Genomic DNA, 115,343 nt, shown 5'->3' with positions numbered 1-115,343 from the left:
GCGCTGGCCAGCCGCAGCGCCACCGTGCGCGAGACGGGGCGAGAGGAGGGGGCGGGTGCGCTTCCGCCGGGATCCGTCGCCACCGTACGCTGTCTCCTTAACAAGCAGATGAAGCACTACGCTAACGGACGCCCGGCGGCGGCACCGCCCCCGCCCGTTCCGTACCTGCCCACATCCGCCCATACCCGCCAGGACCGCCCAGCACCCACGCGCGGTTACGCAGCGCATCGACAGGAGAGTCCCTCGTGCCGAAGTCACGGATCCGCAAGAAGGCCGACTTCACCCCGCCCCCGGTGAAAGCAGCAACCGCCATAAAGCTGGGCAACCGCGGCTGGGTCGCCCCGCTGATGCTGGCGTTCTTCGTCGTCGGGCTGGCCTGGATCGTGCTCTTCTACGTCACCCAGGGCGACCTGCCGGTGGACTCGTTCGGCAACTGGAACATCGTCGTGGGCTTCGGCTTCATCGCCGGGGGCTTCGTCGTCTCCACTCAGTGGAAGTAGCGGGCACTCCCGGCGGCAGCGCCGGAACGGTTGTCCACAGAGTTATCCACAGCCATTTCCACAGTGGGGAAAAGGTCGGAAGATCTGTGGATAACCTCTACGAGGTTGACGCCGGTACGACCGGTGGCCGCAGCTGACGGCCACCGGTCGTTTGCTGTCCCGACATCGAACCGCAGTGATCTTGCCGGAAAAACCGGGGCAATCCGAACGCCCGGCCGGTTGCACACCGCCCTTTCCGCAGGGCGCGCACACCATGCACAGGCTTCCCTACCCGCTGTGGATAACGTGTGATCAACGGCGGCGGTTACGGGCGTCAGGACGTGACTTGGGCCACAGCGATCACGCTCAGCACCAGTGAGAGCACCAGCACCCCGACGGTGGTCCCCCACTGCACCGCGTTCCGCCGCTCGCGCGGGGCGTAGAACATCGCTATGGCGACCGCGGTGCCGCCCACCAGCCCGCCCAGATGCGCCTGCCAGCTCACGTGCGGCCAGGTGAAGGTGAAGAAGATGTTGATCGCGAGCAGGATCAGGATCGGGCGCATGTCGTAGTTGAGCCGCTTCACGAAGACCGCGGTCGCGCCGAAGAGCCCGTAGAGCGCCCCGGAGGCGCCGAAGGTGAGCGCGCCCGGATCCAGCAGCAGCACCGCGGCGCTGCCCGCCAGGGCCGAGACCAGGTAGAGCGCGAGATAGCGGCTGCGGCCGAGGGTGCGCTCCAGCGGTCCGCCGATCCACCACAGCGTCAGCATGTTGAAGAGGATGTGCGTGAAGTTGGGCGGGAGGTCGTGCACGAAGGCGGAGGTGATGATCCGGTACCACTCGCCGTCGGCGACGCCCGCGCACTGCCGACCGGGGAGGCCCTTGGGCTGGCAGACGGCGCCGAGCCCGAGGTCGTCGGCGATCCGGCGGCCGACCGCGAGCTCCAGCGCGTAGACCGCGACATTGAGCGCGATGAGGAGCTTGGTGACGAGGAAGGGGTCCTGGGCGACCACGCCGCCCGCGATCGTGCGCTGCCGGGTGTGGGCGGACGCGCCCCGCCGTACGCAGTCCGGGCACTGGAAGCCGACGGAGGCGCTGATCATGCACTCCGGGCAGATCGGCCGCTCGCACCGGGTGCAGCGTATGCCGGTCTCCCGGTCCGGGTGCCGGTAGCAGCAGACCGGCCCGTCCTCCACCATGAGTCCACTCCCCTGTCGCGGCGCTCCTGGCGCCGAACGCCCCGCCCGCTCTTCCGACGTGCGGGCGGGGCGCCGTGTTCCCGTCGTGATTCCGGCGCCGTCCGCCGGACGGCGCCGGGCGCCGTCCGGAGACCTCGCAGCCTACGTCAGCCGCGCTTCTCGACGACGACCGACTCGATCACCACGTCCTCCAGCGGACGGTCGGTGCGCGGGTTGGTGGGGCTGCCCACGATCGCGTCCACGACCTTGCGGCTCGCGTCGTCGGCGACCTCGCCGAAGATGGTGTGCTTGCCGGTCAGCCACGCGGTCGCGGACACGGTGATGAAGAACTGCGAGCCGTTGGTCCCCGGGCCCGCGTTGGCCATCGCCAGCAGGTAAGGCTTGGTGAAGGCCAGGTCCGGGTGGAATTCGTCGGCGAACTTGTAGCCGGGACCCCCGGTGCCGTTCCCCAGCGGGTCGCCGCCCTGGATCATGAAACCGGAGATCACCCGGTGGAAGACCGTGCCGTCGTAGAGGCGGTCGTGCGACGCCTGGCCGGTGTTCGGGTCGGTCCACTCACGGGTGCCCTCGGCGAGCCCGACGAAATTGGCCACGGTCTTGGGGGCATGGTTCGGCAGCAGCCGGATCACGATGTCGCCCTGGTTGGTCTTCAAGGTGGCGTAGAGCTCCTCGGCCACGGTCTACCTTCCATAGTCGTCGCTGACAGGGGTTGATCCTCGCACGGCGCGAACCGCCGCGCGGCCTTCCCCCGCACTCCGCGCCCGCCGGCTCCGCAGCAACCGGGCCGACTGACCCGTATGCCCGTCCGCACATGCCGTACGCGATGTAGGAGGGCATGATTTCAAACCGGATGGAAAGGCGAAAACCGTACGCCACCGAGGAGGAGGTTCCTGTGACCCGCATCGACAGCGTGCGCAACGCGGCCGACATGACGAAGGACAGCGTGCGGCACGCCGCGGAGGTGGCTGCGCCGTACGCGAACACCGCGAAGGACGAGGCCGCGCGGTACGCACAGCAGGCCGGTGTCTACGCCCAGCAGGCGGGGGCGTGCGCCCGCCGGGCCTACGACGCCAAGCTCGCCGCCCAGGTGAAGCAGGCGCGCGAGCAGGCCTGGGCGGCGGTGCCGCCGAAGGCCGCGGAAGCGGTCGAGACCGCCGCCAAGCGCACCGCGCAGGGCGCGCGGACGGCCACCGACTACGCCGTGCCGCGGGTCAGCTCCGCGGTCGCGGCGACGCGGGCGGTGGCCGTACCGGTCACCGCCGAGGCCATGGTGCGCGGCACCGCGGCCTTGCACGCGCTGCGCGGCCAGGTGACCGCGGCCGAGATCGACCGGCTGGTCCGCAAGCGGATCCGGCGTCAGCAGACCGCGCGGGCCTTCCGCACGCTGCTGCTGGCCGGGGCCGCGGGCGGCGCGGTCTTCGCCGCCTGGCGCTGGTGGAGCGCGCAGGCCGACCCGGAGTGGCTGGTGGAGCCGGGCGAGGCCACCGAGGCGCCGACGCCCGAGGAGACGATCAGCGGCACCAGCACCCTGACCGTCGTCGACCCGCTGGACGGGCCGCCGTCGTCGGTCAACGGCCAGAGCGGCGCGCATATCGACCTCGTCGACGGCTCCGCGGGTACGGACGCCGACGCCGAGTCCTCGCCGTCCGAGGACGACAAGCCCGAGGGCGCGTAGGGCGCCGCGCCGGGGCGGGGTTCGCCCCGCCCCGGCGCGCACGTCGCGGAGCCCTGGCCCGCCCCTGTCGAGGGGCGGGCCAGGGCTCCGCGGGGTCGTACGGGCGGTCAGGCGGTCGCGGGCTCCGGGTCCAGCAGCACCGCGGGCACCTTGCGCAGGGTGATGAGCGCGGCGACCGCACCGGCGAGCATCAGGCCGCCGCCGATCAGGGTCGTGACGTGCAGGCTGTCGGTGAAGGCGTCCCTGGCCGCCTGGACGACCTGGTGTCCGAGCCCGCCGGTCAGCTGCGTGCCGGTCGCCACACCGCCGCTCACCGACTCGCGGGCCGCGCCGGTCTGGTCGGCCGTCAGCCCGGACGGCAGCGTCAGGCCGCTGCGGTAGTAGGCGTTGAGCACCGAGCCGAGGATCGCGATGCCGAGCGCGCCGCCCAGCTCCATCGCGGTCTCCGAGGTTGCCGCGGCGGCGCCGGTGCGGGTCGCCGGTGCGCTGGCGAGGATGGTGTCGGCGGTCACCGCGAAGGTGAGCATCAGGCCCGCGCCGTTGACGATCACCACGGGCAGCAGCTCCCAGTACGCGCTGTGCTGGGTGGCCAGGCCCAGGCCCGCCGTGCTGAGTCCCATCAGCACCAGCCCGGCGGCCACCGTACGGGCCCGGCCGATGAGCGGGATCAGCGCGCCGGCGGCGGGTGCGACCAGCGCGGCGGCCAGCGGGCCGGGCAGCACGGCGAGGCCCGCGGTCAGCGGCGACCAGCCGCGCACCTCCTGGAAGTACAGCGAGAAGCCGAGGGAGAGCACCGTCGAGGCGAACATCGTCACGACGTTGGCGCCGATCGCGCCGGAGAAGGCCGCGTTGCGGAAGAGGCGCAGGTCCAGCAGCGGTTCGGCGAGCCTGCCCTGGCGGCGGAGGAAGGCGAGGAGCAGCGCGGCCCCCAGGCCGGCGGCGATCCACACCGAGGGCTCGGCGACCCCGTCGCGGGCCGCGGTCTTGATCGCGTAGATCACGCCGAACATGCCCAGCACCGACAGCGGCACGCTGATCCAGTCCAGCCGCCCCGGCTTCGGATTGCGGCTCTCCGGCAGCACGACCACGCCCAGGGCCAGCACCAGCGCCATCACCGGCACGTTGACCAGGAAGACCGAGCCCCACCAGAAGTGGTCCAGCAGCAGGCCGCCGACGACCGGGCCGAGCGCGAAGCTGGCCGCGGCCACCCCGCCGCTGATGCCCACCGCGGTGGTGCGCTCCTTCGGGTCGGTGAAGACCGACCGCACCAGGGAGAGCGTGGAGGGCATGATCGTGGCGCCGAAGAGGCCCAGCAGCGCACGGGCGGCGATGAGCATCTCCGGGCTTCCGGCGTAGGCGGTGAGCGCGGAGGCGGCGCCGAAACCGGTCACCCCGATCAGCAGCAGCTTCTTGCGGCCTATCCGGTCGCCGATGTTGCCCATCACGATGAGCAGGCCGCCGAGCACGAAGCCGTAGACGTCCACGATCCACAGCAGTTGGGTCGCGGACGGCGCGAGCTGCGCGCTGAGCGAGGGCACGGCGTAGTTGAGCACGCTGGTGTCGATGCCGAGCAGCGCGGAGGCGACGCTGCAGATGGCCAGGACGGCCCAGCGCCGCCCGTCGCGGTCGGCGGCGCCCGTCGCGCCGGCGGTGTCGTGCGTCGATGTCTTCGTCATGCACGGCAGCCTGCGGGGCGCCGCTGACCGGCGGCTGACCGTCCGCGCACCGCTCACGCACCGCGCGCGCACCGGGTCCCTGTGCGCGCGGCGCGCACAGGTCAGCCGCGGCCGACGTACGAGGTCAGGAGCTCGACGGCGGCGTTCCGGTCGACAGGCGCCTCCTGCGGGCGGTCCGTGTCGCCCAGCGCGGCGCGGACGTCCTCCAGGACGCCGGTGCTGTCCGGCCCGGTGCCGGGGCCGCCGCGCAGCGCCTCGGCGGCCCCGAGCAGCGCGGCGGCCTGCCGTGGGTCGCCGTCGAGCAGCGCGAGGGCGGCGGCGGCCTCGGCGGCGGTCGCGGCGGTCTCCGCGGCCATCCGCAGCACGTCGGGGTCGAAGGTGACCGCGTCCCGCAGCGGGGCCCGCGCGCCGTCCGCGTCGCCCGCGGCCACTGCGACACGGACACGGGCCACCTGTATCCCGGTACGGATCGCGTTGCTGGAGAACCAGCCGGTGGGGCATTCGGCGAGCGCCTGCTCGGCCAGCACCCGGGCGCCCGGCAGATCGCCGCGCAGCCGCGCGACATCGGCCAGGCCCCGGTGCGCCGAGGCCAGTCCCTCCGGGGCGCCGGAGCGCCGGGAGAGCGCGAGAGCCCGCTCGCAGTCGGCCTCGGCGCCCGCGAGGTCCCCCGCCCGCAGCCGGTAGGCGGCGCGGTTGGTGAGCAGCTCCGAGACGTCGAGGGCCGAGTCCAGCTCCTCCGCGAGTACCAGCGCCTCCTCGTGCAGCGCCACGGCCCTGTGCAGGTCCCCCGCGTGGTCGGCGAGGTCGGCGAGCAGATGCAGGCAAGTGATCATGCCCCAGCGGTCGCCCTGCCGGCGGAAGCCCGCAAGGGCGTTCTCGCAGGCTTCGCGGGCGGTGTCCTGGTCGCGATGGGTCAGCCACGCCTGGAAGCCGTTCCCGAGCCGTCCCAGCGCGTCGTACCAGGGGTCGTTGCGGGAGGCGAGCCGCTCCTCCGCCTTGGCCAGGTCACCCGAATCGGCGGAGGGCGCCCCGGCGAAGGGCGCCCACAGCAGCGTGAGGACGGGGAAGCGGATGGCCACCCGGAAGAAGCCCTCGACGATCCTGGTGGCCTCGGCCACGTGCGCGGTGTAGCCGGAAGGGTCGCTCAGCGCGCTCACGACGGCGAGCACGCACAGGGCGTACTCCTCCTCCATGCCCTCGGGAGCGTGCGGCCCGAGGGCGGCCAGCACCTGCCGGGCGGGGCCGACGCCTTCGTACCGCACGCCGCGCAGCAGCCAGTAGGAGGAGAGCGCGGCGATCAGCCGCATGGCGCCGGGGATGTCGCCGGCGTCGAGGGTGCGGTGCAGGGCGGCCTGGAGGTTGTCACGCTCGTCGGAGAGCAGCCGCAGCCACTCCAGCTGGCCGGCGCCGCGCAGATGGGGGTCGGCGGCGAGCGCGAAGCCGAGGAAGTACGCGGCATGCGCGCGGTGGGTCCGCTCCGTCTCGCCCGCCTCGGCGAGCCGCTCGGCGCCGTAGGCGCGGATGGATTCCAGCATCCGGTAGCGGACGCCGCCGGGCCCGTCCGTGTGCTGGGCCACCACCAGCGACTTCTCGACCAGCGCGGCCATCAGGTCGAGCATGTCCTCGGGCTCGATGCCTGCGGCGCTGTCGCCGTCGGCGCACACCGCCTCGGCGGCCGCCGGCGTCCAGCCGCCCGCGAAGACCGAGGCGCGGCGCAGCACGGCCCGCTCGTCCTCCGGCAGCAGCTCCCAGCTCCATTCGACGACCCCGCGCAGCGTGCGCTGCCGCGGCTGGGCGGTCCGGCTGCCGCGCGACAACAGCCGGAAGAGCACGTCGGGCCGCGGCCCGAGGCTGTAGGAGGCGGTGTCCGAGGGCAGCGCACCGAGCCGGGCCGCGATCTCGGTGACGGGCAGCGTGCGCAGCCGGGCGGCGGCCAGTTCGATGGCCAGCGGCAGCCCGTCGAGGGCGGTGCACAGCCGCAGCACGGTGTCGGCGGTGGCCGGGTCGGCGCCCAGGTCGAAGCCGGGGCTGACGGCTGCCGCGCGCTCGGCGAAGAGGCGCACCGCGGGGGAGGCGAGCACCTGGTCGCGGTCGCTGCCGGGCCGCGGCAGGGCGAGCGTGGGGACCGGGCACAGCGTCTCGGCCGTGATGCCGAGGGCCTCCCGGCTGGTGGCCAGGATCCGCAGGTGCGGAGAGGCGCCGAGTAGCCGCTCGGCGAGCGCTGCGGCCTCGGCCACCACGTGCTCGCAGTTGTCCAGCACCAGCAGCAGCGGCCGGTCGGCGAGGGCCGCGGCGATCCGGGCCGCGAGGTCGGCGGCGCCCGTCCCGGTGGCGGCACCCGTGGGGCCGGTGTGGCCCGCAGGCGGGAGCAGGCCCGCGTCGCGCAGGCCGAGGGCGCCGAGGACGGCCTGCGGGACCTCGGCCCCGTCGGTCACGCCGGTCAGGTCCACGAAGCAGGCGTCGTGCGGATGGCGGCCGGCCGCCTGCACCGCGAGGCGGGTCTTGCCCGCGCCGCCCGGACCGATGAGGGTCACAAGCCGCCTCCGTGCCAACGCCTCGCCGAGCGCCGACAGTTCCTCGCCGCGGCCGACGAAGCTGGTGAGCTGGGCCGGCAGATCGTGCTGGGCGGCAGGCAGTGGGTACGCGTCCGGCGCGGATACGGGCGCGGGTGCGGCTGCGGGTGCGGTGGAGGGCGGAGCTGCGGGAGGGGCCTGCGCCGCGGACCGGACTGGTCCCGAGGAACCGGTGACTGACGGCGTTTCACGTGGAACATCCTGGCTGGAGGTGTTTTCCGCTGTTTCACGTGGAACAACGTCCGCCGGGGTGTCGAGGGGCTCACCGCGGAGGATCGCCAGGTGCACGGCGGCCAGTTCGGGCCCGGGGTCCGCGCCGAGGGACTCGGCCAGCTCGCGCCGGGCGTCCTCGTACGCCTCCAGCGCCTCGCTCTGCCGCCCACTGCCGTACAGCGCCCGCATCAGCTGGCCGCGCAGCCGCTCCCGCAGCGGGTGGGCCGCGACCGCCGCTCCCAGCTCGGCGACCAGCGAGCGGTGCCGGCCGAGCGCGAGATCGGCCTCGGCGCAATCCTCCACCGCACCGGTGCGCAACTCCTCCAGCCGGGCGACCTGCGCAGCGGCGAAGGGCGCGTCACCGACGTCGGCGAGCGCAGGGCCGCGCCACAGCGCGAGGGCCTCCCGCAACACCTCGGCGGCCAGGGCGGGTCGGCCGGCGAGCAGCGCCTCCCGGCCCTGCGCGCTGAGCTGCTGGAAGCAGTGCGCGTCCACCTGGTCGGGCGCGGCGGCGAGCCGGTAGCCCGCGGGGTGGCCCTCGACCGGGACGGGCAGCACCTGCCGCAGCCGGGAGACCTGCGATTGCAGTGCGTTGGCCGCGCCGACCGGCGGCTCCTCCCCGTACAGCGCGTCGATCAGGCGCTCGGTGCCGACGAGCCGCCCGGCGTCGAGCAGCAGCACCGCGAGCAGCGCGCGCCGCCGCGGGCCGCCCAGCGCCAGTTCGGCGCCGTCCGCGCCCAGGGCTCGCGTCGTACCGAGGATGCCGAACATCACGCCCCGATTGTGTCGCACCTGCGGCCCAGCGCACCGGGTGCGTATCAGCAGCCGGCCGCCGGGGCGCAGCCGCCGTCGTCCTCCGCGGGGTCGCAGCCGTCGCCCGCCGGCCCGTGCGCCGCGGCGTCACAGGCGGGCAGCGATCCGGAGGCGGCGAGCAGCAGCAGCTCGTAGAGGGTGTTCCGCTGGTCGGCGTCCAGCGCGCACAGCACCTCGTCCTCGACCCCGGCGAGCGACAGCTCCGCCTTGACCAGCACGCGCGTCCCCCGCGCGGTCAGCCGCACGATGTGCCGCCTGCGGTCCTCGGGGGAGCGCTGCCGCTCGATCAGCCCGTCGCTCTCCAGCTCGTTGAGCAGGCCGACCACCGTGGCGCGATCCATCATCAGCGTCGTCGCGAGGGCCTGCTGGGTGCTGCCGCCCTGGTCGCGCAGCACCGTGAGCGCCACCAGATGCCGCGGCCGCAACCCGAGAGGCGCGAGCACCCCCTCCGCGTGCAGCCGCATGCGCCGCGCGACGTGGTCGAGCAGCGCGCCCGACCGCCGCGGCGGCTGGTTCAGCACGGGCAGGGAGGTCATTCACGAAGTCTATCTCGACATGCGGGAATCGTGTCGTGCTATAAATCGTTGGCGTAAGACAAATCAATGAGAGAGGGCCAACGAGATGCCTCACCTGCTGCACATCGACTCCAGCGTCCAGGGCGAGAACTCCACCAGTCGGCGGCTGACCGCCCGCGCCGCGGCCGCGTGGCGTGCCGCTCACCCCGAGGGCACGGTCACCTACCGTGACCTGGGCAACCACCCGCTGCCGCACCTGACCCCCGCGACCGTGCACGCCGGGACGGTCCCGGAGGCCGACCGGACGCCCGAGCAGGCGGCGGCCTGGGCGCTGAGCCAGGAGGTCGTCGGCGAGGTCCTCGCGGCCGACACCGTGGTGTTCGGCCTGCCCGTCTACAACTGGGGGGCGCCCAGCAGCGTCAAGTCCTGGGTCGACCACCTGATCGCCGTCGGCCTGTCCGTCCACCCCGAGACGCAGGAAGGCCTGCTCGGCGACCGCGACTTCGTCGTCGTGGAGTCCCGCGGCGGCGGTTACGCCCCCGGCACCCCGCGCGAGGGCTGGGACCACGCCCAGCAGTGGCTCCCGCACGGCGTCTCCCTGACCGGCCTCGTCCCACGCTTCATCACCGCCGAGCTGACGCTCGCCCGGGTCAACCCGGCGATGGCCGAGCTGATCCCGCTCGCCGACAAGAGCCTCTCCGAGGCAGAGCAGGCCATCGACGCCCTCTGGCCGGCCCCCGTCGCCGCCTGAGCCCGCTCCATGCCCCGCGGCGTCCTCCCGCAGCCGCGGGGCCCACGCCCCCGACCGCCCTCACCCGGCCCTCGTCCGGGCCGGCACCGCCAGGCCCAGCGCCTGGGTGAGGGCGAGCAGCCCGCGCCCGAGGGCCACGGCTGCCCGCCGCCACCCTCGCGGTGACCACCGGACCCTCCGCCGGACCCTCCCGCCCACGACCCCGGCCCTCGGCCAGCTCGCCCCCCGGACCGCGCCGCCGACCCGAGCGGACCCCGCGTCCGGCCCGCATGGACCCCGGGCATGCGAAAGCCCCTTCCGCGGTCCGCGAAAGGGGCGTTGAGCTGCGGTGGAGCCTAGGGGAGTCGAACCCCTGACATCTGCCATGCAAAGACAGCGCTCTACCAACTGAGCTAAGGCCCCGCAACGGAGACAGCGTACCCGGTGGAGCGCGGTCGGCCGAACGGCATTTCCGGGACCTAGGATGGTTTGCGGATTCGCACGCGCAAACAGGGGGTGGCCATGGACGGTTCGGGCCGGACCGGAGGGGGCCAGGACGCCGGGGCGCGGGCGCTGGAGGCGCGGGAATTGCAGCGTGGGTGGTACGGGGAGCCGCTGGGGGAGCTCTTCCAGCGGCTCATCACGGACCTGGGGCTCAATCAGGCGCGGCTCGCGGCGGTACTGGGGCTGTCGGCGCCCATGCTGTCGCAGCTCAAGAGCGGGCAGCGGGCGAAGATCGGCAACCCGGCGGTGGTGCAGCGGCTGCAGGCACTCCAGGAGCTGGCCGGGCAGGTCGCGGAGGGGCGGACGGGAGCGCTGGAGGCGGCGGCCCGAATGGACGAGATCCGCGACGCTGCGGCCACCTCCGTGCTCAGCACGACGACGCACTCCGCGGTCCCGGCCGACGCCCCGGCGGTCGCGCCCCGCGAGGTGGTACGCGGCATCCAGGAGGTGCTGCGCTCACTGGCCTCGGCCGCGGAGGTGGAGGAGGCGGCCCGCTCCCTCGCGCCGCTCCATCCGCACCTGGCAGAGTTCCTCCGTGTGTACGGCGCCGGGCGGACCAGCGAGGCCGTGGCCCACTACGAGGCGCACCGGGACTGACGGACGGCCGCAGGGGGAAGCAGGACGCCATGGGTGAGGTCTTCGCCGGTCGCTACGAACTGGTGGACCCGATCGGACGCGGCGGCACCGGCGCGGTCTGGCGGGCCTGGGACCAGCGGCGGCGCCGCTACGTGGCGGCGAAGGTGCTGCAGCAGCGGGACGCCCACGCCCTGCTGCGCTTCGTCCGCGAGCAGGCCATGCGCATCGACCACCCGCACGTCCTGGCGCCGGCGAGCTGGGCCGCCGACGACGACAAGGTGCTCTTCACCATGGACCTGGTGCGCGGCGGCTCGCTGTCGCATCTGGTCGGCGACTACGGGCCGCTGCCGCCGCACTATGTGTGCGTCCTGCTCGACCAGTTGCTCGCCGGGCTGCACGCGGTCCACACCGAGGGCATCATCCACCGCGACATCAAACCGGCGAACATCCTGCTGGAGGCGACCGGCACCGGCGCCCCGCACGTACGGCTGTCGGACTTCGGCATCGCCATGCGACAGGGCGAACCACGGCTCACCGACGCCCACTTCGTGGTCGGCACCCCCGGGTATTTCGCGCCCGAGCAGCTCCAGGGCGCTGAACCGGCCGTCGCCGCCGACCTCTACGCCGTCGGTCTGGTCGCCCTCTACCTGCTGAGCGGGCTGCGCCCGGACGCCGAGGCCGTCAACGCCCGCTTCCTCGCCGACGGCGCACCGCCGGCGCCCAGGGAGGTGCCGCGGCCGCTGTGGCAGGTGCTGGTGCCGCTGCTGCAGCCCGATCCGCAGGCCCGCTTCCGTACCGCGCTCGGGGCGCGGAAGGCGCTCGCGGGCGCCGTCGAGCTGCTGCCCGAGCCTCCGGCGGGGGAGGAGCCGGTCGAGATCTTCGACCATGTGGGGCCACTGCCCGAGGGTTTCGGTCCGGAGGGCCCGGCGCGGGCGGCGACCGGCGGCAGCACGTACGTGTTCGGGCCGCCCGTCACGGAATCGGGCCCGGTGCCGGGACCGGAGGCCACAGGGGTACGTCCGCGGGGCGCGGCGCAGTCGGTCGGCCACCCGCTCACGGCCGCCGCGGAGCCCTCCGCCGCGCATCCGCCCACCCGGGCCGACGTCCCCGCGCCCGCCGCCCAGCCCGCCGTACCGCCACCGCCGGGCCCGGCTCCCGCACCCGTACCCGTGCCGGCTCCCGCTGCCGGGGCCGACCCCGGCACCCCGCAGCCGCGCGCCCAGCCGCAGCCCCTGCCGCCGCCCGCGACCGCCGGGGCCCGCCGGGGCGCGCACCGGACAGCCCCGCAGCGCAGACCGGGACCACCACGTTCGGTGGTGATCCCGGTCCTGGTCGTCGCCGTGCTCTGCTTCGCCGTCGGCATCGTGGCGCTGGCCACGGGCTGAGGCAGCGTCGGGGCGGTTCAGCTCCCCGTCACCACTGCTGCGGCGGCCCGTAGCCGGACTGCGGCGGCAGTTGCTGCGTGACGGTGGCGTCGGCGACAGGCCTCCGCCGCGCCACGAGCGTCCACACGCCCAGCGCCAGCACCAGCACCGTCCCGGCACCGAGGGCGGCGAAGCCCACGAAGCGCCGCGCGGAGGTGCCGCCGCCCCCGGCGGCCGAGGACCGCGCGGTGCCGTCCGCCGAGGACACGTCGTGCGCGCCGACCCCGATCCCGGCGTCCTGCGGGTCGCCGTTGTAGGCGGGCGCGGCCTGCGCACTGCCCGAGACCTCGATCCGCAGCGTCACCGGCACGGCGCCCCGCACGAAGGTGGCGACCTCCGGGTGCACGGTGACGGCGAAGTAGTACCAGCCCGCGAAGCGCACGGCCGAGACCTCCGAGTCGTCGGCGGCGCGGTTGGCGTACGAGACGGGCGCGAGCTGCTCGTGCAGCGAGGTCGGGGTGCCGTCGTAGGAGCGGTCGGCGTCGTCGACCAGCCCCCGCACCGGGTTGAAGGCGGCCAGCCGCACACCGCCGCTGGTGTAGCCGGAGTCGTCGGTGACCTGGGCGTTGGAGAAGTCGGCGAAGACCGTGGCCTGCTGGCCCCAGTCGACGGGGACCTTGTAGAAGCGGGTTTCGCCCGGCAGCACCTTGTCCTTCCAGATGCCGGTCCTGACGGCCGCGGCGGTCTCCGGGGAGGTGCCGCCCGCCGCCTGCCGCGGGGTGCCGCTGGTCAGCGGGGTGGGGGTGGCGCTGTCGGGGTCGAAGTCGGGCGCGTGCCCGGGAGAGGTGCCGGCCTTGAGCGGCGGCTCCAGGACGTAGCGCAGCTCCAGCGGCCAGGGCGCCGGGTCGGAGGAGCCGTCGCTGGTGCGGTGCACGGACAGGGTGTACTGGTTGGCCTCCTGGCAGGAGTCGTCACCCGCGACCGTGCGGGAGACCGCGGTGCCCACCGGGCGCACCCCGTCGTCGGTGCCGAAGTGGGCGCTCTCGTCGTCGCAGTGGTCGCCGTCCGCGCTGAGCAGGGTCAGTTCGATGCCGTCGTCGAAGGCCGCCCGCCCGCCGGGCGTGGGAAGCGCGAAGGCCGAGGCATAGGCGGAGGAGGTGGCGTCGAGCGCGATGCCGTAGAAGCGGGTCTCGCCGGGCCTGATCGTGTCGCGGTAGGTGGCGCCGGGCTTCATCGCGGGGGCGTCCGCGGTCGTGGCCGCACCCGCCAGCTCAGCACCCTGCGGCTGCCAGGTGGCCGGCGCGCCGGGAGTGGCCGCGGGAGTGCCGCCGGTTCCGCCGTCGGCGTACGCGGGCCCGGCGCCCAGCGCCCCCAGCGCCCCCAGCGCCAGCAGTGCCCCTGCCGCGACGGCACCGGCTCCGCGCCGGACACCTTTTCCGGAGGCATTCCTGCCGCCCTCGGTATATATGCCGCGTTCTCCGTTTTCCGCGGCATATATACCGAGCCGTTCGGCCGTCCCGCCACGTACGCCGCGCCGACCGCCCTCCGCCCTGACCACGGACCGCCCCGCACCGTGCCGTCGCGTCGCCCCGGCCCGCACACCGTGCCGTGCGGCCGCTGCCGCCCGTATGCCGCTGCGCGGCACCCTGCGCCCTGCCATGGCCCCACCCCTTGTCGTACGGCTCCGCAGGCGGCGCACCAGGCCCGCCACTCCGAGTCCGGCGAGCGCCACGGCGCCGCCCGTGCCCGCCGCCACCAGGTCCGTGCGTTTCAGCCCGCCCCCACCGGAAGAGGCCGGGCTGCGGGAGCGGTGAACAGGCCCACCGCCGCACACAGCAGGGCGGTGGCCGTCGGCAGGAGCCTGCCGGGCGCTGGTCGTCGCCTCATGGCGCCGCATCCCCCTCGTCAACCGCGGTCATATCCGCTATTTGCTCCAGCAAATTATTTCCTTTGCTGTCGCAAACGCATCAGCGGGCAGTCACGGTCCCGCAAAAACGAAGGTCCCGGCCGCAGTCGCTGCGGCCGGGACCTGGGGCGGTGGTGCCTGCCTCCCGGCGGCCCACCGCGGCGTCACACGTTGGCGCCGGAACCCGCCGGGACCGAGTCAGTGGCTTCCGTCCACAGGTCCTGCTCGGCGCGGTCCGCCTGGATCTGTCGGTAGACGAACAGCCCGGCGACGGCGGCCAGTGCAACCAGGAGAAACTTCTTCATCGGCCCGACCTCCTCCTTCATGCATGGTGGAAAAAGCTCCTGACGCGCCCGACTATACACAGCAGCCGATACCGAACGGTGACCTGCGCCCCGAAGCGCCGCGCCCAGCCGCGGACCGGCACACAAACGCCGATAGGCACCTACTCGATCGAGTAGGTGCCCATCGGCGCGTTGGTGGGGCTACCAGGACTTGAACCTGGGGCCTCTTCCTTATCAGGGAAGCGCTCTAACCGTCTGAGCTATAGCCCCGCGCTGCAACGAAAGATTAGCGCACGCCTGGCCATGTCCCAAAATCGGTATCGCCCGGCGCTACTCGTCCTCGGCGAGCGTCAGCTCCACACCGCCCACGAAGCCCGCGGACAGGTTGTAGATGAAGGAGCCCAGCGTGGCCAGCGCGGTGGCCAGCACCACGTCGATGACCGCGATCACCGTGGTGAAGAGCATCACGCGGGACAGCGAGAGGAAGGACACCAGGTCGAAGCCGCCCTTGCCGCCCTGCTCGGACGTGGTGGCGTCCGAGATGGTCGAGCCGACCGTGCTGAAGACGCCGATCGCGTCGAGCACCATCCACAGCACCGCCACGGCGACGATCGTGCAGATGCCCAGCGCGATGGACAGCAGGAAGCTGACCTTCATCACCGACCACGGGTCGGCCTTGGCGATCCGCAGCCGCGCCTTGCGGGTGCGCGGCACCGTACGCGCCGCCGGGCGCGGGCGGCGCACCCCGGCGGAGGCCGCGGAGCCGCGCCCCCCGGAGCGGCCCTGCGCACCCCGCCCGCCGGGTGCGGCCGGCGCGCCGGGCGCACCCGGCGGGGCCGGCGGCGCACCCGGCGGCGGAGGCGCATAGGCCTGCGGCGGCTGATGCGGCTGGGCCGGCTGCTGACGCGTGCCCGTCACTGAGTATCCCCCCTGGTCAGCGCCGCCAGCCGAGCCACGGGCACCTCCGGTCGTCCCGGCCCCGCCTCCGGCGCCCGTGGCTCCACTCACGGCTTACTCCTCCGGCTCACCGGCCGCGGGCACATCGCCCTCGGCCGTAACGTCCTGTCCGGCGTCCTGCCCGGTGCCGGACACGACATGTTCGATTCCGTGTCCGGACCCATCCTCGCCCATAACGGCGGGACCGGCCGCATCCGGATCATCCTCCGCTTCGGCGTTACGCGCGATACCGACCACGGCGTCGCGCTTTCCGAGGTTGATGAGTTGGACGCCCATGGTGTCACGGCCGGTTTCCCGGACCTCTCCGACCCGAGTCCGGATGACCCCGCCGCTGAGCGTGATGGCCAGGATCTGGTCGCCGGCCTCGACCACCAGCGCGCCGACCAGCGAACCCCGGTCCTCCACGATCTTGGCAGCCTTGATGCCCAGGCCGCCGCGGCCCTGCACCCGGTACTCGTCGACCGAGGTGCGCTTGGCGTACCCGCCGTCGGTGGCGGTGAAGACGTACGTCCCGGCCCGCACCACGTTCATGGACAGCAGCTCGTCGCCCTCGCGGAAGCTCATGCCCTTGACCCCGGACGTCGCCCGGCCCATCGGCCGCAGCGCATCGTCCGACGCGGTGAACCGGATGCACTGCGCCTTCCGGCTGACCAGCAGCAGGTCGTCCTCCGCCGAGACCAGCTCGGCACCGATCAGCTCGTCGGGGGTGCCGCCCTCGGCGCCCTCCGCCCCGTCGGCGGCCTCGCGCAGGTTGATGGCGATGACACCGCCCGCGCGAGGCGAGTCGTAGTCCTTGAGCGCGGTCTTCTTCACCAGGCCGGACTTGGTGGCGAGCACCAGGTACGGCGCCGCCTCGTAGTCCTTGATCGCCAGGATCTGCGCGATGCGCTCGTCGGGCTGGAAGGCCAGCAGGTTGGCGACGTGCTGGCCGCGCGCGTCCCGTCCGGCGTCCGGCAGCTCGTAGGCCTTGGCGCGGTAGACCCGGCCCTTGTTGGTGAAGAACAGCAGCCACTGGTGGGTGGTGGTGACGAAGAAGTGGTCGACGATGTCGTCCTGCTTGAGCTTCGTGCCGCGCACGCCCTTGCCGCCGCGCTTCTGCGAGCGGTAATCCTCGGTCTTGGTGCGCTTGACGTAACCGCCGCGGGTGATCGTGACGACGATGTCCTCCTCGGCGATCAGGTCCTCGATAGACATGTCACCGTCGAAGGGCACGAGCTTGCTGCGCCGGTCGTCGCCGTACTTGTCGACGATGGCCTGCAGCTCCTCGCTGATGATCTGCCGCTGCTTCTGCGGCGAGGCGAGGATCGCGTTGTACTCGTTGATCTTCGCCTGGAGCTCGTCGTGCTCGGCGATGATCTTCTGCCGCTCCAGCGCGGCCAGCCGACGCAGCTGCATCTCCAGGATCGCGTTGGCCTGGATCTCGTCGATGTCGAGCAGGCCCATCAGGCCCTCGCGCGCGACCTCGACCGTGTCGCTGCGCCGGATGAGCGCGATGACCTCGTCGATCGCGTCCAGCGCCTTGAGCAGGCCGCGCAGGATGTGGGCGCGCTCCTCGGCCTTGCGCAGCCGGAAGCGGGTGCGCCGGACGATGACCTCGACCTGGTGGGTGACCCAGTGCCGGATGAAGGCGTCCAGCGACAGCGTGCGCGGCACCCCGTCGACCAGGGCCAGCATGTTGGCGCCGAAGTTGGTCTGCAGGTCGGTGTGCTTGTAGAGGTTGTTCAGCACGACCTTGGCGACCGCGTCCCGCTTCAGGACGATGACCAGCCGCTGGCCGGTGCGCGACGACGTCTCGTCACGGACGTCGGCGATACCGCCGATCCGGCCGTCCTTGACGAGGTCGGCGATCTTCTGCGCCAGGTTGTCCGGGTTGACCTGGTACGGCAGCTCGGTGACGACCAGGCACTGCCGGTTCTGGATCTCCTCGACCTCGACGACCGCCCGCATGGTGATCGAGCCGCGGCCGGTGCGGTAGGCGTCCTCGATGCCCTTGCGGCCGACGACGAGCGCGCCGGTCGGGAAGTCGGGGCCCTTGATGCGCTCCATGAGCGCGTCCAGCAGCTCCTCCGGGCTCGCGTCCGGGTTGGCCAGGCACCACTGGGCGCCGTCGGCGACCTCGCGCAGGTTGTGCGGCGGGATGTTGGTGGCCATGCCGACCGCGATGCCCGCCGAGCCGTTGATCAGCAGGTTCGGGAAGCGGGACGGCAGGACCGTCGGCTCCTGGTTGCGGCCGTCGTAGTTGTCCTGGAGGTCGACGGTCTCCTCGTCGATGTCCCGGACCATCTCCATGGACAGCGGCATCATGCGGCACTCGGTGTACCGCATGGCGGCGGCCGGGTCGTTGCCGGGCGAGCCGAAGTTGCCGTTGGAGTCGACCAACGGCATCCGCATCGACCACGGCTGCGCGAGGCGGACCAGCGCGTCGTAGATCGAGGAGTCGCCGTGCGGGTGGTAGGTGCCCATGACGTCGCCGACGACGCGGGCGCACTTGTAGAAGCCCTTCTCCGGCCGGTAGCCGCCGTCGTACATCGCGTACAGCACCCGGCGGTGCACCGGCTTGAGGCCGTCCCGCACGTCCGGCAGCGCACGCGAGACGATGACGGACATCGCGTAGTCGAGATAGCTGCGCTGCATCTCGGTCTCGAGCCCGACGGGCTCGACGCGCAGGCCGCCGGCCTCGTTGCGCAGTTCCCGCTCGGAGTCGGGGACGTCGGGCACGGGGGGGATGTTCGGGGGGGTCTGGTCGTCGGCCATCGCTGTCAGATAGTCCTTTCACACGGCCAATGAGGGGGCCGACTCAGATGTCCAGGAACCGGACGTCCTTGGCGTTGCGCTGGATGAAGGAGCGGCGGGCCTCCACGTCCTCGCCCATCAGGACCGAGAACAGGTCGTCGGCCTGCGCCGCGTCGTCCAGCGTGACCTGGCCGAGCACACGGTGGTCGATGTCCATCGTGGTGACGCGCAGCTCCTCCGCGTTCATCTCGCCCAGACCCTTGAAGCGCTGGATGGAGTCCTCGCGGACGCGCTTGCCGTTCTGCTTGCCCAGCACCACCAGCGCGTCGCGCTCGCGGTCGGAGTAGGCGTACTCGAAGTCGTCCCGGCCCCACTTGATCTTGTACAGCGGCGGGCGGGACAGGTAGACGTGTCCGGCCTCCACCAGCGGGCGCATGAAGCGGAAGAGGAAGGTCAGCAGCAGGGTGTTGATGTGCTGGCCGTCGACGTCGGCGTCCGCCATCAGGATGATCTTGTGATAGCGCAGCTTGGCGATGTCGAAGTCCTCGTGCACGCCGGTGCCGAAGGCGGAGATCAGCGCCTGGATCTCCTGGTTCTGCAGGATCTTGTCGATCCTGGCCTTCTCGACGTTGAGGATCTTGCCGCGGATCGGCAGGATCGCCTGGTACTGCGGGTTGCGGCCGGACTTCGCGGAGCCGCCGGCCGAGTCGCCCTCGACGATGAAGATCTCGCACTTCGTCGGGTCGTTGGACTGGCAGTCGCTCAGCTTGCCGGGCAGCGACGCGGACTCCAGCAGGCCCTTGCGGCGGGTCAGGTCGCGCGCCTTGCGGGCCGCCACCCGGGCCGTCGCCGCCTGGATGGCCTTGCGGACGATGTCCGCGGCCTCCACCGGGTTGCGGTCCAGCCAGTCGCTGAGGTGCTCGTGGACGACCTTCTGCACGAAGGTCTTCGCCTCGGTGTTGCCCAGTTTGGTCTTCGTCTGGCCCTCGAACTGCGGCTCGCCGAGCTTGACCGAGATGATCGCGGTCAGGCCCTCGCGGATGTCCTCGCCGTTGAGGTTGTCGTCCTTCTCGCGCAGCAGCTTCTTCTCCCGCGCGTACTTGTTGACCAGGCTGGTCAGCGCCGCGCGGAAGCCCTCCTCGTGGGTGCCGCCCTCATGCGTGTGGATGGTGTTGGCGAAGCTGTAGACGCCCTCGCTGTACTGGCTGTTCCACTGCATCGCCACCTCGACGGACAGCAGCCGCTCCTTGTCCTCCGCCTCGATGTCGATGACGGTGGGGTGGATCAGCTCGCCCTTGCGCGAGTTGAGGTACGTCACGTAGTCGACGAGGCCGCCCTCGTAGTAGTACGCGACGGCAAGCGGCTTGCCCTCCTCGTCGACGTGGTCGGCCCGCTCGTCGGTCAGCGAGATGCGCAGGCCCTTGTTGAGGAAGGCCATCTCCTGGAAGCGGCGCGACAGCGTCTCGAAGGAGTAGTCGGTGGTCTCGAAGATGTCCGGGTCGGCCCAGAAGGTCACCGACGTGCCGGTCTCCTCGACGGCTTCGTTGCGTGCCAGCGGCGCCGTCGGCACCCCGAGCTTGTAGTCCTGCGTCCAGCGGTAGCCGTCCGTGCGCACCTCGACCGCGACGCGCGTCGACAGCGCGTTGACCACGGACACGCCGACGCCGTGCAGACCGCCGGAGACCGCGTAGCCGCCGCCGCCGAACTTGCCGCCCGCGTGCAGCACGGTGAGCACGACCTCGACGGCCGGCTTGCCCTCCGAGGGGACCATGCCGACCGGGATACCGCGCCCGTTGTCCACCACGCGCACCCCGCCGTCGGCGAGGATCGTCACGTCGATGGTGTCCGCGTGCCCGGCCATCGCCTCGTCGACCGAGTTGTCCACCACCTCCTGCACGAGGTGGTGGAGGCCACGCTCACCGGTCGACCCGATGTACATGCCCGGACGCTTGCGCACCGCGTCCAGGCCTTCGAGCACGGTGATCGCGCTGGCGTCGTAGGACTTGCTGGAATTCTCGTTGGGGTTGCCGGAATCGGCCACGAAGCGCCCTTTCTGGCACAGCACGAGCCGGGTCCCGCCGCGCGGGATCGGCTGCGTCTTCGACATGTTCCGCTGGGGTACCCCTGCCGCGTGGCCAGGGGAGGGCGGTGTTGGAGCCAGTCTACCGGTAGCGCCGACCCTCATGGGGCTTTGCCGGTACCTCGCTTCCCATGTGCCGCCCAAAACCGCTGCCGTGAGACTCCCTCCACGCGGCCCAGGCCCCAAAACCGCTCACGCGGGCGTCCAGGGCTTCCGGCTGTCAGGGCCCGGCTACGCACAGCAGGGTCGCCCCCCGGCTTCCCCCCGGACCTGGAACCAGGCTCGCACACAGGTCCGACACGGCCCGCTGACCTGCGCTTTCATCGCGGTACGTGCCGGGTCCGCGGCACCGTCCGGGTCGTACGGCCGTACGGCGGTGGTACGGGGGTGCAGTAGCGGGCGCTCTTCCCGCGGCACCCCGCGGGCGGCGGCTCAGCCGTACGTGTCGCCGGGGCCGCGGCTGCCCGGCGCGCGGAGCCGCCCGCCGTAACCGCGCGGCGGACCGGCGGGTCCCTGGACCTTCAGCAGCTTGACCGTGCCGTGCCCGAGGTCGGTGTTGAGCCGGGCCACCAGCATCGGGGCCAGCAGCCGCAGCTGCGTCGCCCAGGCCGTGGAGTCGCACACCACGGTGAGGACGCGCGCCTCCTCGTCGTAGCGGTCGGGCGCACAGTGCTGGGCCACGTCCGGGCCGACGAGCTGCGGCCAGCGGCCCATGACCCCGCCGACCGCGGCCGGCGCCTCCCAGCCGCGCTCGGTGATGAGCCGGTTGATGGCCGCACCCAGCGGCAGCGGGTCGCGCCCGTCTGCGTGCGCGCCGCTGCGCAGCCCGCCGCGCCTGGCCTGCTTCTTCTGCACGGCTGCCGCGCCCCTGGCCCTGGCCTGCTCCTTCGCCGCCCGCAGCGCGACCCGCGCCAGGTCCACGCCGGAGGGCTGCCCGCCCGGCACGCCGGGCGTGCCGGGTGCCGCGGACGCGCCGGGATCCCCGGGGACCCCCGGGGATCCCGGCGTACCCGGCGTGCTCGGGATGTCGCTCACTGCCGCACCACCGTCCCGTTCTCCACCGCGAACCGTGCCCCGCGCAGCGCGCCGGGCACGTCGTCGTCCACCGCCGCGGTGACCAGCACCTGCTCGCCACCCGCGACCAGCTCCGCGAGCCGCTCCCGGCGGCGGGCGTCCAGCTCGGCGAAGACGTCGTCGAGGACCAGCACCGGCTCGTCGCCGTCCGCGCACAGCAGCTCGTAGGAGGCCAGCCGCAGCGCCAGCGCGTACGACCAGGACTCGCCGTGGCTCGCGTAGCCCTTCGCGGGCATCGGCCCGAGCTTGAGCAGCAGGTCGTCGCGGTGCGGGCCGACCAGCGTCACGCCGCGCTCGATCTCCTGCCGCCGGGCCCGCGTCAGCGCCTCCAGCAGCCGCTCGCGCAGCTGCTCGCGGCCGCTCGCGCCCGCCATCGCCTCGTCGCCGATCGATCCGCGGTAGTCCAGGCCCACGGGCCCGCCGCCCGGCGCGAGCTGCTCGTACGCCTTGTCCACCAGCGGCTGCATGGCGGCGACCAGGTCCAGCCGGTGCGCCAGCAGCTCCGCGCCCACGGCGGCGAGGTGCTGGTCCCACACGTCGAGCGTCGACAGATCCGCGCCCTTGCCGCCGTGCCGGCGGGCCAGCGCGGCGGTCTTCAGCAGCGTGTTGCGCTGCTTGAGCACCCGGTCGAAGTCGCTGCGCACCCCCGCCAGACGCGGCGCGCGGGCGGTGATCAGCTCGTCGAGGAAGCGCCGCCGCTCCCCCGGGTCGCCCTTGACCAGCGCCAGGTCCTCGGGCGCGAAGAGCACGCTGCGCACGATGCCCAGCAGATCGCGCGGGCGGACCTGCGAGGAGCGGTTGATCCGGGCGCGGTTGGCGCGGCCGGGGTTGATCTCCAGTTCGAGCAGCTGGCGGCGCTCGCCCTCGGCGCCGCCGTGCGGGCCGGGCCCGCCGCCGTGCACGACCTGGGCGCGTACCACCGCGCGCTCGGCGCCCATGCGGACCAGTGGGGCGTCAGCGGCGACCCGGTGGCTGCCCAGCGTCGCCAGGTAGCCGACCGCCTCGACCAGGTTGGTCTTGCCCTGCCCGTTGGGGCCCACGAAAGCCGTGACGCCCGGGTCGAGAGGGACCTCGGCCCGGGCGTAGGAGCGGAAGTCGGCGAGCGACAGGTGCGCTACGTGCATCGCGTGCTTGGCGCGCGGCCGCGCCGACCTCCCTGCTGTGCTGTGCGGTGCGGGCCGCCGGGCGGCCCGCACACGCGGCTTACTCCGCGGCGGTGACCGCGTGCCCGCCGAACTCGTTGCGGAGTGCGGCGATCATCTTCATCTGCGGCGAGTCGTCCTGGCGGGAGGCGAAACGCGCGAAGAGCGAGGCGGTGATCGCCGGCAGCGGCACCGCGTTGTCGATCGCGGCCTCCACCGTCCAGCGTCCCTCACCGGAGTCGTCGGCGTGGCCGCGCAGCCTGTCCAGGTGCTCGTCCTTGTCGAGGGCATCCACGGCCAGGTCCAGCAGCCACGAGCGGATGACCGTACCGGACTTCCAGGAGCGGAAGACCTCGCGGACGTCGGTGACCGAGTCCACAGCCTCCAGCAGTTCCCAGCCCTCGGCGTAGGCCTGCATCATCGCGTACTCGATGCCGTTGTGGACCATCTTCGCGAAATGCCCCGCACCGACCCGGCCGGCGTGCACCGCACCGCTGTCGCCCTCGGGCTTGAGCGCGTCGAAGATCGGCTGCGCCTTGGCGATGTCCTCGGCCTTGCCGCCGTACATCAGCGCGTAGCCGTTCGCCAGGCCCCACACGCCGCCGGAGACGCCGCAGTCGACGAAGCCGATGCCCTTGGCGGCCAGCTGCTCGGCGTGCTTCTCGTCGTCCGTCCAGCGCGAGTTGCCGCCGTCGACGACCAGGTCGCCGGGGGAGAGCAGCTCGCCCAGCTCGTCGATGGTCGCCTGGGTCGCGGCGCCGGCCGGCACCATGACCCACACCACGCGCGGCCCCTGCAGGCTGTCCACAAGCTCCTTGAGGCTGTGGACATCGGCGAGATCGGGGTTGCGGTCGTAGCCGATGACGGTGTGGCCTGCGCGGCGGATGCGCTCGCGCATGTTGCCGCCCATCTTGCCGAGACCGATGAGACCGAGCTCCATCACACTTCCTTCGTTTCGAAGCCTCGCGGACACCCGGAACGCGTACCGGCGCCGTCCGCAGCCGTCTGACCCTGAACCTGACCTGAGGACGAGCCTACGTCGGCCCGCACGACCCTCGCGGGCGGGCTCAGCCGGACAGCCGCACCGGCATGATCAGGTACTTGTACGCCTCGTCCGCCTCGGCATCGACGGCCGGGCGGCCGCTGAGCAGCGCCGGCTTGGTGGAGGTGGTGAAGGACAGCTGGGCGGCCGGGGAGTCGATCGCGCTCAGGCCGTCGAGCAGGAAGGTCGGGTTGAAGGCGATCGAGATGTCGTCGCCCTCCAGCTTGGCGTCGACCCTTTCCACAGCCTGTGCATCCTCGCTGGAGCCGGCCTCCAGGGTCAGCACGCCCTGCTCGAAGCTCAGCCGCACCGGGGTGTTGCGCTCGGCGACGAGGGCCACGCGCTTGACGGCCTCGACGAAGGGCGCGGTCTCGATGACCGCGACGGAGGCGAACTCGGTGGGGAAGAGCGTGCGGTACTTGGGCAGGTCGCCCTCCAGCAGCCGGGTCGTCGTGCGCCGCCCGGCGCCCTCGAAGCCGATCAGGCCCTCACCGGCGCCGGAGCCGGCGAGCGCGATCGACACGGTGTCGCCGCTGGTGAGCGACTTGGCGATGTCCTGCAGCGTCTTGGCGGGCACCAGGGCGACGGCGGAGATGTCGGCCTGCTCCGGCTTCCACAGGAACTCGCGGACGGCGAAGCGGTAGCGGTCGGTGGCGGCCAGCGTCACCGTGTCGCCCTCGATCTCGATCCGCACGCCGGTCAGCACCGGCAGCGTGTCGTCGCGCCCTGCGGCGATGGCGACCTGGCTGGCGGCGGCGGCGAAGACCTCGCCGGGCACCGTGCCGGACGCCGTCGGCATCGCGGGCAGCGCCGGGTACTCCTCCACAGGCAGGGTGTGCAGCGTGAAGCGCGAGCTGCCGCACACCACGGTGACGCGGACGCCGTCGGTCGAGATCTCCACCGGGCGGTTGGGCAGCGCCCGGGAGATGTCGGCGAGCAGCCGGCCGGACACCAGGACGGTGCCCTCCTCGTCCACCTCGGCCTCGACGGCGACCCGGGCGGAGACCTCGTAGTCGAAGCCGGACAGGCTCAGCTGGCCGTCCTCGGCCTTGAGCAGCAGGCCTGCGAGCACCGGCACCGGAGGACGGGCCGGGAGGCTGCGGGCTGCCCAAGCCACTGCCTCGGCGAGTACGTCGCGCTCCACCCGGATCTTCACCGGAACCGCCTCCTGCTTGTTGCCGACTGTCGGGGAACAGTCTGCCGCAGGGGACTGTCACTCGTTGCTGCTTGCCGTCAAGCGGCGACACGGGCGGGCGGACGACGACGGGCGAGTTGTGCACAGGACCGACTTCGAAACGCCTTCCCCACTCTCTACGTGTAGTCGTAGTAGTAGGGGGTGTGGATACCGTGGATAACCGGTTCCTGTGCAGGTCAGCCCGCGTTTTTTATCCCCAGAGCCTGTGGGTGACGGCTGTGGGCAACCGGGGCCCGCTGTGGATGGCGGAAAGTTGTGCACACCTCGTGCACAGGCCGTGGGGGGTTGTCCCCAGCTGCATCCCCAGGAATACCCAGGTTCTCCCCAGGCGAACCCACCACGTTGGTGTGACGGCTTTCACTCTCCCGGGGGACAGAGCGGATTTCGTTGCCGAACAGTGGACAGAGATGTGGAGAAGTGGCCCCTCGCTGTGCACAACCGGCCGCATCCTGTGGGCGAGCGGTGGACAACCGGTCGGTGGGCGCTGTGGACGGCCGCGCCGTCCACAGTCTGTGGACGGCGGTTACCCACATTTCCCCAACCGGCTGAGCTGCCCGGACATCGGTGCGGCGGCCGGACCTGTGGAGGGTATCGGGACAACTCCGGTGTCCCCAGGGTGTGGACGACAAAAAAGCCGCGATCCTGTGGACAACAGGACCGCGGCGTCGGGGATTCGAACAGGGCGCGGGGAGTGCGCCGGCCCGCTCAGCTCTTGATGCGGTTGGTGAGCTCGGTCACCTGGTTGTAGATGGACCGCCGCTCGGCCATCAGCGAGCGGATCTTGCGGTCGGCGTGCATCACCGTGGTGTGGTCGCGGCCGCCGAAGAGCGCGCCGATCTTCGGCAGCGACAGGTCCGTCAGCTCCCGGCACAGGTACATGGCGATCTGCCGCGCGGTGACCAGCACCCGGCTGCGCGAGGAGCCGGACAGGTCGTCCACCGCGAGCCCGAAGTAGGCCGCCGTCTCCGCCATGATCGCGTTGCCGCTGATCTCCGGCACCGAGTCCTCGCCGCCCGGGATCAGGTCCTTGAGCACGATCTCGGTGAGCTGGAGGTCCACCGGCTGCCGGTTGAGGCTCGCGAACGCGGTGACGCGGATCAGCGCGCCCTCCAGCTCGCGGATGTTGCGGGAGATCCGCGAGGCGATGAACTCCAGCACCTCCGGCGGCGCGTTCAGCTGCTCCTGCACCGCCTTCTTGCGCAGGATCGCGATCCGCGTCTCCAGCTCGGGCGGCTGGACGTCGGTGATCAGGCCCCACTCGAAGCGGTTGCGCAGCCGGTCCTCCAGGGTGACCAGCTGCTTGGGCGGCCGGTCCGAGGACAGCACGATCTGCTTGTTGGCGTTGTGCAGGGTGTTGAAGGTGTGGAAGAACTCCTCCTGCGTCGACTCCTTCTGCGCCAGGAACTGGATGTCGTCGACGAGCAGGATGTCCATGTCCCGGTATCTCTTGCGGAACGCGTCCGCCTTGCCGTCCCGGATGGAGTTGATGAACTCGTTGGTGAACTCCTCCGAGCTGACGTACCTGACCCGGGTGCCGGGGTAGAGGCTCCGCGCGTAGTGCCCGATCGCGTGCAGCAGGTGCGTCTTGCCCAGGCCCGACTCGCCGTAGATGAAGAGCGGGTTGTACGCCTTGGCCGGCGCCTCGGCCACCGCGACGGCGGCGGCGTGCGCGAAGCGGTTGGAGGCGCCGATCACGAAGGTGTCGAAGAGGTACTTCGGGTTCAGCCGCGCGGTCGGCTCCACCGCCCCGCCGCTCGCACCGCCCGATCCGGGTCCGCCGCCGTGGCCGTGGCCGCCCGTATGGCCGGACCCGGGGCGGTCGCGGCGGGACTCGGGGGGCTGGGGCTGCTGCGGGGGGTAGCCGCCGCCGGACGCGGGAGGGTAGGGGCCCCTGTCCGGGGGCATCGCCTGGTGGGGTACGGAGGGGTAGCCGTCGGAGCGCTCGGGGCGGTAGGGCCCGGAGGGGTCGGGGCGCGGGTCGAGATGCCCGGAGTAGTCGTCGGACCTGCGGTCCTGGAAGCCGCCGGAGGACGTGCCCCAGCTGCCGAGACCGGGCTGCTGCCAGCTCTCGCCGGCCGGGGCGCGCGGTGTCCAGTCGTCGCTGCCGCCGCCGGGCGGGTCCTGGTAGGAGTGCCGCGGGCGCGGCACCTCGTCGTACGGGTCCTCGGCCGGGCGCTGCCGCTCCGGGGAGGGGGCGGACGGGGGGGCCGGCTGCTCCTGGTCGCCGCCGGAAGCGACGGCGATGGCGATCCCCACGGTGTGACCGAACTCATGGCTGAGCACATCGGTGATGAGCTGCTTGAGCTGCTGTCCTTCAAGGATCTTCTTGGCGTATTCGTTGGGTGCGGACAGCACCGCCGTCCCGGCCACCAGCGCCAGCGGCTGGATCCGGCGCAGCCACTCGGCGTGCACCGGCTTCAGGTCCTCCCCGCTCACCAGCAGTTTCTGCAGGACCCGGGGCCACACTGCGGCAAGATCGGCGCTTACGTCAGCCACAGGGCACGCTCTCTCGGGTTGCTGTACTAACTGGGTGCGTGGACTCCCGCGGACGTGTGGGTCGCGACAGGGGCGGGAAGAGTACGGAGTTCAGCCACGGTAATCAGGGCGGCGTGCACGGTTCAAGTCGTTGTCCACAGGGTGTGTACAAATGGCGGGCGCGCACCGCCGGGTTTGACCGGATGGCCTAGCCGCACGTACCGTATCGAGGTCGAGTTGTCGATGGCTGCTGCCGCCTGCCTACCGATGGGCGAGGATCCTCCGGAGTTCGTACTGCCGGACGGTCGTCAAGCGGTGACCCGTTTGGTCCGCGAGCTTTTCGTGGGCGCACGGTGACAGCCAGGCGACGCCCCGCCGGATCCGAAACTCTCCTGGAGCCCCTGAGTGAGCAAGCGCACTTTCCAGCCGAACAACCGCCGTCGTGCCAAGACCCACGGCTTCCGTCTGCGGATGCGTACGCGCGCCGGTCGCGCGATCCTCGCGACCCGTCGCGCCAAGGGCCGCGCCCGCCTGTCCGCCTGATTGCCTCAGGCCTGATGTCGTGCTGCCCACCGAGAATCGGCTGAGGCGGCGCCAGGATTTCGCTGCGGCCGTACGCCGTGGACGCCGGGCGGGCCGCCCGCTGCTGGTCGTCCATCTGCGTCGCGACGCCACCCACCCGCATGTGCCGGGGGAGAGCACTCCCCCGGCACGTGCGGGTTTCGTCGTAAGCAAGGCGGTCGGCGGCGCCGTACAGCGGAATCGGGTCAAGCGCAAGCTCAGGCATCTCGTACGGGAACGCCTGTCTCTGCTTCCCCCCGGTAGCCTGGTAGTGGTACGCGCGCTTCCCGACGCCGGGAACGCGGACCATGCACAGCTGGCCCTCGACCTGGACGCCGCACTGAAGCGGCTGCTGGGCCGTGACACCCATGGCGACGCCGAGGGGAGGGTGGCTCAATGAAATACCCGCTGCTGGCACTGATCAAGCTGTACCAGTGGACGATCAGTCCGCTGCTCGGCCCGGTGTGCCGGTATTACCCGTCGTGCTCGCACTACGGGTACACCGCGATCGATCGGCATGGTGCGATCAAGGGCACCGCCCTGACCGCGTGGCGCATCCTCCGGTGCAACCCCTGGTCGCCCGGCGGTGTGGATCATGTACCGCCGCGTAAGCGGCCGCCATGGCACCAACTGCTGCGCCGCGCACTGCGGGGCGGCTCCGACGGGCCCGTCACGCCCGAGCCCACCGGACCCTCTCACGCCCAAGGAGCCTGACCGTGGGGATCCTGAACCCCCTATACGACGCAGTGTCGTGGATCATCGTCCAGTTCCACTCGTTCTACAGCCTGATCTTCGACAAGGACAGCGGCTGGGCGTGGGGTCTGTCCATCGTCTCGCTGGTGGTCCTGATCCGCATCTGCCTGATCCCGCTGTTCGTGAAGCAGATCAAGTCGACGCGGAACATGCAGGCGCTCCAGCCGAAGATGAAGGCGATCCAGGAGCGCTACAAGAGCGACCGCCAGAAGCAGTCCGAAGAGATGATGAAGCTGTACAAGGAGACGGGCACCAACCCGCTCTCCTCGTGCCTGCCGATTCTGGCGCAGTCGCCGTTCTTCTTCGCCCTTTACCACGTGCTGAGCAACATCGCGAAGGGCCACAAGGTCGGTGTCATCGACCACAACCTCGTCGACAGTGCGCAGCACGCCCACATCTTCGGTGCCCCGCTGGCGGCGAAGTTCCTCGACAGCTCCTCCAAGGTCCAGGAACTGGGTGCGACGCTGGTCGATGTGCGTGTTGTCACCATCATCATGATCGTGATGATGTCGGCCTCGCAGTTCTTCACCCAGCGCCAGCTGATGACGAAGAACGTCGACATGACGGTCAAGACGCCGTTCATGCAGCAGCAGAAGATGCTGATGTACGTCTTCCCGGTCATCTTCGCCGTGATGGGTATCAACTTCCCCGTCGGTGTCCTCATCTACTGGCTGACCACCAATGTGTGGACGATGGGCCAGCAGATGTTCGTGATCTACCGCAACCCCACCCCGGGCAGCCTGGCCTTCCAGCAGCGCCAGGAGCGGCTGCGCGCCAAGGGCAAGCTCGTGGAGCCGCCGGAGGAGGTCGCCGCCAAGGAGGCCGTCGAGGTCGCGCGGGCGAACCGCACCCAGCCCAAGCGGCAGACCAAGGCCAAGCGGCACACCGGTGCCCCGGGCGGCGGCGCCCCCCGTGCGGGCGGTTCCGACAGCCAGAAGCAGGACGCGGGCGGCAGCGCCACGACCGACGGCGGCGGCTCCACGGAATCCTCCGGGTCTTCCGGCTCTTCCCCGGCGTCCGGTGGCGGCAGCAAGCCCAAGTCCGGCAGCGGCGGTGCGCCGCGGGCGGGAGCGCCGCGCGCCGGTGCGCCCCGTGCCGGGGCCCCGAAGGCGGGCGGTCAGAAGGGCGGCTCCGCGGGCAAGCAGTCCGGAGCCAAGGCCAAGCCGACCAACCTGTCGTCGAAGAAGAAGTAAGAGGAGAGTCCAGGCGTGAGCGACGTCAACACCGGCACGGCAACCGACAGCGGCTCGTCCGCGACTCTGACCCGGCTCGAGCAGGAGGGTGAGATCGCGGCGGACTATCTGGAGGGGCTGCTGGACATCGCCGACCTCGACGGTGACATCGACATGGATGTCGAGGGCGAGCGGGCTTCGGTGTCGATCATCGGCGACGGTTCCGCACGCGAGCTGACCAAGCTCGTGGGGCGGGACGGCGAGGTGCTGGAGGCGCTCCAGGAGCTCACCCGGCTCGCGGTGCACCGCGAGACCGGTGAGCGCAGCCGCCTGATGCTGGACATCGCCGGCTTCCGGGCCCGCAAGCGCGCCGAGCTGGCGCAGCTGGGCGCGGAGGCGGCCGCCGAGGCTAAGGAGACGGGCGAGCCGGTGAAGCTCGACCCGATGACGCCCTTCGAACGCAAGGTCGTCCATGACGCGGTGGCCGCTGCGGGACTGCGCAGCGAGTCCGAGGGCGAGGAGCCCCAGCGCCGGGTGGTCGTCCTGCCGGTCTGACGACCGGCTGCCGCCCCATGATCATTCGGCCCCGTCTGCTCGCAGGCGGGGCCGAATCTTGTCAGTCTGGACGAGCCCGAACGTGACGATCGACACGACAACCGACCACGAGAACCGACGAAAGGACAGTCCCGTGACGGAGGCAGCAGCGGAGCTTCCCGCGCCGCCGGAGCAGGCCGGGGCGGTGTTCGGCGACCGGTTCGCCGATGCGGTGCGCTATGCCGAGCTGCTGGCGGACGCCGGGGTGCACCGCGGCCTCATCGGTCCGCGCGAGGTGCCGCGGCTCTGGGAGCGGCATCTGCTGAACTGCGCGGTGCTCTCCGAGGTGATCGAGCAGGGCGTGTCGGTGTGCGACGTCGGCTCCGGTGCCGGCCTTCCCGGCATCCCGCTGGCACTGACCCGCCCCGACCTGGACATCACCCTGCTGGAGCCGCTGCTGCGCCGTACCACCTTCCTGGAGGAGGCGGTACGGCTGCTGGGGCTGGACAACGTCACGGTGGTGCGCGGCCGAGCGGAGGAGATGGTCGGCAAGCTGCCGCCGGTGGACGTGGTGACCGCGCGTGCCGTGGCGCCACTGGAACGGCTGGCCGGCTGGGGGCTGCCGCTGCTGAGGCCGCACGGGGAGATGGCGGTGCTCAAGGGCGACACCGCCGAGGAGGAGCTGAAGGCGGCGCGCGCGGCACTCGGCAAGCTCGGTGCGGTCGGCGCCTCGGTGGTCCAGGTCGGCGAGGGCGTCGTGGCCCCGCTGTCCACTGTGGTGCGCGTCCTGGTGGGCGAGAGCCCCGGCGGGGTACGGGCGGCGACGCGGCGGGCCAAGGCCGCTCGGGCGAGCCGGGCGCCGCGTGCCGGAGGCAACGCGGGACGCCGCCGGCGCTGAAGCCGGGCAGAGTGCGGCAGGGCAGGCACCGTCGGGGCTGAATGCGCCGACGGAAACGGTCAAAGCAGCATAATCCGGAGTGTCTGCCGCAATACCGGCGTGGTGCGGCGCATCGTGTTTCACGTGAAACGTCGCTCACTGCTTCCAGGAGTCCTCAGCCGCGGTCGGGCTGCTGCTGAGGCGCGCGCCAACAAACCGACCAAGACCAATTCGGCTGTGGATAACCGGGATTTGTCCACAGGCGGCCGGGGCTCGCTGGTTCAGCACCCCTCAGGCATGGCAGGCTCTTCTTATCGCGAGCCTGCTGTCGAGGAGAGTGAGTCATTGCGGTCCGACGCCAATATCGCGGGGCCGATGGCCGACCCGGTCCCCGGCCCCCGCACTGCTGAACCAGCCGGGGGATCACTTTCCACGCCCCCGGGGTTCGGGAGCGATGTTTCACGTGAAACATTGCCTCCTATGGATGACACCCCGATCGGCCGCGCGGCCCAGATGGCCGTCGAGGCGATGAACCGCACGGGCGAGGGGCTGCCGCGACCGCCGCAGACCCGCGTCATGGTGGTCGCCAACCAGAAGGGCGGAGTCGGCAAGACCACGACCACGGTGAACCTGGCGGCCTCGCTGGCGCTCCACGGCGCCCGAGTGCTGGTCATCGACCTCGACCCGCAGGGCAATGCGTCCACCGCGCTCGGCATCGACCACCACTCCGAAGTGCCGTCGATCTACGACGTGCTCGTGGAGAGCAAGCCGCTGTCCGACGTGGTCGTGCCGGTGGCCGACGTGGAGGGACTCTTCTGTGCACCCGCCACGATCGACCTGGCCGGCGCGGAGATCGAACTCGTCTCGCTGGTCGCCCGTGAGAGCCGGCTCCAGCGCGCCATCGAGGCCTACGAGCAGCCGCTGGACTACGTCCTGATCGACTGCCCGCCCTCGCTGGGACTCCTCACCGTCAACGCCCTGGTGGCGGGCGCCGAGGTGGTCATTCCGATCCAGTGTGAGTATTACGCGCTGGAGGGCCTCGGACAGTTGCTCAAGAACGTGGATCTCGTCCGGGCCCACCTCAATCCGAAGCTGCATGTCTCCACGATCCTGCTGACGATGTACGACGGCAGGACCCGGCTCGCCTCGCAGGTCGCCGAGGAGGTGCGCACCCACTTCGGCAAGGAGGTGCTGCGCACCAGCATCCCGCGGTCGGTACGCATCTCCGAGGCACCCAGCTATGGCCAGACCGTCCTCACCTACGACCCGGGCTCCAGCGGCGCCCTGTCCTATCTGGAGGCGGCGCGGGAAATGGCGTTGCGCGGTCTGCCGGGCGGCTTGACCGTGGAGTACCAGCCGCAGGAAGACCAGCACCATGAGCAGCACCCGCACAGCATGTCGGAGGGCATCCAGTGAGTGATCGACGCAGAGGACTTGGGCGCGGTCTCGGCGCGCTCATCCCGGCCGCGCCGCAGCCAACCAGTCCGGCGGCGGGAGCCGCTCCGGTGATGGTGCCGGACCGTGGTGTCGCGGCCGCCAAGGTGGCCGGGTTGGTGGACCGCCGTCCGACCGACGCGCCGCCCGTGGTGGACATCCCTGTTTCACGTGAAACAGAGCCGGATCTCTCCGCCGCCCGGGTGCCGGTGAGTGGCGCCTACTTCGCCGAGCTGGAACTCGACGCGATTACTCCCAACCCGCGGCAGCCGCGCGAGGTGTTCGACGAGGACGCGCTCAACGAGCTGATCACCTCGATCAAGGAGGTCGGGCTCCTCCAGCCCGTGGTCGTACGGCAGATCGGCTCGGACCGCTTCGAGCTCATCATGGGCGAGCGCCGCTGGCGGGCCTGCCGCGAGGCAGGGCTGGAGCGGATTCCGGCGATCGTCCGGGCCACCGACGACGAGAAGCTGCTTCTTGACGCCCTGCTGGAGAACCTGCACCGGGCCCAGCTCAACCCGCTGGAAGAGGCGGCCGCCTACGACCAACTGCTGCGGGACTTCTCCTGCACTCATGAGCAGCTGGCCGACCGGATCGGACGGTCGCGCTCGCAGGTCTCCAACACGCTGCGGCTCCTGAAGCTGCCGGCTCCGGTGCAACGCCGAGTGGCCGCCGGAGTGATCTCGTTCGGGCACGCTCGCGCGCTGCTCGCGCTGGAGGACTCCGAGGAGCAGGACCGGCTGGCGCTCCGGATCGTGGCCGAGGAGCTGTCGGTCCGCACGGTCGAAGAGATCGTGAAACTGATGAACAGCGAGCCGCGGACAGCGAAGAAGACGGCGGCGCCGCGGGCGGGACGCCGGGTGTCCCCGGCACTCACCCATCTCGCGACCCGGCTGTCCGACCGCTTCGACACCCGAGTGAAGGTCGACCTGGGCCAGAAGCGCGGAAAGATCGTCGTGGAGTTCGCGTCGATGGAGGATCTGGAACGCATCCTCGGCACGATGGCGCCGGGCGAGGGCAAGGTCCTGGAGAACCGGCTGGACGACGAAGCCGAGGACGACGACGAGTGACACCGTGGCACCCCGGCAGCACGGCCCGGGGTGCCACCGCCGTTCGGTAGCGACAGAAATGGGGTCTGTGGCACATGGGGCGTCGGCTGGTACCGCTCACGCTGGACAACCTTCCCGATCTCCCCAGACCCTGCAGACGCTGTGTCTTCTGGGAGCTCGACCCCGTGAGCGGCGAGGCCGCCGTTCAGGCGGGCAAGCCCGAGCTGGAGAAGGAAGCCTGGATCTCCGCCGCGCTGCTGGAGTGGGGGTCCTGCGGCCGGGTCGTCTACGTCGACGAGGTGCCGGCGGGCTTCGTCCTCTATGCGCCTGCCGCGTACGTGCCGCGGTCCACCGCCTTCCCGACGAGCCCGGTGTCACCGGACGCCGTCCAGCTGATGACCGCCCGGGTGCTGCCCGGCTACCAGGGCCAGGGCATCGGGCGGGTGCTCGTGCAGACCGTGGCGAAGGATCTGGTGCGACGGGGCTTCAAGGCGATCGAGGCCTTCGGAGATGCGACGTGGACCTCGCCCTCGTGCGTTCTCCCTGCGGACCATCTGCTCGCCGTCGGCTTCAAGACGGTCCGGCACCACCCCCGCTATCCCCGGCTGCGGCTGGAACTGCGCTCGACGATCTCCTGGAAGGAGGATGTCGAGATGGCCATTGACCGGCTGCTGGGCGCCGTACAGAAGGAGCCGGTCCTCCGGCCGCTCTGAGGACCCGCGATCGCGCAGGCGGGCCGCCAGGCGCCGCGGTACAGCCGAAGGGCCGGCTCCCCCGGAGGGGAGCCGGCCCTTCGTGTTCCACGTGGAACAGCCGCGGACTCAGCCGATGAAGTCGGACAGGTCCCGCAGCAGCGCTGCCTTGGGCTTGGCACCGACGATCGTCTTCACGACCTCGCCGCCCTTGTAGACGTTGAGCGTCGGGATCGACATCACGCCGTACTTGGCGGCTGTGACGGGGTTCTCGTCGATGTTGAGCTTGACGATGGTGATCTCGTCGGGGTGCTCCGCGGCGATGGACTCCAGCGACGGAGCGATCTGGCGGCACGGGCCGCACCACTCGGCCCAGAAGTCGACCAGAACAGGCTTGTCGCTGTTCAGAACCTCGTCGGCGAAGGTGTCGTCGGTCACGTGGATGGGCTTGCCGGCCACGGCAGTCTCCTCAGGTTCGATGGGATGCGGGGTGAAGGATTCAGGCGGGCTGTTCGGCGTCGCTGAGGGCGGCCAGGTAGCGCTCGGCGTCGAGGGCGGCGGAACATCCGGTGCCGGCCGCGGTGATCGCCTGGCGGTAGGAGTGGTCGACGACGTCCCCGGCGGCGAAGACTCCCGGGATGCTGGTGCGCGTGGTGGGCGACTGGACCTTGAGGTAGCCCTCGGCGTCCAGGTCGAGCACGCCCTTGAAGAGTTCCGTCCGCGGGTCGTGGCCGATCGCGATGAAGAGCCCGGTGACCGGCAGCTCGGAGGTCTCGCCGGTCTTGGTGCTGCGGAGCGTCAGGCTGGCGAGCTTGCCGTCGCCGTGGATCTCGGCGACCTCGCTGTCCCAGACAAAGGAGATCTTCGGGTCGGCGAATGCCCGCTCCTGCATCGCCTTGGACGCCCGAAGGGTGTCCCGCCTGTGCACGATCTTGACGGACTTGGCGAACCGGGAGAGGAAGGTCGCCTCCTCCATCGCGGTGTCGCCGCCGCCGATCACCGCGATGTCGTGCTCGCGGAAGAAGAAGCCGTCACAGGTGGCACACCAGGAGACGCCACGGCCGGAGAGCTGGTCCTCGTTCGGCAGATTGAGCTTGCGGTGCTGCGACCCGGTGGCGACGATCACGGCCTTCGCGCGGTGGACCGTGCCCGCCGTGTCGGTGACGGTCTTGATGTCACCCGACAGGTCGACGGCGACCACGTCGTCCGGAACCAGCTCGGCGCCGAAGCGCTCCGCCTGGGCGCGCATGTTGTCCATCAGGTCGGGGCCGATGATGCCGTCACGGAAGCCGGGGAAGTTCTCCACCTCGGTGGTGTTCATCAGCGCACCGCCGGCGGTGACCGAGCCCTCGAAGACCAGCGGGCTGAGGGAGGCGCGTGCCGTGTACAGCGCCGCGGTGTAGCCCGCGGGCCCCGAGCCGATGATGATCACGTTACGGACGTCGCTCACGGGTGTCTTCCTCGTCTCTGCGGACTGCGGTCGGGGTCCGGTACTGGCTGGACTCTCGTCGTGCCTAACGGATCCTACGGGGCGGGCATTCCCACGGTGGTGCAGCGCTCCAGGCGCACCGCCGCAAGCCCCCCAGGAGAGTCTCAGTCCCGCGGGTAGCTGTTCTGGAAGAGCACCTGGGCGGGAGTCGTGGCATTGCACGACGAGGTCAGCACGTAGGCGTCCACCAGGCTGCTGCTGTCCGGATCGGGGAGGACGACCACGAAGGAGTCGACGCCCTGGTACGGCTTCCGCTCGGCGGCCAGCGGCTTGTCGGTGCGCTGGGTGCCCTTGAGCACGCAGGAGGGGACGGACGTCACGGTGCCGTTGGGCGCGGCGACGACGGTGTCCCCCTTCTCGCTCAGCATCGGAGAGTTCGCCGGGCCGCCCGAGGATCTCGCGCCACCGAGAAGCCGCGCGACATCGCTCGCCACCGGGTCCGGAGGGGCGTCATCGTGGTTCGAGCCCTTGGCCGCGGCGCTGCTGTCGCTCTTCATGTTGCCGCTGGAGCCGCTGCGTGACGTGAGCTGATACGTGATCCCGCCCAGCACGAGGACAGCGGCCGCCCCGGCGGCAGTCAGCAGCAGCATCCGGCGTCCGCGCTCCCTTGCCCGCCCCGGGCCGGTGGGCCCGGCCGGGCGACCGGCGGGGGCCGATGTTCCACGTGGAACATCGCCGTGAAATCCGCCGGGCGTGGGGCGCGCTGTTTCACGTGGAACATCCGGCTGCTCGGTCACAGGCAGCGGCTCCGCGGCGAGCGCCGCGTCGATGCGTGCGGCCACGTCCGACGGCATCGCCTCGGGCTCCGGCAGCTCTGCGAGGAGTCCGCTGATTTCCTGGAGTGACGCCAGCACGTCCGCGCAGTCGGCGCAGGAGTCGACGTGGGCGCGGACCTGGGCGGCACGTTCGGCCGACAGGATGCCTTCGGCGAGGTCGGCGATCTCGATGACGTCGGGATGTGCGTTCTGGTCCGTACGCGATGTCATCGGGGGTCACCTCCGCTCTGTTCCATTCCTGCCGGTGGGACGGATGGCCCCGCCGACCGGTTCCTCTGGTTTCCGGGACCGCCGCTCGTACGATCCGCCCCGCCCGACCGAAGATGGGTCAGCAGCGGCAGCAACCGGGCGCGGCCCCGCGCGCATCTGCTCTTCACCGTGCCCTCAGGCACGGCCAGCACCGCGGCGGCCTCGGCCACCGGGTAGCCCTGCATGTCGACCAGCACGAGTGCGGCGCGCTGCTCGGGGGGCAGCGTGGCCAGAGCCCGCAAGAGCTCGCGGTGCAGCTCCTCGCGCTCGGCCGGAGCCTCGGCCGACTCGTGCGGTTCGAGATGTGCCTCGAGGCTGTCGTCATTGGCCATCGTGGCGGTCCGTCGGGACGCCGCCCGCCGGATCCGGTCCAGGCAGGCGTTCACCGTGATCCGGTGCAGCCAGGTGGTGACGGCCGACTGGCCACGGAAGGTGTGGGCGGACCGGAAGGCAGACACGAGCGCGTCCTGCACGGCGTCCGCCGCCTCCTCACGGTCGCCCAGGGTACGCAGGGCGACCGCCCACAGACGGTCCCGGTGTCGGCGGACCAGCTCGCCGAAGGCATCCGGCTCACCGGCCACATGGCGCGCGAGCAGGTCGGCGTCGACGGCTTCGCCGAGCGGTATTCGCTCCTCCAAGGCCGGACTCCCCCCGTTCCCGGTCGGTCAGCCGATGACGCTGATCTCCGAGATCTTGCCACGGAAATCACCGTTCGCGGTGGGCGGGAGCTTGGTCAGCCAGACCAGCAGATAGCGGGTGGTCACCGGAGAGGCGGGCTTGAGCGTCACCCGGGAGTCACCCGAGCCGGAGGCGACCTTGCTGAAGCCGCTCAGATCGGCGGGCTGGGAGCCCGTACCCGAGGCGGCGGCGCGCAGCTCCAGGTCGGTGTCGCCACCGCCCAGGTCGACGGTGACCGACGTGACGCGGTGGTCGCTGCCCAGATCCAGCACGAGCCCCACGCCGTCCTTGAGGCCGCCGAGGTCGGCCCGGGAGTACCAGTTCGTCTCCCAGTACGTCGAGGCGTCCTTGTCGTAGGCGTTGCCGACCAGCTTGGGCGATTCGACACCGTCGTCGCCCTGCGGGTCGAAGGACTTGGCCCCGACGATCGCCACCGGGGCCGCGGGCGGCGGCGCCGAATGCGGCTGCGCCGTGGGTGTGGGCGTCGGGGTGGGGGTGGAGTTCTCCCGGGACTTCAAGGCGTCCGCGAGCTGCCAGCTGCCGAGCCCGATGGCCACGATCAGCAGTGCCGACACGGCCCACTTGAGTGCGCTTCCCGTGCGGCCCGGGAGCGCGGGAGGCGGGGCCGGTGCCGCTTCCGGGGCGGGGTAGAGGGACGCGTTCGCGGGCGGCTTCGGGGGCTGCTGGAAGGCGGGCTGCCGGTAGACCGGCTTGGGGTGCTCGGGCGGCCGGATCCGCGGGATGCCGGCGATCGCCTTCGCCAGCTCCTCCGGGGTGGTGCAGGGCGGCTCCTCGCGGGAGGCGGTCGCGCCGTCGTTGACGAGGGCGCGCATCGCCACGTCCGACAGGGCCCGGTTGACCCCCGCGCGCAGCTGGTCGGGCGCGACCAGGCCGACGCCCTTGGGGAGCCCCGACAGACCGTGCGCGTCGTCCTCGTAGGGCCAGCGCTGGGTGAGGGAGGCGTAGATAAGGGCGCCGATCGCCTCGGTGTCCTGCCGCTGCGGTCGGTCGGCGTTGAGCCCGCGTAGGGCGGCGGCGACAGCGAGCCCGCGGATGCGGTACTGCCCGGAGCTGGTGCGCAGCACGGCCCCCGGGTCCAGCCGCAGATGTGCCAGCCCCTCGCGGTGGGCGGCGGCCATGCCCTGGGAGACCTGGCTGGCCATCTGGTAGGTCTCGTGCGGCTCCAGCGGCCCCGAGGCGAGCAGATCCGCCAGCGAGATGGCGTCGGGCAGCCACTCGTGGATCACGTAGACCAGCTCGTCCTCCTCGACGGCGTCGAGGACCTGGACGAAGCGCGGGTCGCCGAGCAGCGCCGCGGAACGGGCGGCGGCGAGCACCTGCCGGGCCCGCGGGTGCTCGGCGGGCAGCAGGTGGATGCCGACAGCCCGGCGGAGCTTCTCGTCCACCGCGCGCCAGCTGCTGAAGCCGTCAACCCGGGTCACGCACTCCGCGAGCTGGTAGCGGCGGGCGAGCCGATGGCCGCTGTGCAGATCCGGCGCTGCGGGCTTGGGGCGGGGGCGCGGCCGGGGCTTGTCCGCAGGGGGCTCGGTGGCGGTCTGCGGGGCTTGCGCGGGGGCGTCCGGCCCGCTGGTGCCGGACTCGGGCGCCGGCTCCTCCACAGGCCGCTCGTCGGCGCCGGACGCACTGTCGGCGGATGTCTCGGCGCCGGACGCGGTGCCGGCGGCTGTTTCGGAACCGGTGGACGTGTCGGGGTCCTGCGTCGTCTGCTGTGCGGTCACGTCGGTGGTGGAATCGCCCTCTGCCGTGTCCTCGGGTGGGGTGCCGCCGTCGGCGCTGCTGCCGTGCCGGCCGTCCGTCGGCGTTTCGTCGGGTGTGCCGTCCTGCTGGGGGTCAGGCAGTGCGCTGCCCTCATCGGCCACCTCGACGGCCGCCGTGCTCCGATCCGCCACCGTCGTTCCTGCCTCCCCATCCAGTGCACGATCTCACATCGAGCCGAGGACAATTGTGCCCGCACTCCGGCTCTATGCACGACACACGGCGGCCCGCGATGGTTGCCCGCGGGTGGCGCGGCAGCGCGCGGCGGGCGCCGTCAGCGCCCGAGCCGCCCCCGCACCATGCCGATCATGCCGTTCAGCTCCTGGATCCGCATCTGCTTCGCGATCAGCAGGAAGATGCCCCCGAGCAGACCGCCGCCGACCACCAGCGACGCCAGCGACCCGGTCACCCCGCCGCCCAGCTTGTCGCTGAGGACCCACACCGCGATCCCGGCGATCGCGGCGGCCGGGATGCAGGCCCCGACGAGCCGGGCATACGTGCGGACCACCCGGCGGCCGTCGAGATCGCCGCCCAGCCGGGCGCGCAGTCGCTTGACGGCCACCCCGACGCCGACCGCGTAGGCCAGGCCGTAGGAGAAGGCCATGCCGACCACCGCCCAGCGGGCGGGCAGCACCAGGAAGCAGAAGCCGGAGGCCGCCGCGTTGACGGCGGCGACGATCACGGTGTTGTAGAAGGGGGTGCGGGTGTCCTCGAAGGCGTAGAAGCCGCGCAGGATGACGTATTGCACGGAGTAGGGGATCAGGCCACCGCCGAAGGCCATCAGGATGAAGCCGATGTTGCGGGCCGACCCCGCGTTGGTGCTGGCGTAGAGCAGGGTGCACATCGGCACGCCCAGGGCGAGGAACGCGAAGGCGGCGGGCACGATCGCGACCGCCGAGGTCCGCAGGCCGTAGGAGATGTCGTCGCGGACCGCGGTGATGTCGCCGTCGGCGGCGGCACGCGAGATCCGCGGCAGCACCGCGGCCATCACCGACACCGTGATGATCGCCTGCGGCATCTGCCAGATCAGCAGCGCGTTGTTGTAGGCCGTGATGCCCGTGCCCTGGAAGCCGCTCTTGTCGGCGTTGGCGCCCGCCCAGGTGGCGAGCTGGGTGACCACGATCAGGCCGGCCTGGTTGGCGAGCACGAAGAAGAAAGTCCACTTCGCGAGCTTGGCGGCCTTGCCGAGCCCGTGCCCGCGCCAGTCGAAGCGCGGGCGGAATCTGAACCCGGCGTCGCGCAGGTAGGGCAGCATCGCCAGCGACTGCACCACCAGGCCGAGCAGGGTGCCGATGCCCAGCAGCCGGGCGCCCTCGGGGGTGATGGTGGTGGCGTCCATCCGGGTGGTGCTGTAGGAGCCGTAGACCCAGATGAACATGCCGAAGGTGAAGATCACCACGATGTTGTTCAGCACCGGGGTCCACATCATCGCGCCGAAGCGGCCGCGCGCGTTGAGTACCTGGCCCATGACCACGTGGACGCCCATGAAGAAGATCGTGGGCAGGCAGTAGCGGGCGAAGGCGATCGCCACGTCGTACGTGTCAGGGTTGTCGGCGATCTTGGCGGACATCAGCCGGATCAGCAGCGGCGCCGCGATCACGGTGACTGCGACGATGCCGCCGAGCACCACCATCACCACGGTCAGCAGCCGGTTGGCGTACGCCGAGCCGCCGTCCTCGTCGTCCTTCATCGCCCGCACCAGCTGCGGGACGAACACCGAGTTCAGGCCGCCGCCGATGGTGAGGATGTAGATCATCGTCGGCAGGGTGTTCGCGACGGCGTAGGAGTCGCCGAGGGTCGCCACGCCGATCGCGGCGGCGATCACCAGGGTGCGCACGAAGCCGGTGAGACGGGACACCAGGGTGCCCGCGGCCATCAGGGCACTGGACTTGAGGATGCCGCCGCCCTTGGCCGCCGGGGCGGGGGCGGGGGCCGCCCGCCGGGGCGCGCCCGTGCCGGCGGGAGCGCCCTGCTGCGGGCCCTGCGGCGAGTGCCCGGGCTGCTGATAGTCCTGCGGCGGGTACTGCTGCTGCCGCGGGTCCTCGTAGGGCTGCTGGTACGGCTCCTGGTAAGGCTGCTGGTAGGGGTAGCCGTAGCGGGAGTCCGCGTAGCGCGGGTCGACGTACTGCTGGTCGGCGTAGCGCGCGTCGCCGTACGCCTCGCCGCGGTACATCTCCTGGGCGTAGCCGGTGTCCTGGAAGACCGGCAGCGAGAAGCCGGTCGTCTCGTTCGCCGACGGCACGTGCGGATAGCCGGCGGGGTAGCCGTACTGCTGCGCCTGATACTCCTGGTGGCCGCCGCCCTGCTGATAGCCGCTCTGGCCGCTCTGGTAGCCGCCGTCCTGCGGATAGCCCTGTTGCTGCTGCGGGTAGCCCTGCTCGTACCCGCCCTGCTGGTAGCCGGTGTGCGGGTCGTAGCCGCCCTGCTGTTGCGGGTAGCCCTGCTGGTAGCCGTTGTCCTGCTGCGGATACTGCGGCTGCTGGTCCCGGAAGAGGTGCGCGAAGGCGTCGTAGTCCTGGCCCTGCTGCTCCTGGCCCGGGCCCGGCGCGTCCGCCGCCGGATACTGCGGATACTGCGCCGCGTCCGGGTAGGGGTCCTGCTGCTGGTAGCCGGGCTGCTGCTGCCACTGCGCCGGATCCTGCTGCTGGTACGGATCGTAGGCATACGTGTTCTGCAGATACGGGTCAGGTGCCGTCGGACCCTGGTCGGGGGGTTGGGGCATCTGGCCCGCAGAGTCGCGGTCACCGTCATACGGTGCGTTCATCAGTGCCCCACCTTATTGTCTCCGGCTACCCGTCCACTTTCTCACCTGCTGGTGATGGCTCCCAGGTTTCCTGCCCGGTGTCAGCGGCAGGGTCACCCGGCTGCTCCGGGTCGTCTCCGTCCGGATCCCCGTCGCTGTCCCCGCCGTCCTCGCCGTCGTCACCGCCGCCCGCGGCGGCCAGCTTCTTTCGCTGACGGTAGATCCGTACCCCGGCCAGGACCAGGAGCAGCAGTCCGGCGCCGATGACGAGCATCACGAGGTCGGTGACCTTGTTGATGTGGACGTCGAAGGCCGTGGACCTCCCGTACATCTGATTGTCCACGGTGTAGAGGGCAGCGACGACGTTGACCGTCCCGTTCGCGCTGGCCTTGGTCTGGAACTTCAGGGTACGGGTGTGGCCGCCCTCGATGGTGATCGGCTGGTCGGCGTCCTTGATCTCCAGCCGGATGTTGGCGCCCGACGTGAGCTTCAGCACCACGTTCACCGGCTGGCTGAGTTCGTTCTTCACCGTGATCGGGATGGTGCCGCTGCGTCCGGACAGCGTCAGCGCCGTCTTGTCGATGATGCGGACCGACTCGATGAGGTCCGTGAGGTAGAAGCCGATCGCGTTGCGGTAGGCCGCGGCGCCCGCCAGGTCCCCACGCCAGCTGGTGGACATCGAACGCAGCACCGCGTTGCCGAACGGGACGGTGACGCGGTCCTGGCGAGTGAGGATCACCACGAAGGTGTTGAGGTGCTTCTGGGTCTCACTGATCTGCGTGAAGTCCTGGACGGTCGACTCCTGCTTGCGCAGCTTCGCCGGATAGGCCTTCGACGACGGCACCGAGCGGTTCGCGCGAGAGTCGGCGTGGGCGGAGGCCGCCTCGTCGAAGTAGACCGGTGTGGCCCACGCCGCTGCCGAGGTCTCGTGGACCGCCTCCGCCATGGCCCGGGCCTGGGCCGCGGTGGGCATCCGTTGCGGCGCGACCACCACCGAGCGCTGCCTCTCCGGCGCCTCCATGGTGATCATCAGCGTCTGTGCGATGTAGCTCTGCACCGCGAGATCGGCGTCCTGCGGGTCGGACATGGCACCGATGAAGGTGGTGGACAGCGTTGCGTCGCTGACCACGGCGGTGGTGCCCTTGCCGATCGGCCGGGCCGCGTTCGGGGTGTAGTCCAGGCCCTCGCTCTCGTGGAAGGTGTCGCTGCGGGCGATGATCCGCTTGGCGCCGCCGGTCCGGGCGACCGAGACGATGGACGGGTCGATCGCACCGTCCACCGGCCAGGCCACGTCCGCGGTCGGCGTATCGCCGAGGATCGTCTCGACGGTGCTCAGCCCGAGTGCCGCACCGGTCTTCAAGTAGCCCGTGGTGCCCGGGACCTTCTGGCCCTGGTGGGCCACGGAGGCGAGGTCGGTGTCACCGAACGGGAGGGCGATCACCTGGTCGCCGGCGACCGCGAGCCTGAGGTCCTTCAGCCACTGTTTGGCGAGGTCGGTGCCCGTCCCCGCGGTGGTCTTGGTGACGTCGCCGCCGGGGCCCGCGACCCGGTAGCCCTTGGTCATGAACTCCACGGTGGCGAGCAGGTCGGGGTCGACAACCCAGGTCACCTGCAGATTCCTGGCCAGGTCGACCATCGTCCGCAGCCGACCGCCCGGCGCCAGCTCGGCGGCGAGCTCGTCGTCGAGGAAGATCGGGCTGCGCTGGGAGTCGGTGTCACCGCGCGGTGCGATGTGCGAGGTGTCGATCAGCGGCCACAGGTAGCTGATCTTGGTGTGCTTGGTGCCGGTGGCATCGTCCTCGCCGTACCAGGGCAGGAAGGTGCGGTTGATGCCGACGACGTGCTCCGTCGAGTCGGACGAGGTGCTGCCCTCCAGCGCGACGCCCAGCTGGTAGACGCCGGCGTCGGTGAAATCGAGGGCGCTCGCCGGGACGCTGATGCTGAAGGTGCTCTTCCCGCCCACCGGGAGGTCCTCGACGTCAGTGGTGTACCCCTTGACCTCGTCGCCGTCCTGCGCGTAGCTGTAGCCGGTCCGGGAGGCGGCGTTCTTGAGGGCGCTGCGGGTCTCCAGGCGGCCGTCGGAGCGCACCCGGAGGCCGACGTGGGCGTCGGTGACGGCGGACTTGCCGTTGTTGGTCAGCCGACCGGAGACGGTGATCGTGCTGCCCTTGGCGGGGATGCGCGGGGTGAGGACGTCCAGCGAGACCGCGACCGCACGCGAGCCGGACGGGGCCGCCGCCTGGGCGGCGGGCGCGGCGGTGGCCTGCAGCAGTCCGGTCAGCAAAGCTCCGCCGGTAGCCAGAGCCAGGAGCCGCGCCATCCGGCGCCGGACCCGGGACGGGGACTTTCCGGGTGACTGTGCCGCCTCGCCCACGCGTTCGCCCGTCCTCGTCTGTGGATCTGATCGTCTGCCGTGCTGGTCCATCCGATGTGCGTGTTGGCATGGTAACGATCGGCGCTGTGCCGCAGTGCCGTGGACGGCAGCTTGGGACGGGTTGATACGGGCTTGGTACCGGAGCCCGGCCGGGCCGGGAAACCTGTGCGCGCGGGGCACTCGCGGACCCGTACCCTTTTACGTTGTGCCGAATGCCAACAATGCCGCTCAGACCCCGTCGTCCGCCGGTGCCGCACAGGCCTCCCGCCGGGTCGAGCCCGTAGCCGAGGACCTGGGGCGCCGCTTCCGCGCTGCCGGGTTCGCGCTCGCCCTGGTCGGCGGGTCGGTCCGGGACACCCTGCTGGGCCGGCTCGGCAACGACCTGGACTTCACCACCGACGCGCGCCCCGAGCAGGTCCTGAAGCTCCTGCGGCCGTGGGCGGACGCGGTGTGGGAGGTCGGCATCGCCTTCGGCACGGTCGGCGGCATGAAGAAGGCGCAGGGGCTGGACGGCGTGACACGCGGCTTCCAGATCGAGGTCACCACCTACCGCAGCGAGGCGTACGACCGTACGTCCCGCAAGCCCGAGGTCTCCTACGGCGACACCATCGAGGAGGATCTGGTCCGCCGGGACTTCACGGTCAACGCGATGGCGGTGGCGCTGCCCGAGAGCGACTTCATCGATCCCTACGGCGGCCTCAACGACCTAGCCGCCCGGGTGCTGCGTACTCCGGGGGCACCTGAGGCGTCCTTCTCCGACGATCCGCTGCGGATGCTGCGTGCCGCCCGCTTCGCCGCCCAGCTGGACTTCGAGGTGGCGCCCGAGGTGGTCGCCGCCATGACGGAGATGGCCGACCGGATCGAGATCGTCTCCGCCGAGCGGATCCGGGACGAGCTGAACAAGCTGATCCTCTCCGACAACCCCCGCAAGGGGCTGCGGCTGCTGGTGGACACGGGGCTCGCCGACCGGGTGCTGCCCGAGCTGTCGGCCCTGAGGCTGGAGCGTGACGAGCACTTCCGGCACAAGGACGTCTACGAACACACCCTGACGGTGCTGGAGCAGGCCATCGACCTGGAGGACGACGGGCCGGACCTCGTGCTGCGGCTGGCCGCGCTGCTGCACGACATCGGCAAGCCGAAGACCCGGCGCTTCGAGTCGGACGGCCGGGTCTCCTTCCACCACCACGAGGTGGTGGGTGCCAAGCTGACCAAGGCGCGCATGCTTCAGCTGAAGTACTCCAACGAGCTGGTGAAGGACGTCTCCCGGCTGGTCGAGCTGCACCTGCGCTTCCACGGCTACGGCAGCGGCGAGTGGACCGACTCCGCGGTGCGCCGCTACGTACGGGATGCGGGGCCGCTGCTGGAGCGGCTGCACAAGCTGACCCGCTCCGACTGCACGACCCGCAACAAGCGCAAGGCGGCGGCGCTGTCGCGGACGTACGACAGCCTGGAGGCGCGGATCGCCGAACTCCAGGAGCAGGAGGAGCTGGATGCGATCCGGCCCGACCTGGACGGCAACCAGATCATGTCCGTGCTGGGAATCCCGCCGGGGCCTGTGGTGGGCAAGGCGTACCAGTATCTGCTGGAGCTGCGGCTGGAGAACGGCCCGCTGGGCGAGGAGGCCGCAACCGCGGCCCTGCACGAGTGGTGGGCGGCGCAGTCCGCCGGCTGAGAGTGGGCCTTCCTGCCGGGCGAGCGGGGGCATGTTTCACGTGAAACATGCCCCTCGGAGTCAGCCCGCCGGGGTGCTCGCGCGCGGTGTTCCACGTGAAACATCGCGGACCCGCACCATCCCGATCGCGGTGGCGGCGTAGATCAGCGCGAGGGACACGACCAGTACGGACGAGCGCCCGTCGGCGGGGAGCATCAGCGCCGCGGCCGCGGCGGCTCCCACGAAGGCGACGTTGAAGACGACGTCGTAGACCGAGAAGACCCGGCCCCGGTACGCGTCGTCCACCTGCTCCTGGATGACCGTGTCGGTGGCGATCTTGGCGCCCTGCGTGGTGAAGCCGAACAGGACCGCGGCGAGCATCATCGGCGCGAGTGTGAACGACAGGGCGAGCGGCGGCAGCAGCACCGCCGAGGCGGCGCAGCACACGGTGATCCAGCCGGAGGTGCCGAGCCGTCCGGTGGCCCACGGGGTGACGAGAGCGGCGGCGAAGAACCCGGCGGCCGACAACCCCACGGCCAACCCCAGCAGGCCGAGGCCGGCGTCGGTGTCGGACGCGTCGGACCAGGAGTAGCGGCAGAGCATCAGCAGGGTCACCGTGAGCGCGCCGAAGCAGAAGCGCATCGCGGTCATGGCTGCCATCGCCCGCGCAGCCGGCGGGCGGCGGCGCAGATGCCCCAGCCCCTTCCGCAGACCCTGCGCGGTGCCGGCGACGGCGGACAGCACCCGCGGGCGCACCCGTTCCGGGTCGGGGCCGAGCAGATCGCGGCCCAGGGTCAGCGCCGCCAGGCCCGCGCACAGATAGAGCAGAGCCCCGAGCAGCACCGTCGCGGCGTCGGCCGCATCACCCTCGGCGGCGAAGAGGTGCACCACAAATGCGGCCCCGCCGCCCACGGTGGCCGCGAGGGTGCCGGTCGTCGGGGTGAGTGCGTTGGCGGTCACCAGGGCGCCCCGGTCCACCACCCGGGGCAGGGCCGCGGAGAGCCCGGCGAGGACGAAGCGGTTGACCGCGGTCACCGACAGGGCGGACAGGTAGAACAGCCAGTCCGGGACGTGCAGCAGGATGAGCCCCGCGGTCCCGCAGGACAGCACCGCCCGCAGCAGGTTGCAGTACAGCAGCACCTGGCGCCGCCGCCAGCGGTCGAGCAGCACGCCGGTGAAGGGGCCGAGCAGCGAGTAGGGCAGCAGTAGGACCGCCATCGCGGACGCGACGGCCCCCGGGGTGGCCTGCTTCTCCGGCGAGAAGACCACGTAGGCGGCCAGCGCGATCTGGAAGACGCCGTCGGACAGCTGGGACAGCAACCGCACCCCGAGCAGCCGGCGGAAGTCCGGCAGCCGCAGCAGAACGCGCAGGTCGCGCAGAAGGCCCATGCGCACAGCCTCACACGACGCGGAAGGCCCCGGGTACGCGACCCAGGGCCTTCCGTGCGAGAGCCGTGCGCGGTGCTAAATGACGCGCACCGTGTGAGCGGTGTGTCAGCGCTCGACGTCGCCGCGGATGAACTTCTCGACGTTCTCGCGGGCCTCGTCGTCGAAGTACTGCACCGGCGGGGACTTCATGAAGTACGAGGACGCCGACAGGATCGGGCCGCCGATGCCGCGGTCCTTGGCGATCTTCGCGGCGCGCAGCGCGTCGATGATGACGCCGGCGGAGTTCGGGGAGTCCCAGACCTCGAGCTTGTACTCCAGGTTCAGCGGGACGTCACCAAAGGCGCGGCCCTCAAGGCGGACGTACGCCCACTTGCGGTCGTCGAGCCACTGCACGTAGTCGGACGGGCCGATGTGCACGTTCTTGGCGCCGAGGTCACGGTCGGGGATCTGCGAGGTGACGGCCTGCGTCTTGGAGATCTTCTTGGACTCCAGGCGCTCGCGCTCGAGCATGTTCTTGAAGTCCATGTTGCCGCCGACGTTCAGCTGCATCGTGCGCTCCAGGACCACACCGCGGTCCTCGAACAGCTTGGCCATCACGCGGTGCGTGATGGTCGCGCCCACCTGCGACTTGATGTCGTCACCGACGATCGGCACGCCGGCCTCGGTGAACTTGTCCGCCCACTCCTTGGTGCCGGCGATGAAGACCGGGAGGGCGTTGACGAAGGCGACCTTGGCGTCGATGGCGCACTGGGCGTAGAACTTCGCCGCGGCCTCGGAGCCGACGGGCAGGTAGCAGACCAGCACGTCGACCTGGCGGTCCTTGAGCACCTGGACGATGTCCACGGGCTCGTCGGCCGACTCCTCGATGGTCTCCCGGTAGTACTTGCCGAGGCCGTCGAGGGTGTGGCCGCGCTGGACCGTCACGCCGGTCTGCGGCACGTCGCAGATCTTGATGGTGTTGTTCTCGCTGGCTCCGATGGCGTCCGCGAGGTCGAGGCCGACCTTCTTCGCGTCGACGTCGAAGGCGGCGACGAACTCGACGTCCCGCACGTGGTAGTCGCCGAACTGCACGTGCATGAGACCAGGCACCTTGCCGTCCGGGTCAGCGTCCTTGTAGTACTCGACGCCCTGCACCAGCGACGTGGCGCAGTTGCCCACACCGACGATGGCTACGCGAACCGCACCCATACCCGTTGCTCCCTGTGTAATCGTCACGCGGTTCCCCGGGCTTCGGGTCGGCCGCCGTTCTCTTGGTTGTTGTCGTTGTCGTCCCGCTGATCGGGCGAGCGCATCGTGCGCCCGGCCCGCTCGGTCTCGATGAGCTCGTTGAGCCAGCGGACCTCGCGCTCCACCGACTCCATGCCGTGCCGCTGCAGCTCAAGCGTGTAGTCGTCGAGCCGCTCGCGGGTGCGGGCCAGTGAGACGCGCATCTTCTCCAGGCGCTCCTCCAGGCGGCTGCGCCGCCCTTCGAGCACTCGCATCCTGACGTCCTTGGACGTCTGACCGAAGAAGGCGAAGCGGGCTGCGAAGTGCTCGTCCTCCCAGGCGTCGGGACCGGAGTGGGCCAGGAGCTCTTCGAAGTGCTCCTTGCCCGCCGCCGTCAGCCGGTAGACGATCTTCGCACGGCGTCCGGCCAGAGGCGCGGCGTGCGGATCGCTGTCCACCGCCGACTCCTCCACCAGCCACCCCACCGCGACGAGCGTCTTCAGACAGGGATACAGGCTCCCGTAGCTGAAGGCCCGGAAGACCCCGAGCGAGGTGTTGAGCCGCTTGCGCAACTCGTAGCCATGCATCGGGGACTCGCGCAGCAGACCGAGAACCGCGAACTCGAGGATTCCGGAGCGCTTGCTCAATGGCCCGTCCCTCGTCCTCTCGTTTCGCGGTTCTGTCGATCCGATGTATCGAGTCGATACATCGTGACGATAGAGCGGCGCGAGACATCATGCAAGGCGGGTCGTCGTGACCGGCGTCACATCCGTAAACCTGTGACTCTCACTAGGTCCGCTATGTGCTGAATGTTCGCATCATGCGTCTTTTGACCCTGCGTACTCTGTTCGCCATGCGGAGCACCGGGAACCCCACGCCGATCGCGGGCGTCTTGATCCACGGTGCAGTGCGGCCTGACCCAGCCGCATGCAGGGGGACCGACCGCAATGTCATCGATGCCTTCAGGCGATCCCGCCTGTCGAGGAGTAGCTGTTCATGAGCGAGCACCGTCGCAAGCAGCCGCAGTCGCCGTCCGGCGGCCGCGCAGCCGCCCGGCGCGGGGGACAGCAGCCGACGCCCCCGCCCTCCGGTGGCCACCGGTCCGGAGGCGGCCCGCCGCCCGGCGCCGGTGGCGGACGCGACGTCCCCACCGGATCGCCGAGCGGTTCGCACGGCAGGCGGGCCGAGAGCCCGGACATCATCGGTGGCGGCAGGGATTCCGGCGGTGAGCCGTACCAGGGCCGGGCGGCCGCGCGCCGCGCGTCCCAAGGGCACGGGCGGCGCCGCGGTGGTGCGGGCAGCGGACCCGGCGGGCCCGGCGGCCCGGCAGGACGCGGCGGGCGGGGGCCCGGCAGGCGCCCCGGCAAGAAGCGCTTCATCGACTACCCGCGCTTCGGCAAGGACGGCTGGCGCCGCTGGATGCCGTCGTGGCGGCAGGTCACCGCGCTCTTCATCGGCTTCATCGGCACCCTCGTCGGCATCGCGGGCATCGCGTACGCCATGGTGGACGTCCCTGACGTGAACAAGGCCTCACAGGCCCAGAACAACGTCTACTACTGGGCCGACGGCTCCCGGATGGTGACCGGCGGCGGCAGCGTCAACCGGCAGAACATCCCGTACGAGAAGATCCCCAAGGCCATGCGCGACGCGGTGATCTCGGCGGAGAACAAGAGCTTCGAGACGGACAAGGGCGTCGACCCGATGGGTATCGCCCGCGCGCTGTTCAACATGGCGCGCGGCGGCGAGACCCAGGGCGGCTCGACGATCACCCAGCAGTACGTCAAGAACACCATGCTGGACCAGTCGCAGACGGTGAGCCGCAAGTTCAAAGAGCTGTTCATCTCCATAAAGGTCGGCCGGACGGTCAGCAAGAACGACGTCATGTCCGGCTACCTGAACACCTCGTACTTCGGACGGGGAGCGTGGGGGCTGCAGGCCGCGGCGCAGACGTACTACGGCGTCGACGCCGAGAAGCTCAATCCCAGCCAGTGCGCGGTGCTCGCCGCGCTGCTGAAGGGTCCGACGTACTACGACCCCAACGGCAACGAGAGCATCGACAGCTCCGCGACCCCGGCCGCGAACAAGGCACGCGCCGAATTCCGCTGGAAGTCGATCCTCGACAACGAGGTCCGCTTCGGCCACATGTCCGCGGCCGAGCGCGCGAAGTACACGACCTTCCCGATGCCGCAGGGGCTCAAGGCCCAGGTCGGGATGAGCGGCCAGATCGGCTATCTCGTCTCGACGGCCAACAACTACATAATCCAGCACTCCAGTCCGAAGATCACCCAGGACATGCTGGACCGCGGCGGTTACCAGATCTACACGACCTTCGACAAGAACAAGGTCGCCGCGCTGAAGACCTCCGTCGAGAAGGTGCAGGCGCAACGGATCAAGCCCGGCGCCGGGCACATGTACACGGGCGGCGACCCCCAGTTCAAGGGCGATGCCGACACCAACGTGCAGTTCGGCGCGGCCTCCGTCGTCCCGGGTGACGGCAAGATCGTGGCCATCTACGGCGGTCCGGGCATGGACAAGGGCGAGTTCAACAACAACGCCGACACCGCGGGCGTCCCCGTCGGCTCGACCTTCAAGCCCTTCGTGCTCGCCGCGGCGATGACCTACGGCACGAACTACAGCGACGGCAAACCGCTCACCCCGGACAGCAAGTACAACGCCGACGACCTGATCCCGATCAAGGACCACGACGGCAACCAGATCAAGACCAAAGACGGCAAGGTCTTCAAACAGAAGAACGAGTCCAACTACAAGTGGGGCTACGTCACTCTGAACAAGGCGATGGAGCAGTCCATCAACTCTCCCTTCGTCCAGCTCGGCGAGGACGTCGGCCTGGACAAGGTCAAGGACGTGGCGCTCAAGTCAGGCATCCTCGACGGCTCGATGCAGGCCACCCAGAACGTCGCCTCGTTCTCCATCGGTACCTCGACGCCGAGCGCGATCCGCATGGCGAACGCGTACGGGACGTTCGCCGACTCGGGTGTGTCCGTCGAGCCGTACTCGGTGACGAAGGTGCTGCACGACGGGGACAGCGATCATGCGTTCAAGAAGCCGGAGCGCGCCAAGACGGTGGCGCTGGAGCCCGCCGTCGCCGACACCGTGACCCAGGTGCTGCAGAACGTGGTGAAGAAGGGCACCGGTAAGGCCGCCCTGGAGCTTCACCGCGACGTGGCCGGCAAGACCGGTACCACGGACACCGACGGCGGTACGCGGTCGGCGTGGTTCGTCGGCTACACCCAGCAGCTGTCCACCTCGGTCGTGATGTTCCGGCAGGACTCCAAGGCCAAGCAACTGCTGCCGATGGCCGGTACCGGTGGCCCGACGTCGACCACCCACGGTGGTGACATCCCGGCGACCATCTGGACCGACTACATGAAGGAGGCGCTGGGCGACTCCGACGACCCGGGCTTCCCGAAGCCCGGCAAGATCGGCGACGGCAAGACGATCAACGAGAAGGGCGCCCCGTCCCCGACCCCGTCGATGACGGCTCCGCCGACCCCGACCACCTCGCCGACGCCCTCGCAGCCGCCCACCCATGGGCCGACCACCTCGCCGACGTGGGGGCCGCCGACGGACACGCCGTCGCCCTCGGACACGCCCAAGTGCTCGATCTTCAACCCGCAGAGCTGCAACAGCTCCTCGCCGACGTCCTCGCCGACAGCGACGGACACCGGGCCACCGGGACACAACAACAACGGAGGCACCAGAGGCAGTACGGGCTGACGGCCCGCGGGGGCCCGCCCCCACCGGGGGCCGGGCCCCCGGACCGTTGAGGCCGGGCCTCCCCCAGACCCCGTGCCGGTCGCCGCGATCCGCATCCGGATCGCATGACGACCGTCACGGGGTCTGCTGTACCCACAGCCCCGTACGGCAGGATGTGCGCATGACGAGCGTGCGCGATCGAGAAGAGGACGACCGGCGGGACGTTCCGGTGCGCCCCACCGACGAGGACTCGCTGGCCGCGGCCGCGAGCGAGCTGATCGGCGGCCCGGCGGGCAAGCATGCCGAGACCGGCGGGCACCGCTGGTGGACGGCGCTGCGCGTGATGGTGCTGATCGTCATCGGGATGTTCGCGCTCGGCATGGTCCAGAAGGTGCCGTGCTACGACGGCGGGTGGTTCCAGGGCGGCGACGGCCAGTACATCCATGCCTGCTATTCCGACATCCCGCACCTGTACCACGACCGCGGCTTCGCCGACGACGTCGTGCCGTACTTCGACAGCATCCCCGGCTCGATCTCCGGCAGCGGCTTCCACCATCTGGAGTACCCGGTCCTGACCGGGCTCTTCATGGAGGTCGCCTCCTGGCTGACACCGCACGGCGGCAGCATGCAGCACCGCGGCCAGATCTTCTGGATCGTGAACTCCGGCATGCTGATGATCTGCGCGGCCGCGCTCGTCGTGCTGGTGTCCCGGACCAACCGGCGGCGGCCGTGGGACGGCCTGTTCATCGCGCTGTCCCCGGCGCTCGCGCTGTCGGCGACGATCAACTGGGACCTGTTCGCCGTGGCGCTGGCCGCCGCGGGCCTGCTGCTGTGGTCGCGCAGCCGGCCACTGGCCGCCGGTGTGCTCATCGGCCTGGCCGCGTCGGCGAAGATCTATCCGGTGCTGCTGTTGCTCGCCCTGCTGCTGGTGTGCGTGCGGGCGGGCCGGATGCGGGCCTTCGGCGCGGCGCTGGGCGGCGCGGTGGGGGCCTGGCTGGTGGTCAACCTGCCGGTGATCCTGCTGGCCCGGTCCGGCTGGGAGCAGTTCTACAGCTACACCCGCTCGCGGGGCGTGGACTACGGGTCGCTGTGGCTGGTCGTCATGCAGCGCACCGGCAACCCGCTCAGCGGGGTCAGCGCGTACGCCGCCGCGCTGATGATCGTGCTGTGCGCCGCCGTCGCGGGCCTCACCTTCTACGCGCCGCGCCGACCGCGGCTCGGGCAGGTCGCCTTCCTGCTGGTGGCCGCACTCGTCGTGAGCAACAAGGTCTACTCGCCGCAGTACGTGCTGTGGCTGCTGCCGCTTGCGGTGCTCGCCCGGCCGCGCTGGCGCGACCTGCTCATCTGGCAGGGCGCCGAGGTGCTCTACTACCTGGGCATCTGGATGGAGCTGGCCTACGTCAGCGGCGGCACCAAGCACCACGGGCTGCCCGCGGACGGCTACCAGCTGGCCGTCGTGCTGCACCTGCTGGGCGTGCTCTACCTGAGCGCGACGGTCGTCCGCGACATCCTGCGGCCGGAGCACGACGTCCTGCGGCAGGACGGCTCCGACGACCCGGTGGGCGGGGTGCTCGACGGAGCCGAGGACTCCTTCGTCCTGGCCCTCGCGGCGGACCCGGGCGCGGAGCCCGAGCCGCCGGCCGGGGTGACCGGCGTGCCCGGCCAGGCGGCCGAGCCCGGCGGCTTCGGTACCCCCGCGGGCGGGCCGGGCTACGACGCCTGACGGTCGACGATCCGGTCGAACTGCGTGGTGGTGTGCCGCAGGTGCGCCACCAGCTCGTCACCGACCGCGGGCGGGGCCACGTCGCCCGGCAGGAAGAGGATCGACACCTGCATGTGGGGCGGCTCGGCGAACCACCGCTGCTTGCCCGCCCAGACGAACGGCGACAGGTTGCGGTTGACGGTCGCCAGGCCCGCACGGGCCACGCCCTTGGCGCGCGGCATCAGGCCGTGCAGCGCCTTGGGCGCTTCCAGACCGACGCCGTGCGAGGTGCCGCCCGCCACGACGACCAGATGGCCGCTGTCGGCTGCCTTCTCCTGCCGGTAGCCGTAGCGCTCGCCCTTGGTGATCCGCGTGACGTCCAGGACCGCGCCGCGGTATTCGGTCGCGTCGTGGTCGCCGAGCCACATTCGCGTGCCGATCCGGGCGCGGAAGCGGGTCTGCGGGAACTGCTGCTGGAGCGCGGCCTGCTCGGTCGCCTTGAGGTGGCTGACGAACATGGTGTGCAGCGGCAGCCGGGCGGCGCGCAGCCGCTCCATCCAGCCGAAGACCTCCTCGACCGCGTCGCTGCCGTCGGGGCGGTCGAGTGGCAGGTGGATGGCGAAGCCCTCCAGCCGGACGTCGTCGATCGCGGTGTGCAGCTTGCCCAGGTCGTCCTCGGCCACGCCGTGGCGGCGCATGGAGCTCATGACCTCGATGACGACCCGGGCGCCCACCAGCCCGCGCACCCCCTCCACCGAGGAGACCGAGCGGATCGCCCGGTCCGGCAGCGGCACCGGCTCCTCGCCGAGCCGGTAGGGGGTCAGGACGAGGAGGTCGCCGCCGAAGAAGTCCTTGATCCGGGCCGCTTCGTAGGTCGTACCGACCGCGAGCATGTCGGCGCGCAGCCGGGTTGCCTCGTCGGCGAGCCGCTCGTGGCCGAAGCCGTAGCCGTTGCCCTTGCAGACCGGGACTATGCCGGGGAACTGGTCGGCCACTTGCCGCTGGTGGGCGCGCCAGCGTGCGGTGTCGACATACAGCGTGAGCGCCATGGCCTGGAGGACCTTCCTGTCGTGCGTCGGCCGGTCAGCGGCGCGACATGTAGATGTCGAGAGCCTTGTGGAGAAGCTTGTTGAGCGGGAAGTCCCACTCACCCAGGTATTCGGCGGCCTGACCGCCGGTGCCCACCTTGAACTGGATCAGGCCGAACAGATGGTCGGTATCGTCCAGCGAGTCGCTGATACCGCGCAGATCGTAGACGCTGGCGCCCATCGCGTAGGCGTCCCGCAGCATTCGCCACTGCATCGCGTTGGACGGCCGCACCTCGCGCTTGTGGTTGGCGGAGGCGCCGTACGAATACCAGACGTGCCGGCCGACGGTGAGCATCGTCGCCGCCGCGACCGCCTCGCCCTCGTGCAGCGCCAGGTACAGCCGCATCCGGTTGGCGTCCTCGGCGTTGAGCTTGGTCCACATCCGCTGGAAGTAGGCCAGCGGGCGGGGGCGGAACTGGTCGCGCACCGCGGTGATCTCGTAGAGCTGCTGCCAGGTCGGGAGGTCGTCGTAGCCGCCCTGGATGACCTGGACGCCGGCCTTCTCGGCCTTCTTGATGTTGCGCCGCCACAGCTGGTTGAAATTCTTCAGGATGTCGTCGAGCGAGCGGTTCTCCAGCGGGACCTGGTAGACGTAGCGCGGCTGCACGTCACCGAAGCCGGCGCCGCCGTCCTCGCCCTGCTGCCAGCCCATCCGGCGCAGCCGCTCGGCCACCTCGAAGGCACGGGGCTCGATGAAGTCGGCCTCCACGTCCCGCAGCCGCTTGATGTCGGGATCGGCGATGCCCGCCTTGATCGTGTTGGCCTCCCACCGGCGGATTATCACCGGCGGGCCCATCTTCACGCTGAAGGCGCCGTTCTGCTTGAGGTGGCGCAGCATCGGCTGGAGCCACTCGTCCAGGTTGGGCGCGTACCAGTTGATGACGGGGCCCTCGGGCATGTACGCCAGATACCGCTTGAGCTTGGGCAGCTGCCGGTACAGGACGAGGCCGACGCCGACCAGCCGGCCGCCGCCCTTGGACAGCTGGCCGGGCTGCTCGTCGAACCAGCCGAGGCTCTCCGACCGCCACTCGGACTTCACGTCGGCCCATGCGGGGACCTGGCAGTGGCTCGCCGAGGGCAGACTCTGGATGTATGCCAGGTGCTGCTCTCGGGTGATGGTCCTCAGGGTCAGGCTCATGCGGGGCGCTCCCCATGCTCACGACTGCGGGGTTATCTGGCCCGAAGCCTACTGCTCAGGGGTAGCGCCCCCACCAGCCCTGTGGACAACGGCGCGGCTTTTCCACAGCCTGCCGGACGCTGCCGCGGCGACTACCAGAGCCCGCCGGTCAGGCCGCCGTGCGCGACTCCGATGTAGAAGCCGACCGCGGACATGCCGATGCCGATGATCAGGGCGAAGCGCTCGGTCGTCGTGGCCGAGATGAACTGGCCCCAGCCGCCGGTGAAGATGCCGACGAGGCCGGTCCAGGAACTGAGCAGGTGCAGGCTGTTGAACGCCGAGGAGATGACCGCGATCCCGCCCAGGACGAGGGTGAGGATCGCGAGGGAGTTCACCAGGGGATGGGGTCGGCCGTCGGTGTTGAAGGTGAGGCGGTGGGTTCGTGCCGCGTGCTGGGCCATGGGGTACCTCCGTGACGGAGTCGTGGCGCGCTGTGGCGCCTGACACACCCGATGTGTACAGATTGCGGTCATTAGTGGGCGGATTTCAACCCGGGAGCGTGAGCCGGGTACTGTGTACGTTCTGCACCGGTGTCTGCGCAGGCCCTGTCGGGCAGTCCGGGGGGATCTCCTTCGGCTGTCAGTGGCCCGCGCTACCGTTGCGACGCAGATACAAACCCTCCTGCCACGGAAACGCCGTGGCCGCTGAGTCCAAAGGAGGTGGGTTCACCTATGCGTCACTACGAGCTCATGCTCATTCTCGACCCCGATCTTGAGGAGCGCTCCGTCGCCCCGCTGATCGAGTCCTTCCTGTCCGTCGTCCGCAACGGCGGCGGCAGCGTGGAGAAGGTCGACACCTGGGGCCGTCGTCGTCTCGCTTATGAGATCAACAAGAAGCCCGAGGGCATCTACTCGGTCGTCGACCTGAAGGCATCGCCCGAGGTCGTCAAGGAGCTGGACCGCCAGCTCAACCTGAACGAGTCGGTGCTGCGGACCAAGGTCCTCCGTCCGGAACTGCACTAGTCCGGACTCCGAGTAGCTAGTCAGCACTACCCAGAGCCAGTCGAGAGGTCACCCCATGGCAGGCGAGACCGTCATCACGGTCGTCGGCAATCTCGTCGACGACCCCGAGCTGCGCTTCACCCCGTCCGGTGCGGCGGTCGCGAAGTTCCGTGTCGCGTCCACCCCCCGCACGTTCGACCGGCAGACCAATGAGTGGAAGGACGGCGAGAGCCTGTTCCTGACCTGCTCGGTCTGGCGTCAGGCGGCGGAGAATGTCGCAGAGTCGCTGCAGCGCGGCACGCGCGTCATCGTGCAGGGCCGCCTCAAGCAGCGGTCCTACGAGGACCGCGAGGGCGTCAAGCGGACGGTCTACGAACTGGACGTCGAAGAAGTGGGCGTCAGCCTGCGGAGCGCCACGGCCAAGGTCACCAAGACCAGCGGCGGTGGCGGGCGCGGCCAGGGCGGCTACGGCGGCGGCAGTGGCGGCGGCCAGCAGGGCGGCGGCGGCTGGGGCGGCGGCCCCGGTGGCGGCTCCGGCGGCGGGGCTCCCGCCGACGACCCCTGGGCCACCGGCGCACCTGCCGGCGGCGGCCAGCAAGGCGGTGGCGGTGGCTGGGGCGGCGGCTCCGGCGGCAACTCCGGTGGCGGCTACTCGGACGAGCCGCCCTTCTAGGGCGGATCCTCACTCACTTCTTGATCGCATAGGAGAATCACCATGGCGAAGCCGCCTCCGCGCAAGCCGAAGAAGAAGGTCTGCGCGTTCTGCAAGGACAAGACCGTGTACGTGGACTACAAGGACACGAACATGCTGCGGAAGTTCATTTCCGACCGCGGCAAGATCCGTGCCCGCCGCGTCACCGGCAACTGCACGCAGCACCAGCGTGACGTCGCCACGGCCGTCAAGAACAGCCGTGAGATGGCGCTGCTGCCGTACACGTCGACCGCTCGATAAGGAAGGGTGACCGTAATGTCGAAGATCATCCTTACCAACGAGGTCAGCGGCCTGGGTGCCGCGGGCGACATCGTCGACGTCAAGCCGGGCTACGCCCGCAACTACCTGATCCCGCGTGGCTTCGCCATCGCGTGGACCAAGGGTGGCGAGAAGGACGTCGAGCAGATTCGCCGCGCCCGCCGTATCCGCGAGATCCACTCGCTGGACGACGCGAACGCGGTCAAGGGTCAACTGGAGGCCGTCAAGGTCAAGCTGAGCACCCGCGCCGGCGACACCGGCCGTCTGTTCGGCTCCATCACCCCGGCCGACATCGCCGCGGCGATCAAGGCCGCCGGTGGTCCGGCCGTCGACAAGCGCCGTGTCGAGGTCGGTGCGCCGATCAAGACGCTCGGCTCGCACAAGGTGTCCGTGCGGCTGCACGCCGAGGTCGAGGCCGTCCTCGACCTGGAGGTCGTCGCGGCGTAACGCGCCTTTTGCTCGGTACGGTGCGGACGCCGTCGATGTTCCACGTGGAACACCGACAGTGTCCGCACCGTCACGACGCACCGGAGGGCCGGGTACCCCCAGCGGGATGCCCGGCCCTCCTCGGTCTGTCCGGCTGCTTCCGACCAGCCGACCGGCCGACCGGCCTGGCGGCTCCGCGCCGCTCGTTCAGCGCGCGGCGCCGGTGACCACCCAGCGGCCGGAGCGGGCGCGCAGCCACAGCGCGACGAGCCGGGTCAGCATCATGAGCGTCATGGCCCACCACAGGACCGTCAGCCCCGCCCCGAGCGCCGGCACGGCGAGTGCGGCGGGGGCGAAGACCGCCAGCGTCACCAGCATCGACCAGGCCAGGTACGGCCCGTCCCCCGCACCCATGAGCACGCCGTCAAGGACAAAGACCACACCGCTCAGCGGCTGCGACACCGCCACCACCAGCAATGCGGAGGCCAGCGCGGACCGCACCGCAGGGTCGGAGCTGAACAGTGGCCCGATCAGCGGACGGGTCATCGCCAGCAGCAGCCCGAGGACCAGGCCGCAGGCCACGCCCCACTCGATCATCCGGCGGCAGGCGGCCCGCGCCCCCTCCGGGTCGTCGGCCCCCAGACAGCGGCCGATGATGGCCTGGCCCGCGATGGCGATGGCGTCCAGGGCGAAGGCGAGCAGCGACCAGACCGTGAGCGTGATCTGGTGGGCGGCGATGGCGGTGTCCCCCAGCCGTGCGGCCACCGCGGTGGCGATCATCAGCACCGCCCGCAAGCTGACGGTGCGCACCAGCAGCGGCAGCCCGGCGCGGGCGCAGGTCCGTATCCCGGCGGCGTCCGGCCGCAGGCCTGCCCACCAGGGGCCTGTGCCGTCGCCCGCCGCGGCCTGGCGGCGGATGCCGCGTACGACGACCCAGAGGTAGACGGCGGCCATGCCGTTCTGCGCGATGACCGTGCCCCATGCGGACCCGGCGACACCGAGGCCGGCGCCGTAGACGAGAGCGGCGTTGAGCCCGGCGTTGGCGGCGAAGCCGCCCACGGCGACGGAGAGTGGCGTGCGGGTGTCCTGGAGGCCGCGCAGCACGCCGGTGGCGGCCAGTACGACCAGCATGGCGGGGATTCCGAGGGAGCTGATCCGCAGATACGTCGTGGCGTACGGGGCGGCGGTGCCGGAGGCCCCGAAGAGGCTCACCAGAGCGGGCGCCGCCGGCAGTACGGTGGCGATCACCGCGCCGCCCAGCAGCAGGGCGAGCCAGATGCCGTCCACGCCCTGCCGCAGAGCGGCGGCCAGGTCGCCCGCGCCGACCCGGCGGGCGACCGCGGCGGTGGTGGCGTAGGCGAGGAAGACGAAGACGTTGACGGCGGTCGTGAGCAGTGCCGCGGCGATGCCGAGCCCGGCGAGCTGGGCCGTGCCGAGGTGGCCGACGATCGCGCTGTCCACCATTACGAAGAGTGGTTCGGCGACGAGGGCGCCGAAGGCCGGCAGGGCGAGGGTGAGGATCTCGCGGTCGTGCCGGCCCCGGGCCGTCGGGGCGCGGCGAGGGCCGCGGCCGGGGGCTGGCTCCCTGGCCTCGGAGGGTTCGACGGCGTGATTCACAAGCACAGCTTAATCGTCCACAAGTAAGAGGCGGAAGTGCGGAAGGACTCTTACCGGTGACTGCGTAGCGTGATCTCCTCCGCGTCGTTTGTGGCGATCTTGGCGGCCGGTGAAAAGTTTTTCTCCTGCACAGGCTATGGATGAAGAAGATGCAGGTCAGATGGGCTCTCGGCGGGAGTCCCGCGGCTTGTCCACAGCGCTGTCCCAAGGCCTGTACACAGGTTGGGGGCAGTTCTCCACAGGTATGCCGCCGTCGTCCACACCCCCTGTGGATAACCGCCTTGGTCTGGGTCGTCAGGAGCCCTACCGTGGACCCCTCCCCCGGTGTGACGCGAGCGGTGCGGCGCGGCACATCAGGGCGCGGCGCGGCACGTGCGCGGCGGCCACCGGGCGGATCGAGGATCGGAGCGATGCCATGAAAGAGTGGCACGCACGCGGGGTCCGGCCGGACCGGCCGGATGGGAGGAGGTGGCGGGCGTGAGCCAGCCAGAGCCCGCCGACGACCACTGGCCCGACCCCCCGCCCGGCGAGCACCAGGGGCCCGCGGCCGGAGTCAGCCCCTTCCGCAAGAAGTCCGCGCAGGACGACGCCCGCTACTCCGAGGGCGGTGGCGGCTTCGAGCGCGTCCCGCCGCAGGATCTGGACGCCGAGCAGTCCGTGCTCGGCGGCATGCTGCTGTCCAAGGACGCCATCGCCGACGTCGTCGAGGTCCTCAAGGGCGCCGACTTCTACCGGCCCGCGCACGAGACGATCTACCAGGCGATCCTCGACCTCTACGCCCGCGGCGAGCCCGCCGACCCCATCACCACCGCGGCCGAGCTCACCAAGCGCGGCGAGCTCGCCCGGATCGGCGGCTCCCCGTATCTGCACACCCTCGTCAACGCCGTCCCCACCGCCGCGAACGCGGAGTACTACGCCGAGATCGTCCACGAGCGGGCGGTGCTGCGCCGGCTCGTCGAGGCCGGAACGCGCATCACCCAGATGGGATACGCCGCCGACGGCGACGTCGACGAGATCGTCAACAACGCGCAGGCCGAGATCTACGCGGTCACCGAGCAGCGCACCTCCGAGGACTACCTGCCGCTCGGCGACATCATGGAGGGCGCCCTCGACGAGATCGAGGCGATCGGCTCCCGTAGCGGCCAGATGTCCGGTGTCCCGACCGGTTTCGCCGACCTGGACTCGCTCACCAACGGCCTGCATCCCGGCCAGATGATCGTCATCGCCGCCCGTCCCGCGATGGGCAAGTCCACCCTCGCGCTGGACTTCGCCCGGACGTGCTCCATCGCCAACAAGATGCCCAGCGTCATCTTCTCCCTGGAGATGGGCCGTAACGAGATCGCGATGCGGCTGCTGTCCGCCGAGGCCCGGGTCGCGCTGCACCACATGCGGTCGGGCACGATGACCGATGACGACTGGACCAAGGTCGCCCGCCGGATGTCCGACGTCACCGAGGCGCCGCTCTACATCGACGACTCGCCCAACCTGTCGATGATGGAGATCCGCGCGAAGTGCCGCCGCCTCAAGCAGCGCAACGACCTGCGGCTCGTCGTGATCGACTACCTCCAGCTCATGCAGTCCGGCGGCTCACGCCGCCCGGAGAGCCGCCAGCAGGAGGTCTCCGACATGTCCCGCAACCTCAAGCTCCTCGCCAAGGAGCTGGAGGTCCCGGTCATCGCCCTCAGCCAGCTGAACCGAGGCCCCGAGCAGCGCACCGACAAGAAGCCGATGGTCTCCGACCTGCGCGAATCCGGCTCCATCGAGCAGGACGCCGACATGGTCATCCTGCTGCACCGCGAGGACGCCTACGAGAAGGAGTCCCCGCGCGCAGGCGAGGCCGACCTGATCGTCGCCAAGCACCGCAACGGCCCCACGGCCACCATCACCGTTGCCTTCCAGGGCCATTACTCCCGCTTCGTCGACATGGCCCAGACCTGAGCCACCGGGGAGCGGCCGGTCGGGGGGCCGGGCGGGAGGCCTATGCTGCCGGGATGATCAAGCCTGTTGAGCTGGTGATATTCGACTGCGACGGGGTGCTCGTCGACAGCGAGCGCATCGCGGTGCGCGTGCAGGTGGGGCTCGGGGCGGAGCTGGGGTGGGCGCTGGACGAGGCGGAGGTCGTCGAGCGGTTCATCGGGCGCTCCCACGCGGCGATCCGCGAGCAGGTCGCCGAGCGGCTGGGGGAGGAGGTCGCAGGCGTGTGGGCCGAGCGGTTCGAGGAGCGGCACCGGGAGGCGGTGGACGCCGACCTCGTCCCGGTGGACGGGCTGCCCGAGGCGCTCGCCGCGATCGTGCTGCCGACCTGCGTCGCTTCCAGCGGCTCGCACGAGAAGATGCGGCACACCCTGGGGCGTACCGGGCTCTACGACCACTTCGCGGGGCGGATCTTCAGCGCCGTCGAGGTCGCCCGGGGCAAGCCCGCGCCGGACCTCTTCCTGCACGCCGCCCGGCGCATGGGGGTGGACCCCACCGCGTGCGTGGTCGTCGAGGACAGCCGGCCGGGGGTCACGGCGGCGCGGGCCGCCGGGATGCGCGCCTTCGGGTATGCCGGCGGGCTCACCCCGGCCGAGCGGCTCGCCGGGCCCGGGACGACGGTCTTCCACGACATGCGGGAGCTGCCGACGCTGCTCGCCGGATGACGCGGACGCCCCCCGCAGCCGTGGGAAAGCGGCTCCGGGGGCGTCGGTCAGCGGGGAGGGGGGATCAGGCGGTGGTCCAGACGAAGGTGGCCGAGCCGGCGGCGCCGGCCACGGCCTTCGCCGTGACGGTGACCGTTGGGTGCCGCGGGTGGTGCCGTACATCCCCACGTCGCGGCCGGTGGCGGTGAAGGAGAGGTTCTCGACCCCGCCCTCGCCGGCGGTCGTGGAGTAGACGGTGTTCCACGTGGAACCGCTGTCCGACATCTGGACCTGGAAGGACTCGCCGGAGGCGGTCTCCCAGTTCAGCACGACCTGGGTGATCGGCCGGCCGGAGCCGAGACCGACCTGCAGCCACTGCGTGCGGAAAAAGTTTGCTTTGCGCCGCCGTTGACATGGGAGCGCTCCCTTCCCCCCTTCGCGCCCGCCGCGGTGGCAGCCTGGGGGGATGGACGAGCAGGGCAAGGACGACGGACGTGGCGGCGAGCGGATCAGGGTCGAACTCGACGGAGTACCCGAGACGCTGCTGTGGAATCTCTACCAGCGCTCGGTGGAGGCCGCCCGGCCCGAGGGGCGGGTGCTGGACGACCCGCGGGCGGTGGAGCTGGTCGAGCGCATCGACTACCCGTTCTCCCGGTTCGGTGGTGGCGACGGCCTGGCCCAGTGGCACGCGCTGCGGATCGCCTGCCTCGACGCCGAGGTGCGCCGCTTCCTCGCCGCACATCCGGGCGGCACCGTGGTGGCGCTGGGCGAGGGCCTGGAGACGCAGTTCTGGCGGGTCGACGACGGGCTGGTGCGCTGGCTGTCGGTCGACCTGCCGGAGACGGTGGCGGTACGCGACCGGCTGCTGCCCGCCGATCCGCCGCGACGGCGTACGCTCGCCTGCTCGGCGCTCGACCTGCGCTGGATGGACGAGGTGGAGCCCGGAACGCCGCCGCAGAACGTGCTGGTGACCGCGCAGGGGCTGCTGATGTACCTGCCGCCGCGGGACGTCAGGAAGCTGATCGCGCGGTGCGCCGAGCGCTTTCCCGGCGGGAGCTTCCTCTTCGACGCGGTCCCACGGGCGATGGTGGCTCGCAGCCAGGCGGCGCAGGAGCGCGGGACCGGGAGCGGGAGCGGGGGCGGCTACCGTGCGCCCGCGTGGCAGTGGGGCATGAACGCCGGGGAGTACCGCAAGGTGGCCAGCGCCTCGCCGCGGATCGCCGAGGTGCGCCGGCTGGTACTGCCGCGCGGCCGGGGGCTGTTCGCGGTCGCCCCGGTCTCGCATCTGGTGCCCGGCCTGCGCTCGGCGCGGCTGTCCATCGTCGCGGTGCGCTTCGGCCCGGCGGACTACCGTAACGGGGTCGCGCGCAGCTGACACCGTGCGCGCGGTGGACAAGCAGGGCAGGCGCAGGTTCGGTTCGGCAACGGAAGGACGTGGGCGGGTGACGGTGGAAGCCGGATCCGGGGGACGGTCGGGCGGCACCCAGGCGAGCGGAGCGGCAGCGGATACGGAGCTGCTGCCGGCCACCCGCCGGGCGCTGCTGCACCGGGTGGCGGTGGGCCAGCGTGACGGGCGCGCCCCGTCGCTGGTCGGCGCGGTGGTACGGGACGGGGCACTGGTCTGGTGCGGCTCGCGCAGCATGATCGAGGGTCATGCGCCGGACGGGGACACGCAGTACCGCATCGGCTCGATCACCAAGTCCTTCGTGGCGGTGCAGGTGATGCGGCTGCGGGACGAGGGCCTGCTCGACCTCGCCGACCCGCTGGCCCGCCACCTCCCGGAGACCGCGGAGCCCGAAGGGGAGAGCGGTGCCGGGGCGGCGGGTGCGGGACTGGACGCCGCCGGCCTGCGGGCGGCCGGGCGCCTGACGGTGGCGCAATTGCTCAGCCACACCTCGGGTATCGCCTCGGAGACCCCCGGCCCCTGGTGGGAGCGCACCCCCGGCGACCTGCGGCCCGATCTGGCCGACCTGCTGGGGATCGATCCCGTCAAGCACCCCGCCGGCCGCCGCTACCACTACTCCAACCCCGGCTTCGCGCTGCTGGGCGCTCTCGTGGAGCGGCTGCGCGGGGTCCACTGGTACGAGACGCTGCGGGCGGAGGTGCTGGAGCCGCTGGGGATGCGGCGGACGACGCTGCTCCCGGAGGCCCCCGCGGCAGGCGGCTTCGCCGTCCACCCGTGGGCGGATGTGATGCGGCCCGAGGCCGTACAGGACACCGGGCGGATGGCGCCCGCCGGGCAGCTGTGGTCGACGGCCGAGGATCTGGGGCGCTGGGCGGCGTTCCTGCTCGCCGGGCGGGACGGGGTGCTCGGCGAGGCGACGCTGGAGGAGATGCGGCGGCCCGCCGCGCCGCCGGAGGAGCACGGGGCGGGCTACGGCCTGGGCCTTCAGCTCGGTCGCCACGGGAAGCGCAGCCTGGCCGGGCACACCGGGTCGATGCCCGGCTTCCTGGCCACGGTGTGGGTGAGCCCCGAGGACGGCCTCGGCGCGATCGCGCTGGCCAACGCCACCTCGGGTCCGCAGGTCGGGGCCATTGCCGCCGACCTGCTGGCGATCACCGCCGACGCAGAGCCGCGCCTGCCGCGGGCCTGGCGCCCGGCCGACGCCCTCCCGCCGCAGCTGCTGGAGCTGGCCGGGCCCTGGTACTGGGGCACCAATGCCTATGCGCTGCGGGTCGACGCGGACGGCGGGCTGAGCCTCGCCCCGCTGACCGGCCAGGGCCGCGCCACGAGGTTCCACGTGGAACACAACGGGACGAACGGCACCTGGACCGGCCGCGAGGGCTATTACGCGGGCGAGACGCTGCGGCCGGTGCGGCGCGAGGACGGCTCCCTCAGCCATCTCGACCTCGGGTCGTTCGTCTTCACGCGCGAGCCGTACGATCCGTCCGCTCCGGTGCCCGGCGGCTTCCCGGGCTGGAGCTGACCCCGGAGGGCTCGGCGCCATGACCTGCGAGGCCGCCCGCCTCCACCGGCGAACCGCCGGCCGCGAGGGCGTTCGCCTCGGTCGCAGCGCCCGCGTCCGGCCCGCCCGCGGCGGCTAGCACCCCGCTGCGGGCCGGGGCCCGCAGCAGCACCGCCGCGGCGGCCGCGGCCACCGCCAGCAGCCCGGCAGCGACCAGGAAGGCCAGGTGGTAGCCGCCGGTCAGGGCGCTGCGCAGCGGGTGGCCCGCGGCGACCAGCCGGTCGGTGCGGGCCGCGGAGAGCGCGGCCAGCACCGCCAGGCCCAGCGCGGCACCGATCTGCTGCGCGGTGTTGAAGACGCCGGAGATCAGACCGGAGTCGGCGGGCGTGGCGTCGGCCATCCCGAGCGTCATCAGCGCGGGCATCGCGAGCCCGAAGGCGGTGCCGAAGACCAGCGTCGCCGGGAGTACGTCGACCGCGTACGTGGCGTGCCCCGCGGGCACCCGGGCCAGCAGCAGAAAGCCGAGGGCGAAGAGCACGAGGCTGGGCAGCAGCACCGCGCGCTCGCCGAATCGGGCGCCGAGCCGGGCCGACAGCACGAGCGACATCACGCCGATGACCAGCCCGGTCGGCGCGATGGCCAGCCCGATCTCCAGTGGGTCGTAGCCCTGCACCTTCTGGAGGTAGAGCGTCACGAGGAATTGGAAGCCGAAGCCGCCGGCCACCATGAGCGCCTGCACGATGTTGGCGCCGGTCACCCGGCGCGAGCGGAAGATCCGCAGCGGCATGAGCGGCTCGGCCGCCTTCGCCTGCCGGACCAGGAAGCCCGCCAGCAGCACGAGCGACAGCACGCTGAGGCCGATCGTGGCCGCGGACGTCCAGCCGCGGTCGGTCGTGCCGACGATGGTGTAGACGCCGAGCATCAGCGCGGCGGTGACCAGCAGTGCCCCGGGGGCGTCGACCCCGCGCAGCCGGGCGGTGTCCTTCGAAGGGGCCGCCGGCCGGTCGTCGGGCAGCAGCCGCAGGCTGAGGACGGCGGCGGCAGCGCCGATGGGCAGGTTGACGAAGAAGATCCAGTGCCAGTTGACGGTCTGCGTGAGCACGCCGCCGGCCAGCAGCCCGAGCACGCCGCCCGCGGACTGCACGAAGCTGTAGACGCCCATCGCCCGGCCGCGGTCGCGCGGGTCGGGGTAGAGGGCGATGACCATGCCGAGGCTGACCGCCGAGACCATCGCACCTGCCGCGCCCTGGACGAAGCGGGCGGCGATCAGCAGGCCCGCCGAGTCGGCGAGGCCGCAGGCGAGCGAGGCGGCGGTGAAGGCGGTGAGCCCGCCGACCAGGATCCGGCGGCGGCCGAGCAGGTCGCCGAGCCGCCCGGACAGCAGCAGCAGGCCGCCGAAGGCGATCAGATAGGCGTTCACCACCCAGGCCAGCGCGGACTGGGAGAAGCCGAGGTCGTGCTGGATGGATGGCAGGGCGACGGTCACGATCGTGCCGTCCAGGATGATCATCAAAGTGCCCGCACTGAGGACGCCCAGGGCGGCACTACGGGATCGGGAAGACAGTGGCATGGGGTCGCCTCCTGGCGCGGTGGGAATGCCAGGATCGACCGTAGCAGAAGGTTTTGTTGGGGACTATCTTTTACGGACCTAGACTGCGCCGACTGTCGGGCAGCCCGGCGTCCTGTCGCTTCACCGGCAACCGGCCCGTACCGGCGGCTACTTGCGGGACTGTCGCGGTCGGCGCACCACCTCGGGGCAGTCGACGGGCTCCGCGAGCAGCCCGGTCGCCAGCCCGCTCAGCGCCGCGACGAAGACGGCGCGCTGGGGCTCCGGGAGGACGTCCAGCACCTCCTGGTGCACCCGGTCGACGATCGCCTGCCCCTTGCGCACCACCTCGGCGCCGGTTTCCGTGACCCGGATGATCCGCGCCCGGCGGTCGGACGGCGACGGGACGCGCTCGGCGAGCCCGGCCTTCTCCAGGTGGTCGACGGTGACGACCATCGTCGTCTTGTCCAGGTCGGACAGCTCGGCGAGCTGCGCCTGGGTGCGGTCCTGCTGGGCGGCGTGCGCGAGGACGCAGTGCTCGCGCGGCGACATGCCGATCCCGGCGAGAGCGGCGGTCATCCGCGTGGTCAGCACGTGGGCGGTGTGCTGGAGCAGGTAGGAGACGTCGGTGGTGGCGCCGAGCGCGCCTCCCGGCGGCGCGGCGGCGGGAGCTTGTGCGGTCATGCCGTCGAGCGTAGCAAAATAGGTCCGCTACGGGATCGTCCCGTAGCGGACCTATTCGCCGCGGTGCGGCCTCTCCCCGAAGCGGCGGGCCCGGTGCGGCGAGAGGCGGTTCGCTCAGCCCAGTTCGGGGCCGAGCAGACCGAGCACGCCCTCGATGTTCGCGTCCAGGTAGTGCCGCAGCGTCAGCGGCACGATGTCGACCGAGGCGATGCCCAGCCGGCTGAACGGCACCCGCACCACCTCGTACTCCCCGCACGGATCGTCCACCTCCGGGCCGTGCCGCAGCGCCAGGTCCATCGACTCCAGGCGGCAGGCGAAGAAGAACTGCACCTTCACGCCGTGCGAGCCGTCCTCGGCGATGTGCTCGACGGTGTCGACGAAGGCCGGCACCACGTCGGTGACCTTCGCGCCCAGCTCCTCGTCGACCTCGCGGTGCAGGGCGGCGACGACGCTCGCGTCGTCGTCCTCCACGCCGCCGCCGGGGGTGACCCAGTAGGGCGCGATGCCGGGCTTGGTGCGCTTGATCAGAACGAGCCGGTCGCCGTCCAGTAGCAGGGCACGGGCGGTGCGTTTGACCACCGGGCGGGTGGCGGCGGGACTGGGGCTGGGGTGCGTATCCGGAGGCATGCCAGTCATCTGCCGCGGCCGGAAGCGGGGCAAACGTGCACACCGCAGGGAAATGGAGCGCGGGGCCGGCCGTGCGCGCCCGGTGACCGCGCCCGGCCGACTCCGTCGCCGCACGTGACGGCGGCGGCAGGACCGTCAGGCGGCTGCCGCCTCGTCCAGCGCGCGCAGCACGTCGGCCACGATGTCCTCGGCGTCCTCGATCCCGACGGAGAAGCGGACGAAGCCGGGCGGCACCGCGTCGCCGCCCCAGCGCGCGCGGCGCTCGGCGGTGCTCTGGATGCTGCCGAAGCTCGTGGCCTCCGACGTCATCCGCAAGCTCGCCAGGAAGCGTTCGGCGTGCGCCTGGTCGGGCAGCGTGAAGGACACCACGCTGCCGAAGCGGCGCATCTGCCGCGCGGCGACCTCGTGCGAGGGGTCGGCCGGCAACGCCGGGTGCCGCAGATTCATCACTTCGGGGCGTTTGAGCAAAGCCGTGGCAAGAGCCAGGGCGTTCGCGGACTGCTTGTCCACGCGCAGCGCGAACGTCGCGATCGAGCGGTGCGCGAGCCAGGCCTCCATCGGCCCGGGGATGGCGCCGACCGTCTTGCGCCAGAAGCGCACGCTCGCCGCCAGGCCGGCGTCGCGCGTGCTGACGTACCCCAGCAGCAGGTCGCCGTGGCCGCTGAGCGCCTTGGTGCCGCTGGCCACCGAGAAGTCGGCGCCGAGCGAGAGCGGCCGCTGCCCCAGCGGCGTGGCCAGCGTGTTGTCGACGGCGACCAGCGCGCCGGCGGCGTGCGCAGCGTCGGCGAGGCGGCGGATGTCGCACACGTCGAGCCCCGGGTTGGACGGCGTCTCCAGCCACACCAGCGACACCCCGTCCAGCGCCGCCAGCTGCGCGTCGCCCGCGGTCGGTGCCAGCCGGACCGCGACCCCGTACGACTCCAGGCGCTCGCGCAGCGCGCGCGTCGTCTGGTAGCTGTCGGACGGCAGCAGAACCGTCTGCCCGGCCTTGACCTGCGACAGCAGCACCGCGGCGACGGCCGCCATACCCGAGGCGAAGACCGCGGTGCCGACCTCCGGGTCGCCCGGCGCCTCCAGCTCGGAGATCGCCGCCTCCAGCCGCTCCCAGGTCGGGTTGTCGTCGCGCCCGTAGACGTACGGCCCGGTGGCCTCACCGGGCAGGTGGTAGTGCGACACGAAGACCGGCCCGGGCAGCGACGGCTCGTACGCCGTGGCCGGCGGTCGCCCCGCGTGCACGCTGCGGGTGCTGTCCCCCGCCCCGGCGAGAGCTCCGAGAGCTCCGTGCTCCACGGGGTCGCCGTGCCCCGAGAAGTCCGAAAAGTTGGTGCCCCCCGACTCGGGCGTCACTCGTCGTCCGGGAGGACGACGTGCAGGGCCCAGGACACGATGCTGACGATCAGGCCGCCGACGATCGCCGTCCAGAAGCCGTGCACATGGAAGTCCAGGTCCAGCTTGCCCGCGACCCACGACGTCAGCAGCAGCATCAGGGCGTTCACGACCAGCGTGATCAGCCCCAGCGAGAGGATGAACAGCGGGAAGGACAGCACCTTGACGACCGGCTTGACCAGCCAGTTCACGACGCCGAAGACGAGGGCGACCAATATCAGGCTGAGGGCCTTGCGGGCGTTCGAGTCGCCCGTCAGGGTGATGTCCTCGATCACCCAGGTGGCGACGCCGAGCGCTGCGGCGTTCGCCAGCGTTTTGACGATGAAATTCTTCATGGTGTGATCGTCGCAGACTCAATCGGCAGGGCAAGAGACTGAGCGAAACCGTAGCCCGACCGCAGCGGAGGAGTGGCGATGAAGGTGTTCCGGCTGGACGACCTGGACGCGGAGCGGGCCGCGAACCAGGGCGCTTACCTGCGCTTTCTCAAGGAGCGTACGATGTCCGCCGGGCTGTACGCGCTGCGCGCCGGTGAGACCGATCCGCAGGCGCCGCACGCCCAGGACGAGATCTACCTCGTCGTGAGCGGGCGCGCGGCGCTCACGGTGGGTGACGAGACCACGACCGTCGCGCGCGGCAGCGTCGCCTTCGTGCCGGCCGGAACCCCGCACCGCTTCCACCACATCACCGAGGACCTCAGGGTCATGGTGGTCTTCTCCCCGCCCGAGCCCTAAGGGTGCAGTCAGGGTCGGATCCGGTCTCCCGGGGCCCCACGGCGGGCGGCAGTGGCCCTACAGTCGAAGTACCGGCGGATGAGCTGCCGGAAGGACCGGACCCGAAGAGGGGACGAAGGAGAGTCAAGGCGTCATGGACAAGCTGCTGAAGGGCCTGCCGTGGTGGGTCAAGTGGGTCGCGGTCCCGGTCATCGCGCTGGTGATCTTCGGCTCCCTCGTCGCGGCCCTGGTGAGTTTCGTCATCGGGCTGCTGTTCAAGGTGATCGTGTTCGTGATCCTCGTGGGCGCTCTGGTGCTGGTCGTCAAGCGTTTCACGTCCGGCGGGTCGTCCAAGCGCGACTGGTGACGGCGCCCGCGCCGTCCCCCGCCCCTCCCGTTCGCCCCTCCCGCCGCCGGTGGCCCTGCCACCGGCGGCGGTCGCGTGCCGGGGACGCGTCCCGGGGACGGGGGTTTGCCGGGGTGGCGTGAGACCCCCTGGTACGGCGGCGGAGGCGGCCGCTACCGTGGGGGCTGCCTTTTGCACACGCGGGAGCTCGGAGCACCGGGCTGAGAGGGCGCTGAGGAGCGGGCACAGGCGTACGCGGGTACGCCGAGGCCACGCCGTCGCTGCGCCGACCGCCGAACCTGTTACCGGGTAATGCCGGCGTAGGGAGTAGGTCTCATGACCACGCAGGACTCACGCACGCACGCCATCGGCTGGCACAAGGACTACGTCACCGGGCCGCGGCCCGGCGTACGTGTCCCGGTCCGCCGGGTGCACCTGACCACCGGGGACGACGTGACGCTGTACGACACGTCCGGCCCGTACACCGACGCCTCCGCGGACACCGACGTCCGGCGCGGCCTCGAACCGCTGCGGGACGAGTGGATCGCCGCCCGCGGGGACACCGAGGAATACCCGGGCCGCCCGGTCCGGCCCGAGGACGACGGCCGGAAGGCCGCCCCAGGCGGGGACTTGCGCAACCTCGACGCGGTCTTCCCCGGCCGCCCCCGGCTCCCCCGGCGCGGCCGCCCCGGGCAGCCGGTCACCCAGCTCGCGTACGCGCGCCGCGGGGAGATCACCCCCGAGATGGAGTTCGTCGCCCTGCGCGAGAACGTCTCCCCGCAGACCGTCCGCGACGAGATCGCCGCGGGCCGGGCGGTGCTGCCGGCCAACGTCAACCACCCGGAGATCGAGCCGATGATCATCGGCAAGAGCTTCCTGGTGAAGGTCAACGCCAACATCGGCAACTCCGCCGTCACCTCCTCGATCGAGGAGGAGGTCGAGAAGATGACGTGGGCGACCCGGTGGGGCGCCGACACGGTCATGGACCTGTCCACGGGCCGCAACATCCACACCACCCGCGAGTGGGTGCTGCGCAACTCCCCCGTGCCCATCGGCACCGTGCCCCTCTACCAGGCGCTGGAGAAGGTCGACGGCCGCGCCGAGGAGCTGAGCTGGGAGATCTACAAGGACACGGTCATCGAGCAGGCCGAGCAAGGCGTCGACTACATGACGGTGCACGCCGGAGTGCTGTTGCGCTACGTGCCGCTCACCGCGCGCCGCAAGACCGGCATCGTCTCGCGCGGCGGCTCGATCATGGCCGCGTGGTGCCTGGCACACCACCAGGAGAACTTCCTCTACACGCACTTCGACGAGCTGTGCGAGATCCTCGCCGCCTACGACGTCACCTACTCGCTCGGCGACGGCCTGCGCCCCGGCTCCATCGCCGACGCCAACGACGAGGCGCAGTTCGCCGAGCTGCGCACCCTCGGCGAGCTCAACACCGTCGCCCGCGAGCACCAGGTGCAGACCATGATCGAGGGCCCGGGCCATGTCCCGATGCACAAGATCAAGGAGAACATCGACCTCCAGCAGGAGATCTGCGACGGCGCGCCCTTCTACACCCTCGGCCCCCTCACCACCGACATCGCGCCCGCCTACGACCACATCACCTCGGGCATCGGCGCCGCGATGATCGCCTGGTGGGGCACCGCGATGCTCTGCTACGTCACGCCCAAGGAGCACCTGGGCCTGCCCGACCGGGACGACGTCAAGACCGGGGTGATCACCTACAAGATCGCCGCGCACGCCGCCGACCTGGCCAAGGGCCACCCCGGCGCGCAGGCCTGGGACGACGCGCTGTCCGACGCCCGCTTCGAATTCCGCTGGGAGGACCAGTTCAACCTGGCCCTCGACCCGGACACGGCCCGCGCCTTCCACGACGAGACGCTGCCCGCGGAACCGGCCAAGACCGCGCACTTCTGCTCCATGTGCGGTCCCAAATTCTGCTCGATGCGCATCTCGCAGGACATCCGCAAGGCGCACGGCGGGGCTGGTCAGGCGGTCGGCGGGGACGCCGGCGACGCCGAGGTCGTGGCGGGCATGGCGGCGAAGTCCGCCGAGTTCGCCGCCGGGGGGAACCGCGTGTACCTGCCGCTGGCCGACTGAGGCGAAGGGCGTGGGGGCGTGCGGTCCCGCGGGACCGCACGCCCCCACGCCTGTCAGGCGGCGGGTACGGGGGGCGGCCAGCCGACGGTGGAGAAGCTGCGCCACAGGCCCAGTTCCAGGACAGTGGTGGCGGACAGCGACGTGGCCAGGTAGGAGCTGGGGCGGCCGGGCGGGTCCGTGCAGTTGAGGCCCTTGTGCAGGACGATGTCGATGCCGGTGTTGTTGCTGACCCGGTCCACGCCCTTCGGCGCGAACGCGTGGCACTTGTCGTGCACCGGGTCCTGGACGGACTGCCGGAAGGTCAGGCCGCGTGTGCCGATGACCTGACCGCCGGACGAGTCGGAGCAGCCGCTGGCCGCCCACACCAGCGGGGCGATCGCGCACAGGGCGGCGAGCGTACGGCGGACGCGCATGGACTTCTCCCGTCTGACCTACCCGCCTGATCAGGTACGGGACGAGTCAAACGCCGCCCGGCGGCACCCGCGAGCCGGGGCGGGCCAACCGGGTGCCCGGGGCCGGGGGATCACCGCGGGGCGGGGCGGCTCACTCCGGGGTGTGGTCGGGGCCGCCGAAGTCGGGGCTGGTGAAATCCGGGCTGCTGAAGCGCGGCGCCGTACGCGGCGGCGTCTCCTGCGGGGCGCCGAAATCGGGCCGCGAGTAGCCGAGCCGCGGGGTGCGGCGCAGCGTCGGCGCGGCGGCGGGCGCGGCACCGGCGGTGGCGGGGTCGCTCAGGGCCTCCATGAGGAAGGGCAGCATCCCGCGGGCGAGCAGCGTCTCGTGCCAGGCGTCGCGCGCCGCGAGCACCTCGGGCGGCATGCCCTCGGCCGAGTCGTGGATGGCACCGGATCCGTCCCGCAGCGCCGTCAGCAGCAGCCCTATCGCGCCCAGTAGGACCGAGGCGCCCGTGACCGCCGCGAAGAACCATCCGGCGGTGCGCAGCGGCGAGGCGATGGCCGGCTGCGGGTCCACCGCGGACATGGCGTAGCCGATGAGCAGGAAGATCAGCGCCGCCGCTCCCGCGAGCAGCGGCGTGAGGACGGCGATCACGGCGAGCAGCCCGGCGCCCGACCCGGCGCCCTCCGCGACGCCCATCGCCGCGTAGCCGAAGGCCCGGCTCTCCCGGGAGCGGGCAGCCTCGCGCACCGCGTCGCGCGCGTCGGCGCGCAGGGCGCGGTAGTCGTCGTACTCGGTGGCGGCCCGCGCGCATATCCGGTCCGCCGCGGCGAGCGCGAGCGTGCGCAACTGCTCGGCGTTGAGCGGACTTCCGGCCTCGTCCCGGCCGGCGTCAGCCCCCGCCGCGCCGCCGACCGTGCGGCCCGTACCTCGGGGGCCCCCGGTGTCGTCCTGGTCGAGGACGATGCGCAGGGCCCGGTCCAGTACGTGCTCGAAGTCGGGGCGGTCTTCGTTGAGCAGGTGTGGAGCGGTGGTCATGTGCATCCCCCGATGCTCCGACTCCCCGTGCGAGGCCGGTGTTCCGGTGACGGAACGGGCTCGGCCGACCGGATGCGCGGAGAGCGGTGTGCCTACGGATAAGGCGATGGTAGAGCGGCGAGGTGAGAGCGTGACAGGGTGCAACCGCGAAACAAGAAGAAATTGCCGCGGCCGGGTTCCGGCAAGGACGACGGGCGGCGGCAGGGAGCGGTGGCAAGGGGCAACGGGGCTCCGGCGCGGAAAACCGGACGCCCGGGGGAATCGCCGCAGTGCGTGACCGGGGGGAATCGCTGGAGTGCGCGACCGGTGGCTGCGGAAATTTCCGCGGAACAGGCCCCGGACCGGAGGAAGGCCCTCGGACTAACCGACGAGCGGGAGTTGCGCGACCAGCAGCCGGCCGTCCATCGTCACGCCGCCGTCCATCGCGACCGCGAGGCTGTCGGCGTAGATCATCGGACCGCTCACCTGGTGCCCGGATTCCTCGCCGTCCTGCGGCCCCTCACCGCCGGCCTCGCCGAGCAGGTACGGGATCGGGCTGTGGCCGTGCACGACCCGCTGCCCGCCGTAGACGCCGAGCAGTTCGCGGGCCGCCTCAGCGCCTCCGTCACCGCGGAAGGCGAAGCGCTTGGTGAACTTGCGGAAGAGATCCCAGCATTCGTCGGCGTCGTTGCGCTGCAGCACGCCGGTGACGGCGTCGTTCATCTCCTCGATGCTGCTGCCGTACTCCAGGTACGCGGTGGTGTCGGAGTGCACCAGCAGGTGGCCGTCGGTGAGGTGGGCGGCGTCCAGCCGGGAGATCCAGGTCAGATGCCGGTCCTCCAGCCGCTCCATGTCCGAGGGCTGGCCGCCGTTGAGGCGCCAGGCGGCGAGGAAGGAGGCGGTGCCGCCGGTGGAGTTGACCGGCTGGTCGCCGAAGCGGTGCGCGCCGAGCAGCAGCAGCTCGTGGTTGCCCATGAGGGCACGGCAGTAGCCGCCGGCCGCGGCGGCCTCGGCGGACAGCTGCATGACCAGCTCGATGACGCCGATGCCGTCGGGCCCGCGGTCGGTGAAGTCGCCGAGGAACCACAGCCGGGCGTTGCCCGCCGCCCAGTGGCCGGACTCGTCGACCAGGCCGCGCTCGCCGAGCGCGGCGAGCAGCTCGTCCAGATAGCCGTGCACGTCGCCGACGACGTAGAGCGGTCCGGGGCGCTCGGGGCGGTCGCCGGCGCTCTCCGAGGGGTCGGCGATGACGGGCAGGTCGTGGGCGGTCGGCGTGTACTCGGCGGGGACCAGCGGGGCGTCGCGCTGCGTCGGCTCGTACGACCGGTGCGGGGCGGGCACCGAGGGGGCCTGCGGGGGCGCGGGCGGCGAGCCGTCGAAGGAGGCGGACGGGACAGCGGCCGGTACGGGGGCGGCCGGTACGGCGGCGGGCGCCGGGTAGCCGCCGGGGGCGTACTCGTGGCCGTAGCCGGCGGCGGGCTCGTGCTCGAAGCCGGCGGCGGGGCCGTAGGCGGCGGGCGCGGGGCCGAAACCGCCGGACGGCTCGTACCGCGCGGCCTGCTCGCGGGTCGGTTCGTGGCCGAGGACGCGACCGGGCTCACGGCCCGGCTCACGTTCGGCGGCGCGCTCGTACGCCGGGGCGGGACGCCCGCCCAGCACGTGCTCGTAGCCTGCCGCGCGCTCGAATCCGGGCTCGGGACGCCAGCCTTCCGCGGTCCCGGGCTCGGCCCCCTGACCTGCCCCCTGAGTCATCGACCCCTCCACGCTCGCGCCGCCATCCGCCCATCATAGGAATGACGATGTCGCGTTGTGACATACCCGGGCAGCTGGATTTCGCAGGGTACAGACAAAACACCGCGTAGTCCCCATGGGAATGCCAAGCCTTGACGATGGATGCCCGGGCGCGGCCCGTATCGCTCCCGCGGCCCGTACCGCTCCCGGGGAGCGGCGGTCAGCCCTCCCCCTGGGTCGGCCCGCGCGGCGGGCTGACGGTGGTGCGGTGCGGACGCCGCTGCGACGAGGTGCGGACGATGAGCTCGGTGGGCATCACCTGCTGCACCGGATGGGCGGGGCCGACGCCCTCGATGGCGTCGATGAGCAGCTGCACCACGGCGGTGCCGATCCGCCGCGGTTTGAGCGACAGCGTGGTGATCGGCGGTTCGGTGGCGGCGTAGCCGGTGCTCTCGCTGCAGCAGACCAGCAGCAGGTCGTCGGGCACCCGCAGGCCGTAGCGGCGGGCGGCGGCGAGCAGGTCGGTGCCGTTGGGGTCGAAGAGCCCGTAGACCGCGTCGGGGCGGTCGGGGCGCGCGAGTAAGCGGTCGGCGGCGACCGAACCGGCGCAGGGGTCGTGCGCGGGGTAGGCCTCGTAGACCGGTTCCTGGCCGACGCGTTCGCACCACTCCAGGTAGGCGGTCGTCGACAGCCGGGTGTACGTGTCGGTGCTGGTGCCGGTGAGCAGGCCGATCCGGCGGGCGCCGGCTTCGGCGAGGTGGTCGAGGATGCCGAGGACGGCCTCCTCGTGGTCGTTGTCGACCCAGGCATGCACCGGCAGGCTGCCCGCCGGGCGGCCGTCGCTGACCACCGGCACGCCCTGCCGGACGAGTTCGGTGACCACCGGGTCCTGGTCGGAGGGGTCGACGACGACCGTGCCGTCCAGCGCCACGTTGCCCCACACGTCGTGCCGCGAGGACGCCGGCAGGATGACCAGGGCGTACCCGCGGGCGAGCGCGGCGGAGGTGGCGGCTCTGGCCATCTCCGCGAAGTACGCGAACTCGGTGAAGGTGAACGGTTCTTCGCCGTATGTCGTCACCGTCAGGCCGATCAGGCCCGACCTGCCGGTGCGCAGAGTGCGGGCGGCGGCGGACGGGCGGTAGCCCAGCCGGTCGGCGACCTCGCGGACATGGCGGCGGGTGGCGTCGGGCAGTCGGCCCTTGCCGTTGAGCGCGTCGGAGACGGTCGTGATCGAGACGCCGGCCGCTGCGGCGACGTCCCTGATCCCCGCCCGCTCCAGCCGGCGTCCGATGGACCGGCTCGCCTGGTGATTACCTGCTGCTGTCATGGCGTGCCGATAGTAGGGCGGCGTTGGTCCGTCCGGCGGCCTTCCCGGCAGGCACTGAGAAGAAAGGTTTCTCCATGATCGAAACCGTTATGCGAGGTGGAATATGCAGGCGGCAGGCTGGGAGTTGGCGGAATACGTGCGCGTGGGTGTGTTTCCATCGGCCATTGGCCCAGCGGAAGCAGCAGCGGCAACTCACTCCTACGGGGGATGCGCGCCACCCAGCGCGCCACCGGAGCATGGTGCGGCGCACGCTTCGGACGCAACTCCGGGCACGCCGAGACCCGGGTGGCGTGGGCCGATGCGCGCGCCACCCCGCGCCGACGCCGCGCCGGTGGCGCGCCACCCCTGCCGCGCCACCCCACCCCGCAGAACAGGGGTAGGGCAGGGGGTGCGGGAGGACTGTGCCCGCACCGGAGCGGGGGGTGCGGGAGGACGGGCGCCCCTTCGGACAGGGGGTGCGGGAGGACGGGCGCCCCTTCGGACAGGGGGCGGGGCGGCGGGGTGACGCACCGCACTCCCCAGCGCCGCGCCGCCCTCGTAGGGTGTGGCCATGAGCCCCGAGACCCCCAAGCTGCGCGCGGAACTGGACGGTATCCCGACCTACAAGCCGGGCCGCCCGCCGGCGGCAGCCGAAGGCGCACCCGCCTTCAAGCTGTCCTCGAACGAGAACCCGTACCCGCCGCTGCCCGGCGTCCTGGAGGCGGCGACGGCTGCCGCCGCGTCCTTCAACCGCTACCCGGACCTGGCCTGCTCGCGGCTGACCGCGGAACTGGCCGAGCGCTTCGGGGTGCCGGCCGCGCACGTGGCGACCGGAACGGGCTCCGTGGGGGTGGCGCAGCAGCTGCTCCAGGCGACATCGGGACCGGGCGACGAGGTCATCTACGCATGGCGGTCCTTCGAGGCTTATCCGATCATCACGCAGATCAGCGGGGCGCGGGCGGTGCAGGTGCCGCTGGACGCCGCCGAACGGCACGATCTGGACGCGATGGCCCACGCCGTCACCGACCGGACCCGGCTGATCTTCGTCTGCAACCCGAACAACCCGACCGGCACCGTGGTGCGCCGCGCCGAGCTGGAGCGGTTCCTGGACCGGGTGCCGGGCGATGTGCTCGTCGTACTGGACGAGGCCTACCGGGAGTTCATGACCGACCCGGAGGTGCCGGACGGCATCGACGTCTACCGGGACCGGCCCAACGTCGCGGTACTGCGCACCTTCTCCAAGGCCTACGGCCTCGCCGGGCTGCGCATCGGCTTCGCGATCGCGCACGAACCGGTCGCGGAGGCGCTGCGCAAGACCGCGGTGCCCTTCGGGGTGAGCCAGCTCGCGCAGGACGCGGCGGTCGCGAGCCTGCGGGCCGAGCCGGCGCTGCTGGAGCGGGTCGCCGGGCTGGTCGCTGAGCGGTCCCGGGTGGTGGCCGAGCTGGCGGCGCAGGGCTGGACGGTGCCGGAGACGCAGGCCAACTTCGTCTGGCTGCGGCTGGGGGAGCGCACCTCGGACTTCGCGGCGGTGTGCGAGCGGGCGGGGGCGACGGTCCGGCCGTTCGCGGGCGAGGGCGTCCGGATCACGATCGGCGAGACCGAGGCCAATGATCTCCTTCTGCGGACGGCGGCCGACTTCCGCAAGGAGTTCTGACCGAGTCCGCTCCGCAGCCGACAAATAAACCTCTGACCTGCCCGTTCGCCCCCTTACCACCCCCCGGTGGGAGGGGGCGAACGCATGTGCGCGATACTGCTTGTGAATGAGTTCACGTTCACAAGCGCGACGCAAAAGGAGACGTATCGTGCAGCTCGCACTGGAGCCACTGAACGTCGCCAGGTGGCAGTTCGGCATCACGACGGTCTACCACTTCCTGTTCGTTCCCCTGACGATCTCGCTGTCCGCGCTGACCGCGGGACTGCAGACCGCCTGGGTGCGGACCTCCAAGGAGAAGTACCTCCGGGCCACCAAGTTCTGGGGCAAGCTCTTCCTGATCAACATCGCCATGGGTGTGGTGACGGGCATCGTCCAGGAGTTCCAGTTCGGCATGAACTGGTCGGACTACTCGCGCTTCGTCGGCGACATCTTCGGTGCCCCGCTGGCCTTCGAGGCGCTCATCGCGTTCTTCTTCGAGTCGACCTTCATCGGACTGTGGATCTTCGGCTGGGACAAGCTGCCGAGGAAGATCCACCTGGCCTGCATATGGATGGTGTCGCTCGGCACGATCCTGTCGGCGTACTTCATCCTGGCGGCCAACTCCTGGATGCAGCACCCGGTCGGCTACCGCTACAACCCGGTGACCAAGCGGGCCGAGCTGACGGACTTCTGGGCCGTGCTCACCCAGAACACCGCGCTCGCGCAGTTCTTCCACACCATCTCCGCGGCCTTCCTCACCGGCGCGGCCTTCATGATCGGCATCGCCGCCTACCACCTGGCGCGCAAGCGGCACATCGCCGTGATGCGCTCCTCGCTGCGGCTCGCGCTGGTCGTCGCCGTGGTGGCCGGGGCGCTCACCGCGATCAGCGGCGACCAGCTCGGCAAGGTGATGTTCAAGCAGCAGCCCATGAAGATGGCCGCCGCGGAGGCGCTGTGGGACGGCGAGGAGGGCGCGCCCTTCTCGATCTTCGCCGTCGGTGACGTGAACAAGGGCCACAACGAGGTCGCCATCGACGTCCCCAACCTGCTGTCCTTCCTGGCCACCGACAATTTCACCTCGTACGTCGGCGGCATCAACGACGTGGAGAAGGCCGAGCAGGGCAAGTACGGCCCAGGCGACTACCGGCCGAACATCCCGGTCGCCTACTGGGGCTTCCGCTGGATGATCGGGTTCGGCGTCGTCTCGATCGGCGTCGGCGCGGCGGGCCTCTGGCTCACCCGGCGCCGGCTCTGGGTGGCACCCGAGCACCGGACCGGCCCGGACGAGGTGCCGAACCTGATGCTCACCCGCTCGACCCGCTTCGGCCCGGGACTCTCCCGCTGGTACTGGCGGCTGGCTCTGCTGACCATGGGCTTCCCGCTGCTCGCGAACTCATGGGGTTGGATCTTCACCGAGACCGGCCGCCAGCCCTGGGTCGTCTACGGCGTGCTGCGCACCCGCGACGCCGTCTCCCCCGGTGTGACCACCGGCCAGGTGCTGACCTCGCTGATCGTCTTCACCGCCCTCTATGGAGTCCTCGCCGTCGTCGAGATCGGGTTGCTCGTGAAGTACGTCAAGGCGGGCCCGCCGGAGCTGACCGACGACGACCTGCGGTCCCCCACCCGTATCGGCGGCGACGGAGGGGACGGCGACGAGCCGGCCGACCGCCCCATGGCCTTCTCGTACTGAACGGCAGGAGGAAAAGATCATGCATCTGCACGACGTCTGGTTCGCGACGATCGCCGTTCTGTGGACCGGTTACTTCTTCCTGGAGGGCTTCGACTTCGGCGTCGGGGTGCTCACCAAGCTGCTGGCGCGGGACCGCGCGGAGCGGCGCGTGCTCATCAACACGATCGGCCCGGTCTGGGACGGCAACGAGGTGTGGCTGCTCACCGCGGGCGGCGCGACCTTCGCGGCCTTTCCCGACTGGTACGCGACGCTGTTCTCCGGCTTCTACCTGCCGCTGCTGGCCATCCTGGTGTGCCTGATCGTGCGCGGGGTCGCCTTCGAATACCGCGCCAAGCGGGACGGCGAGCGCTGGCAGCGCAACTGGGAGCACGCGATCTTCTGGACCTCGCTGGTGCCCGCCGTGCTGTGGGGCGTCGCCTTCGCCAACATCGTGCACGGTGTGAAGATCGACGCGCACAAGGAGTACGTCGGCGGTTTCTGGGACCTGCTGGGCGGATACGCGCTGCTGGGCGGGCTGGTGACGCTGGTGCTCTTCACCTTCCACGGCGCGGTGTTCGTCTCGCTCAAGACGGTCGGCCCGATACGGGAGCGGGCGCGGGCCTTCGCCACCCGGGTGGGGGCGCTCGCGGTCGTCCTGGCGTCGGCCTTCCTGATCTGGACCCAGGCCGCGAGCGGCAACGGGCGCAGCCTGGTCGCGCTGGTCGTGGCCGTGGTCGCGCTGCTGCTCGCGCTGGGCGCGAACGCCGCCGGGCGGGAGGGCTGGTCGTTCGCCTTCTCCGGGGTGACGATCGCGGCGACCGTGGCGCTGCTCTTCCTGAGCCTGTTCCCGAACGTGATGCCGTCCTCGCTGGACAGCGCGTGGAACCTGACGGTGAGCAACTCCTCGGCGACCCCGTACACGCTGCGGATCATGACATGGTGCGCGGCCGTCGCCACACCTCTGGTGCTGCTCTACCAGGGCTGGACGTACTGGGTGTTCCGCAAGCGCATCGGGACGCAGCACATCGCCGGGGCAAAGCCCGCGGGCGTCCCGGCCGGGGGAGCGCGGTGATGTTCCACGTGAAACACATTCGCGACGCAAAGGGGTGTTCCACGTGAAACCGGTCGATCCGCGGCTTCTGCGGTACGCGCGCACCACCCGGGTCTTCCTCGCGGGCACGGTGGCGCTGGGACTGGCGGGTGCCGGACTCATCGTCGCGCAGGCGACGCTGCTCGCGGACCTCGTGGTCGGCGGCTTCCAGCACGGTGAGGGGACCGGCCGGCTGGGCGGCGACCTGCTGTGGCTGGCCGCCGTGTCGGTGGGGCGGGCGCTGGTGGCCTGGCTGACCGAGCTGTGCGCGCACCGCTCGGGGGCCGCGGTCACCTCGCAGCTTCGGGGGCGTCTGCTGGAGAAGGCCACCGCGCTGGGACCGGCCTGGCTGACAGGCCGGCGCAGCGGGGAGCTGACCACCCTGGCCACCCGCGGTATCGACGCGCTGGACGACTACTTCGCCCGCTACCTGCCGCAACTGGGGCTCGCCGCCGTGGTACCCGCGGTGGTGCTGGCCCGGATCGTGCTGGCGGACTGGATCTCGGCGCTCACCATCGTGCTGACACTGCCGCTGATCCCGCTGTTCATGGTGCTCGTCGGCTGGGCCACGCGAGACCGGATGGACCGGCAGTGGCGGCTGCTGGGCAGGCTCTCCGGCCACTTCCTGGACGTGGTCGCCGGGCTCCCGACGCTCAAGGTCTTCGGACGCGCCAAGGCGCAGGCCGAGAGCATCCGCGCCATCACCGGCGACTACCGCAGGGCCACGCTGCGGACGCTGCGGATCGCCTTCCTGTCGTCCTTCGTGCTGGAGCTGCTGGCGACGATCTCGGTCGCGCTGGTCGCCGTCGACATCGGTATGCGCCTGGTGCACGGCGAGCTGTCGCTGCGCACCGGGCTGCTGGTGCTGATCCTCGCGCCCGAGGCGTATCTGCCGCTGCGGCAGGTCGGGGCGCAGTACCACGCCGCCGCGGAGGGGCTGGCCGCAGCCGAGCAGGTCTTCGAGGTGCTGGAGACCGAGCCCGCCGCCCGGCCGGGTACTACCCCGGCGCCCGACCTGGGCACCGCGACCGTACGGGTCGAGGGCCTGGCCGTACGCAGCGAGGGGTCGCTCGCGCCCACGTCCTTCACCCTCGCACCCGGCGAGACGCTGGCCGTCACGGGGCCCAGCGGCGTCGGCAAGACCACGCTGCTCGGCGCGCTGCTCGGCTTCGCCCCCGCGGCGCAGGGCCGTATCACCGTCGAGGCCGCGGACGGCACGGCGGTCGACCTGCGCACGATCGACCCCGCCTCCTGGTACCGGCAGATCGCCTGGGTGCCGCAGCGGCCGCACCTCTTCCCGGGCACGGTCGCGGACAACGTGCGGCTCGTCCGGCCCGACGCCCCCGACGCCGATGTGGACGCCGCGCTGGCGGCGGCCGGGGTGCTGGGCTTCGCCACCCCCGACGACGTCATCGGGGAGGACGGTGCCGGGCTGTCCGCGGGCCAGCGGCAGCGCCTCGCCCTGGCCCGCGCCTTCCTCGCCGACCGTCCGCTGCTGCTGCTCGACGAGCCGACCGCAAACCTGGACGGCGACACCGAGGCCGCGCTCGTCGCGACGCTGCGCGACCTGACCCGCGGCCGGACGACGGTGCTGGTCGCGCACCGTCCGGCGCTGCTGCCGCTGGCCGGCCGCGTCCTGGCGCTGAAGCCCGCGGAGGGCGCCGCGATGGGGACCGGGGGCGGTACCGCTGCGGAGGGAACGGCTTCCGGCGCCGCGGTGGAGCGGAGGGAGGCTGTCGCGGCGGGGGAGCCGTGGGGGCGCGGCGCGGCGGTGGCGGCTGCGGGGGCCGGGGCTGCCCGTGCTGCCGCGGTCGCCTCGGGCGATGCCGGTGGAGGTCCCGCCGGAGCCGCCGGTGACGAGGGGGCGGGCCTGCTGCGGGGGCGCGGGCTGCCGCCGATGGCGCGAGCACGCGGATTCCGCGGGCGGTTCGCCGCCGCGTGCGGGCTGGGCGCGCTCGCGCTGCTCTCGTCGGTGGGGCTGATGGCGACGTCCGGGTGGCTGATCAGCCGGGCCTCGCAGCAGCCGCCGGTGCTCTACCTGATGGTGGCCGTGACCGCGACCCGCGCCTTCGGTATCGGGCGGGCCGCCTTCCGCTACGGGGAGCGGCTGATCGCGCACGACGCCGTCTTCCGGGCGCTGGCGGGCGTGCGGGTCGCCGTCTACCGGCGGCTGGAGCGGCTGGCGCCCGCGGGCCTGCGCGAGCGGCGGCGCGGTGATCTGCTGTCGCGGCTGGTCGCGGACGTGGACGCGGTCCAGGACCACTACCTGCGCTGGCTCCAGCCCGCCGTCACCGCCGGGCTCGTGGTGCTGACCTCCGCGGCCTTCGCAGGCTGGCTGCTGCCCGCCGCCGGTATCGCCGTCGGCGCGGGGCTGCTGGTCGCCGGGGTCGCGGTGCCCGCGCTGGCCGCGGCCGCCGCCCGCCGGACCGAGGCCCGGCTCGCCCCGGCCCGCGGGGAGCTGTCGGCCCGGGTGCTGGCCCTCTTCACCGGGACCGCGGAGCTGACGGTGGCCGGTGCGCTCGACAAGCGCCGTGCGCAGGCCGCCGACGCCGACCGCACCCTCACCGCGGTCGCCACCCGGTCCGCCGCGGTGACCGCACTGGGTGCCGGGCTGACCACGCTGGCCTGCGGCCTCACCGTGACGGCCTGCGGCTGGCTCGGGGTACGCGCGGTGGCCGCGCACCAGATGCCGGGAGTAGCTCTCGCGGCACTGCTGCTCGCGCCGCTCGCCGCCTTCGAGGCCGTCAACGGCATGCCGCTCGCCGCGCAGCAGCGGCAGCGCAGCCGCCGGGCGGCCGAGCGGGTGAACGACGTGCTCGACGCCCCGCTGCCGGTCCGCGAGCCCGAGCACCCGGCGGCCCCGCCCGCCTCGCCCTTCCCGCTGGTGGTCGCGGGCCTGACCGCGCGCCACCCCGGCCGTACGGAACCGGCGCTGGACGGCGTCGACCTCACCCTCAACGCCGGGCGCCGGGTGGCGGTCGTCGGCCCGTCGGGTGCGGGCAAGACCACGCTGGCCCATGTGCTGCTGCGCTTCCTGGACGCCGAGTCCGGCACGTACACCCTGGGCGGCGTGCCCGCGGCCGACTGCGACGGCGACGACGTACGGCGGTTGGTCGGGCTGTGCGCACAGGACGCACATGTGTTCGACAGTACGGTCCGGGAGAACCTGCGGCTGGCCAGGCCCGGCGCCGGGGACGACGACCTGCGCGCCGCGCTGGCCGCCGCCCGCCTGGACCTCGGCCTGGACACGGCTGTCGGCGAGCACGGGGCCCGGCTGTCCGGCGGCATGCGCCAGCGCCTCGCGCTGGCCCGCGCCCTGCTCGCCGGCTTCCCCGTGCTGGTGCTGGACGAGCCCGCCGAGCACTTGGACACCGCCACCGCCGACGCCCTGACCGCCGATCTGCTGGACGCGACCCGGGCGCACGACCGTACGACGCTGATCGTCACGCACCGGCTCGCCGGGCTCGCGGGCGACGCCGTCGACGAGATCGTGGTGCTGGACGCGGGACGGGTCGTACAGCGCGGCTCCTACCGCGAGCTGGCCGCGGCGGACGGCCCCTTCCGCCGCACCCTCGACCGCGAGCGGCTCGCCGACGCGGCTGCGGCGGCCGGGGTCGGGGCTGCCGGGGCCGGGGTGCGGCTGCCCGTCGCGGCCTGACACCCGGCGAACCAAGGGGCCCATGGCGGAGGCGGCCTCCCGGCCCGGTTGCCGTGGCATCCGGGCCGGAGGACGCTGGGAAAGGAGGGCGCGACCGCGGTTTTCCGTGCGCGCAAGGCGCAGATCGCCGGCCGCGCGCTGCCGGAAGGGTGAATCCCCATGCGGATGCTGCTCACCGCGAGGATGGACACCGAGGCCGCGAACCACGCGGTGGACGACGGCACACTGTCCAAGATGGTGCAGGAAATGGCCGAGGAGCTGCGCCCGGAGTCCGCCTATTTCACGGCGGCCGAAGGCGACCGCTGCTGCTACATGGTCTTCGACATGAAGGACAGCGCGCAGATGCCGCCGATGCTCGAACCGTTCTTCCATGCCGGGGCGAAGGTTGACGTGCGCCCCGTGATGACCATGGACGACCTGCAGACCGGGCTGGCGAGCCTGGGCCGCTGAAATCCGGGTCCCGTCCGCCCCGCGTGACCTCAGGAAAGGGCTCCGGCCGCAACCGGACGCTCCCCGGAAGCCGGCCGGGACACTCCCCGCAATCACCGCAGAATCCCCCTCGCCACCTGCCGTGGCAGGCGCATATTGCGCCAGGCAGGTGGCGTTGGTCTGAATATCGGCGAACTCGGGGTGCGGATCCGGCGAATCCGTGCTCGTTTCCCCATCATCGGATTAGTCAGCTCGATGGATAGAAACGAGAGAGGTCATGGCTGCCACCACTTCCCGGATCAGCGCCTTCTGGGCCGCTTTCCTGAACCTTCTGATCACCTGCATCGGTGCCCTCGGCTTCACCGCCCCGGCCCGCCTCCGCGCCGCCGCCTCGGCCACGTCGGCCGTCCCGGCCGCCCCCACCACCCCGGCTGCCCCCGCCGTTCCGCCCCGGCCGACCGTCGCGCCGCTCGTCCCGGCCGGCCGCACTGCCGCCGGGTCCCCGACGCAGGCGCCCGTACGTGCGGGGCTGCCCGCCGTACCGCCGCAAGCGGCGTCCGGGCGCGGGCGGACGGCTGCCCTACCGGCGCAGGCCACGGCGTCGCCGGAGCCGCGGGCCGGTGCTCCCGCCCGCCGGAAGAGCGCTCCGGGGGACCGCCCCGCCGTCCCGTCCGGCCGGACCTTCGTGCCCGCCCCGCGGCCCTACGCGCGGGAGCGGTCGCTGCCGCCGACGATGAAGCAGCGCATCGGCGCCGAAGCGCACGGTGCCTCCCCCAGCGCGCGCAGCGTGGCCGAGCCGCTCGACATCCTCGCGGTCGGCCCGCTCGTCTCCGCGGCCGTCGCCGGCCAGGGCGAGGCCCGGATCCCCGCCGCCCGCCGACGCGACCGCGCGCTGTGCGGCTGACCGCGGTCCCCGCACGCTGCGCGCTGCGCCACCGCGGCCGGGCGTCCGGCACCGCACACCGCATGCCCCCGCTCCACCCCGCGGCCCCGGCCGGCGTACGCCACCGCGTCACCACGGCGCCTTTTCGCGGCGACGGCGACCGGCCCGTACGGACGACCGGCGATCCCGGCAGTCTCTGCAAGTATCTGTAGCCGCAGGTATCTGCAGTCCCGGACACCCCAGCAGTCCCGGACACCCCAGCAGTACCGCACCGTGCAGGACCCGTGTCACACCCCGTCCCACCGGCTCTGCTGAGCACGTATCCGCACCTTTGTGCGGGACAAGCGCGGCGGATACGGGAGTATGGGATACGTGACCCAAGCCATCGGTGCCCCCGGAGGGCATTCCCGCTCCACGGGCGCGCACCAGCAGCCCCACGCACACGACGACATCGCCATGGCCTCGCCGCGGCTGATCGCCACCGACCTGGACGGAACGTTGCTGCGCAACGACCGGACCGTGTCGCCGCGTACGGTCGCCGCACTCGCCGCCGCGGAAGCGGCCGGCATAGAGGTCTTCTTCGTCACCGGGCGGCCCGCCCGGTGGATGGGTGTCGTCGCCGAACACCTCGCAGGCCACGGGATGGCGATCCTGGCCAACGGCGCGGCGGTCGTCGACCTGCGCGCCGGCCGGCTGATCGAGGCATTCCCGCTGCCCGAGGACGACGCCCTGGCCGTCGCGCGCGATCTGCGCGCCGCTCTGCCCGGCACCGCCTTCGCGGTCGAGCGCGCCTTCCGTTTCCGGCGCGAACCCGCGTACGCCCCCGTCGAGCCCGATGGTGCTCCGGCGGCGTCGATCGAGGTGCTGCTTGCCGAGGACGGCGCGCTACCGCTGCTGAAACTGCTGGTCAAGCACCCCTCGATGGATCCTGATGCCTTCCTTGCGGCGGCGCTGGACGTCGTCGGCGGGCGGGCCGAGGTCACCCGTTCCAGCGACTACGCGCTGCTGGAGGTCAGTGGCGCGGGCGTCAGCAAGGCGACCACGCTCGCCCGCTGCTGCGCCGAACGCGGGGTCACCCCGGCCGAGGTCGTGGCCTTTGGTGACATGCCCAACGACCTGGCGATGCTCGGCTGGGCCGGCACCTCCTACGCCGTCGCCAACGCCCACCCCGCCGTCCTGGCCGCCACCACCCGCAGGACGGCGGCGAACGAGGACGACGGGGTGGCCCGGGTGATCGAGCGGATCGTCGCGGCCCGCAGCAACTGACCGTCCCGCACCCGGCTCCCGCGCCGTTCCCCTTCCCGTGTCCGTTCCCGTTCCCGTTACGACGACAGCGGGGCCACGACGGAGAAGACCGCACCCTGCGGATCCTGGACGACAGCCATCCGGCCGACCTTGTCCATGTCGAAGGGCGGGGCGAGCACGTTGCCGCCCGCGTGCACGACCGCGTCGACGATGCTGTCGGTGTCGTCGACGGCGAAGCTGATCAGCCAGTGCGGCGGGGTGTTCGGGGGCAGGTTCTCCATGCCCTGGACGCCGCCGATGGTGCGGCCGTTGACCTGGAAGCCGGTGAATTCCGGCATCTCGGGCATCGGGCCCGCGGTCACACCGAGCACGGCCGAGTAGAACGCGCCCGAGGCCTTGGGGTCGGGGCTGTGCAGCTGGTTCCACACCAGCGCGCCGTGCTCGTTGACGATCTCGGCGCCCTTGAAGTCGCGCGGCTCCCACACGCCGAAGACAGCGCCCTGCGGATCCGCGGCCACGAACATCCGCCCGAGCGTCATGACGTCCATGGCGGGCATGATCACGGTGCCGCCGTTCGCGGCGACCTTCGCCGCCGTGTCGTCCGCGTCGAGGACCGAGAAGTACGTGGTCCAGGCGGTGGGCGGGGTCGGCTGGCCCTCCTGGGCCTGGGTCTTCATCAGACCGGCGACCGGCTTGCCCTTCTGCAGGCAGACCGAGTAGCCGCCGTACTCGTCCGGCCCGATCTCGGCCTGCCAGCCGAAGAGGTCGCGGTAGAAGTCGAGGCCGGCCTGCTGGTCGGGCACCATCAGGTCGATCCAGCACGGTGTGCCGGGGTCGTAGGGGCCGGTGACTTCGGGCATCTGGCGTCTCCTTGCCTGGTGCGGGCGCCGAGCGGGCGCCCGGCGGACGTCTCCCCGGTCCGGCCGGACGACCGGGCCGCCCCCACGGGTGAACCACCCCCCCGGCTTCCACCCTCCCCGCCGCCCGCTGCTCCCGCTACCCGAGCACGCCCGAGGGTGCGCCCGCTTCGCTGTCGGAAGGCGGGCCGGCGGCGGGGCCGGGGAACCGGGGGGCACCCGATCGGCCCTTCAGCGGAAGGCGGGGGCGTGGGCCGCGGCCCAGTCGGCGAAGGAGCCCGCGGGGCGGCCCAGCAGCCGTTCGACGTCGCCGGAGACCGCCTGCTCCGCGGGCAGCGGGGTGCCGAGGATGCCGAGGGTGGCGTCCACGACCGGTTCGGGCATGAAGGTGAGCATCCGCGTCCGGGCCTCGTCCCGGCTCTGCTCGACGAAGCGCACCTCCTCGCCGAGGGCGGCGCCGATCGCCCGGGCCTGCTCGCGCGGGGTGACGGCGGCGGGCCCGGTCAGCACGTACGTCCTCCCCGCGTGGCCCTCCCCGCCGCCCGCCAGGACGGCCGCCGCGGTCGCGGCGATGTCCGCGGGGTCGATGACGGGCAGGGCGACGTCGCCGAAGGGCGCGACGACCGTGCGCTCGGCGCGGACGGACTCGGCCCAGCCCAGGGAGTTGGTCGCGAAACCGCTCGGGCGCAGCACCGTCCACTCCAGGCCCGAGCCGCGGACGGCCGCCTCGAAGGCCGCCGGGTGGGCGTACGCCTCGGGGCGGGTGCCGGCGCCCTGCGAGGAGAGCAGGACGACACGGCGGACACCCGCGGTCTTCGCCGCGTCCAGCACCGCATGCGGGTCGTCCCCGGCGACGAGCAGGAAGAGCGCGTCCGCCCCGTCGAACGCTTCTCGCAGACCGCCGGGCTCGGCGAGGTCGCCTGGTACGCGGCGGACGCCCGCGGGTGAGTCGCCGGGCTGCGGCCGGCGGGACATCGCCGCCACCTGCTCGCCGGACGCGGCCAGCGTCTCCACCACTCGGCTGCCGACGTTCCCGGAGGCTCCGGTCACCACGATCATGATTGCTCCTCAGATCTGCGCAGGTCCGTTCGCCTGCTGACCCGACGAAGCTAACATCGTGTGGATAGTAGGTACCTAGGGGAAAGTATTGGCGTTCGGACTCAGGAGGAGGAGCCGGCGAGCTGGGCCAGGCCCTCGGCGGCGACGCGGATGAAGACATCGTGGTCCGCGGCGAATTCTGAGTCCGGGATCGGGCGGTGCAGCACGATCTCGGTGATGCCGAGCTCGGCGTGCCGGCCGGCGAAGTCCACGAAGGCGTCGACGGAGTCCAGCATGGAGTTCCGGTCCGGGGTGAAGCCGGTGAGCATGATGCGCTCCAGCTCCCCGGGGTCCCGCCCGGCGGCCGCGCATGCCTCGCCGAGCCTTTCGACCTGGCCGCGGATCGCCGCCCGCGACTGCTCCGGGGTGCCTTCGTCGAAGAGCGCCGGATCGCCGGTGGTCACCCACGCCTGGCCGTACCGGGCGGCGAGGGCGAGGCCGCGCGGCCCGGTCGCGGCGACCGCGAAGGGCAGCCGGGGGCGCTGCACGCAGCCGGGGATGTTGCGCGCCTCGTCGGCGGTGTAATACGTGCCGCGCTCGGTGACCGCCCCGTGCGTGAGCAATTCGTCGAGCAGCCCGACGAACTCCCCGAACCGCGCCGCCCGCTCCCGCGGCGACCACGGCTCCTGGCCCAGCGCGGTGGCGTCGAACCCGGTACCGCCCGAGCCGATGCCGAGCACGACCCGCCCGCCGGAGATGTCGTCGAGCGACATCAGCTCCTTCGCGAGAGTGACCGGATGCCGGAAGTTCGGCGACGTCACGAGGGTGCCGAGGCGGATCCGCTCCGTGAGGGCCGCGGCGGCGGTCAGCGTCGGCAGCGCCCCGAACCACGGCTTGTCCCGGAACGTCCGCCACGACAGGTGGTCGTAGGTGTAAGCGGCGTGGAACCCCAGCTCCTCGGCCTCCCGCCACACCTCCCGGCCCTCGTCGTGCCAGCGGTAGATGGGCAGGATCACGGTGCTCAGTCGCATGAGGGCGACACTATGCCGTTCCCGCGCGAAAACGGGACCGGCTCCGTGGCAGGACGAGCCCGCGCCTGTCACCCGCCGGACTTGCGGAAGCGTCCGGCCAGGACGGGGTGGGCTCCCACCACAGGCCGGTCGCCCGCGCCGCCACTCCTTCGGCCACCGGCCGCTCCTCGGGCCCGCACCACGGCGAACAAGCCGGACCGTACTTTCTGCCCGACGAACGGTGCGCGGCGTACTGCCCCGCCGGGAGGAGTGCGGTCAGGCGGGGGATCCGCGTCCGGGCCGGCGGGCGTCCGCGGTGAGGGCGTCCATGCGGCGGGCGGCGACCTCCCGGTCCGCGGCCGCTGCGACGAACGCCGCGACGTGTTCCGCACCCACGAGGTCGCGGACGGCGCCCAGGGTGGCGGCGGGGAGAGCCACCTGCACGCTGTCCCCCTGTCGTACGGGCTCGGGCTCGGGCTCGCGGTCCGGGGCGGCGGGCGGCACCGCGTCGCCGAGGTGGCGACGCACGTGCGCGGTGGCACGCAGCCGCATCGCGCGGGCCAGCTCCGCGTCGACCGTCTGCTGGGCCAGCGGGCGCAGTCGCCGGACCAGGTCGGCGGCCTCGGCCGCCTCGGTGTCGCTCGGCGGGTGCTGGAGGAAGCGCTGGAAGACATACTCGGTGGTGAACTCCAGGAACCGCTCCGAGATGTGCTCCACCTGCCCGCGCAGCTCCCGCAGATGCCCGGTGATCGCCCCCAGCGGCACCCCGGCGGCGTGCAGTTCCACCGCCACGGCCAGCTCCTGCGGGCTGGGCACCGTGAACTCGTCCTCGCTGCCCGGCACCGGCTCCAGCACCCCCAGCCGCACCGCCTCCCGCACCGCGGACGGATCGGGTGTCCCGCCGAAGGCCTCGGTGAGCTCCTCCAGCCCGATGCGCGCCGGTCGCTCGTCCGACCAGGGCCGGTCCACCTCGCCGACCAGCCCGAGCACCCCGCCGAGCCCGGTGCCCGCGTCCCACGCGGCCAGCAGCTCCTTGATGCTGGCCAGCGTGTAGCCGCGCTCCAGCAGATCCGCGATCCGCCGCAGCCGCTCCAGGTGGGTGTCGCCGTAGACGTTGGCCCGCCCGCGCCGCTCGGGCTTCGGCAGCAGCCCTCGGTCGGTGTACGCGCGGATGGTGCGGACCGTCGTCCCGGTGATCCGGGACAGGTCCTCGATCCGGTACGCGCTCCTCCCGGTGTCGGCGTCGCTGCTCACCCGCTGGCCCTCATGTGCTCCCGCTCGGCTGCTCGTTCCCGTCCTCCGGGCCTCAGCGGCCTCCGCGCCGCCCGTCCCGCTCCCGCCTGCACCGTACGCCACCGGTTACAGCGGGGGGTCGACCCGGGCGAGGGCCCGTACAGCGCCCGGCGACAGCCGGCTCAGCCACCGCGCGCCGCGGGCCTCGGGCATCACGGGCACGACCGCGGTGTCCCGCAGCACCGCACGGACCACGGCGCGGGCGACCTTCTCCGGCGGGTAGTTGCGCAGTCGGTACAGCCGCGCGGACCTGACCCGGCGGCGCCGCTGCTCCTCGTCGCTCACACCGGTGTGCCGGGCGCTGCCGGTGATCGGGGTGTTCACCGGCCCGGGGCAGATGGCGCTCACGCCGATGCCCAGCGGTGCCAGCTCGGCTCTGAGGCATTCGCTCAGCATCAGCACGGCCGCCTTGGACGTGCTGTACGCGGGCAGCGTGCGTGACGGCAGGAAGGCCGCGGCCGATGCGGTGTTGACGATGTGGCCGCCCTCGCCGCGCTCGGCCATCTGGCGGCCGAAGAGCCGGCAGCCGTGGATGACACCCCACAGGTTGACGTCCAGCACCTGCTTCCAGTCCTCGGCGGTCGTGTCGAGGAAACGCCCGGCCAGACCGATGCCCGCGTTGTTGACCACCACGTCGGGCACACCGTGGCGCTCGCGGGTACGCGCGGCCAGCTCCTCCATCGCCTGCCCGTCGGACACGTCGACGGTCTCGGCCCAGGCGCCCGGCGCCCCCGCCGCGCGCGCCAGCTCCACCGTACGCGCGGCGCCCGCACCGTCCCGGTCCACGGCCACGACCCGCGCACCCGCGTCCGCGAACGCCACCGCCGTGGCCCGCCCGATCCCGCTCCCCGCGCCGGTGACCAGCACCAGCTGCCCGGCGAAACGCTCACCGGCGGCCCGCAGCTCCCGGGCCGGCGCGGGCCGCGACCCCTTGCCGCCCCTTTCCGTCCGTCCGCTCGCCGCGCCGCCTTCCCCTTCCAGGGCACCCTCCTGCGTCGCCGCGGCGAACTCCGCGATCCAGCGGGCCATCTGCTGCGGGCGGGAGCGCGGCACCCAGTGCTTGGCGGGCAGCGTGCGCCGGGTCAGCCGGGGCACCCAGCGATCCAGGTCGTCGTACAGCCGCTCGGACAGGAAGGCGTCGCCGGTCGGAGTGACGAGCTGTACGGGCACCTGCGCGTAGGCGTCCGGGCGGGGGTGGCCGAGGCGCTGGCGCACGTTGTCCCGGTAGAGCCATGTGCCGTTGGCGGCGTCCCGCGGCAACGAGGCGGTGGGGTAGCCGCATGCGGGCAGCTTCTCCGCGCGTGCGAGCATCCGGGGCCACTGCTTGCCCAGCGGGCCGCGCCAGGCCATTTCCGGCAGGACGGGGGTGTGCAGCGCGTAGATGTACCAGGACTTCAGGCCCTGGCCGAGCACCTGGGCGGCGCGGCGTGGGGTGGGGCGGCGCACCCGGCGTCTGATCCAGTGGCCGAAGTGGTCAAGGCACGGGCCCGAGACGGAGGTGAAGGACGCGATGCGGCCCGCCGTCTCCGGCACGGTGACGAACTCCCAGCCCTGCACCGAGCCCCAGTCGTGGCCGACCAGATGCACGGGCCGGTCCGGACTCACCGCGTCGGCGACGGCGAGGAAATCCAGCGTCAGCTTCTCCAGCGCGAATCCCCCGCGGAGCGGTGCCGGCGCCTGCGAGCGCCCGTGCCCGCGCACGTCGTAGCGGACCACATGGAAGCGGTCGGCCAGCAGCTCGGCCACTTCCGACCACACCTCCTTGCTGTCCGGATAGCCGTGCAGCAGCACCACCGTCGGCCGCGCCGGATCACCGGACTCGGCCACGCACAGCCGGACCCCGTCCGCACCGGTCACGAACCGCTCGGCCGTCCGCGGGCCCCCGCTCGCCTCCTGACGTCCTTCCTGTCCCCCCTCTTCGCCGGCGCCCTGACTCCCGCCCGTCCCGCTCATCTCGCTCACCCGCCCCTTCGTCCGCACATCCGAAGCTGACATCACTCACTGTGACATCGCTCGATGGGACGGTCAAGGCCCGGTCACTCCCTGTGGACAACCGCCTCACCGTTCGGCGGCAGCCCCGGGTCGTACCGACCCCTACGGGTGGTCAGCCCCGAGGAGTACACGAATCCGGCACCCCGGGGGGACGCCAGGGAGTGCTGCGGGCCACTACGGTCGTCCCGTGACTGTGATCTCCACCGAAAGCCTGAGCAAGCGGTACCCGGGCGTGACCGCTCTCGACGGGCTGTCCGTGGCCGTCACCCCCGGCGTGACCGGGCTGGTGGGGGCCAACGGGGCCGGGAAGTCGACGCTGATCAAGATCCTGCTGGGGCTGTCCCCGGCGACCGAGGGCAGGGCCGCCGTGCTCGGGCTCGACGTCGCGACCGACGGACCGCAGATCCGCAGCCTGGTCGGCTACATGCCCGAGCACGACTGCCTGCCGCCCGACGTGTCGGCGACCGAGTTCGTCGTGCACATGGCCCGGATGTCGGGGCTGCCGCCGTCCGCCGCGCGCGAGCGGACCGCGGACACGCTGCGCCACGTCGGCCTGTACGAGGAGCGGTACCGCCCGATGGGCGGGTATTCGACGGGCATGAAGCAGCGGGTCAAGCTCGCGCAGGCGCTCGTGCACGACCCGAAGCTGGTGCTGCTCGACGAGCCGACCAACGGTCTGGATCCGGCGGGGCGGGACGAGATGCTCGCCCTGATCCGCCGGGTGCACACCGACTTCGGCATCTCGGTGCTGGTCACCTCCCATCTGCTCGGCGAGCTGGAGCGCACCAGCGACCACATCGTCGTCATCGACGGGGGCAAACTGCTGCGCGCCTCCTCCACCAGCGATTTCACGCAGACCACCGCGTCCCTCGCGGTCGAGGTCACCGACCGCGAGGAGGATCTGCTCGCGCTGCTGACCGGCGCGGGCCTGACCACCCAGGCGCAGGGCCATCTGCTGCTGGTCGACATCGCCGGCGACGAGACGTACGACACCGTGCGCGACGCGGTGGCCGGCCTCGGTGTCGGCCTGGTGCGCATGGAGCAGCGCAGGCACCGGATAGCCGAACTGTTCGTCGACGACGACACCGCCCCGGCAGGGGCCGACGCCCACAGCAAGGAAGGAGACGGCCGTGAAGCAGCCTGACGTCACCGCACCCGGCGATACGGCGGCCGCCACCGCGGGCGCCCGCGCCACCGGTTCACCGCCCGACGTCATCCACGACATCGGCTACCGCAGCTACACCGGGCCGCGCCTCGGTCGCGGCTACGCACGCACCTCGCTCTTCGTCCAGAGCCTGCGCGGCGCCTACGGTCTCGGCCGAAGCGGCAAGTCCAAGGTGCTGCCGATGATCCTGCTGGGCGTGATGTGCCTGCCCGCGCTGATCATGGTCGCGGTCGCGATCTTCGCCGACCGCAGCGACCTGCCTGTCGCGTACACCCGCTACGCCGTAGTGCTCCAGGCGGTCATCACGCTCTTCGTCGCCGCCCAGGCCCCGCAGTCGGTCAGCCGTGACCTGCGCTTCAAGACGACCCCGCTGTACTTCTCCCGCCCCATCGAGCGGGTCGACTACGTGGCGGCCAAGTACGCGGCGCTGGCCGCGGCGATCTTCCTGCTCACCACGATCCCGCTCCTCATCCTCTACATCGGCGCGCTGCTGGCGAAGCTGGGCTTCGCGCACCAGACCGCCGGGTTTGCGAAGGGCCTGGTGTCCGTCATATTGCTCTCCCTGCTCTTCGCGGGGATCGGTCTGGTCATCGCGGCGGTCACGCCGCGCCGCGGCTTCGGCGTGGCGGCGGTGATCGCCCTGTTCGTGATCACCTACGCGGCCGTCTCCAGCGTGCAGGGCGTGGCCGGGACGCAGGAGCACTACGACGTCATCGGCTGGATCGGCCTCTTCTCGCCGGTCACCCTGATCGACGGCTTCCAGACCTGGTTCCTCGGCGCCCGTTCCGCCTTCCCGCAGGCCGCGGGACCGCCGAACGCGGCGGCAGGAATCGCGTACCTGCTGGTCCTCGTCGGCGTCATCACGGGCACGTTCGGGCTGCTGATGCGGCGCTACCGGAAGGTGGGCCTGTCGTGACCACGATCACCATCGACAACGTCTCGCGCTGGTTCGGCAACGTGGTGGCGGTCAACGACGTCACGATGAGCATCGGACCGGGTGTGACGGGGCTGCTCGGCCCCAACGGCGCCGGCAAGTCCACCCTCATCAACATGATGGCCGGCTTCCTCGCCCCCTCCAGCGGCACGGTCACGCTGGACGGCAGCGTCATCTGGCGCAACGAGCAGGCCTACCGGGAGATCGGCATCGTGCCCGAGCGCGAGTCGATGTACGACTTCCTCACCGCCCGCGAGTTCGTCGTCGCCAACGCCGAGCTGCACGGGCTGCCGGATCCGGGCGCCGCCGCTCAGCGGGCGCTGGCCACCGTCGGGATGGAGTACGCGCAGCACCGCCGGATCGAGACGTACAGCAAGGGCATGCGGCAGCGCGCCAAGATGGCGTCCGCGCTCGTCCACGAGCCCTCCGTGCTGCTGCTCGACGAGCCGTTCAACGGTATGGACCCGCGGCAGCGGCTGCACCTCATGGAGCTGCTGCGGCGGATGGGCGCCGACGGGCGCACCGTGCTGTTCTCCTCGCACATCCTGGAGGAGGTCGAGCAGCTCGCCCACCACATCGAGGTCGTGGTGGCCGGCCGCCACGCCGCCTCCGGCGACTTCCGCAAGATCCGCCGCCTGATGACCGACCGCCCGCACCGCTACCTCGTGCGGTCCAGCGACGACCGGCAGCTGGCGTCCGCGCTGATCGCGCACGCGTCCACCGCAGCGATCGAGCTGGACCTGCGGGAGAACGCCCTGCTCGTCCAGGCGGTCGACTTCGCCGGTTTCACCGAGTTCCTGCCCCGGATCGCCCGCGACCACGGCATCCGGCTCTTCACGGTCTCGCCGTCCGACGAGTCCTTGGAGAGCGTCTTCTCCTACCTGGTCACGGCGTAAGGAGCGACCGACATGTCCGTCACCACCGCCCCGTCCGGCCGCGCCGCCGCGCCGCCGTCACCGGGCCCCCGGGTCTACCACCCGACCGTCGCCCGGCTGACGTACGGTGCGCTGCTCGGCCGCCGCCGGGCCCTGCTGCTCTTCGGCCTGCCGCTGCTCACACTGATCATCGCGGGCGCGGTCCGCCTGCTCGGCGGCGCCGACGACTCCACGGCGAACGACGTGCTCCAGGGCTTCGGGCTCAGCGCGATGGTCCCGCTGGTCGGCGTCATCGCCGGCACCGGCGCGATCGGTCCGGAAATCGACGACGGCGCGATCGTCTACCTGCTCGCCAAGCCGATCAAACGCGGCACGATCATCCTGACCAAGCTGATCGTGGCCATAGGCGTCAGCCTCGCCTTCACCGCGATCCCGGTGCTGCTCGCGGGATACATACTCAACGCCAACGGGCAGAACGTGGCCGTCGCGTACGCCATCGGCTCCGCCGTGGCCTGCGTCGCCTACTCCGCGATCTTCCTGCTGCTGGGTGTCGTGACGCGGCACGCGGTGGTGGTCGGCCTGGTCTACGCGCTGGTGTGGGAAGGCGCGGTCGGCAACGTGGTGCCGGGTGCCCGCAAGCTCAGCGTTCAGCAGTGGGCGCTGGCCGTCGCGCAGAAGTTCGCGCACGGCGACGTGGTCAGCTCCGACGTGGGCCTCACCGCGAGCGTGGTGCTGCTGGCCGTCGTGACCGTGGCGGCCACCTGGTTCGCCGCCCGCAGGCTGCGCAGCCTGAAGCTCGCAGCCGAGGAGTGACCCGGCTCCCCGTACGCACCGCGGCGTGTCGCCGTACACCGGCGGCGGCCGCGGGCGGCGGGGGCACGGGGCGGACGGGCCGCTGCGGCGGGTCAGTGTCGCCGGGCGGGCGAGCGTACCGCGGTGAAGACTGAGGGCGATGCCCCCGCAGACACCGCAGGCGGCGCGGCCGGTGGCGGACCGGGCCCGTGCCGCGGCGCTCCGGCTCCGCCGCGTCACCCCGCGCGACGCGCGCCGGTTCGCCGCGCGGTGGGTGCGGTCCTCGCCCGGCACCCACATCTGGCTCGCCACCCTGGCGGTCACCAGCGTGGTCGTGGCGGCCGTCGCCCCGCACACCCGCTCGGCGCTGCTGCACCACTACAGCACCAACCTCGTCGAGCTGCACCATCACCCGGTCCGCGTACTGATAGGCAGCGCGTTCTGGATCCAGACGCCGTCGGCGTTCGCCTTCTACAGCGTGCTCTTCGAACTGGTCCACGCCCCCGCCGAGCGCTGGCTCGGCACCTGGCGCTGGCTCTTCACCGCGGCCACCGCGCACATCGGCGCGACGCTCGTCAGCCAGAAGGCGGTCTTCTTCGGCATAAGGGACGACCGGCTGCCGTACTCCCTCGCGCACACCGTGGACATCGGGGTGAGCTACGGCCTGGCCGGGATCGTCGGCGTGCTCGCCTACCGGGTGCCGCGGCCGTGGCGCTGGGGGTATCTGGGGGCGCTGCTCTGCTTCTTCGCCCGCCCGGTGCTGGCCGGCGGCACGTACACCGAGCTGGGGCACCTCACGGCGTTCCTGCTCGGGCTGTGCTGCCACGCGGCGACACCGCTGCCGACGCCCCGCGGCCCGGCCGGAGCGGGCGCCCTGGTCAGAGCAGGCGACCTGGTCAGAGCGGGTCGAAGAGCCGCTCCAGGACAGGCACGATCCCGTCCTCGTCGTTGGACGCGGTGACCTCGTCGGCGACCGCCTTCAAGTCCGGGTGGGCGTTGGCCATGGCCACGCCGTGTCCGGCCCACGCGAACATCGGGATGTCGTTGGGCATGTCCCCGAAGGCGATCGTCTCGGCGGCCGCCACCCCCAGCCGCCGCGCGGCCAGCGACAGCCCGGTCGCCTTGGTCAGGCCCAGCGGCAGCAGTTCCACGATGCCCGCGCCCGCCATGGTCGCGCTGACCATGGTGCCCGCCACCTCGTTGGCCACCCGCGTCAGCTCGTCGTCGGTCAGCTGCGGGTGCTGTATGTAGAGCTTGTTGAGCGGCTCCGCCCACAGCTCGTCCGGGCCGGAGATGTGCAGGACCGGCAGCTCGGGGTTGTGCACGTACCCCGGACCGATCAGCACCTCGCCGGTGAGGCCGTCGCGGCTCGCGGCCACCGCCAGCGGTCCGGTCTCCGCCTCGATCTTGGCCAGCGCCAGCGCGCCGACCTGCCGGTCCAGCGTGACCGAGGTCAGCAGCCGGCCGGACGCGGCGTCGTACACCTGCGCGCCCTGGGCGCAGACGGCGAGCCCCTGGTAGTCGAGGAGGTCCAGCACGTGACGGACCCACGGGACGGCGCGGCCGGTCACCACGATGTGCGCGGCGCCCTTGGCGGCGACCGCCGCGAGCGCGTCCCGCGAACGGGGCGAGACGGTCGCGTCACTGCGCAGCAGCGTGCCGTCCAGATCGGTCGCGACCAGCCGGAAGGGCAGCTTCCCGGCGCCCGCCGCGGCGGCCCGGTCCGGCGCGCTCACTTGGCGGCGGCCGGCGCGGTGGACGAGCCGGACGGCTCCAGCAGCTCGCGCCCGCCCAGATACGGCCGCAGCACCTGCGGGACGCGCACCGAACCATCGGCCTGCTGGTGGTTCTCCAGGAGGGCGACGATCGTGCGCGTCACGGCGCACAGCGTGCCGTTGAGCGTGGCGAGCGGGCGGGTGCCGTTCTCGTCGCGCAGGCGCACGCTCAGCCGCCGGGCCTGGAATTCGTTCGTGTTCGACGTGGACGTCAGCTCGCGGTACTTGCCCTGGGTCGGGATCCACGCCTCGCAGTCGAACTTCCGCGACGCCGACAGGCCCAGGTCGCCCGAGGCCAGCTCGACCACCTGGAAGGGCAGCTCCAGCGACGTCAGCCACTGCTTCTCCCAGGCCAGCAGCCGCTGGTGCTCGGCCTCCGCCTCCTCGGGAGTGGTGAAGACGAACATCTCCACCTTGTCGAACTGGTGCACCCGGAAGATGCCGCGGGTGTCCTTGCCGTACGAGCCGGCCTCGCGGCGGTAGCAGGACGAGAAGCCCGCGTAGCGCAGCGGCAGCCGACCCGCCTCGATGATCTCGTCCATGTGGTAGGCCGCGAGCGGGACCTCGGAGGTGCCGACCAGGTACAGGTCGTCCTTGTCGAGGTGGTACACGTCGTCCTCGGCCTGGCCGAGGTAGCCGGTGCCGGCCATGGCGGCGGGCTTGACCAGGTTCGGCGTCAGCATCGGGGTGAAGCCGGCGGCGGTCGCCTGCGCCATGGCCGCGTTGACCAGGGCCAGCTCCAGCAGCGCGCCGATGCCGGTCAGGTAGTAGAAGCGCGAACCGGACACCTTGGCGCCGCGCTCGGTGTCGATGGCGCCGAGCAGCTCGCCCAGCTCCAGGTGGTCGCGCGGGGTGAAGCCCTCGGCCGCGAAGTCGCGCGGGGTGCCGTGCTGCTCGACGACGGCGAAGTCCTCCTCGCCGCCGATGGGGGCGTCGGGGTGGACGATGTTGCCGAGCCGGAGCAGCAGCTGCTGGGCCTCCTCGGCGGCTTCGTGCTGCTCGGCGTCGGCGGCCTTGACCGCGGCCGACAGCTCGCCGGCGCGGCGCAGCAGCTCGGCCTTCTCGTCGCCCTGCGCCTTGGGGATCAGCTTGCCCAGCTGCTTCTGCTCGGCGCGCAGCTCGTCGAAGCGCGTGCCGGAGGACCGGCGGCGCTCGTCGGCGGACAGCAGGGAGTCGACGAGCGCGACATCCTCTCCACGGGCGCGCTGCGAGGCGCGCACACGGTCGGGGTCGTCACGGAGCAGGCGAAGGTCGATCACGGTCACAGGCTACCGGGGCGGGGCGCGCGGGCGCGACAACTTAGCGGCTTTATGCCCGATATGAGAGTTTCACTACATAAGCGTGGGAAATCCGCAGTGCGGGCGAAAAAATGGCCCGTCAACCATATTGCGGCCGTCCCACGACCAGGTGCATCCGGCTTGTGGAGAACCGGAGTTGATCATCTCTCCCGGAGTGGGTTATCCACAGGCCTGCGGAAGATCTCCACCACTTGTCCACAGGGTGTGGGGAAGATCTGTGGAGGAAGGGCGAGATCATTCCGGGGGCCGGGTGAACGGCTATGGATTCCCCGTCGAAACTCGCTCCACACTCACTTTCGAGTGAGAAATGCTCCTCGGACGAGTGGGTCGCGCGAAATGGGCTGACGAGGTGCGTCCTGCGGAATCTGTGGCGAGCTGGTGTCTGTGTACCGATTTGTCGATGACGTCGGCTTCGCCTGTCGACTTGTCCCCACGTTACCCACAGGCCTGCGGCACCCCCTGTGGATAACTCGCGGGTAGCTGTGCAGAACACAGCAGAACAGTGCAGAACACCTGTGCAGAGCCGGTTCGGGCTGCCGTACGGCCGGCGCACGCACCCGCCGTACGGATCCGCTCAGCCGCGGCCGTCGAGGGCGCGGTTCAGCCAGTCCGAGGCCTCGGCGAACTCCGTGTCGCCGGTGCCGCGCGCGATGGCCCCCGCCACCTCGTCCGCCCGCGGGTACGACCCGAGGAAGCGCACGTTCAGGCAGCGCCGCCGCAGCCCCATCAGGGTCTCGCCGACCCGCCGGTCGGTCAGGTGGCCCTCGGCGTCGACGGAGAAGCAGTAACGGCCGAGGCCCTCGCCCGTGGGCCGGGACTCGATCCGCATCAGGTTCACCCCGCGGATCGAGAACTCCTGCAGCAGCTCCAGCAACGCGCCCGGATGGTCGTCGCGCAGCCAGAAGACCGCCGACGTCTTGTCCGCCCCGGTCGGCGACGCCAGCCGTGCGGGGCGGCCGACCAGCACGAAGCGCGTCGTCGCGTTGGCCGCGTCGGCGATGTCAGTCGCCACCGGCTCAAGACCGTACGTCGGCGCCGCGAATTCCCCCGCGAAGGCGCCGTCGAAACGGCCCTCCTGTACCAGCCGCGCGCCGTCCGCGTTGGACGCCGCCGACTCCCACACCGCGTCCGGCAGGTGCTCGGACAACCACTGCCGCACCTGCGCCTGCGCCGCCGGATGACCGGTGACCGTCTTCACCGAGGTCAGGTCCGTGCCGGGGCGCACCAGCAGCGCGAAGGCGATCGGCAGCAGCACCTCGCGGTAGATCATCAGCGGCTCGCCGAAGGCCAGCTCGTCCAGGGTCGCGGTGATGCCGCCCTCGACGGAGTTCTCGATCGGCACCAGCGCGCCGCCCGCCTCGCCCGCGCGCACCGCGTCCAGCGCGGCCGGCACGGACACCATGGGCACGAGCTCGCGTGTCGCCGCCTCGGGCAGTGACCGCAGCGCGGCCTCCGTGAAGGTGCCCTCGGGGCCCAGGTACGTGTAGCGGCTCGCTGACGACATGCAAGCAGCCTAACGGCCCGCGCGCACTGCTCCGTACGGGTAACGCACCGTCACCCCATCCGCGGTATCCTCCGGCGCGGCTCACCCCTCCAGCAGCCGCTGGCCCACGTATTCCCCCGGCCCTGCCCCGCCCGGCACCGCGAACAGGCCGCTCGCCTCGTGCCGCAGGAAGCGCGACAGCCCGTCCGCGCCGTCGAGCTTGCGCTGCACCGGCACGAAGCCCCGCATCGGATCCGCCTGCCAGGCCACGAAGAGCAGCCCCGCGTCCGGTGTCCCGTCCGCGCCTATGCCGTCGTGGTACGAGAACGAGCGCCGCAGCATGGCCGCGCCGCCGTTGGAGGCCGGGGCCGCGACGCGGATGTGGGCGTCCCCCGGAATCGCGAGGGTGCCGTCCGCGCCGAACGCGGCGAGGTCGGCCGGCGTGGTCTCGGCGCCGCCGGACAGCGGCGCCCCGTCCGACTTGCGGCGCCCGATCACCTTCTCCTGGCGCGCCACCGGGAGGTGGTCCCAGTCGTCGAGCAGCATCCTGATCCGCCGTACCACCGCGTACGACCCGCCCGCCATCCACGCGGGTGAGCCGTGCGGCGGCACGAAGACCCGGGCGGCGAAGTCCGGGTCGGAGGGCTTGGGGTTGTTGGTGCCGTCGATCTGGCCCATCAGGTTGCGCCCGGTCACGGCGCGGGAGGCCGCGCCGGGGCTGCGGGTGAAGCCGTTCATCTGCCAGCGCACCGCGGCCCGTTCCCGCGCCGCCTTCTGGAGCACCCGCAGCGCGTGGAAGGCCACCAGCGCGTCGTCCGCACCTATCTGCACCCACAGGTCGCCGTCGCTGCGACCGGCGTCCAGCCGGTCGCCGGGGAAGCGCGGCAGCGGCGCCAGGGCCTCGGGCAGCGCCGAGCCGAGCCCGGTGCGCGCGAAGAAGCCGCGGCCGAAGCCGAAGGTGACGGTGAGCGAGGCCGGACCGGCGTCGTAGGCGATCTGGTCGTCATACGCCGCGGGTGCCGCGGGGCGGTCCTGCCGGGTCATCGTGCGCACCGCGGCCGACCAGCGCCGCATCAGCTCCGCCGCGCCCCGCCGCCCGGCGTCCGGCAGCAGGTCGAAGGCCACCAGATGGCCGCGGGACTGCGCGGGCTGCACGATGCCCGCCTGGTGGGCGCCTTCGAAGGGGATGTGCGCGGAGCCGACCGTGCCGAGCGCGACGGGCTCCGTGCGCGCGGCAGCCGTGCCCGCAGCCCCGGCCGCGCCCCCGGCGACCAGGCCGGCCGCGCCCGCGGTGCCCAGCAGGCGCCGCCGGGTGAACGGCGCGGCATATTGCCGGGCCGTTCGGTCGGCGCCGCCTTCTGCCGTGCCGTCGGCGGGCGGGGCCGCCGCACGCCGGGCCTTCGGCCCGCCCGCGCCGGGGGCGTCCGCCTGCCCGCATATTGCGGGGTCGTCGGCGGACGGCCGGGGCTCGGCCCGCGGACCTCCGGCGGACTCGGGGCCTTCCGCCGCCGATCCGCCGGAGGCCTTGCGGCCTGCCCTGCCGGTCCTGCTCGCTTTGCCGGTCCTGCCGGTCCTGCCTGCCGTGCTCATGTGTGCTCGCTCTTGCCGTGTCGTGACGCGGGAGGTGCTCTGCCGCTCAGGAGGTGATCTGTACGTTCCGCGTCACCGTCACCTCGTCGATGTCGGAGGTGCGCACGGTGAGCGCGAGCTGCCAGGTGCCCGCGAGCGGCAGCCGTACGCCGGTCGCGATCCAGTGCCCGCCGGTGAAGGCGCTGACCTTCGCCGGGAGCGGCCCCAGGTGCTGCGCGGGCAGGGTGAAGGCGAGCCGTACCTCGGGCGCCTTGATCGGCTTCCCTGACGGGTCGGCGAGCTCCAGGTGCACCTCCGCGTCCTGGCCCGCACGCGGCGGGGCGAGGGTGAGGGACGCGGTGCCCTTGCCGCCCGCGCCGCCGGTGTCGAAGGGGATGCTCAGGCTGACCTGCTGCGGCGCGGTGGCCGCCGGGGCGCTCGCGCCGGGGGCGGCCGGAGCCTTGGCCAGGTTCTTCTGCTCCTCCGCGGCCCGGCCGGGCTGGCTGCCGGTGAGGATGGTGGTGACGGTCAGCAGGACGACGGCGATGCCCGCCTCGATCAGCACCGAGCGGCGCAGCGCCACCCGTGCGGGGTCGGCGTCGCGCACCTTCCGCTCGCGGGCCGCGGCCCGTACCGCCTGCTGCCTGCGCAGCTGGGCCGCCCGCCGCGGGTCGCCCCCGGCGGCGCGCTCGACGGCGGCGTCCGGGCCCGATCCCGCGTCGGAGGAGTCGCCCGCCCCGGCTGCTCCCCCGGCCGCCGCGTCGGCGGCGTCGTCCGTGCCGCCCCGCGCGCCCTGGCCGGGCTCCTGGGCGCCTTCCGCGCCCGCCACGGCCTCCGGCCCGCCCGCTGCCGCCACGACGGCCTGACGGGGCGTCCGGCGCGCTTGCGCGCGCGCGTCCTGACCGGCTTCGCGCGCCTTCTGCCGCCCGACCTTCGCGGCCTTGCCCGCCTTGCCCGCCGTCACCGCCGCGGGCACTGCCTCGCCGAGGGACCGCGTCCAGCGGCGGGAGAACCACGCGGTGCCCACGAGGCAGCACACCAGCCCGATCTTGATGAGCAGCAGCCGCCCGTAGGAGGTGTCGGTGAAGGCGCGCCAGGTGCCGATCTGCCGCCAGGCCTGGTAGGTGCCGGTGCCGACCAGCGCGGTGATCGCGGTCAGCGCGATCGTGGAGAAACGGCGTACGGCGGCCCGTTCGAGCGTTGCCGCCGTGGAGGGCAGGCTGAGCGCGGTGAGCAGGGTGACCAGGCCGCCCAGCCACACCGCCATGGACACCAGGTGGACGACGTCGACCGGCATCGCCACCTTGCGCTGGATGCCGACCGAGGCGTGCTCGGCCATCGCCCAGGTGGCGGCGACACCCACCGCCACGACGCTGCCGCCGATGCCCAGGCCCCACGCCAGGTCGGCGCGTTCCTCCGGGTCCTCGCGCTCGGTGAAACTGCCGAAGAGCACGGCGAGGAAGACCGCGGCGGCGGCGAGCAGCAGCAGCCGGGAGACGAGCGCGGCGCCCGGGCGGGTCTCCAGCTGGGTGCGGATCACGTCCAGGTCGAAGGCGTCGCCGAGCCCCGTGCCGTTGGCGTACGGGCCACGCAGCATGATCAGCGCGATGGTCGCGGCGACCAGGGCGACCCAGCCGCCGGCCGCGAGCCGCTTCATCGGGCGCAGCCGGGCCCCCTGCGGCCAGCACACCGACAGGAAGACGCAGCCGCCGACCAGCAGCGCGAAGCCGCCGTACGCGACGTAGCGCGCCACGCCGTAGAGCGTGCCCGCGGCGCCGCCGCCCACCGCGGCCTCCGCCGACACGTCGACGGTGGTCTTCGAGGGCGCGCCCACCGAGAAGGTGAAGGCGCCCGCGACCGGGTGGCTGTCCTGCGAGACGGCCTTCCACGCCACTGTGTACGTGCCGTTGCCGAGCCCCGTGCGCAGCCCGACGGTCGCGGTGGACCCGGAGTCCTTGCCGTCGGCGTGCGCGGGGGTGCCGACGGCGACGTTCACGCCCTGCGGGTCCAGGACGCGCAGCGAATCGGCGGACAGGAGCACGCCCTCGGAGAAGGTGAGCACCACCCGCTGCGGCGCGGTCTGCACGACCGAGCCGTCGGCGGGGTCGGTACGCAGCAGCGCCGCGTGCGCGGACGCGGGCGTGGCGGTGCCGAGCAGTACCGCGACGAGTGCGCCCAGCGTGGCGAGCAGCGCCGCAGCGGCACGGCGCGGCACGAGGCGCCGCTCCTGCCGCCGCGCGGAAAGCCGTCTGTTCATGCGTGGATCAGCCCCTCGGGTCGTACGTCGTCGGCCGCACGGGCAGGGTGACCGTGACCGTGGCGGGCGAGGCGTGGGTGAAGTGGAGTCGCAGGGTGATCTGCTCGCCCACCGAGGGTTTGTGGGTGAGTCCTTCGAGCATCATGTGGGCACCGCCGGAGCCCAGGGTGAGCTTGCCCCCCGCAGGCACGGTGAGTGCGCCCACCTGGCGCATGGTGGTGCCGGTCGTGGTGTGCAGGGTGACGTGCGCGGCCAGCGGCGTGGTCACCGAGGTCAGCTCGGCGTCCGTACCGCCGGTGTTGGCCACCGTCACGTACGCGGCGGCCTCGTCGGTGAGCAGCGGCCGGGGAATGTACCCGCCGCTCACCACGAGCCGTGCGCTGCCGCCTGGGCCCGAACCGCCGCCGGGAGCCGATCCCGGTCCCGATCCGCGCCCGGCCAGGCCCGCTGCCGCGCCGGTCGCCGCGGCCACTGCCACGACCCCGCCCATTGCGCCCAGAAGTGCCCGCCGCCGCTTCACGGCGCCTCACTCCTGATGAGCTTGGGCAGGTCGTGGGCGTACTGCTGGGCGGTGGTGCCGGACATGTACAGCACGTGGGCCTTGTCGTCCTTGGGCCAGAAGGCCAGCACCTCGGCGCCGTGGGTGACGGTGATGCTGCCGTCCTTCTCCTTCACCGGCGGTGTGATGCCGACGCCGACCGACCGGGCGGCGTTCTGGATCGTGGTGAAGTCGCCGGTCAGGCCGATGAAGCTCTTGTCCATCGCGCCCAGCCACTCGGTCAGCCGGGCCGGGGTGTCGCGGTCCGGGTCGGTGGTGACGAACACGACCCGCAGCCGCGCCTGGTCCGCCGCGGGCAGCTTGGACTTGGCCAGGGCGATGTCGCTCATGGTGGTCGGGCAGACGTCGGGGCAGTGCGTGTAGCCGAAGAAGAGCAGCACGGGATGCCCGGCCGTCTGCTTGACCAGGTCGAACGGCTTGCCCTGGTTGTCGGTCAGGTGCAGCTGAGGCTTGTTGAAGGGCGTGTCGAGCAGCGTGCCGGGCTGGCTCGCCGCCGTGGACACGTCCGCCGCGGGCCCGGAGCCCGGGCCGGAGGCGTCGGAGCCCCCCGAGCCTCCGCAGCCGCTGAGCAGGAGGGCACAGGCGGCGGCGAGGGCGACGGCGGCGGTCTTGGCGGTGGTGCGCATAGGTGGTCCCCAGGGTGCGATGGCGAAGGCCGGGCGGCCGCGGAGCCGCGCTAGTGGGGCGCGGCCGCCCGGCGTATTGCGTGTGCGTCAGTCGGTGGCCGCGGAGCCGCCGGAGGCCTCCGCCACAGCCGTACGGCGCCGTCCGGCGAGGACGCCGAAGCCGACGCCCGCGGCGCCGACGACGATGCCGGCGATGCCGAGGGCCCGCGCGGTGTCGTCGCTGCCGCCGCCGGACCCGGCGGCCTGCGACGCGGACGTGCCGGAGCCGCTGTCGGCGGCGGGTGCGGGTGCGGGGGTGCCCGTGGCGGCGCCGGCGTCGTCGGGCGCGGCCGCGGTCAGCTTCAGGGTCGGGGCCGGGTCCTGCGGCTCGGCCTGGCCGGCCTGCGGGATCTCGATCCAGCGGACGACGTCGCCGTTGTCGTAGGTCTGCAGCGTCTTGAACGACAGCGAGTCGGTGTCGGAGGGCAGCGGACCGAAGGAGACCGGGAACTGCTGGAACTGCCCGGGCGCGATCTTCCCGCCGGTCCAGGTGATCTTGGTGACGGCCTGGTCGATCGTGCCGTCGTCGGTCTTGATCGGCGTCGCCAGCTTCGACTTGGTCACCTGCGCGGTCCAGCCGGGCACCGGCTGGAGGGACACCGACGCGATCGGGTGGTCGGTGGGCAGGTTGACCTCGATCTTGACGGTCGAGGCACCGTCCTGCTCGTTGGGCACCTTGAAGGCGACCGTGGTGTAGCCGCCCTTGGCGGCGGTGGTCGGCTGCACGGTGACGTGGGCGAAGGCCGGTACCGCCGCCAGCAGGACGGTCGCGCCGGCGAGGGCGGCGACGGTCGCGGCGCGGCCGCGCAGGCGGGGCATGCCGGAGGTGCGGGCCACTCGGGAAGTGCGGGAAGTGCTCATGGCAGGGCTTCTCCACGGTGAGGGGTGCTGCGGACGGAAGGCTGTGCAGGCGCGGACCGCGCCCGTCGCAACGGCGTGCACGGGGCGCGGCGCACGGGCGTACGGAGCCGGCTGCCGCGGCAATGTGCGACGGGCCCGGGGCGTACGCGGGTGCGCCGCCGGTGTGCTGGTGCGGCGGCCGCGGCGTGGCGTACCCGCGCGCCGTCCGCCCGTCACCCGAGCCGCACCTGCCGCGGGCACCGGAGGCGCCCCGCGTCGTCACCGCCGGCCGCGGCAGCTGCGGCACCGGAAGGCCCGGTGGCAACAGGAATGCTGACGAAACCGGATGAACGCGGATGAGCCCGGAGTAACCGGGGTGAGGAAGAGGCGGGTGGGGCCGACGTCGCGTCAGGCCGCCAGTGCCACCGGCGGACCGCGCCGGGCCAGCGAATGCCGCAGCAGCACCGTGCGCCAGGCGGCGCGAGGTGTCCCCTCGGTACGCGGCGGGCCGTGCCGCGGGGCGCCGGCCAGGCCGGCGGTGAGCGCGGCCAGCAGCGCGTGCGCGCGGCGTACGGCGGCGGGGCTGAATCCGGTGAGCTCCGCCGCCGTACGCGCCGACAGCCTGACCAGCCGCCAGAGCGCGGCCTCGCCTCGCCGCAGCAGCCAGCCCGCCACCACGGCGGCCAGCAGGTGCGCGAGCAGCATCGGCAGCGAGCACAGCGGCAGCGCGGCCAGCGCCGAGCGTGCGGTGAGACCGGCCGACGGCGTCATCCCCGGCATCCCCGCGGTGTGCGCCGCGTGCGGGCCGAGGCCCGCGGCCGACACGATCTGCCGCGCGGACTGCGGCGTCAGAGCCGTCGCGTGGGTGCCGCACACCAGCCGGGCGGCCACCGTCAGCAGCCCGCCGTCAGCGCCACTCGAAGGAGTGAGCCCCGGTGTGGCGCACATCTGGCCCGCGCCGAAGACCATGTGCAGGGTGAGCTGTCCGGCGGCCAGGCTCGCGGCGATGCCCGGAAGCGTGCGCTCCCGGCCCGCCAGCGGCGCCACGACGGCGACGACCCCCAGCCACCCCAGCGCCAGCGACCAGCCCGGCACCGGCGTGCCCGAGGCCAGTGTGTGCCCGGCGGCGGCCAGCACGACGCAGACCGCGGCAAAGAGCGCGGCCCTCAGCAGTCGCATGCCGGCGCCTGCGCGCACAGCGAGGGCGGGGGTAGCCATGACGGCCGACATCTTCTCACCACGCGCCCCGTCGGTGAACAAGGGGGGTGTCCGGCTCGCGGTGGTGTGTCCGGTTGCCTTTACACCCGATTGCCGGGCGCGGGAATCCGCCGAATGAGCGGTATCACGTCAACACCGCGCTTACGGGGCGGCCTTCGCGGCAATACGTAGTCGTATGTCGAGCCGCAGCCAGGAGGCTGAGCATGAGCATCTGGTGGTCACTCCATTTGCGGCGCGAGGCTGCGAGCGTCCCGCTCGCCCGGAAGCTCCTGCTCGGGACGATGGAGACCGCCGGGGTGGACCCCGACATCTCCTTCGACCTGTCGGTGGCGCTGTCCGAGGCGTGCGCGAACGCTGTTGAGCACGCCGGAACGGCGACCGGCTACTGCGTCACCGCCCACATCGACGGTGACTGCTGCCGGATCGAGGTCGCCGACTCCGGGCCCACGACCTCCCGCGACCGCACGACCGTCTTCGAGCACGCACCCGACCTCGACCGCAAACCCGACTGGATCCTGCACCCCGCCCGACCACTGCCGCACCGCGGGCAGTACGCCGAGCACGGGCGCGGGCTCATCCTGATCGAAGCGCTGGTGGACCATGTGCGCTTCCACGACCGCCCCGGCGTCGGGACGGCCGTGTCCTTCGACAAGGTCCTCAAGTGGCGCGACGACGCCCTCCTCAAGGCGTCGTGACGCCTTGAGGAGGGCGTCCGGGGGGCGTACCTCGCGAGGCTTCGCGGGGGGACCCCTCCGGGCCCGCTAGCCGCGAAGCCCTGCCATCCAGGACTCGACCTCGGCCGAGGCGCGCGGCAGGGCGGCGGACAGATTGCGGTTGCCCCCCGCCGTGACGAGGATGTCGTCCTCGATGCGGACACCGATGCCGCGGTATTCCTCCGGCACGGTCACGTCGTCCGCCTGGAAGTACAGCCCGGGCTCCACGGTGAGCACCATGCCCGGCTCCAGCGTGCAGTCGACGTACGCCTCGGTGCGCGCGTGCGCGCAGTCGTGGACGTCGATGCCGAGCATGTGGCCGGTGCCGTGCAGCGTCCATCGGCGCTGCAGGCCCAGTTCGAGCACGCGCTCGACAGTGCCCTCCAGCAGGCCCCACGCGACCAGGTGCTCGGCGAGCACGCGCTGGGCGGCGTCGTGGAAGTCGCGGTAGGCGGCACCCGGCTTGACGGCCGCGATGCCCGCCTCCTGCGCGGCGTACACCGCGTCGTAGATCTTCCGCTGGAGCGGTGTGAAGCTGCCGTTGACCGGCAGCGTACGGGTCACGTCGGCGGTGTAGAGGTGGCGCGTCTCGACGCCCGCGTCCAGCAGCAGCAGGTCGCCGGAGCGCACCGGGCCGTCGTTGCGCACCCAGTGCAGCGTGGTCGCGTGCGGGCCGGAGGCGCAGATGGAGCCGTATCCCACGTCGTTGCCCTCGACGCGGGCGCGCAGGAAGAAGGTGCCCTCGATCCAGCGCTCCGAGGTGGCCTCGGCCTTGTCGAGCACCTTGACGACGTCCTCGAAGCCGCGGGCCGTCGAGGCGCAGGCCTGCTCCAGCTCGGTGATCTCGAAGTCGTCCTTGACCAGGCGCAGCTCGGACAGGAAGACGGTCAGCTCCCGGTCCCGCTCGGCGGTGACCTTGTCCGTCAGCGCCGCCTCCACGCCCGCGTCGTGGCCGCGCACGACCCGGACCGGCCCGGTGGCCTCGCGCAGCACGTCGGCGACCGTGCGCACGTCGCGGCAGGGCAGGCCGAGCAGCTGCTCGCCCTCGGCCAGGCTGTTGCGGCGGCCGACCCACAGCTCGCCCTGGCCGTGCAGCCAGAACTCGCCGTTCTCCCGGTCGGAGCGCGGCAGCAGATAGGCCGTGGCCTCGTGGCCGCCCTCGGCGAGCGGCTCCAGCACCAGGACGGCGTCCTGCGTCTGGTCGCCGGTGAGGTGGGCGTACTCGGTCGCGGCGCGGAAGGGGTAGTCCGTGTCGTTGGAACGACGGCGCAGATTGCCGGCCGGCACCACGATGCGCTCGCCGGGGAAGCGCGCCGACACCGCGGCACGCCGCGCGGCCGTCTGCCGCGCCTGCGGGATCGGCTCCAGACCGCGCCGCTCCGTGTCCGCCCAGCCGGACTTCATGACGGCCGCCAGCTCGTCCGACACCGCCGGATACAACCCGTTCTTGCGCTGCTTCACCGGCTTGTCCGCGGCCGCCTCGGGCTCCTGCGCCCCCGCCGTCTCCTGCTCTTCCCCGTTGGTGCCCCGCTGCCCGTCGGCCTCCGTCACGTCCCTGCCTCCTCAAGATGAACCTTTCGTCCATCGTAGGCGGGGGGTGTGTCAGTCGAAACGGGCCACCATCAGCACCAGGTCCTCGGCGCCCGCGGCGGCGTCCAGGCCGCCGGGCAGCACGGTACGCAGCAGGTGGTCGGCCAGCAGCCCGGGGTCCTCGCGTACGGCGCCGGTCGCGCTCTGGGCGGCCGCGTGGACGCGGGCGACGGCTCGGTCGGCGGAGTCGCCGGTGCGGTGCAGCAGCCCGTCAGTGAAGAGCACCAGGCTCTCGCCGGGCCGCACCCGCAGCTCGACGCCGGGCGCCTCCCAGCAGCTGAGCATGTTCAGCGGCGCCGACAGCGAGGTCTCGACGAATTCGCAGCGGTGGTCGCCGACCAGAAGCGGCGGGCAGTGCCCGGCGCCCGCCAGCGTCACCCGGCGGCTCCCCGCGGACTGCGGGGCACACACATGGCCGAACAGCGCGGTCGCGGAGCGGGCCGGCTCGGTCAGCCGCAGCAGCAGCTCCAGGTCGGAGAGCACCGCGACCGGGTCCTCGCCCTCCATGACCGCGTACGCCCGCAGCGACGCCCGCAGCCGGTCCCGCGCGGCCACCGCGCCGGGACCCGCACCCGTGACGCCACCCACCGCCAGCCCGAGCGCCCCCTCGGGCAGTGGCAGGGCGTCGTACCAGTCGCCGCCGCCGAGCGGCCCGCACTGGTGCCGTACGGCCATCCGCACGCCGGGGACGCGCGGCAGACGGGCCGGCAGCATCTCGGCGGACAGGGCGGCGGCGTCCCGCCGGACCCGCGCCAGGTCCAGACCGCGGGCGAGGTGCTCGGCGGCGTACCGCAGGTACATGCCGGCCAGTCGGCGCTGCCGCGGGGTCGGCTCGGCGGGCTCGTCGTAGAACCACACGACCGCGCCGAGGCGGCGGCGGGCCGATTCGGTGGCACAGGGGGCCGGGCCGCTCGTGGACGGAGCGGGGCCGGGGCCGCACGCGGCGGGGCCGGTTGTGGAGAAGTCGTGGAAGTCTTCCGCGCCACCGTCGCCGGGGAAGGCCGCGGAGGTGGCGGGCTCGAGCTCGGCTGCGGAATATGCCACGCCGTTTGTGCGGGAAGTGGCTGAATCCGGTGAGGGTAGGGTGCCGTCTTCCGGCCCCGCGGAGGGCCCGTCGACGGCCAGCGCGAGCCCGTAGGCGGCTGCCAGGCCGAGCTGCGCCGCCACCTCGTGGTGCCGCTCGCGGGCGCCGGGCCCCTGCCGCAGGTCGGGGTGCGCGGCCTCGTCCGCGCCGGGGGGCACCGCACCGAAGCCGACGGTCTCCAGGGCGCCCAGGTCGGAGTGCCCGAGGCCGTGGCCGACGGTGGTGTCGGGGCCCAGGCCGTCGGCAGGGGCGAGCGTGACGAGACCGCGCCGGGCGCCGACCAGGGCGCCGCCGGCCAGCGCGACTTCGCGCAGCGCGTCGTCCAGCAGGGCCGTTCGGGCCAGCCGTTCGGTCAGTTCATGGAGCAGCGACAGGTCGCAGGACCAGGACACCAGCCCGTCCTGAAAGGCGGGAGTGAATCCGGGCGGGATGCGTTCCGCCAGGCCGGGGGCCGTTTCCGCGGCGGGGGCGGTCGCCGCGGCCGGGACCGCGGGCAGGGAAGAAGGCGCGACGGCAGGCGCCGCCGCCGCGGGGGCGGACGAAGGCGCGGTGGCGACAGGCGCGTTGGGAGTATGCGCCGCGGCGGGTCGCCGTGGCTCGCTTCCGGCCACTTTTCTGACCCGGGACGGGTTCACCGCCCGCGACTTCCGGGCAGAGAACGGAGGGTGGGGCAATCCGAGCTTTTCGCCCGCGCAAGGCGGAGCACTCGCATGATTAGCATCGCAAACCCCCATGTGTGCTGCGCCGCTGTCAAGGACCCCACTTCTACACGGGCGATCGTGGGCATGTCCAGGATTGTCCCGATACCAGGAATGGTGTCGGGTCCCTTGCGTCCGCCGTGTCCGACGGCATACGTTGGCCGAAAAGAACCACCCCCGCCGTATGCGCGCTGTCGACTGATCCAAGCCAACAGCGCGTCATATTGCGGGCGATGGGTAGGAACCCGAAGTCTGGCTCAAGCGTCGTAAGTACGTAATCAGTTGACGGCCGACCCAACCCGAGTGGCAGGGGTGCTGGGCCCGAAGTGAGCCACGAACGAGTGGGTCACGATCAGGGCACCGCGAAGTGCCGAGCGCCCTATTCGCGCTAACCTCCGCCACGTTCCACGCTCGGCTGGCGGCGGCGTGCTGCGCTGCCTCGCAAGCGGTGTGCTCGACAAGTTACGTTGTGTAATGGGCAGATCCCTGGGCGTTAACGGAAAGGAACGAGCGCTGATGCGCGAGATCCTCGGAAGGCGACGCAAGCTCTCACTACAGCGAAAGGAGCGGACCGCGTTGCTCAACGCGGCGCTCACTTACGCCGAGCAGTGGCGATGGCGTGTCGTGCCCGGCGTCGGGTACGACGGGCGCGGAAGCTGGCGCGCGGCAGGGGCGCAGCCGTGCGCCTGCGCACGCCCCAACTGCCCCGTACCCGGGGCACACCCACTCGACCCCGGACTCCTGGCCGCGACCCGTGACCCGCGTATGGTGCGCTACTGGTGGACCAGTCGGCCGGACGCACCCGTCGTCGTCGCCACCGGCGACCGCGTCTCGGCGGCGAGCCTGCCCGCCGTGGCCGGTGCGCGCGCCGTGGAGGCGCTGGACGCCATGGGCGTACGGCTCGGGCCCGTCGTCGCCACTCCGACGCGGTATCAGCTGCTGGTCGCCCCCTACTCGCTCGCCGACCTCGGCGAGATCCTCGACAGCCACGACTGGGTCCCCGCGTCCCTGCGCTACCACGGCGACGGCGGCTACGTCGGTCTCCCGCCGTCCAGCAGCAGCGCGGGCCAGTTGCGCTGGGTGCGCCCGCCGCAGCCCGACGAGCGCACCGGCGGCCCGCAGCCGTGGCTGCCGCAGATCGGCACCCTGATCGACGCCCTGGTGCGGGCGGGCCGCAACATGCCGGGCAGCGACCGGCTGACGTACTGACGCCTCGGCATTCTGCGAGGCGGGGCTGAAAGGGACCCAGCCCACCGGTGTCCGCGGGGCGGCGCCGGACGGAGCCGTTCGAGCCGTATGCCTCGGCATATTGCCGCGGCGTACGGCTCCGCGCGCCGGGCGGTGACGGCGCGGCAATATGCCGGGTGGCACGGCATCCTCAGGTGCTCCGCACGCGGGGCGGCGTACGGT

The 115,343-nt window shown here is 72.1% G+C and carries 97 protein-coding genes, 2 tRNA genes, 1 pseudogene and 1 riboswitch (1 of these 101 cut by a window edge); of the genes and pseudogenes, 42 read left to right on the top strand and 58 right to left on the bottom strand.

All coding sequences use genetic code 11. From position 1 onward, the window contains the following. A protein-coding gene (locus IH54_RS0103375) for a DUF881 domain-containing protein (RefSeq protein WP_031512740.1) crosses the window boundary here: on the bottom strand, positions 1-83 show its 5' portion. 703 nt of this gene lie to the left of the window's left edge; the window shows 83 of its 786 coding nt (coding positions 1-83); its start codon is at positions 81-83; its stop codon lies beyond the left edge, outside the window. Positions 84-245: 162 nt separating this feature from the next. Between IH54_RS0103375 and crgA the strand changes: the two genes are divergently transcribed. Continuing rightward, positions 246-500: a cell division protein CrgA gene (gene crgA, locus IH54_RS0103370; RefSeq protein WP_031512738.1), complete on the top strand. Its 255-nt coding sequence runs from the start codon at positions 246-248 to the stop codon at positions 498-500. 313 nt (positions 501-813) lie between these two features. Here the strand turns inward: crgA and IH54_RS0103365 are convergent, their stop codons facing one another. Both IH54_RS0103365 and IH54_RS0103360 read right to left on the bottom strand, forming a co-directional pair. After that, positions 814-1,677 (bottom strand): rhomboid family intramembrane serine protease, encoded by an 864-nt coding sequence (locus IH54_RS0103365; RefSeq protein WP_031512737.1) that lies wholly within the window; start codon positions 1,675-1,677, stop codon positions 814-816. 146 nt (positions 1,678-1,823) lie between these two features. Further along, entirely contained in the window at positions 1,824-2,354 is a 531-nt protein-coding gene (locus IH54_RS0103360; RefSeq protein ID WP_031512736.1) for a peptidylprolyl isomerase, read from the bottom strand. Positions 2,355-2,569: 215 nt separating this feature from the next. On the opposite strand from IH54_RS0103360, the gene IH54_RS0103355 reads away from it, so the two are divergent. Further along, positions 2,570-3,352 carry a DUF5324 family protein gene (locus tag IH54_RS0103355; RefSeq protein ID WP_063762189.1) on the top strand — a complete coding sequence of 261 codons (783 nt, stop codon included), beginning with the start codon at positions 2,570-2,572 and terminating at the stop codon, positions 3,350-3,352. A gap of 107 nt (positions 3,353-3,459) precedes the next feature. Here IH54_RS0103355 and IH54_RS0103350 read toward each other — a convergent pair whose 3' ends face one another. From IH54_RS0103350 to IH54_RS0103340, 3 genes are all read right to left on the bottom strand, one after another. Then, the gene (locus IH54_RS0103350) at positions 3,460-5,028 is read right to left on the bottom strand and encodes an MFS transporter (RefSeq protein ID WP_052397013.1); all 1,569 of its coding nucleotides are present in this window, start codon (positions 5,026-5,028) and stop codon (positions 3,460-3,462) included. Between the two features lie 101 nt (positions 5,029-5,129). Next, positions 5,130-8,585: an AfsR/SARP family transcriptional regulator gene (locus IH54_RS0103345; protein ID WP_031512731.1), complete on the bottom strand. Its 3,456-nt coding sequence runs from the start codon at positions 8,583-8,585 to the stop codon at positions 5,130-5,132. Positions 8,586-8,632: 47 nt separating this feature from the next. Next, positions 8,633-9,163 carry a MarR family winged helix-turn-helix transcriptional regulator gene (locus IH54_RS0103340; protein WP_078861898.1) on the bottom strand — a complete coding sequence of 177 codons (531 nt, stop codon included), beginning with the start codon at positions 9,161-9,163 and terminating at the stop codon, positions 8,633-8,635. 85 nt (positions 9,164-9,248) lie between these two features. Here IH54_RS0103340 and IH54_RS0103335 point away from each other — a divergent pair, with 85 nt between their 5' ends. Beyond that, complete coding sequence (locus tag IH54_RS0103335) at positions 9,249-9,893, top strand: FMN-dependent NADH-azoreductase (protein ID WP_031512728.1); 645 nt, start codon at positions 9,249-9,251, stop codon at positions 9,891-9,893. Between the two features lie 329 nt (positions 9,894-10,222). Here IH54_RS0103335 and IH54_RS0103330 read toward each other — a convergent pair. After that, positions 10,223-10,295 (bottom strand) — tRNA-Ala (locus tag IH54_RS0103330). Positions 10,296-10,394: 99 nt separating this feature from the next. Here IH54_RS0103330 and IH54_RS0103325 point away from each other — a divergent pair. After that, positions 10,395-10,973: a DNA-binding protein gene (locus tag IH54_RS0103325; protein WP_031512727.1), complete on the top strand. Its 579-nt coding sequence runs from the start codon at positions 10,395-10,397 to the stop codon at positions 10,971-10,973. 29 nt (positions 10,974-11,002) lie between these two features. After that, entirely contained in the window at positions 11,003-12,337 is a 1,335-nt protein-coding gene (locus IH54_RS0103320; protein ID WP_031512726.1) for a serine/threonine-protein kinase, read from the top strand. Between the two features lie 28 nt (positions 12,338-12,365). On the opposite strand, the gene IH54_RS45250 is transcribed toward IH54_RS0103320, so the two are convergent. The 11 genes from IH54_RS45250 to dnaA form a co-directional block, all read right to left on the bottom strand. After that, positions 12,366-13,976, bottom strand: a complete 1,611-nt coding sequence (locus IH54_RS45250; protein WP_159011624.1) for a hypothetical protein — start codon at positions 13,974-13,976, stop codon at positions 12,366-12,368. 410 nt (positions 13,977-14,386) lie between these two features. Continuing rightward, complete coding sequence (locus IH54_RS46035; RefSeq protein WP_199923322.1) at positions 14,387-14,527, bottom strand: DLW-39 family protein; 141 nt, start codon at positions 14,525-14,527, stop codon at positions 14,387-14,389. Between the two features lie 172 nt (positions 14,528-14,699). After that, a tRNA-Ile gene (locus IH54_RS0103305) sits at positions 14,700-14,776 on the bottom strand. A gap of 60 nt (positions 14,777-14,836) precedes the next feature. Further along, entirely contained in the window at positions 14,837-15,514 is a 678-nt protein-coding gene (locus tag IH54_RS42780) for a DUF3566 domain-containing protein (protein WP_078861897.1), read from the bottom strand. Between the two features lie 3 nt (positions 15,515-15,517). Continuing rightward, a complete protein-coding gene (gyrA, locus tag IH54_RS0103295) occupies positions 15,518-18,217 on the bottom strand; it encodes a DNA gyrase subunit A (RefSeq protein ID WP_031512722.1) in 2,700 nt (899 codons plus the stop codon). Positions 18,218-18,260: 43 nt separating this feature from the next. Then, positions 18,261-20,261 (bottom strand): DNA topoisomerase (ATP-hydrolyzing) subunit B, encoded by a 2,001-nt coding sequence (gene gyrB / locus IH54_RS0103290; protein ID WP_031512721.1) that lies wholly within the window; start codon positions 20,259-20,261, stop codon positions 18,261-18,263. Between the two features lie 447 nt (positions 20,262-20,708). Then, a complete protein-coding gene (locus IH54_RS0103285; protein WP_043179725.1) occupies positions 20,709-21,221 on the bottom strand; it encodes a DUF721 domain-containing protein in 513 nt (170 codons plus the stop codon). 86 nt (positions 21,222-21,307) lie between these two features. Beyond that, positions 21,308-22,474, bottom strand: a complete 1,167-nt coding sequence (gene recF, locus IH54_RS0103280; protein ID WP_031512719.1) for a DNA replication/repair protein RecF — start codon at positions 22,472-22,474, stop codon at positions 21,308-21,310. Between the two features lie 79 nt (positions 22,475-22,553). Continuing rightward, entirely contained in the window at positions 22,554-23,435 is an 882-nt protein-coding gene (gnd, locus tag IH54_RS0103275) for a phosphogluconate dehydrogenase (NAD(+)-dependent, decarboxylating) (protein ID WP_267965163.1), read from the bottom strand. Between the two features lie 124 nt (positions 23,436-23,559). Further along, positions 23,560-24,690, bottom strand: a complete 1,131-nt coding sequence (dnaN, locus tag IH54_RS0103270; protein WP_031512716.1) for a DNA polymerase III subunit beta — start codon at positions 24,688-24,690, stop codon at positions 23,560-23,562. Between the two features lie 744 nt (positions 24,691-25,434). Further along, positions 25,435-27,225 carry a chromosomal replication initiator protein DnaA gene (gene dnaA / locus IH54_RS0103265; protein WP_078861896.1) on the bottom strand — a complete coding sequence of 597 codons (1,791 nt, stop codon included), beginning with the start codon at positions 27,223-27,225 and terminating at the stop codon, positions 25,435-25,437. A 384-nt stretch (positions 27,226-27,609) separates the two neighbouring features. On the opposite strand from dnaA, the gene rpmH reads away from it, so the two are divergent. From rpmH to IH54_RS0103230, 9 genes are all read left to right on the top strand, one after another. After that, the gene (gene rpmH / locus IH54_RS42775) at positions 27,610-27,747 is read left to right on the top strand and encodes a 50S ribosomal protein L34 (protein ID WP_030543677.1); all 138 of its coding nucleotides are present in this window, start codon (positions 27,610-27,612) and stop codon (positions 27,745-27,747) included. Positions 27,748-27,766: 19 nt separating this feature from the next. Continuing rightward, positions 27,767-28,165, top strand: a complete 399-nt coding sequence (gene rnpA / locus IH54_RS42770) for a ribonuclease P protein component (protein ID WP_078861895.1) — start codon at positions 27,767-27,769, stop codon at positions 28,163-28,165. Beyond that, positions 28,162-28,479, top strand: a complete 318-nt coding sequence (gene yidD / locus IH54_RS0103260; protein ID WP_031512713.1) for a membrane protein insertion efficiency factor YidD — start codon at positions 28,162-28,164, stop codon at positions 28,477-28,479. Before rnpA ends, yidD begins: the two co-directional genes overlap by 4 nt. A 2-nt stretch (positions 28,480-28,481) precedes the next feature. Then, positions 28,482-29,711 carry a membrane protein insertase YidC gene (yidC, locus tag IH54_RS0103255; protein ID WP_234343329.1) on the top strand — a complete coding sequence of 410 codons (1,230 nt, stop codon included), beginning with the start codon at positions 28,482-28,484 and terminating at the stop codon, positions 29,709-29,711. Positions 29,712-29,726: 15 nt separating this feature from the next. Further along, positions 29,727-30,245, top strand: coding sequence for a protein jag (locus tag IH54_RS0103250; protein WP_031512711.1), 519 nt, complete (start codon positions 29,727-29,729; stop codon positions 30,243-30,245). A gap of 133 nt (positions 30,246-30,378) precedes the next feature. Continuing rightward, positions 30,379-31,122 (top strand): 16S rRNA (guanine(527)-N(7))-methyltransferase RsmG, encoded by a 744-nt coding sequence (gene rsmG, locus IH54_RS0103245; RefSeq protein ID WP_043179612.1) that lies wholly within the window; start codon positions 30,379-30,381, stop codon positions 31,120-31,122. Positions 31,123-31,398: 276 nt separating this feature from the next. Then, positions 31,399-32,517, top strand: coding sequence for a ParA family protein (locus tag IH54_RS0103240; RefSeq protein WP_078861893.1), 1,119 nt, complete (start codon positions 31,399-31,401; stop codon positions 32,515-32,517). Then, positions 32,514-33,605: a ParB/RepB/Spo0J family partition protein gene (locus IH54_RS0103235; RefSeq protein ID WP_031512706.1), complete on the top strand. Its 1,092-nt coding sequence runs from the start codon at positions 32,514-32,516 to the stop codon at positions 33,603-33,605. Before IH54_RS0103240 ends, IH54_RS0103235 begins: the two co-directional genes overlap by 4 nt. 74 nt (positions 33,606-33,679) lie before the next feature. Beyond that, positions 33,680-34,297 carry a GNAT family N-acetyltransferase gene (locus IH54_RS0103230; protein WP_031512705.1) on the top strand — a complete coding sequence of 206 codons (618 nt, stop codon included), beginning with the start codon at positions 33,680-33,682 and terminating at the stop codon, positions 34,295-34,297. Between the two features lie 108 nt (positions 34,298-34,405). Here the strand turns inward: IH54_RS0103230 and trxA are convergent, their stop codons facing one another. From trxA to IH54_RS0103195, 7 genes are all read right to left on the bottom strand, one after another. Beyond that, a complete protein-coding gene (gene trxA / locus IH54_RS0103225; RefSeq protein WP_031512704.1) occupies positions 34,406-34,735 on the bottom strand; it encodes a thioredoxin in 330 nt (109 codons plus the stop codon). A gap of 40 nt (positions 34,736-34,775) precedes the next feature. Continuing rightward, positions 34,776-35,726 (bottom strand): thioredoxin-disulfide reductase, encoded by a 951-nt coding sequence (gene trxB, locus IH54_RS0103220; protein WP_031512702.1) that lies wholly within the window; start codon positions 35,724-35,726, stop codon positions 34,776-34,778. Positions 35,727-35,869: 143 nt separating this feature from the next. Continuing rightward, positions 35,870-36,751: an anti-sigma factor family protein gene (locus IH54_RS0103215; RefSeq protein WP_031512701.1), complete on the bottom strand. Its 882-nt coding sequence runs from the start codon at positions 36,749-36,751 to the stop codon at positions 35,870-35,872. Next, positions 36,748-37,428: an RNA polymerase sigma factor SigM gene (sigM, locus tag IH54_RS0103210; protein WP_031512699.1), complete on the bottom strand. Its 681-nt coding sequence runs from the start codon at positions 37,426-37,428 to the stop codon at positions 36,748-36,750. Before sigM ends, IH54_RS0103215 begins: the two co-directional genes overlap by 4 nt. 27 nt (positions 37,429-37,455) lie before the next feature. Beyond that, positions 37,456-39,378 carry a protein kinase family protein gene (locus IH54_RS0103205; RefSeq protein ID WP_107060080.1) on the bottom strand — a complete coding sequence of 641 codons (1,923 nt, stop codon included), beginning with the start codon at positions 39,376-39,378 and terminating at the stop codon, positions 37,456-37,458. Between the two features lie 140 nt (positions 39,379-39,518). After that, on the bottom strand, positions 39,519-42,008 hold the full coding sequence (murJ, locus tag IH54_RS0103200) for a murein biosynthesis integral membrane protein MurJ (protein WP_031512697.1): 2,490 nt from the start codon (positions 42,006-42,008) through the stop codon (positions 39,519-39,521). Positions 42,009-42,033: 25 nt separating this feature from the next. Further along, the gene (locus tag IH54_RS0103195) at positions 42,034-44,307 is read right to left on the bottom strand and encodes a DUF6049 family protein (RefSeq protein WP_052397011.1); all 2,274 of its coding nucleotides are present in this window, start codon (positions 44,305-44,307) and stop codon (positions 42,034-42,036) included. Between the two features lie 259 nt (positions 44,308-44,566). Here IH54_RS0103195 and IH54_RS0103190 point away from each other — a divergent pair, with 259 nt between their 5' ends. Continuing rightward, complete coding sequence (locus IH54_RS0103190; RefSeq protein WP_031512693.1) at positions 44,567-46,033, top strand: CCA tRNA nucleotidyltransferase; 1,467 nt, start codon at positions 44,567-44,569, stop codon at positions 46,031-46,033. Positions 46,034-46,093: 60 nt separating this feature from the next. On the opposite strand, the gene IH54_RS0103185 is transcribed toward IH54_RS0103190, so the two are convergent. The 3 genes from IH54_RS0103185 to IH54_RS0103175 form a co-directional block, all read right to left on the bottom strand. Next, a complete protein-coding gene (locus tag IH54_RS0103185; RefSeq protein WP_043179607.1) occupies positions 46,094-47,401 on the bottom strand; it encodes an MFS transporter in 1,308 nt (435 codons plus the stop codon). A 105-nt stretch (positions 47,402-47,506) separates the two neighbouring features. Continuing rightward, positions 47,507-48,589 carry an inositol-3-phosphate synthase gene (locus IH54_RS0103180; protein ID WP_031512691.1) on the bottom strand — a complete coding sequence of 361 codons (1,083 nt, stop codon included), beginning with the start codon at positions 48,587-48,589 and terminating at the stop codon, positions 47,507-47,509. A gap of 23 nt (positions 48,590-48,612) precedes the next feature. Then, complete coding sequence (locus IH54_RS0103175) at positions 48,613-49,254, bottom strand: PadR family transcriptional regulator (RefSeq protein WP_031512690.1); 642 nt, start codon at positions 49,252-49,254, stop codon at positions 48,613-48,615. 349 nt (positions 49,255-49,603) lie between these two features. Between IH54_RS0103175 and IH54_RS0103170 the strand changes: the two genes are divergently transcribed. Both IH54_RS0103170 and IH54_RS0103165 read left to right on the top strand, forming a co-directional pair. Continuing rightward, positions 49,604-52,345, top strand: a complete 2,742-nt coding sequence (locus tag IH54_RS0103170; RefSeq protein ID WP_199923321.1) for a transglycosylase domain-containing protein — start codon at positions 49,604-49,606, stop codon at positions 52,343-52,345. Positions 52,346-52,505: 160 nt separating this feature from the next. Then, positions 52,506-54,047, top strand: coding sequence for a glycosyltransferase family 87 protein (locus IH54_RS0103165; RefSeq protein WP_052397010.1), 1,542 nt, complete (start codon positions 52,506-52,508; stop codon positions 54,045-54,047). Here IH54_RS0103165 and IH54_RS0103160 read toward each other — a convergent pair. The 3 genes from IH54_RS0103160 to IH54_RS0103150 form a co-directional block, all read right to left on the bottom strand. Then, positions 54,035-55,075, bottom strand: coding sequence for an alanine racemase (locus tag IH54_RS0103160; protein WP_031512685.1), 1,041 nt, complete (start codon positions 55,073-55,075; stop codon positions 54,035-54,037). The two genes, IH54_RS0103165 and IH54_RS0103160, sit on opposite strands and share 13 nt — an antisense overlap. Before the next feature lie 34 nt (positions 55,076-55,109). Then, positions 55,110-56,252 (bottom strand): lipid II:glycine glycyltransferase FemX, encoded by a 1,143-nt coding sequence (locus IH54_RS0103155; RefSeq protein WP_031512683.1) that lies wholly within the window; start codon positions 56,250-56,252, stop codon positions 55,110-55,112. Between the two features lie 131 nt (positions 56,253-56,383). Next, entirely contained in the window at positions 56,384-56,692 is a 309-nt protein-coding gene (locus IH54_RS0103150; RefSeq protein WP_031512682.1) for a hypothetical protein, read from the bottom strand. Between the two features lie 270 nt (positions 56,693-56,962). Here IH54_RS0103150 and rpsF point away from each other — a divergent pair, with 270 nt between their 5' ends. From rpsF to rplI, 4 genes are read left to right on the top strand one after another with little or no spacing between them, the layout of a single operon-like run. Beyond that, a complete protein-coding gene (gene rpsF / locus IH54_RS0103145; RefSeq protein WP_031512681.1) occupies positions 56,963-57,253 on the top strand; it encodes a 30S ribosomal protein S6 in 291 nt (96 codons plus the stop codon). Positions 57,254-57,308: 55 nt separating this feature from the next. Continuing rightward, complete coding sequence (locus tag IH54_RS0103140; protein ID WP_031512680.1) at positions 57,309-57,905, top strand: single-stranded DNA-binding protein; 597 nt, start codon at positions 57,309-57,311, stop codon at positions 57,903-57,905. A gap of 42 nt (positions 57,906-57,947) precedes the next feature. Continuing rightward, positions 57,948-58,184 carry a 30S ribosomal protein S18 gene (rpsR, locus tag IH54_RS0103135; RefSeq protein ID WP_031512678.1) on the top strand — a complete coding sequence of 79 codons (237 nt, stop codon included), beginning with the start codon at positions 57,948-57,950 and terminating at the stop codon, positions 58,182-58,184. A gap of 15 nt (positions 58,185-58,199) precedes the next feature. Further along, positions 58,200-58,649, top strand: a complete 450-nt coding sequence (gene rplI / locus IH54_RS0103130; RefSeq protein ID WP_031512677.1) for a 50S ribosomal protein L9 — start codon at positions 58,200-58,202, stop codon at positions 58,647-58,649. 186 nt (positions 58,650-58,835) lie between these two features. Here the strand turns inward: rplI and IH54_RS0103125 are convergent, their stop codons facing one another. Next, positions 58,836-60,149 carry an MATE family efflux transporter gene (locus IH54_RS0103125; RefSeq protein WP_052397040.1) on the bottom strand — a complete coding sequence of 438 codons (1,314 nt, stop codon included), beginning with the start codon at positions 60,147-60,149 and terminating at the stop codon, positions 58,836-58,838. 573 nt (positions 60,150-60,722) lie between these two features. Between IH54_RS0103125 and dnaB the strand changes: the two genes are divergently transcribed. Both dnaB and IH54_RS0103115 read left to right on the top strand, forming a co-directional pair. Then, a complete protein-coding gene (gene dnaB / locus IH54_RS0103120) occupies positions 60,723-62,183 on the top strand; it encodes a replicative DNA helicase (RefSeq protein WP_031512674.1) in 1,461 nt (486 codons plus the stop codon). Positions 62,184-62,236: 53 nt separating this feature from the next. Next, positions 62,237-62,884, top strand: a complete 648-nt coding sequence (locus tag IH54_RS0103115; protein WP_031512673.1) for an HAD family hydrolase — start codon at positions 62,237-62,239, stop codon at positions 62,882-62,884. 141 nt (positions 62,885-63,025) lie between these two features. Here IH54_RS0103115 and IH54_RS48035 read toward each other — a convergent pair. Continuing rightward, positions 63,026-63,346 (bottom strand): annotated as a pseudogene (locus IH54_RS48035) (discoidin domain-containing protein); the annotation flags it as partial. On the opposite strand from IH54_RS48035, the gene IH54_RS0103110 reads away from it, so the two are divergent. Beyond that, on the top strand, positions 63,330-64,238 hold the full coding sequence (locus IH54_RS0103110) for a class I SAM-dependent methyltransferase (protein ID WP_052397009.1): 909 nt from the start codon (positions 63,330-63,332) through the stop codon (positions 64,236-64,238). The pseudogene IH54_RS48035 and the gene IH54_RS0103110 sit on opposite strands and share 17 nt — an antisense overlap. A 139-nt stretch (positions 64,239-64,377) precedes the next feature. After that, on the top strand, positions 64,378-65,790 hold the full coding sequence (locus tag IH54_RS0103105; protein ID WP_031512669.1) for a serine hydrolase domain-containing protein: 1,413 nt from the start codon (positions 64,378-64,380) through the stop codon (positions 65,788-65,790). Here the strand turns inward: IH54_RS0103105 and IH54_RS0103100 are convergent. The 5 genes from IH54_RS0103100 to IH54_RS0103080 form a co-directional block, all read right to left on the bottom strand. Continuing rightward, complete coding sequence (locus IH54_RS0103100; RefSeq protein ID WP_078861891.1) at positions 65,729-67,339, bottom strand: DHA2 family efflux MFS transporter permease subunit; 1,611 nt, start codon at positions 67,337-67,339, stop codon at positions 65,729-65,731. The genes IH54_RS0103105 and IH54_RS0103100 overlap by 62 nt on opposite strands. Before the next feature lie 147 nt (positions 67,340-67,486). Continuing rightward, entirely contained in the window at positions 67,487-67,999 is a 513-nt protein-coding gene (locus IH54_RS0103095; protein WP_031512667.1) for a MarR family winged helix-turn-helix transcriptional regulator, read from the bottom strand. Between the two features lie 114 nt (positions 68,000-68,113). Then, positions 68,114-68,626: an NUDIX domain-containing protein gene (locus IH54_RS0103090; RefSeq protein WP_052397008.1), complete on the bottom strand. Its 513-nt coding sequence runs from the start codon at positions 68,624-68,626 to the stop codon at positions 68,114-68,116. 135 nt (positions 68,627-68,761) lie between these two features. After that, the gene (locus tag IH54_RS0103085) at positions 68,762-69,916 is read right to left on the bottom strand and encodes a cystathionine gamma-lyase (RefSeq protein ID WP_031512663.1); all 1,155 of its coding nucleotides are present in this window, start codon (positions 69,914-69,916) and stop codon (positions 68,762-68,764) included. A 53-nt stretch (positions 69,917-69,969) separates the two neighbouring features. Continuing rightward, on the bottom strand, positions 69,970-70,347 hold the full coding sequence (locus IH54_RS0103080; protein ID WP_031512662.1) for a phage holin family protein: 378 nt from the start codon (positions 70,345-70,347) through the stop codon (positions 69,970-69,972). 78 nt (positions 70,348-70,425) lie between these two features. Between IH54_RS0103080 and IH54_RS0103075 the strand changes: the two genes are divergently transcribed. The 3 genes from IH54_RS0103075 (at position 70,426) to thiC (ending at position 73,174) form a co-directional block, all read left to right on the top strand. Continuing rightward, positions 70,426-70,743 carry a cupin domain-containing protein gene (locus IH54_RS0103075; RefSeq protein WP_031512661.1) on the top strand — a complete coding sequence of 106 codons (318 nt, stop codon included), beginning with the start codon at positions 70,426-70,428 and terminating at the stop codon, positions 70,741-70,743. 133 nt (positions 70,744-70,876) lie between these two features. Beyond that, positions 70,877-71,089 (top strand): DUF5326 family protein, encoded by a 213-nt coding sequence (locus IH54_RS0103070; protein ID WP_031512659.1) that lies wholly within the window; start codon positions 70,877-70,879, stop codon positions 71,087-71,089. Between the two features lie 169 nt (positions 71,090-71,258). Further along, positions 71,259-71,412: riboswitch (TPP riboswitch) on the top strand. Further along, on the top strand, positions 71,405-73,174 hold the full coding sequence (gene thiC / locus IH54_RS0103065; protein ID WP_031512658.1) for a phosphomethylpyrimidine synthase ThiC: 1,770 nt from the start codon (positions 71,405-71,407) through the stop codon (positions 73,172-73,174). It overlaps the preceding riboswitch by 8 nt. Positions 73,175-73,227: 53 nt before the next feature. Here thiC and IH54_RS41340 read toward each other — a convergent pair whose 3' ends face one another. From IH54_RS41340 to IH54_RS0103045, 4 genes are all read right to left on the bottom strand, one after another. Beyond that, complete coding sequence (locus IH54_RS41340) at positions 73,228-73,587, bottom strand: hypothetical protein (protein ID WP_052397007.1); 360 nt, start codon at positions 73,585-73,587, stop codon at positions 73,228-73,230. Between the two features lie 130 nt (positions 73,588-73,717). Then, entirely contained in the window at positions 73,718-74,611 is an 894-nt protein-coding gene (locus IH54_RS0103055) for a hypothetical protein (protein WP_031512655.1), read from the bottom strand. Positions 74,612-74,965: 354 nt separating this feature from the next. After that, the gene (locus tag IH54_RS0103050) at positions 74,966-76,336 is read right to left on the bottom strand and encodes a metallophosphoesterase (protein ID WP_078861890.1); all 1,371 of its coding nucleotides are present in this window, start codon (positions 76,334-76,336) and stop codon (positions 74,966-74,968) included. A 199-nt stretch (positions 76,337-76,535) separates the two neighbouring features. After that, positions 76,536-77,642, bottom strand: coding sequence for a LacI family DNA-binding transcriptional regulator (locus IH54_RS0103045; protein ID WP_031512652.1), 1,107 nt, complete (start codon positions 77,640-77,642; stop codon positions 76,536-76,538). A gap of 550 nt (positions 77,643-78,192) precedes the next feature. Here IH54_RS0103045 and hisC point away from each other — a divergent pair. From hisC to IH54_RS0103005, 7 genes are all read left to right on the top strand, one after another. After that, positions 78,193-79,275, top strand: a complete 1,083-nt coding sequence (hisC, locus tag IH54_RS0103040; protein WP_031512651.1) for a histidinol-phosphate transaminase — start codon at positions 78,193-78,195, stop codon at positions 79,273-79,275. Positions 79,276-79,423: 148 nt separating this feature from the next. Beyond that, positions 79,424-80,944 (top strand): cytochrome ubiquinol oxidase subunit I, encoded by a 1,521-nt coding sequence (locus IH54_RS0103035; protein WP_031512650.1) that lies wholly within the window; start codon positions 79,424-79,426, stop codon positions 80,942-80,944. A 19-nt stretch (positions 80,945-80,963) separates the two neighbouring features. Next, a complete protein-coding gene (gene cydB, locus IH54_RS0103030) occupies positions 80,964-81,995 on the top strand; it encodes a cytochrome d ubiquinol oxidase subunit II (RefSeq protein ID WP_031512649.1) in 1,032 nt (343 codons plus the stop codon). Positions 81,996-82,038: 43 nt separating this feature from the next. Next, complete coding sequence (gene cydD / locus IH54_RS0103025) at positions 82,039-85,671, top strand: thiol reductant ABC exporter subunit CydD (protein WP_031512647.1); 3,633 nt, start codon at positions 82,039-82,041, stop codon at positions 85,669-85,671. Between the two features lie 159 nt (positions 85,672-85,830). Then, positions 85,831-86,121: a DUF3303 family protein gene (locus tag IH54_RS0103020; protein WP_031512646.1), complete on the top strand. Its 291-nt coding sequence runs from the start codon at positions 85,831-85,833 to the stop codon at positions 86,119-86,121. 256 nt (positions 86,122-86,377) lie between these two features. Next, the gene (locus tag IH54_RS41335; protein WP_031512645.1) at positions 86,378-87,004 is read left to right on the top strand and encodes a DUF6344 domain-containing protein; all 627 of its coding nucleotides are present in this window, start codon (positions 86,378-86,380) and stop codon (positions 87,002-87,004) included. 435 nt (positions 87,005-87,439) lie between these two features. Continuing rightward, positions 87,440-88,249, top strand: coding sequence for an HAD family hydrolase (locus tag IH54_RS0103005; protein WP_031512642.1), 810 nt, complete (start codon positions 87,440-87,442; stop codon positions 88,247-88,249). 56 nt (positions 88,250-88,305) lie between these two features. Here the strand turns inward: IH54_RS0103005 and IH54_RS0103000 are convergent, their stop codons facing one another. The 5 genes from IH54_RS0103000 to IH54_RS0102980 all read right to left on the bottom strand — a co-directional run bounded on the left by IH54_RS0103000 (position 88,306) and on the right by IH54_RS0102980 (position 94,379). Beyond that, positions 88,306-89,088, bottom strand: a complete 783-nt coding sequence (locus IH54_RS0103000; RefSeq protein WP_031512640.1) for a VOC family protein — start codon at positions 89,086-89,088, stop codon at positions 88,306-88,308. 228 nt (positions 89,089-89,316) lie between these two features. After that, the gene (locus IH54_RS0102995) at positions 89,317-90,144 is read right to left on the bottom strand and encodes an NAD(P)H-binding protein (protein ID WP_031512639.1); all 828 of its coding nucleotides are present in this window, start codon (positions 90,142-90,144) and stop codon (positions 89,317-89,319) included. Between the two features lie 101 nt (positions 90,145-90,245). Continuing rightward, a complete protein-coding gene (locus IH54_RS0102990) occupies positions 90,246-91,154 on the bottom strand; it encodes an LLM class flavin-dependent oxidoreductase (protein ID WP_031512638.1) in 909 nt (302 codons plus the stop codon). A gap of 255 nt (positions 91,155-91,409) precedes the next feature. Further along, on the bottom strand, positions 91,410-92,387 hold the full coding sequence (locus IH54_RS0102985) for a MerR family transcriptional regulator (protein WP_031512637.1): 978 nt from the start codon (positions 92,385-92,387) through the stop codon (positions 91,410-91,412). A gap of 105 nt (positions 92,388-92,492) precedes the next feature. Beyond that, on the bottom strand, positions 92,493-94,379 hold the full coding sequence (locus IH54_RS0102980; RefSeq protein WP_078861915.1) for an SDR family oxidoreductase: 1,887 nt from the start codon (positions 94,377-94,379) through the stop codon (positions 92,493-92,495). Positions 94,380-94,605: 226 nt separating this feature from the next. On the opposite strand from IH54_RS0102980, the gene IH54_RS0102975 reads away from it, so the two are divergent. The 5 genes from IH54_RS0102975 to IH54_RS0102955 all read left to right on the top strand — a co-directional run bounded on the left by IH54_RS0102975 (position 94,606) and on the right by IH54_RS0102955 (position 99,145). After that, positions 94,606-95,562: an ATP-binding cassette domain-containing protein gene (locus IH54_RS0102975; protein WP_031512633.1), complete on the top strand. Its 957-nt coding sequence runs from the start codon at positions 94,606-94,608 to the stop codon at positions 95,560-95,562. Continuing rightward, positions 95,549-96,499, top strand: coding sequence for an ABC-2 transporter permease (locus IH54_RS0102970; protein WP_420711702.1), 951 nt, complete (start codon positions 95,549-95,551; stop codon positions 96,497-96,499). Before IH54_RS0102975 ends, IH54_RS0102970 begins: the two co-directional genes overlap by 14 nt. Next, complete coding sequence (locus IH54_RS0102965; RefSeq protein WP_031512631.1) at positions 96,496-97,413, top strand: ABC transporter ATP-binding protein; 918 nt, start codon at positions 96,496-96,498, stop codon at positions 97,411-97,413. Before IH54_RS0102970 ends, IH54_RS0102965 begins: the two co-directional genes overlap by 4 nt. Positions 97,414-97,425: 12 nt before the next feature. Continuing rightward, positions 97,426-98,205, top strand: a complete 780-nt coding sequence (locus tag IH54_RS0102960; protein WP_052397004.1) for an ABC transporter permease — start codon at positions 97,426-97,428, stop codon at positions 98,203-98,205. A 139-nt stretch (positions 98,206-98,344) separates the two neighbouring features. Next, the gene (locus tag IH54_RS0102955; protein ID WP_063762185.1) at positions 98,345-99,145 is read left to right on the top strand and encodes a rhomboid-like protein; all 801 of its coding nucleotides are present in this window, start codon (positions 98,345-98,347) and stop codon (positions 99,143-99,145) included. Here IH54_RS0102955 and IH54_RS0102950 read toward each other — a convergent pair. The 9 genes from IH54_RS0102950 to IH54_RS0102910 all read right to left on the bottom strand — a co-directional run bounded on the left by IH54_RS0102950 (position 99,081) and on the right by IH54_RS0102910 (position 109,809). Continuing rightward, positions 99,081-99,920: an HAD family hydrolase gene (locus IH54_RS0102950; RefSeq protein ID WP_031512626.1), complete on the bottom strand. Its 840-nt coding sequence runs from the start codon at positions 99,918-99,920 to the stop codon at positions 99,081-99,083. The genes IH54_RS0102955 and IH54_RS0102950 overlap by 65 nt on opposite strands. Beyond that, positions 99,917-101,218 carry a serine--tRNA ligase gene (gene serS / locus IH54_RS0102945; RefSeq protein ID WP_031512625.1) on the bottom strand — a complete coding sequence of 434 codons (1,302 nt, stop codon included), beginning with the start codon at positions 101,216-101,218 and terminating at the stop codon, positions 99,917-99,919. Before serS ends, IH54_RS0102950 begins: the two co-directional genes overlap by 4 nt. Before the next feature lie 613 nt (positions 101,219-101,831). Beyond that, positions 101,832-102,761: a prephenate dehydratase gene (pheA, locus tag IH54_RS0102940; protein WP_031512623.1), complete on the bottom strand. Its 930-nt coding sequence runs from the start codon at positions 102,759-102,761 to the stop codon at positions 101,832-101,834. An 81-nt stretch (positions 102,762-102,842) separates the two neighbouring features. Next, positions 102,843-104,330 carry an iron uptake transporter deferrochelatase/peroxidase subunit gene (efeB, locus tag IH54_RS0102935; RefSeq protein ID WP_078861889.1) on the bottom strand — a complete coding sequence of 496 codons (1,488 nt, stop codon included), beginning with the start codon at positions 104,328-104,330 and terminating at the stop codon, positions 102,843-102,845. A gap of 46 nt (positions 104,331-104,376) precedes the next feature. Continuing rightward, positions 104,377-106,566 carry a copper resistance protein CopC gene (locus IH54_RS0102930; protein ID WP_078861888.1) on the bottom strand — a complete coding sequence of 730 codons (2,190 nt, stop codon included), beginning with the start codon at positions 106,564-106,566 and terminating at the stop codon, positions 104,377-104,379. A gap of 7 nt (positions 106,567-106,573) precedes the next feature. Beyond that, a complete protein-coding gene (locus tag IH54_RS0102925; RefSeq protein ID WP_234343328.1) occupies positions 106,574-107,086 on the bottom strand; it encodes a copper chaperone PCu(A)C in 513 nt (170 codons plus the stop codon). Next, positions 107,083-107,751 carry an SCO family protein gene (locus IH54_RS0102920; protein WP_031512616.1) on the bottom strand — a complete coding sequence of 223 codons (669 nt, stop codon included), beginning with the start codon at positions 107,749-107,751 and terminating at the stop codon, positions 107,083-107,085. Before IH54_RS0102920 ends, IH54_RS0102925 begins: the two co-directional genes overlap by 4 nt. 87 nt (positions 107,752-107,838) lie before the next feature. After that, entirely contained in the window at positions 107,839-108,651 is an 813-nt protein-coding gene (locus IH54_RS0102915; RefSeq protein WP_420711701.1) for a YcnI family protein, read from the bottom strand. 387 nt (positions 108,652-109,038) lie between these two features. Then, complete coding sequence (locus tag IH54_RS0102910; protein WP_234343327.1) at positions 109,039-109,809, bottom strand: hypothetical protein; 771 nt, start codon at positions 109,807-109,809, stop codon at positions 109,039-109,041. Between the two features lie 242 nt (positions 109,810-110,051). On the opposite strand from IH54_RS0102910, the gene IH54_RS0102905 reads away from it, so the two are divergent. Continuing rightward, positions 110,052-110,543, top strand: a complete 492-nt coding sequence (locus tag IH54_RS0102905; RefSeq protein ID WP_031512612.1) for an ATP-binding protein — start codon at positions 110,052-110,054, stop codon at positions 110,541-110,543. Between the two features lie 66 nt (positions 110,544-110,609). On the opposite strand, the gene IH54_RS0102900 is transcribed toward IH54_RS0102905, so the two are convergent. Continuing rightward, entirely contained in the window at positions 110,610-112,022 is a 1,413-nt protein-coding gene (locus IH54_RS0102900; RefSeq protein ID WP_234343345.1) for an aminopeptidase P family protein, read from the bottom strand. Positions 112,023-112,163: 141 nt separating this feature from the next. Beyond that, the gene (locus IH54_RS0102895; RefSeq protein ID WP_324607732.1) at positions 112,164-113,627 is read right to left on the bottom strand and encodes a PP2C family protein-serine/threonine phosphatase; all 1,464 of its coding nucleotides are present in this window, start codon (positions 113,625-113,627) and stop codon (positions 112,164-112,166) included. Positions 113,628-114,449: 822 nt separating this feature from the next. Between IH54_RS0102895 and IH54_RS0102890 the strand changes: the two genes are divergently transcribed. Beyond that, positions 114,450-115,142: a bifunctional DNA primase/polymerase gene (locus IH54_RS0102890; protein WP_031512608.1), complete on the top strand. Its 693-nt coding sequence runs from the start codon at positions 114,450-114,452 to the stop codon at positions 115,140-115,142. The last annotated feature ends 201 nt before the right edge of the window (positions 115,143-115,343 follow it).

Source organism: Streptomyces sp. NRRL F-5123, assembly GCF_000721495.1.
In the GTDB taxonomy this organism is placed as follows: Bacteria; Actinomycetota; Actinomycetes; order Streptomycetales; family Streptomycetaceae; genus Actinacidiphila.
This window is presented reverse-complemented; position numbering and strand designations above follow the sequence as displayed.

Excerpts from the sequence above, each read along its gene's own strand:
- IH54_RS0103350 (WP_052397013.1), bottom strand. The coding sequence starts at position 5,028 with ATGACGAAGACATCGACGCACGACACCGCCGGCGCGACGGGCGCCGCC.
- pheA (WP_031512623.1), bottom strand. The coding sequence starts at position 102,761 with ATGTCGTCAGCGAGCCGCTACACGTACCTGGGCCCCGAGGGCACCTTC.
- hisC (WP_031512651.1), top strand. The coding sequence starts at position 78,193 with ATGAGCCCCGAGACCCCCAAGCTGCGCGCGGAACTGGACGGTATCCCG.
- IH54_RS0103095 (WP_031512667.1), bottom strand. The coding sequence starts at position 67,999 with ATGACCGCACAAGCTCCCGCCGCCGCGCCGCCGGGAGGCGCGCTCGGC.
- IH54_RS0103180 (WP_031512691.1), bottom strand. The coding sequence starts at position 48,589 with ATGGGTGCGGTTCGCGTAGCCATCGTCGGTGTGGGCAACTGCGCCACG.
- IH54_RS0103340 (WP_078861898.1), bottom strand. The coding sequence starts at position 9,163 with ATGACCTCCCTGCCCGTGCTGAACCAGCCGCCGCGGCGGTCGGGCGCG.
- IH54_RS0103215 (WP_031512701.1), bottom strand. The coding sequence starts at position 36,751 with ATGACATCGCGTACGGACCAGAACGCACATCCCGACGTCATCGAGATC.
- IH54_RS0103090 (WP_052397008.1), bottom strand. The coding sequence starts at position 68,626 with ATGCCTCCGGATACGCACCCCAGCCCCAGTCCCGCCGCCACCCGCCCG.
- rpsR (WP_031512678.1), top strand. The coding sequence starts at position 57,948 with ATGGCGAAGCCGCCTCCGCGCAAGCCGAAGAAGAAGGTCTGCGCGTTC.
- IH54_RS41335 (WP_031512645.1), top strand. The coding sequence starts at position 86,378 with ATGGCTGCCACCACTTCCCGGATCAGCGCCTTCTGGGCCGCTTTCCTG.
- IH54_RS0103240 (WP_078861893.1), top strand. The coding sequence starts at position 31,399 with ATGGCAGGCTCTTCTTATCGCGAGCCTGCTGTCGAGGAGAGTGAGTCA.
- IH54_RS41340 (WP_052397007.1), bottom strand. The coding sequence starts at position 73,587 with ATGCGCGTCCGCCGTACGCTCGCCGCCCTGTGCGCGATCGCCCCGCTG.
- IH54_RS0103020 (WP_031512646.1), top strand. The coding sequence starts at position 85,831 with ATGCGGATGCTGCTCACCGCGAGGATGGACACCGAGGCCGCGAACCAC.
- IH54_RS0103000 (WP_031512640.1), bottom strand. The coding sequence starts at position 89,088 with ATGCCCGAAGTCACCGGCCCCTACGACCCCGGCACACCGTGCTGGATC.
- IH54_RS0103185 (WP_043179607.1), bottom strand. The coding sequence starts at position 47,401 with ATGGGCCTTCTGCGCGACCTGCGCGTTCTGCTGCGGCTGCCGGACTTC.
- IH54_RS46035 (WP_199923322.1), bottom strand. The coding sequence starts at position 14,527 with ATGAAGAAGTTTCTCCTGGTTGCACTGGCCGCCGTCGCCGGGCTGTTC.
- rplI (WP_031512677.1), top strand. The coding sequence starts at position 58,200 with ATGTCGAAGATCATCCTTACCAACGAGGTCAGCGGCCTGGGTGCCGCG.
- IH54_RS45250 (WP_159011624.1), bottom strand. The coding sequence starts at position 13,976 with ATGGCAGGGCGCAGGGTGCCGCGCAGCGGCATACGGGCGGCAGCGGCC.
- IH54_RS0102980 (WP_078861915.1), bottom strand. The coding sequence starts at position 94,379 with ATGAGCGGGACGGGCGGGAGTCAGGGCGCCGGCGAAGAGGGGGGACAG.
- murJ (WP_031512697.1), bottom strand. The coding sequence starts at position 42,008 with ATGAACGCACCGTATGACGGTGACCGCGACTCTGCGGGCCAGATGCCC.
- IH54_RS0103150 (WP_031512682.1), bottom strand. The coding sequence starts at position 56,692 with ATGGCCCAGCACGCGGCACGAACCCACCGCCTCACCTTCAACACCGAC.
- IH54_RS0103160 (WP_031512685.1), bottom strand. The coding sequence starts at position 55,075 with ATGGCGCTCACGCTGTATGTCGACACCGCACGCTGGCGCGCCCACCAG.
- efeB (WP_078861889.1), bottom strand. The coding sequence starts at position 104,330 with ATGAGCACGGCAGGCAGGACCGGCAGGACCGGCAAAGCGAGCAGGACC.
- IH54_RS0103335 (WP_031512728.1), top strand. The coding sequence starts at position 9,249 with ATGCCTCACCTGCTGCACATCGACTCCAGCGTCCAGGGCGAGAACTCC.
- IH54_RS0102990 (WP_031512638.1), bottom strand. The coding sequence starts at position 91,154 with ATGCGACTGAGCACCGTGATCCTGCCCATCTACCGCTGGCACGACGAG.
- rpsF (WP_031512681.1), top strand. The coding sequence starts at position 56,963 with ATGCGTCACTACGAGCTCATGCTCATTCTCGACCCCGATCTTGAGGAG.
- IH54_RS0103050 (WP_078861890.1), bottom strand. The coding sequence starts at position 76,336 with ATGACTCAGGGGGCAGGTCAGGGGGCCGAGCCCGGGACCGCGGAAGGC.
- IH54_RS0103170 (WP_199923321.1), top strand. The coding sequence starts at position 49,604 with ATGAGCGAGCACCGTCGCAAGCAGCCGCAGTCGCCGTCCGGCGGCCGC.
- IH54_RS0102930 (WP_078861888.1), bottom strand. The coding sequence starts at position 106,566 with ATGAACAGACGGCTTTCCGCGCGGCGGCAGGAGCGGCGCCTCGTGCCG.
- gyrA (WP_031512722.1), bottom strand. The coding sequence starts at position 18,217 with ATGGCCGACGACCAGACCCCCCCGAACATCCCCCCCGTGCCCGACGTC.
- IH54_RS0103080 (WP_031512662.1), bottom strand. The coding sequence starts at position 70,347 with ATGAAGAATTTCATCGTCAAAACGCTGGCGAACGCCGCAGCGCTCGGC.
- IH54_RS0103195 (WP_052397011.1), bottom strand. The coding sequence starts at position 44,307 with ATGGCGCGGCTCCTGGCTCTGGCTACCGGCGGAGCTTTGCTGACCGGA.
- IH54_RS0103365 (WP_031512737.1), bottom strand. The coding sequence starts at position 1,677 with ATGGTGGAGGACGGGCCGGTCTGCTGCTACCGGCACCCGGACCGGGAG.
- IH54_RS0102890 (WP_031512608.1), top strand. The coding sequence starts at position 114,450 with ATGCGCGAGATCCTCGGAAGGCGACGCAAGCTCTCACTACAGCGAAAG.
- IH54_RS0103345 (WP_031512731.1), bottom strand. The coding sequence starts at position 8,585 with ATGTTCGGCATCCTCGGTACGACGCGAGCCCTGGGCGCGGACGGCGCC.
- IH54_RS0102955 (WP_063762185.1), top strand. The coding sequence starts at position 98,345 with ATGCCCCCGCAGACACCGCAGGCGGCGCGGCCGGTGGCGGACCGGGCC.
- IH54_RS0103140 (WP_031512680.1), top strand. The coding sequence starts at position 57,309 with ATGGCAGGCGAGACCGTCATCACGGTCGTCGGCAATCTCGTCGACGAC.
- IH54_RS0103155 (WP_031512683.1), bottom strand. The coding sequence starts at position 56,252 with ATGAGCCTGACCCTGAGGACCATCACCCGAGAGCAGCACCTGGCATAC.
- recF (WP_031512719.1), bottom strand. The coding sequence starts at position 22,474 with ATGCACGTAGCGCACCTGTCGCTCGCCGACTTCCGCTCCTACGCCCGG.
- IH54_RS0102910 (WP_234343327.1), bottom strand. The coding sequence starts at position 109,809 with ATGCGACTGCTGAGGGCCGCGCTCTTTGCCGCGGTCTGCGTCGTGCTG.
- IH54_RS0103320 (WP_031512726.1), top strand. The coding sequence starts at position 11,003 with ATGGGTGAGGTCTTCGCCGGTCGCTACGAACTGGTGGACCCGATCGGA.
- thiC (WP_031512658.1), top strand. The coding sequence starts at position 71,405 with ATGACCACGCAGGACTCACGCACGCACGCCATCGGCTGGCACAAGGAC.
- IH54_RS0103110 (WP_052397009.1), top strand. The coding sequence starts at position 63,330 with ATGGACGAGCAGGGCAAGGACGACGGACGTGGCGGCGAGCGGATCAGG.
- IH54_RS0103325 (WP_031512727.1), top strand. The coding sequence starts at position 10,395 with ATGGACGGTTCGGGCCGGACCGGAGGGGGCCAGGACGCCGGGGCGCGG.
- IH54_RS0103005 (WP_031512642.1), top strand. The coding sequence starts at position 87,440 with ATGGCCTCGCCGCGGCTGATCGCCACCGACCTGGACGGAACGTTGCTG.
- IH54_RS0103115 (WP_031512673.1), top strand. The coding sequence starts at position 62,237 with ATGATCAAGCCTGTTGAGCTGGTGATATTCGACTGCGACGGGGTGCTC.
- IH54_RS0102995 (WP_031512639.1), bottom strand. The coding sequence starts at position 90,144 with ATGATCGTGGTGACCGGAGCCTCCGGGAACGTCGGCAGCCGAGTGGTG.
- cydB (WP_031512649.1), top strand. The coding sequence starts at position 80,964 with ATGCATCTGCACGACGTCTGGTTCGCGACGATCGCCGTTCTGTGGACC.
- IH54_RS0103165 (WP_052397010.1), top strand. The coding sequence starts at position 52,506 with ATGACGAGCGTGCGCGATCGAGAAGAGGACGACCGGCGGGACGTTCCG.
- IH54_RS0102960 (WP_052397004.1), top strand. The coding sequence starts at position 97,426 with ATGTCCGTCACCACCGCCCCGTCCGGCCGCGCCGCCGCGCCGCCGTCA.
- IH54_RS0103070 (WP_031512659.1), top strand. The coding sequence starts at position 70,877 with ATGGACAAGCTGCTGAAGGGCCTGCCGTGGTGGGTCAAGTGGGTCGCG.
- IH54_RS0103230 (WP_031512705.1), top strand. The coding sequence starts at position 33,680 with ATGGGGCGTCGGCTGGTACCGCTCACGCTGGACAACCTTCCCGATCTC.
- IH54_RS0102905 (WP_031512612.1), top strand. The coding sequence starts at position 110,052 with ATGAGCATCTGGTGGTCACTCCATTTGCGGCGCGAGGCTGCGAGCGTC.
- IH54_RS0102920 (WP_031512616.1), bottom strand. The coding sequence starts at position 107,751 with ATGCGCACCACCGCCAAGACCGCCGCCGTCGCCCTCGCCGCCGCCTGT.
- IH54_RS0102915 (WP_420711701.1), bottom strand. The coding sequence starts at position 108,651 with ATGAGCACTTCCCGCACTTCCCGAGTGGCCCGCACCTCCGGCATGCCC.
- yidD (WP_031512713.1), top strand. The coding sequence starts at position 28,162 with ATGAAATACCCGCTGCTGGCACTGATCAAGCTGTACCAGTGGACGATC.
- IH54_RS0103055 (WP_031512655.1), bottom strand. The coding sequence starts at position 74,611 with ATGCACATGACCACCGCTCCACACCTGCTCAACGAAGACCGCCCCGAC.
- IH54_RS0103075 (WP_031512661.1), top strand. The coding sequence starts at position 70,426 with ATGAAGGTGTTCCGGCTGGACGACCTGGACGCGGAGCGGGCCGCGAAC.
- IH54_RS0103100 (WP_078861891.1), bottom strand. The coding sequence starts at position 67,339 with ATGCCACTGTCTTCCCGATCCCGTAGTGCCGCCCTGGGCGTCCTCAGT.
- IH54_RS0103045 (WP_031512652.1), bottom strand. The coding sequence starts at position 77,642 with ATGACAGCAGCAGGTAATCACCAGGCGAGCCGGTCCATCGGACGCCGG.